The 113,477-nt window shown below is 62.0% G+C and carries 108 protein-coding genes, 1 tRNA gene and 1 pseudogene (2 of these 110 cut by a window edge); 49 read left to right on the plus strand and 61 right to left on the minus strand.

Translation table 11 applies throughout. The features are described from left to right. On the plus strand, positions 1-386 hold the 3' portion of the coding sequence (locus AAFP29_RS01320) for a TetR/AcrR family transcriptional regulator (RefSeq protein WP_419215492.1). 235 nt of this gene lie to the left of the window's left edge; only the last 386 of its 621 coding nucleotides appear in the window; the start codon falls outside the window, past its left edge; its stop codon occupies positions 384-386. A gap of 169 nt (positions 387-555) precedes the next feature. Here AAFP29_RS01320 and AAFP29_RS01325 read toward each other — a convergent pair whose 3' ends face one another. Next, positions 556-1,449, minus strand: coding sequence for a MaoC/PaaZ C-terminal domain-containing protein (locus AAFP29_RS01325; RefSeq protein ID WP_419215493.1), 894 nt, complete (start codon positions 1,447-1,449; stop codon positions 556-558). Then, positions 1,449-2,819: a 3-oxoacyl-ACP reductase gene (locus AAFP29_RS01330; protein ID WP_419215494.1), complete on the minus strand. Its 1,371-nt coding sequence runs from the start codon at positions 2,817-2,819 to the stop codon at positions 1,449-1,451. The genes AAFP29_RS01325 and AAFP29_RS01330 overlap by 1 nt, the downstream gene beginning before the upstream one ends. Before the next feature lie 128 nt (positions 2,820-2,947). Between AAFP29_RS01330 and AAFP29_RS01335 the strand changes: the two genes are divergently transcribed. The 5 genes from AAFP29_RS01335 (at position 2,948) to AAFP29_RS01355 (ending at position 10,793) form a co-directional block, all read left to right on the plus strand. After that, positions 2,948-4,267 (plus strand): acetyl-CoA C-acetyltransferase, encoded by a 1,320-nt coding sequence (locus tag AAFP29_RS01335; protein ID WP_419215495.1) that lies wholly within the window; start codon positions 2,948-2,950, stop codon positions 4,265-4,267. A gap of 279 nt (positions 4,268-4,546) precedes the next feature. Continuing rightward, positions 4,547-6,235 (plus strand): VanW family protein, encoded by a 1,689-nt coding sequence (locus tag AAFP29_RS01340; RefSeq protein ID WP_419215496.1) that lies wholly within the window; start codon positions 4,547-4,549, stop codon positions 6,233-6,235. A gap of 64 nt (positions 6,236-6,299) precedes the next feature. Continuing rightward, positions 6,300-7,076, plus strand: coding sequence for an SDR family NAD(P)-dependent oxidoreductase (locus tag AAFP29_RS01345; protein ID WP_419215497.1), 777 nt, complete (start codon positions 6,300-6,302; stop codon positions 7,074-7,076). 187 nt (positions 7,077-7,263) lie between these two features. Next, a complete protein-coding gene (locus AAFP29_RS01350) occupies positions 7,264-9,984 on the plus strand; it encodes an SIR2 family protein (protein ID WP_419215498.1) in 2,721 nt (906 codons plus the stop codon). Next, positions 9,939-10,793, plus strand: coding sequence for a hypothetical protein (locus AAFP29_RS01355; protein ID WP_419215499.1), 855 nt, complete (start codon positions 9,939-9,941; stop codon positions 10,791-10,793). Before AAFP29_RS01350 ends, AAFP29_RS01355 begins: the two co-directional genes overlap by 46 nt. A gap of 358 nt (positions 10,794-11,151) precedes the next feature. Here the strand turns inward: AAFP29_RS01355 and AAFP29_RS01360 are convergent, their stop codons facing one another. Continuing rightward, entirely contained in the window at positions 11,152-11,556 is a 405-nt protein-coding gene (locus AAFP29_RS01360) for a hypothetical protein (protein ID WP_419215500.1), read from the minus strand. 9 nt (positions 11,557-11,565) lie between these two features. Then, positions 11,566-13,056 carry a DUF222 domain-containing protein gene (locus tag AAFP29_RS01365; protein WP_419215501.1) on the minus strand — a complete coding sequence of 497 codons (1,491 nt, stop codon included), beginning with the start codon at positions 13,054-13,056 and terminating at the stop codon, positions 11,566-11,568. Between the two features lie 167 nt (positions 13,057-13,223). Between AAFP29_RS01365 and AAFP29_RS01370 the strand changes: the two genes are divergently transcribed. Next, on the plus strand, positions 13,224-13,643 hold the full coding sequence (locus AAFP29_RS01370; RefSeq protein ID WP_419215502.1) for a hypothetical protein: 420 nt from the start codon (positions 13,224-13,226) through the stop codon (positions 13,641-13,643). 68 nt (positions 13,644-13,711) lie between these two features. On the opposite strand, the gene AAFP29_RS01375 is transcribed toward AAFP29_RS01370, so the two are convergent. From AAFP29_RS01375 to AAFP29_RS01385, 3 genes are all read right to left on the minus strand, one after another. Continuing rightward, positions 13,712-15,547, minus strand: coding sequence for an acyl-CoA dehydrogenase (locus tag AAFP29_RS01375; protein ID WP_419215503.1), 1,836 nt, complete (start codon positions 15,545-15,547; stop codon positions 13,712-13,714). 212 nt (positions 15,548-15,759) lie between these two features. Further along, positions 15,760-16,530: a deoxyribonuclease IV gene (locus AAFP29_RS01380; RefSeq protein WP_419215504.1), complete on the minus strand. Its 771-nt coding sequence runs from the start codon at positions 16,528-16,530 to the stop codon at positions 15,760-15,762. Between the two features lie 20 nt (positions 16,531-16,550). After that, positions 16,551-16,766, minus strand: coding sequence for a hypothetical protein (locus tag AAFP29_RS01385; protein WP_419215505.1), 216 nt, complete (start codon positions 16,764-16,766; stop codon positions 16,551-16,553). 60 nt (positions 16,767-16,826) lie between these two features. Here AAFP29_RS01385 and AAFP29_RS01390 point away from each other — a divergent pair, with 60 nt between their 5' ends. Continuing rightward, the gene (locus AAFP29_RS01390) at positions 16,827-17,255 is read left to right on the plus strand and encodes a hypothetical protein (RefSeq protein WP_419215506.1); all 429 of its coding nucleotides are present in this window, start codon (positions 16,827-16,829) and stop codon (positions 17,253-17,255) included. 94 nt (positions 17,256-17,349) lie between these two features. Continuing rightward, positions 17,350-17,970, plus strand: a complete 621-nt coding sequence (locus AAFP29_RS01395) for a DUF305 domain-containing protein (RefSeq protein ID WP_419215507.1) — start codon at positions 17,350-17,352, stop codon at positions 17,968-17,970. Positions 17,971-18,038: 68 nt separating this feature from the next. Here the strand turns inward: AAFP29_RS01395 and AAFP29_RS01400 are convergent, their stop codons facing one another. Together AAFP29_RS01400 and AAFP29_RS01405 are read right to left on the minus strand one after the other, a co-directional pair. Continuing rightward, positions 18,039-19,106: a DUF4185 domain-containing protein gene (locus AAFP29_RS01400; RefSeq protein WP_419215508.1), complete on the minus strand. Its 1,068-nt coding sequence runs from the start codon at positions 19,104-19,106 to the stop codon at positions 18,039-18,041. An 81-nt stretch (positions 19,107-19,187) separates the two neighbouring features. Then, complete coding sequence (locus AAFP29_RS01405; RefSeq protein ID WP_419215509.1) at positions 19,188-20,033, minus strand: acyl-CoA thioesterase domain-containing protein; 846 nt, start codon at positions 20,031-20,033, stop codon at positions 19,188-19,190. A 77-nt stretch (positions 20,034-20,110) separates the two neighbouring features. Between AAFP29_RS01405 and AAFP29_RS01410 the strand changes: the two genes are divergently transcribed. Further along, the gene (locus tag AAFP29_RS01410) at positions 20,111-20,692 is read left to right on the plus strand and encodes an HdeD family acid-resistance protein (protein WP_419215510.1); all 582 of its coding nucleotides are present in this window, start codon (positions 20,111-20,113) and stop codon (positions 20,690-20,692) included. Here AAFP29_RS01410 and AAFP29_RS01415 read toward each other — a convergent pair. Then, entirely contained in the window at positions 20,689-21,243 is a 555-nt protein-coding gene (locus AAFP29_RS01415; RefSeq protein ID WP_419215511.1) for a hypothetical protein, read from the minus strand. The genes AAFP29_RS01410 and AAFP29_RS01415 overlap by 4 nt on opposite strands. Before the next feature lie 87 nt (positions 21,244-21,330). On the opposite strand from AAFP29_RS01415, the gene AAFP29_RS01420 reads away from it, so the two are divergent. Next, positions 21,331-21,726 (plus strand): DUF5709 domain-containing protein, encoded by a 396-nt coding sequence (locus AAFP29_RS01420; protein WP_419215512.1) that lies wholly within the window; start codon positions 21,331-21,333, stop codon positions 21,724-21,726. Positions 21,727-21,728: 2 nt separating this feature from the next. On the opposite strand, the gene AAFP29_RS01425 is transcribed toward AAFP29_RS01420, so the two are convergent. Together AAFP29_RS01425 and AAFP29_RS01430 are read right to left on the minus strand one after the other, a co-directional pair. Next, positions 21,729-22,445, minus strand: coding sequence for a Clp protease N-terminal domain-containing protein (locus tag AAFP29_RS01425; RefSeq protein WP_419215513.1), 717 nt, complete (start codon positions 22,443-22,445; stop codon positions 21,729-21,731). A 31-nt stretch (positions 22,446-22,476) separates the two neighbouring features. Beyond that, the gene (locus AAFP29_RS01430) at positions 22,477-23,421 is read right to left on the minus strand and encodes an oxygenase MpaB family protein (RefSeq protein ID WP_419215514.1); all 945 of its coding nucleotides are present in this window, start codon (positions 23,419-23,421) and stop codon (positions 22,477-22,479) included. A gap of 109 nt (positions 23,422-23,530) precedes the next feature. Here AAFP29_RS01430 and AAFP29_RS01435 point away from each other — a divergent pair, with 109 nt between their 5' ends. From AAFP29_RS01435 to AAFP29_RS01470, 8 genes are all read left to right on the plus strand, one after another. Further along, positions 23,531-24,157, plus strand: coding sequence for a TetR/AcrR family transcriptional regulator (locus AAFP29_RS01435; RefSeq protein WP_419215515.1), 627 nt, complete (start codon positions 23,531-23,533; stop codon positions 24,155-24,157). Between the two features lie 74 nt (positions 24,158-24,231). Beyond that, positions 24,232-25,476 (plus strand): ergothioneine biosynthesis protein EgtB, encoded by a 1,245-nt coding sequence (gene egtB / locus AAFP29_RS01440; protein WP_419215516.1) that lies wholly within the window; start codon positions 24,232-24,234, stop codon positions 25,474-25,476. Next, positions 25,473-26,420, plus strand: coding sequence for an L-histidine N(alpha)-methyltransferase (gene egtD, locus AAFP29_RS01445; protein ID WP_419215517.1), 948 nt, complete (start codon positions 25,473-25,475; stop codon positions 26,418-26,420). The genes egtB and egtD overlap by 4 nt, the downstream gene beginning before the upstream one ends. 101 nt (positions 26,421-26,521) lie before the next feature. Beyond that, on the plus strand, positions 26,522-26,902 hold the full coding sequence (locus AAFP29_RS01450) for an SHOCT domain-containing protein (RefSeq protein ID WP_419215518.1): 381 nt from the start codon (positions 26,522-26,524) through the stop codon (positions 26,900-26,902). A 148-nt stretch (positions 26,903-27,050) separates the two neighbouring features. Beyond that, entirely contained in the window at positions 27,051-28,049 is a 999-nt protein-coding gene (locus tag AAFP29_RS01455; protein WP_419215519.1) for an ABC transporter permease, read from the plus strand. Beyond that, positions 28,050-28,982: an ABC transporter permease gene (locus AAFP29_RS01460; RefSeq protein ID WP_419215520.1), complete on the plus strand. Its 933-nt coding sequence runs from the start codon at positions 28,050-28,052 to the stop codon at positions 28,980-28,982. After that, on the plus strand, positions 28,979-31,081 hold the full coding sequence (locus AAFP29_RS01465; protein ID WP_419215521.1) for a dipeptide ABC transporter ATP-binding protein: 2,103 nt from the start codon (positions 28,979-28,981) through the stop codon (positions 31,079-31,081). Before AAFP29_RS01460 ends, AAFP29_RS01465 begins: the two co-directional genes overlap by 4 nt. After that, positions 31,078-32,736, plus strand: coding sequence for an ABC transporter family substrate-binding protein (locus AAFP29_RS01470; RefSeq protein ID WP_419215522.1), 1,659 nt, complete (start codon positions 31,078-31,080; stop codon positions 32,734-32,736). Before AAFP29_RS01465 ends, AAFP29_RS01470 begins: the two co-directional genes overlap by 4 nt. Here AAFP29_RS01470 and AAFP29_RS01475 read toward each other — a convergent pair whose 3' ends face one another. Continuing rightward, positions 32,737-33,930 carry a DUF418 domain-containing protein gene (locus AAFP29_RS01475; protein ID WP_419215523.1) on the minus strand — a complete coding sequence of 398 codons (1,194 nt, stop codon included), beginning with the start codon at positions 33,928-33,930 and terminating at the stop codon, positions 32,737-32,739. A gap of 80 nt (positions 33,931-34,010) precedes the next feature. Here AAFP29_RS01475 and AAFP29_RS01480 point away from each other — a divergent pair, with 80 nt between their 5' ends. After that, a complete protein-coding gene (locus AAFP29_RS01480; protein WP_419215524.1) occupies positions 34,011-34,595 on the plus strand; it encodes a TetR/AcrR family transcriptional regulator in 585 nt (194 codons plus the stop codon). Here AAFP29_RS01480 and AAFP29_RS01485 read toward each other — a convergent pair. From AAFP29_RS01485 to AAFP29_RS01495, 3 genes are read right to left on the minus strand one after another with little or no spacing between them, the layout of a single operon-like run. Continuing rightward, positions 34,592-35,053, minus strand: coding sequence for a nuclear transport factor 2 family protein (locus AAFP29_RS01485; protein ID WP_419215525.1), 462 nt, complete (start codon positions 35,051-35,053; stop codon positions 34,592-34,594). The genes AAFP29_RS01480 and AAFP29_RS01485 overlap by 4 nt on opposite strands. After that, entirely contained in the window at positions 35,050-35,952 is a 903-nt protein-coding gene (locus AAFP29_RS01490; protein ID WP_419215526.1) for an SCO6745 family protein, read from the minus strand. Before AAFP29_RS01490 ends, AAFP29_RS01485 begins: the two co-directional genes overlap by 4 nt. Before the next feature lie 13 nt (positions 35,953-35,965). Beyond that, complete coding sequence (locus tag AAFP29_RS01495; protein WP_419215527.1) at positions 35,966-37,084, minus strand: EamA/RhaT family transporter; 1,119 nt, start codon at positions 37,082-37,084, stop codon at positions 35,966-35,968. Between the two features lie 144 nt (positions 37,085-37,228). Here AAFP29_RS01495 and AAFP29_RS01500 point away from each other — a divergent pair, with 144 nt between their 5' ends. Continuing rightward, positions 37,229-38,413 carry a carboxylate--amine ligase gene (locus tag AAFP29_RS01500; protein ID WP_419215528.1) on the plus strand — a complete coding sequence of 395 codons (1,185 nt, stop codon included), beginning with the start codon at positions 37,229-37,231 and terminating at the stop codon, positions 38,411-38,413. 149 nt (positions 38,414-38,562) lie between these two features. Here the strand turns inward: AAFP29_RS01500 and AAFP29_RS01505 are convergent, their stop codons facing one another. From AAFP29_RS01505 to AAFP29_RS01560, 12 genes are all read right to left on the minus strand, one after another. Continuing rightward, entirely contained in the window at positions 38,563-39,633 is a 1,071-nt protein-coding gene (locus tag AAFP29_RS01505; protein ID WP_419215529.1) for a metallophosphoesterase, read from the minus strand. Positions 39,634-39,676: 43 nt separating this feature from the next. Next, positions 39,677-41,347, minus strand: coding sequence for an ABC transporter ATP-binding protein (locus AAFP29_RS01510; protein ID WP_419215530.1), 1,671 nt, complete (start codon positions 41,345-41,347; stop codon positions 39,677-39,679). Continuing rightward, entirely contained in the window at positions 41,347-42,297 is a 951-nt protein-coding gene (locus tag AAFP29_RS01515) for an ABC transporter permease (protein WP_419215531.1), read from the minus strand. Before AAFP29_RS01515 ends, AAFP29_RS01510 begins: the two co-directional genes overlap by 1 nt. Further along, positions 42,290-43,216: an ABC transporter permease gene (locus AAFP29_RS01520; RefSeq protein ID WP_419215533.1), complete on the minus strand. Its 927-nt coding sequence runs from the start codon at positions 43,214-43,216 to the stop codon at positions 42,290-42,292. Before AAFP29_RS01520 ends, AAFP29_RS01515 begins: the two co-directional genes overlap by 8 nt. A gap of 4 nt (positions 43,217-43,220) precedes the next feature. Further along, positions 43,221-44,852 carry a peptide ABC transporter substrate-binding protein gene (locus AAFP29_RS01525; RefSeq protein WP_419215534.1) on the minus strand — a complete coding sequence of 544 codons (1,632 nt, stop codon included), beginning with the start codon at positions 44,850-44,852 and terminating at the stop codon, positions 43,221-43,223. Between the two features lie 221 nt (positions 44,853-45,073). Then, positions 45,074-45,415, minus strand: coding sequence for a DUF1801 domain-containing protein (locus tag AAFP29_RS01530; RefSeq protein ID WP_419215535.1), 342 nt, complete (start codon positions 45,413-45,415; stop codon positions 45,074-45,076). Next, the gene (locus AAFP29_RS01535) at positions 45,412-45,744 is read right to left on the minus strand and encodes a hypothetical protein (protein WP_419215536.1); all 333 of its coding nucleotides are present in this window, start codon (positions 45,742-45,744) and stop codon (positions 45,412-45,414) included. Before AAFP29_RS01535 ends, AAFP29_RS01530 begins: the two co-directional genes overlap by 4 nt. Positions 45,745-45,747: 3 nt before the next feature. Continuing rightward, positions 45,748-45,821, minus strand: a tRNA-Gly gene (locus AAFP29_RS01540). 80 nt (positions 45,822-45,901) lie between these two features. Continuing rightward, entirely contained in the window at positions 45,902-47,380 is a 1,479-nt protein-coding gene (locus tag AAFP29_RS01545; protein WP_419215537.1) for a pyridoxal phosphate-dependent decarboxylase family protein, read from the minus strand. Further along, complete coding sequence (locus tag AAFP29_RS01550) at positions 47,377-48,711, minus strand: MFS transporter (protein ID WP_419215538.1); 1,335 nt, start codon at positions 48,709-48,711, stop codon at positions 47,377-47,379. Before AAFP29_RS01550 ends, AAFP29_RS01545 begins: the two co-directional genes overlap by 4 nt. Then, a complete protein-coding gene (locus AAFP29_RS01555) occupies positions 48,708-50,621 on the minus strand; it encodes a sphingolipid ceramide N-deacylase (protein ID WP_419215539.1) in 1,914 nt (637 codons plus the stop codon). The genes AAFP29_RS01550 and AAFP29_RS01555 overlap by 4 nt, the downstream gene beginning before the upstream one ends. A 69-nt stretch (positions 50,622-50,690) precedes the next feature. After that, positions 50,691-52,049, minus strand: a complete 1,359-nt coding sequence (locus AAFP29_RS01560; protein WP_419215540.1) for a hypothetical protein — start codon at positions 52,047-52,049, stop codon at positions 50,691-50,693. Positions 52,050-52,329: 280 nt separating this feature from the next. Here AAFP29_RS01560 and dcd point away from each other — a divergent pair, with 280 nt between their 5' ends. The 3 genes from dcd to AAFP29_RS01575 all read left to right on the plus strand — a co-directional run bounded on the left by dcd (position 52,330) and on the right by AAFP29_RS01575 (position 55,322). After that, on the plus strand, positions 52,330-52,914 hold the full coding sequence (dcd, locus tag AAFP29_RS01565; protein ID WP_419215541.1) for a dCTP deaminase: 585 nt from the start codon (positions 52,330-52,332) through the stop codon (positions 52,912-52,914). A gap of 107 nt (positions 52,915-53,021) precedes the next feature. Next, a complete protein-coding gene (locus AAFP29_RS01570; RefSeq protein ID WP_419215542.1) occupies positions 53,022-54,440 on the plus strand; it encodes a UDP-glucose dehydrogenase family protein in 1,419 nt (472 codons plus the stop codon). A 3-nt stretch (positions 54,441-54,443) separates the two neighbouring features. Further along, complete coding sequence (locus AAFP29_RS01575) at positions 54,444-55,322, plus strand: hypothetical protein (RefSeq protein ID WP_419215543.1); 879 nt, start codon at positions 54,444-54,446, stop codon at positions 55,320-55,322. 5 nt (positions 55,323-55,327) lie between these two features. On the opposite strand, the gene AAFP29_RS01580 is transcribed toward AAFP29_RS01575, so the two are convergent. Further along, the gene (locus AAFP29_RS01580) at positions 55,328-56,080 is read right to left on the minus strand and encodes a MerR family transcriptional regulator (RefSeq protein WP_419215544.1); all 753 of its coding nucleotides are present in this window, start codon (positions 56,078-56,080) and stop codon (positions 55,328-55,330) included. A gap of 94 nt (positions 56,081-56,174) precedes the next feature. On the opposite strand from AAFP29_RS01580, the gene AAFP29_RS01585 reads away from it, so the two are divergent. Then, positions 56,175-57,866 carry an alkaline phosphatase D family protein gene (locus AAFP29_RS01585; protein WP_419215545.1) on the plus strand — a complete coding sequence of 564 codons (1,692 nt, stop codon included), beginning with the start codon at positions 56,175-56,177 and terminating at the stop codon, positions 57,864-57,866. On the opposite strand, the gene AAFP29_RS01590 is transcribed toward AAFP29_RS01585, so the two are convergent. Continuing rightward, positions 57,867-58,457: a TetR/AcrR family transcriptional regulator gene (locus tag AAFP29_RS01590; protein ID WP_419215546.1), complete on the minus strand. Its 591-nt coding sequence runs from the start codon at positions 58,455-58,457 to the stop codon at positions 57,867-57,869. Positions 58,458-58,565: 108 nt separating this feature from the next. Here AAFP29_RS01590 and AAFP29_RS01595 point away from each other — a divergent pair, with 108 nt between their 5' ends. Further along, positions 58,566-60,161 (plus strand): DHA2 family efflux MFS transporter permease subunit, encoded by a 1,596-nt coding sequence (locus AAFP29_RS01595; RefSeq protein WP_419215547.1) that lies wholly within the window; start codon positions 58,566-58,568, stop codon positions 60,159-60,161. On the opposite strand, the gene AAFP29_RS01600 is transcribed toward AAFP29_RS01595, so the two are convergent. The 3 genes from AAFP29_RS01600 to AAFP29_RS01610 are packed head-to-tail and all read right to left on the minus strand — an operon-like array spanning position 60,121 to position 63,633. Further along, the gene (locus AAFP29_RS01600) at positions 60,121-61,656 is read right to left on the minus strand and encodes an AMP-binding protein (protein ID WP_419215548.1); all 1,536 of its coding nucleotides are present in this window, start codon (positions 61,654-61,656) and stop codon (positions 60,121-60,123) included. The two genes, AAFP29_RS01595 and AAFP29_RS01600, sit on opposite strands and share 41 nt — an antisense overlap. Positions 61,657-61,659: 3 nt before the next feature. Further along, on the minus strand, positions 61,660-62,787 hold the full coding sequence (locus AAFP29_RS01605; protein WP_419215549.1) for a DUF5938 domain-containing protein: 1,128 nt from the start codon (positions 62,785-62,787) through the stop codon (positions 61,660-61,662). 60 nt (positions 62,788-62,847) lie between these two features. After that, the gene (locus tag AAFP29_RS01610; protein ID WP_419215550.1) at positions 62,848-63,633 is read right to left on the minus strand and encodes an SDR family NAD(P)-dependent oxidoreductase; all 786 of its coding nucleotides are present in this window, start codon (positions 63,631-63,633) and stop codon (positions 62,848-62,850) included. Positions 63,634-63,832: 199 nt separating this feature from the next. Between AAFP29_RS01610 and AAFP29_RS01615 the strand changes: the two genes are divergently transcribed. Beyond that, positions 63,833-64,456, plus strand: a complete 624-nt coding sequence (locus tag AAFP29_RS01615; protein WP_419215551.1) for a TetR/AcrR family transcriptional regulator — start codon at positions 63,833-63,835, stop codon at positions 64,454-64,456. A 13-nt stretch (positions 64,457-64,469) separates the two neighbouring features. Here the strand turns inward: AAFP29_RS01615 and AAFP29_RS01620 are convergent, their stop codons facing one another. The 6 genes from AAFP29_RS01620 to AAFP29_RS01645 form a co-directional block, all read right to left on the minus strand. Next, the gene (locus AAFP29_RS01620) at positions 64,470-65,594 is read right to left on the minus strand and encodes a PDR/VanB family oxidoreductase (protein ID WP_419215552.1); all 1,125 of its coding nucleotides are present in this window, start codon (positions 65,592-65,594) and stop codon (positions 64,470-64,472) included. A 1-nt stretch (position 65,595) separates the two neighbouring features. Next, positions 65,596-66,489, minus strand: coding sequence for a metal-dependent hydrolase (locus AAFP29_RS01625; protein ID WP_419215553.1), 894 nt, complete (start codon positions 66,487-66,489; stop codon positions 65,596-65,598). Between the two features lie 61 nt (positions 66,490-66,550). Next, complete coding sequence (locus AAFP29_RS01630) at positions 66,551-68,320, minus strand: SDR family oxidoreductase (protein ID WP_419215554.1); 1,770 nt, start codon at positions 68,318-68,320, stop codon at positions 66,551-66,553. A 97-nt stretch (positions 68,321-68,417) separates the two neighbouring features. Next, positions 68,418-69,668: a pyridoxal phosphate-dependent aminotransferase gene (locus AAFP29_RS01635; RefSeq protein ID WP_419215555.1), complete on the minus strand. Its 1,251-nt coding sequence runs from the start codon at positions 69,666-69,668 to the stop codon at positions 68,418-68,420. A gap of 49 nt (positions 69,669-69,717) precedes the next feature. Then, positions 69,718-70,596 carry an SDR family oxidoreductase gene (locus AAFP29_RS01640; RefSeq protein ID WP_419215556.1) on the minus strand — a complete coding sequence of 293 codons (879 nt, stop codon included), beginning with the start codon at positions 70,594-70,596 and terminating at the stop codon, positions 69,718-69,720. Beyond that, a complete protein-coding gene (locus AAFP29_RS01645) occupies positions 70,593-71,336 on the minus strand; it encodes an SAM-dependent methyltransferase (protein WP_419215557.1) in 744 nt (247 codons plus the stop codon). The genes AAFP29_RS01640 and AAFP29_RS01645 overlap by 4 nt, the downstream gene beginning before the upstream one ends. A 120-nt stretch (positions 71,337-71,456) precedes the next feature. Here AAFP29_RS01645 and AAFP29_RS01650 point away from each other — a divergent pair, with 120 nt between their 5' ends. After that, positions 71,457-72,305 carry a hypothetical protein gene (locus AAFP29_RS01650; protein ID WP_419215558.1) on the plus strand — a complete coding sequence of 283 codons (849 nt, stop codon included), beginning with the start codon at positions 71,457-71,459 and terminating at the stop codon, positions 72,303-72,305. Between the two features lie 95 nt (positions 72,306-72,400). Here the strand turns inward: AAFP29_RS01650 and AAFP29_RS01655 are convergent, their stop codons facing one another. Then, the gene (locus tag AAFP29_RS01655) at positions 72,401-75,979 is read right to left on the minus strand and encodes a heterodisulfide reductase-related iron-sulfur binding cluster (protein ID WP_419215559.1); all 3,579 of its coding nucleotides are present in this window, start codon (positions 75,977-75,979) and stop codon (positions 72,401-72,403) included. Between the two features lie 237 nt (positions 75,980-76,216). Beyond that, a complete protein-coding gene (locus AAFP29_RS01660) occupies positions 76,217-77,602 on the minus strand; it encodes a WS/DGAT/MGAT family O-acyltransferase (protein ID WP_419215560.1) in 1,386 nt (461 codons plus the stop codon). A gap of 127 nt (positions 77,603-77,729) precedes the next feature. Here AAFP29_RS01660 and AAFP29_RS01665 point away from each other — a divergent pair, with 127 nt between their 5' ends. Further along, positions 77,730-78,332, plus strand: coding sequence for a SanA/YdcF family protein (locus tag AAFP29_RS01665; protein WP_419215561.1), 603 nt, complete (start codon positions 77,730-77,732; stop codon positions 78,330-78,332). On the opposite strand, the gene AAFP29_RS01670 is transcribed toward AAFP29_RS01665, so the two are convergent. Both AAFP29_RS01670 and AAFP29_RS01675 read right to left on the minus strand, forming a co-directional pair. Further along, positions 78,272-79,555, minus strand: a complete 1,284-nt coding sequence (locus AAFP29_RS01670) for an acyltransferase (protein ID WP_419215562.1) — start codon at positions 79,553-79,555, stop codon at positions 78,272-78,274. The genes AAFP29_RS01665 and AAFP29_RS01670 overlap by 61 nt on opposite strands. Before the next feature lie 113 nt (positions 79,556-79,668). Then, entirely contained in the window at positions 79,669-81,777 is a 2,109-nt protein-coding gene (locus AAFP29_RS01675) for an acyltransferase family protein (RefSeq protein ID WP_419216319.1), read from the minus strand. A gap of 152 nt (positions 81,778-81,929) precedes the next feature. Here AAFP29_RS01675 and AAFP29_RS01680 point away from each other — a divergent pair, with 152 nt between their 5' ends. Further along, on the plus strand, positions 81,930-83,294 hold the full coding sequence (locus AAFP29_RS01680) for a styrene monooxygenase/indole monooxygenase family protein (protein WP_419215563.1): 1,365 nt from the start codon (positions 81,930-81,932) through the stop codon (positions 83,292-83,294). A 387-nt stretch (positions 83,295-83,681) separates the two neighbouring features. Next, positions 83,682-84,806, plus strand: a complete 1,125-nt coding sequence (locus AAFP29_RS01685; RefSeq protein ID WP_419215564.1) for an NDMA-dependent alcohol dehydrogenase — start codon at positions 83,682-83,684, stop codon at positions 84,804-84,806. Positions 84,807-84,815: 9 nt separating this feature from the next. Here the strand turns inward: AAFP29_RS01685 and AAFP29_RS01690 are convergent, their stop codons facing one another. Next, on the minus strand, positions 84,816-85,391 hold the full coding sequence (locus AAFP29_RS01690) for a hypothetical protein (RefSeq protein WP_419215565.1): 576 nt from the start codon (positions 85,389-85,391) through the stop codon (positions 84,816-84,818). 82 nt (positions 85,392-85,473) lie between these two features. Then, entirely contained in the window at positions 85,474-86,166 is a 693-nt protein-coding gene (locus tag AAFP29_RS01695) for a DUF899 family protein (RefSeq protein ID WP_419215566.1), read from the minus strand. Positions 86,167-86,245: 79 nt separating this feature from the next. Between AAFP29_RS01695 and AAFP29_RS01700 the strand changes: the two genes are divergently transcribed. The 3 genes from AAFP29_RS01700 to AAFP29_RS01710 all read left to right on the plus strand — a co-directional run bounded on the left by AAFP29_RS01700 (position 86,246) and on the right by AAFP29_RS01710 (position 87,891). Beyond that, positions 86,246-86,839, plus strand: coding sequence for a TetR/AcrR family transcriptional regulator (locus tag AAFP29_RS01700; RefSeq protein WP_419215567.1), 594 nt, complete (start codon positions 86,246-86,248; stop codon positions 86,837-86,839). After that, positions 86,836-87,312 carry a hypothetical protein gene (locus AAFP29_RS01705; RefSeq protein ID WP_419215568.1) on the plus strand — a complete coding sequence of 159 codons (477 nt, stop codon included), beginning with the start codon at positions 86,836-86,838 and terminating at the stop codon, positions 87,310-87,312. The genes AAFP29_RS01700 and AAFP29_RS01705 overlap by 4 nt, the downstream gene beginning before the upstream one ends. A 120-nt stretch (positions 87,313-87,432) precedes the next feature. Beyond that, positions 87,433-87,891: a hypothetical protein gene (locus tag AAFP29_RS01710; RefSeq protein ID WP_419215569.1), complete on the plus strand. Its 459-nt coding sequence runs from the start codon at positions 87,433-87,435 to the stop codon at positions 87,889-87,891. Between the two features lie 14 nt (positions 87,892-87,905). Here the strand turns inward: AAFP29_RS01710 and AAFP29_RS01715 are convergent, their stop codons facing one another. Beyond that, positions 87,906-88,469: a TetR/AcrR family transcriptional regulator gene (locus AAFP29_RS01715; protein ID WP_419215570.1), complete on the minus strand. Its 564-nt coding sequence runs from the start codon at positions 88,467-88,469 to the stop codon at positions 87,906-87,908. 121 nt (positions 88,470-88,590) lie between these two features. Between AAFP29_RS01715 and AAFP29_RS01720 the strand changes: the two genes are divergently transcribed. Beyond that, positions 88,591-90,285, plus strand: a complete 1,695-nt coding sequence (locus AAFP29_RS01720; protein ID WP_419215571.1) for a nitroreductase family deazaflavin-dependent oxidoreductase — start codon at positions 88,591-88,593, stop codon at positions 90,283-90,285. 437 nt (positions 90,286-90,722) lie between these two features. Here the strand turns inward: AAFP29_RS01720 and AAFP29_RS01725 are convergent, their stop codons facing one another. Further along, on the minus strand, positions 90,723-91,433 hold the full coding sequence (locus tag AAFP29_RS01725; RefSeq protein ID WP_419215572.1) for an SDR family NAD(P)-dependent oxidoreductase: 711 nt from the start codon (positions 91,431-91,433) through the stop codon (positions 90,723-90,725). A gap of 141 nt (positions 91,434-91,574) precedes the next feature. Here AAFP29_RS01725 and AAFP29_RS01730 point away from each other — a divergent pair, with 141 nt between their 5' ends. Next, positions 91,575-92,132, plus strand: coding sequence for a TetR/AcrR family transcriptional regulator (locus tag AAFP29_RS01730; RefSeq protein WP_419215573.1), 558 nt, complete (start codon positions 91,575-91,577; stop codon positions 92,130-92,132). A gap of 115 nt (positions 92,133-92,247) precedes the next feature. Here the strand turns inward: AAFP29_RS01730 and AAFP29_RS01735 are convergent, their stop codons facing one another. From AAFP29_RS01735 to AAFP29_RS01755, 5 genes are all read right to left on the minus strand, one after another. Next, on the minus strand, positions 92,248-93,489 hold the full coding sequence (locus tag AAFP29_RS01735; RefSeq protein ID WP_419215574.1) for a uracil-xanthine permease family protein: 1,242 nt from the start codon (positions 93,487-93,489) through the stop codon (positions 92,248-92,250). Positions 93,490-93,511: 22 nt separating this feature from the next. Beyond that, positions 93,512-94,180, minus strand: a complete 669-nt coding sequence (locus AAFP29_RS01740) for a sterol desaturase family protein (protein ID WP_419215576.1) — start codon at positions 94,178-94,180, stop codon at positions 93,512-93,514. Next, positions 94,177-94,908 carry a FadR/GntR family transcriptional regulator gene (locus AAFP29_RS01745; RefSeq protein WP_419215577.1) on the minus strand — a complete coding sequence of 244 codons (732 nt, stop codon included), beginning with the start codon at positions 94,906-94,908 and terminating at the stop codon, positions 94,177-94,179. The genes AAFP29_RS01740 and AAFP29_RS01745 overlap by 4 nt, the downstream gene beginning before the upstream one ends. Before the next feature lie 138 nt (positions 94,909-95,046). Beyond that, positions 95,047-95,451, minus strand: a complete 405-nt coding sequence (locus AAFP29_RS01750) for a VOC family protein (protein ID WP_419215578.1) — start codon at positions 95,449-95,451, stop codon at positions 95,047-95,049. Positions 95,452-95,505: 54 nt separating this feature from the next. Continuing rightward, on the minus strand, positions 95,506-95,907 hold the full coding sequence (locus AAFP29_RS01755; protein WP_419215579.1) for a helix-turn-helix transcriptional regulator: 402 nt from the start codon (positions 95,905-95,907) through the stop codon (positions 95,506-95,508). 105 nt (positions 95,908-96,012) lie between these two features. Here AAFP29_RS01755 and AAFP29_RS01760 point away from each other — a divergent pair, with 105 nt between their 5' ends. Then, positions 96,013-97,473, plus strand: coding sequence for a catalase (locus tag AAFP29_RS01760; RefSeq protein WP_419215580.1), 1,461 nt, complete (start codon positions 96,013-96,015; stop codon positions 97,471-97,473). Positions 97,474-97,487: 14 nt separating this feature from the next. Here AAFP29_RS01760 and AAFP29_RS01765 read toward each other — a convergent pair whose 3' ends face one another. Next, entirely contained in the window at positions 97,488-97,787 is a 300-nt protein-coding gene (locus AAFP29_RS01765) for a hypothetical protein (RefSeq protein WP_419215582.1), read from the minus strand. An 86-nt stretch (positions 97,788-97,873) separates the two neighbouring features. Between AAFP29_RS01765 and AAFP29_RS01770 the strand changes: the two genes are divergently transcribed. Continuing rightward, complete coding sequence (locus AAFP29_RS01770) at positions 97,874-98,476, plus strand: glyoxalase (RefSeq protein ID WP_419215583.1); 603 nt, start codon at positions 97,874-97,876, stop codon at positions 98,474-98,476. Here the strand turns inward: AAFP29_RS01770 and AAFP29_RS01775 are convergent, their stop codons facing one another. Both AAFP29_RS01775 and AAFP29_RS01780 read right to left on the minus strand, forming a co-directional pair. Further along, positions 98,477-99,952, minus strand: a complete 1,476-nt coding sequence (locus AAFP29_RS01775; RefSeq protein WP_419215584.1) for an amino acid permease — start codon at positions 99,950-99,952, stop codon at positions 98,477-98,479. A gap of 121 nt (positions 99,953-100,073) precedes the next feature. Further along, positions 100,074-100,925, minus strand: a complete 852-nt coding sequence (locus AAFP29_RS01780; RefSeq protein ID WP_419215585.1) for a serine/threonine-protein kinase — start codon at positions 100,923-100,925, stop codon at positions 100,074-100,076. Positions 100,926-101,011: 86 nt separating this feature from the next. Here AAFP29_RS01780 and AAFP29_RS01785 point away from each other — a divergent pair, with 86 nt between their 5' ends. Then, positions 101,012-101,584, plus strand: coding sequence for a putative glycolipid-binding domain-containing protein (locus AAFP29_RS01785; protein WP_419215586.1), 573 nt, complete (start codon positions 101,012-101,014; stop codon positions 101,582-101,584). A gap of 20 nt (positions 101,585-101,604) precedes the next feature. Then, on the plus strand, positions 101,605-102,441 hold the full coding sequence (locus AAFP29_RS01790) for a TIGR03621 family F420-dependent LLM class oxidoreductase (protein WP_419215587.1): 837 nt from the start codon (positions 101,605-101,607) through the stop codon (positions 102,439-102,441). Between the two features lie 16 nt (positions 102,442-102,457). On the opposite strand, the gene AAFP29_RS01795 is transcribed toward AAFP29_RS01790, so the two are convergent. From AAFP29_RS01795 to AAFP29_RS01810, 4 genes are read right to left on the minus strand one after another with little or no spacing between them, the layout of a single operon-like run. Then, positions 102,458-102,826, minus strand: coding sequence for an NTP pyrophosphohydrolase (locus AAFP29_RS01795; protein WP_419215588.1), 369 nt, complete (start codon positions 102,824-102,826; stop codon positions 102,458-102,460). A gap of 43 nt (positions 102,827-102,869) precedes the next feature. Continuing rightward, on the minus strand, positions 102,870-103,082 hold the full coding sequence (locus AAFP29_RS01800) for a hypothetical protein (protein ID WP_419215589.1): 213 nt from the start codon (positions 103,080-103,082) through the stop codon (positions 102,870-102,872). After that, positions 103,067-103,426: an AAA family ATPase gene (locus tag AAFP29_RS01805; RefSeq protein ID WP_419215590.1), complete on the minus strand. Its 360-nt coding sequence runs from the start codon at positions 103,424-103,426 to the stop codon at positions 103,067-103,069. The genes AAFP29_RS01800 and AAFP29_RS01805 overlap by 16 nt, the downstream gene beginning before the upstream one ends. A gap of 44 nt (positions 103,427-103,470) precedes the next feature. Continuing rightward, positions 103,471-104,169, minus strand: a complete 699-nt coding sequence (locus tag AAFP29_RS01810; protein ID WP_419215591.1) for a hypothetical protein — start codon at positions 104,167-104,169, stop codon at positions 103,471-103,473. A gap of 120 nt (positions 104,170-104,289) precedes the next feature. Between AAFP29_RS01810 and AAFP29_RS01815 the strand changes: the two genes are divergently transcribed. From AAFP29_RS01815 to AAFP29_RS01845, 7 genes and pseudogenes are all read left to right on the plus strand, one after another. Then, entirely contained in the window at positions 104,290-104,697 is a 408-nt protein-coding gene (locus AAFP29_RS01815; protein WP_419215592.1) for a YciI family protein, read from the plus strand. Between the two features lie 7 nt (positions 104,698-104,704). Next, positions 104,705-105,846 (plus strand): annotated as a pseudogene (locus AAFP29_RS01820) (RNA polymerase sigma factor). A 40-nt stretch (positions 105,847-105,886) separates the two neighbouring features. Continuing rightward, positions 105,887-106,513: a LysE family translocator gene (locus AAFP29_RS01825; protein WP_419215593.1), complete on the plus strand. Its 627-nt coding sequence runs from the start codon at positions 105,887-105,889 to the stop codon at positions 106,511-106,513. Between the two features lie 81 nt (positions 106,514-106,594). Next, positions 106,595-106,969: a nitroreductase family deazaflavin-dependent oxidoreductase gene (locus tag AAFP29_RS01830; protein ID WP_419216320.1), complete on the plus strand. Its 375-nt coding sequence runs from the start codon at positions 106,595-106,597 to the stop codon at positions 106,967-106,969. Positions 106,970-107,034: 65 nt separating this feature from the next. Continuing rightward, positions 107,035-107,967, plus strand: coding sequence for an oxidoreductase (locus AAFP29_RS01835; RefSeq protein ID WP_419215594.1), 933 nt, complete (start codon positions 107,035-107,037; stop codon positions 107,965-107,967). After that, positions 107,968-108,405 carry a nitroreductase family deazaflavin-dependent oxidoreductase gene (locus AAFP29_RS01840; RefSeq protein WP_419215595.1) on the plus strand — a complete coding sequence of 146 codons (438 nt, stop codon included), beginning with the start codon at positions 107,968-107,970 and terminating at the stop codon, positions 108,403-108,405. It begins immediately after the preceding gene. 11 nt (positions 108,406-108,416) lie between these two features. Beyond that, the gene (locus tag AAFP29_RS01845) at positions 108,417-109,259 is read left to right on the plus strand and encodes an acyl-CoA thioesterase (protein ID WP_419215596.1); all 843 of its coding nucleotides are present in this window, start codon (positions 108,417-108,419) and stop codon (positions 109,257-109,259) included. Between the two features lie 21 nt (positions 109,260-109,280). On the opposite strand, the gene AAFP29_RS01850 is transcribed toward AAFP29_RS01845, so the two are convergent. Further along, complete coding sequence (locus AAFP29_RS01850; protein WP_419215597.1) at positions 109,281-109,877, minus strand: TetR/AcrR family transcriptional regulator; 597 nt, start codon at positions 109,875-109,877, stop codon at positions 109,281-109,283. A 320-nt stretch (positions 109,878-110,197) separates the two neighbouring features. Here AAFP29_RS01850 and lon point away from each other — a divergent pair, with 320 nt between their 5' ends. Then, positions 110,198-112,543: an endopeptidase La gene (gene lon, locus AAFP29_RS01855; RefSeq protein WP_419215599.1), complete on the plus strand. Its 2,346-nt coding sequence runs from the start codon at positions 110,198-110,200 to the stop codon at positions 112,541-112,543. A 67-nt stretch (positions 112,544-112,610) separates the two neighbouring features. Here the strand turns inward: lon and AAFP29_RS01860 are convergent, their stop codons facing one another. Further along, entirely contained in the window at positions 112,611-113,168 is a 558-nt protein-coding gene (locus AAFP29_RS01860) for a TetR/AcrR family transcriptional regulator (protein ID WP_419215600.1), read from the minus strand. Positions 113,169-113,218: 50 nt separating this feature from the next. Here AAFP29_RS01860 and AAFP29_RS01865 point away from each other — a divergent pair, with 50 nt between their 5' ends. Further along, positions 113,219-113,477, plus strand: the 5' portion of a protein-coding gene (locus tag AAFP29_RS01865) for an SDR family oxidoreductase (RefSeq protein WP_419215601.1). 758 nt of this gene lie beyond the right edge of the window; only the first 259 of its 1,017 coding nucleotides appear in the window; the start codon lies at positions 113,219-113,221; the stop codon falls past the right edge of the window.

The following is a 113,477-nucleotide window of genomic DNA, read 5'->3' on the forward strand; positions in this document are numbered from 1 at the left end:
TCAATCCTGCTCTGCGCCAACGTGATCAGGCTCGCACGGTGATTAAGGAATTCCTGCGGTTCGTCGATGAGAATCAGGAATCGTGGCGGGTGCTGTACCGGGTGGCAGTCGGCACCACGACATTCGCCGATCTCGTTGCCACCAGCCGCACGCGGATCACTGAGATGGTGGCCGAACTTATCAAGCGCGGTACCACGGTGAGCAGTGCGCAAGATATCGACTTCGAACTCACCGCGGTGGCGCTCGTCGGCGCGGGTGAGGCTGTCGCCGACCGGATTTCCGAAGGCGACGTCGATTTGGAGACGGCGACCGATCTGCTGGTCGGCATCACCTGGCGCGGCCTGAAAGGCGTTGGGACGCACGGGGATATGAAACCCGCCGAATAGCTGGTTGCGCCAGCCAATCGTCCAATACCCCCGCTGGTCGAGTGCCGAGGAGCGCCAGCGACAAGGTGTATCCAGACCCGGGCCCCCAATAAAACGCAAACTTAGCCACCGACGAAAAACGCACCGAGGGTAACAACCCTCGGTGCGTCCTGCGTGAACTTGTCAGTGCTTACAGCGCCCGCACCGTCGCGGTCAGGTGCGGGTATCCCTTGCGCCGGTTCAACAACGAGATGTCGTAGCCGATGCCGTCGCTGTCACTCGCCCGGTGAGTGTAGAGATTCACCTTGGCGGGCAACAGGATCGGCTTGCCGAAGCGCACCTTGTATTCGACTGCATCGGGCAGCTGAGCCTCGACGTTGGCGATTGCCGCCGCAGCACTCCACATTCCGTGCGCGATGGCCTGCGGGAAGCCAAAGGCCTTGGCGGACAGGTTCGACATGTGGATCGGGTTGCGATCGCCCGATGCCTCCGCATAGTTGCGGATCTGTCCAAGATCCACCGCTAGCACCGCATCCGGCGGCGGTGGCGTCGTCTCCTTGGGAGCTGGTCCCCGCTCGCCGTCGGACAGGCTGGTGCGCTGCTGCGAAAGGAAGGTGCCAGTCTGTTCGGCGACCAACTCGTTGCCCACGTGGAACTTCGAGGTGATGTCGATCAGCATGCCCTTGCGGTGCTCGCGCAAGTCATGCGCCTGCGTTGAGATCGACAACGGCTCACCGTTCTCGATCAGGCGGTAGCGCCGAATCTTGTTCTCCGCGTGGACCGAACCGACCGCACCGAACGGGAACTTCGGGTCAACCAGGGTCTTCATCACCAGTGGGAACTGGAGGACGAACGGGTAGGTCAGCGGAAGATGCGAGCCGAACTGCAACCCGGTCGTACGGCAATACTCCTGCTGCCGATTGAGGTCCGACGGTGCCCTAGTCAGTTTGTAGACGACGTCGGGCAAGGTGGCATCGGCCTTGATCGGACCGGACTTGCCGATCACCGGTAGCAGGGCCTGTACGGCGCGGCCATAGAGCGCGGCTGTCGACGGCGTGCTGTCGAGTGTGATGACCTTACTCATCAGGCACCCAGGAGACTCTGGCCGCAGACGCGAACGACGTTGCCGGTCACCGCATTCGACGCCGGGCTGGCGAAGTAGGCGACGGTCTCGGCGACGTCGATCGTCTGGCCGCCCTGCTGCAGCGAGTTCATCCGGCGGCCAACCTCGCGGGTGGCCAGCGGGATCGCCGCGGTCATCGCGGTCTCGATGAAGCCGGGCGCCACCGCGTTGATGGTGATGCCCTTCTTGGCGAGGATCGGCGCGTAGGCGTCGACCAGGCCGATGACGCCGGCCTTCGATGCGCCGTAGTTGGTCTGCCCACGGTTGCCGGCGATGCCGGCGATGGACGAGACGTCGACAACGGCGCCACCCTTGCGCAGCGCGTTGCGGGCGACCAATTCGTCGACGAGGCGTTGCGGCGCAATGAGATTCACCCCGATGACGGAGTTCCAGCGGGCATCGTCCATATTGGCGAGCAGCTTGTCGCGCGTGATACCCGCGTTGTTGACGATGATGTCGACGCCGCCGTGACGCTCCAAGACGTGCTCAGCGAGCTTAGTGCCGGCATCGTCGGCGGTGACGTCGAGCGGGAACGCCGTGCCGTTGACCTTGTTCGCGGTCTCCGACAGTGCTTCACCCGCAGCGGGGATGTCGGCGGCGATGACGTGAGCGCCATCGCGGGCCAGTACCTCGGCAATGGTCGCGCCGATGCCGCGGGCGGCGCCGGTCACTACCGCGACCTTGCCGGCCAGTGGCTTGTCCCAGTCTTGCGGAGCAGTCGAGTCGGCGTCGCCGATCCGAATCACCTGAGCGTCGACGTAGGCCGATTTACCTGACAGCAGGAAGCGGATCGTCGACTCGACGCCGGACAGGCCGGTCTTTGCCTTGGGGGAGACATACATGAGTTGCGCCGTCGCGCCGTTGCGCAATTCCTTGCCGAGCGAGCGGGTGAAGCCTTCGAGGGCGCGCTGGGCGATCTGCTCGTCGGGCTTGCGGGTGAGTTCCGGCGTGGTGCCAATGACGACGAATCGAGCCGAGTTGCCTGCGGAGCGCAGCACGGGCTGGAAGAACTCGTACAACGCGGCCAGACCGGCCGAGTTGGCGATACCGGTCGCGTCGAAGACGACCGCGCCGAGTTTGTCGGCACTGCGGCCGGCGGTGTTATTGCTGATCAGGTCGTAACCCGAGCCGTCGGAGCCCAGGATTTCCCGAAGCGGTTCGACGAGGCGTCCGTCGCCACCGAGCAGGACGGGTCCGCCCAATGCGGGCTTCGACGCCGAGTACCGACGCAGGGTCGGCGGCTGGGGTAGGCCGACGCGGCTCGCGATGAACGAACCGGGGCCCGAGGTGACGAATGTTGAGTACAGATCGGTGCTGCCTTTGGCGGACACTGCGACTCCTTCGTTGGTGTGAGTGGTCGGCTGTGATGAAAGCGACCGGGGGGTTAGGTCGACAGGGAACTTACTGATGAGTAAGAATACTCCATAGCAGTTACATTCAACTCCTCAAGGAGCCTTCCGTGGCAAACAGCACATCCCGCAAGGCGGCGGCGAAGCCCGCCGCGCGTCAGCAACGCCCCGTCGCCATCCTCGGTGGCAACCGCATCCCGTTCGCGCGCCAGGACAAGGCGTACGCCACCGCCAGTAACCAGGACATGTTCACCGCTGCCCTGTCAGGCCTGGTCAGCCGCTTCAGCCTGCAGGGCGAGCGGCTCGGCATGGTTGCCGGCGGCGCGGTGCTCAAACATTCGCGTGACTTCAACCTGATCCGCGAGAGCGTCCTCGGCTCGGCGCTCTCGCCCTATACCCCGGGACTCGACGTCCAGCAGGCCTGCGGCACCGGCCTGCAGGCGATTACCATCGTCGCCGACGGCATCGCCGCCGGTCGCTACGATTCCGCCATCGGCGGCGGCGTCGATACCACCTCCGATGCCCCGATCGGTGTCTCGGAGTCGATGCGCCGGCAGATGCTCGAGGTGAACCGCGCTCGCAGCACTAAGGATCAGCTCTTGGCCGCAGCCAAGCTCGCCACCAAACTCGGCATCGAGATTCCCCGCAACGGCGAGCCACGTACCGGCCTGTCGATGGGCGAGCACGCCGCGATCACCGCCAAGGAGTTCGGCGTCAAACGCGACGAACAGGACGCGTTGGCTGCTGCGAGTCACCAGAACATGGCCAAGGCATACGACTCAGGATTCTTCGACGATCTGATCACCCCGTTCATGGGCCTGACCCGCGACCAGAACCTGCGTGGCGATTCCACCGCGGAGAAGCTCGCGACGCTCAAGCCGGTCTTCGGCGTGTCGCTCGGCGACGCGACGATGACCGCGGGCAACTCGACCCCGCTCACCGACGGCGCATCGGCTGTCCTGCTGGCCACCGACGAATGGGCGGCTGAGAAGAAGCTACCGGTCCTCGCCTACTTCGTGGACAGCGAGACGGCTGCCGTCGACTACATCAACGGACCCGATGGCCTGCTGATGGCTCCGACCTACGCGGTGCCGCGTCTACTGGAGCGCAACGGCCTGACCCTGCAGGATTTCGACTTCTACGAGATCCACGAGGCCTTCGCGTCGGTCGTGCTCGCCACGCTCCAGGCGTGGGAGTCCGAGGAATACTGCAAGGAACGCCTCGGTTTGGACAAAGCTCTGGGCTCGATTGACCGCGCCAAGCTCAACGTCAACGGTTCGTCGCTCGCGGCCGGTCACCCGTTCGCCGCGACCGGTGGTCGCATCGTCGCGCAGGCTGCCAAGCGCATTCGGGAGAATGGCGGCGGTCGTGCGCTCATCTCGATCTGTGCGGCAGGCGGCCAGGGCGTCACCGCGATCATCGAGGGCTGATCTTCCACTCGGTTAGGACTGTAGTCGGCCGCTCCCGCATGTCGGGGGCGGCCGAGTGCATTGTGCGCCAACGGCTTTTCCGCTGTTCAGCCACCGATTTCGGATCGCATGAAAAGACTTTCTCGAAGGGTGTAACGAATGCGGCGACCAGGTAGATATAACGGGTGGCTCCGATCGAGCTGCCAGACCCCCGACCCGGCAGCTCGATCGGAGCCTCTATATCTTGGGCAGAAGAACCGAACGACTCTGACGCCGTGCGCGTCGCCGAAGGTGTAGACGGTGAGTAGGAAAAAGCGAGGTCGGCGCATCACGCGATGCGCGCTTGCGGTGGTACTCGTCCTCACCCTTGTTCTATCGATCGATCTACTCGCCACGCACGAACACAGTGCGCGCGGTGCATCTATCGCCGGCGTCGAAATCAGCAATTCTGAGCGATCCGAAGTCAGAGCGGCTGTCGACGGTTTGCTGCCCGCGGTCACCGCGCCGGTACACCTTCGCACGACGTCAGGCTCGGCCACCTTGACCGCCCGAGAACTTGGCCTGTCCTTCGACGCCGACGCGACCGTCGAGCAGGCCATGAAACAACCGCGCGGCCTATGGGCCCGACTGCATGGTTTGTTCGGCCGGGATCATCCGGTCCGGCCCGTGATCACCGTCGACGACGTCGCGTTCAACGCCGCACTCGACACAAAGCGTAAGGAGCTCGAGAAGGCCGCGGTCGAAGGCGGAGTCCACTTCGTGACGACGGGCAACGTCACCGCGCCGGTCGGTGACCTGCCGTCGGCTGGTTTGCGGATCAATCGCGCCGCAGCCAAGGACACCGTGGTGGCGAGTTGGCTCACCGGGCAGGTCATCGATCTGCCGATGGAGTCCTTCTCGCCGACGGTGAGTGCCGCGACGGTGCAACGGGCGGTCGACGGTCCAGCGAAGACGTATGTGTCGTCCGCGATGCGTCTGGACGGCCGCGGATCGAGCGTCGCGTTGACTCCGGCGCAACTCGGCGAAGTAGCGGTCTTCGGGCCCGACGGAAAGGGCGGACTGCGGCCGATCGTCGACCCCAAGAAACTGGCTCGCGTTGCCGGCTCCGGTCTGGTCAAAACGGAGAGTCGACCAGTCAACGCGACATTCACCCTCGCCGCCGGTGCGCCGAAGGTCGTGCCGTCGCGCGAGGGGCAGAGTGTCGACTGGGTCAAAACCGGCCAGCAACTCGGCGTCGCCGGGCTGGAGACATCGGCTCGACGCGGTGCGGTCGCCTACACCCAGCGCAAACCTGCGCTCGACACCGCGAAGGCACGCGGCCTCGGCGTCAAAGAAGTAGTCAGTGACTTCACCACCGGCGGATTCAGCGCAGCCTCGGGGGAGAACATCCGGCTCGTCGCGCAGGAGGTCAACGGCGCGATTGTGTTGCCCGGCAAGAACTTTTCGCTCAACGGATACACCGGCACGCGCGGAACCGCGCAGGGCTATGTCGACTCGACGATCATCGATCACGGTCGGGCGGCGAAGGCCGTCGGCGGCGGTATCTCCCAGTTCGCGACGACTTTGTACAACGCAGCGTACTTCGCTGGCCTCGAGGACGTCGATCACACCGAACATGCCTATTACATATCGCGCTATCCCGAAGCGCGTGAGGCGACGGTATTCGAAGGCGCCATTGACCTGGTATTCCGCAACAACACGAAATCGGGTATCTACATCGAGACGCAGTGGACGTCGTCGTCGGTGCTGGTGCGCTTCTGGTCGACGAAAACCACTGAGGTGCAATCGATTACCGGTGAGCGCTATGCGTATACGGACCCGTCGAAAATCGAATTACCCAAGGGCGATGACTGTATGGCGTCGAGTGGACAGCGGGGGTTCACCACATCGAATACGCGCGTCGTGACCGATGCCAAGACCGGCGCTGAGCGGTCGCGGCACACTCGGACGGTCAAATACGACCCCGAACCGAATGTCGTGTGTAAGTAGTCCATCCGAACGCCGTTAGGGGTCCGGCGGTGACACGTGTTGCACCGAACGTATGCTCGGTCTCATGGATATCAATGGAGCAAGTGCAATTGTGACCGGTGGCGCATCGGGAATCGGTGCGGCGTCGGCCCGTCGTCTGGCCGCGCGTGGTGCCAAGGTCGTCATCGCCGACCTGAAAGCCGAAGACGGCGAGGCCCTGGCCAAGGAGATCGGTGGCACGTTCGTCACCGTCGACGTGACCGATACCGCCCAGATCGAAGCCGCAGTCAACAAGGCCACCGAGCTTGGCCCACTGAAAGCCGTCGTCAACTCGGCCGGCATCGGCTGGGCGCAGCGCACCGTCGGCAAAGACGGTGAATTCGCCTCCGCGCATAACCTGGACCTGTACAAGAAGGTCATCGCGATCAACCTGGTCGGCACCTTCGACACGGTCCGCCTGGCTGCCACCGCGATGAGCCGCAATGAGCCCAACGAGAGCGGCGAACGCGGCGCGATCGTCAACCTTGCCAGCGTCGCGGCGTTCGACGGTCAGATCGGCCAGGCCGCATACTCCTCGTCGAAGGGCGGCGTCGTCGGCATGACGCTGCCGGTCGCGCGTGACCTGTCCGCCGTCGGCGTGCGCGTCAACTGCATCGCCCCCGGCCTGATCGACACCCCCATCTACGGCACCGGCCCAGAGTCGGAGGCGTTCAAGGCCAAGCTCGGTGAGAGTGTCTTGTTCCCGAAGCGTCTCGGTGTGCCCGATGAGCTGGCGTCGATGGTTGAGGAGCTGATCACCAACTCCTACATGAACGCCGAGGTCATCCGCGTCGATGGCGGCATCCGGATGCCACCGAAGTAGTCACGACCTCGCTCGTAATACTTGGGCCCGACACCTACTAGGTGTCGGGCCCGTTGCATTTAGCGGAGTCTGTCACGAGATGAGATTTTCCCGCACTGCTCATAGCTTGGCGTCATAAGCTCATTGAGCGAGGTAAGCGACAAATATTTGAACGAACTTAGGCGCTGGTGCGGGGAATGAGGCCAAAGTGTGGATTACCAGCGATGTCGAGTTGCCGCAACCTGTCATCGACGCGCACGCTGAGGGGCAACTCGTGTTTTTCGTCGGCGCAGGCGCCTCGTTCGATGCTCCTTCGAGCCTGCCACTCTTCGGTGCGCTGGCCCGTCAGCTTGCCGAATTGGCGTGCGTTCCTTTCGATGAGGCAGCTCCGATCGATTTCTTCCTTGGTTCGATGCCAGAGAACTTCGACACGCATACTCACGCTCGCGAACTGATTGCTCCGGCCGGCTCGGCGCCGAATTCAACACATGCCGTGCTTGTTCGACTCGCCTCAGCGACCGGTCCCTTACGCATTGTGACGACCAATTTTGATGATCACTTGTCATCCGCAGCATCTGCAAGGAACGTGGACGTTTGTAATAAATGGTTCGGACCAGCGTTGCCGCTCGGCGATGACTTCGCTGGGATCGTACATATTCACGGTTCGGTGCTTAACGAACCGCGAGGCCTTGTGCTTACTGACAGTGATTTCGGGCGGGCCTATCTTACGTATGCGTGGGCGACAAGATTTCTGCTGCCGATGTTCCAGAAGTTCACCGTGTTGTTCATTGGGTACAGCCACGATGATCCGATTATGCGATATCTAGCGTTAGGTCTGCCGTCGAGAACGCCCCGCTACGCATTCACGGGCGAAGATCAAGCGGGTGACCCAAAGTGGACGAGGCTTGGGGTCGAGACTATTGCTTACCCAGTGCGAGACCATGACCATGGGGCTCTCGTCGCCTCATTGGAAGCCTGGGATGCGCGAGCCCGAATGGGGCGACTGGACCAACAGTCTCGGATGGCGCAAATAGTGGAGGCGGGATCGACGCTTACGCCGGTTGACCATGACTATGCCTCAGGCAGGCTCCAGATTGTGGACGGCGCCAGGCAGTTTGCCATGGCGACTGCAAAGGTTGACCCGAGCCGCCAGCTCGAATGGCTTCGCTGGATCGAGGGTCTTCCAGAGTTCAAAGCGCTCTTCGACGGGCGTAGCGAATGTGAGGTGTCTTCGGTCCTTGCCTATTGGTATTCCGATACGTTCGTCGCCTCGTCGGAGTGTCACGGAGCGGCATTGCAAACCGTTCAGCGACTTGGGCAAACATTTTCTGATGTCCTGTTTCACGCAGCGCTCTCAGCGGTTGAGCGACTGGCCAAGTCCGACCCCGATGCAGCGCGTCGATGGAAGGTCATTCTCGCTACCTCCGTGCTCGGTCGCTCTGCTCCGATCGATCCTCTGGAGCTGTCATACGAGGCAGGTGAGCTTGCCGAGCCCATATCGGTGTTGCGTGCGGCTGTAAGGCCGTTCCTGGTACTCAAGCGGCCCTGGTTCGTTGACGAGCAGGTCGCGACGGACATACCGGACGCAGAGGCCACATGGAGTTCCGAGGAGGTAAGCCTGACAAGCCATGTCCTCAGGGCCGTGGTGGCAGCGCCTTGCGGTGATCCGAAGATCGTTGCCGTGCTTGAGGAATCGCTGAATGCGGCCTATGACTTGCTCGATGTCTACCACGGCGCCTCGCAGTGGGACCGCCTCGGAGCAGGGCGCTCGGCAATCGAAGCCCACGACCAGGATCAGTTTCGGAACCCGATCGACGCGATCATCGACGGGCTCAGAGCATATGGAGAGAAAGCTTTATCGAAACAGCCCACGCTGATTGAGCGGTGGTGGTGCTTCGAGCGACCACTCTTTCGGCGTTTGTCGCTTCATCTGCTTCACGAGGATGAGTCCCGAACGCCGGATCAGAAGATTGATTGGCTGCTCGACCGCTCGGTGCTCTACGAGCCCGATATTAAACATGAGGTGTACCGAGTTCTTAATACTACGGCCAGTGATGCGTCCGGCGCGGTCCGTGAAAGGCTACTGTCAGCTGCCCGAGTCGGTCCGAACCTTGCCGATGACCTGCCTGATCGCGAGCGTCACGATGCTTACATGAGATTCAATTTAGTCGTCTGGCTCGTAGCGGCAGCACCAAGCTGGGCCGACGCAAGGGATTTGTTGGCTGAGCTACGTGCAGCGAACCCGGACTTCGAACCCCGCGAGCATCCTGATTTCGACAGCTGGATGACGAGCGGCACACGAAGAGTAACGCTTCCGATGGAGCCGGATGTTTTTGCGCAGGCATTGGCAGACGATCCAAAGGTAGCGATGGACGGCGTTCTTCATCGCGACTATTCGGAACGAAATTTTGACGAACCTCGCTGGGGCGATGCATTGTCGCTCGTCAGAAGTATCGCAGGTACCCGTCCGGAACTTGGCGAACAGATCTGGACTGATATCGATTCGCGAACTGACCTCGGTTCGAAGGCGATTGACCTTCATGAGGCGATCATTGAGGGGTGGGCAAAGGCCGACCTTGGCGAGGTTGCCGATACTGCCGTTGCCCGAGTGGGGACTGTGGTGTCTACTTCAAGCTCCGCTCGATCGGTCAGCAAGTTCATACTCGAGCAGGTCCAATCTCAGATCGAGAGCGCCGAAACGCCAGCTCTCACAGCTATGCGCAAGGTCGCACACGACCTATGGGCCCAGCACGGAAACACATTCACCCACCGTCAGGAGGATGTTCTCTCTGCGGGATCTCTTTACCTCAATTGCTGGCCGGGCGACCTCACCCGGTATTGGATAACCGAAATCGATCGTCGCTGGCGAAAACAACGTGATGAATGGTCAGGCCTGAATGGCGAGGAAGGCTCTGCCTGTCTGATTTGATTGGCGGGCCGCCGCAGGCAAGAGACGCAACACAGCCCGCGCTCGCCAGTGAGCTCTATTTCATGTTTTCCGCCGACCCTGATTTTACGACCGAACACATCCTTCCGCTGTTTCGCGAGGATCCCACTGCCAACCTCGCCTGGAACCCGTACCTCCACTATCCCCGATACGACGACAAGCTGCTTGCGGCTGGATTCCTCGATGGTGTGTTCGCGGAATGGGATCGACTCCCGGACCTCGGGCAATCTGGTCTCCAGCGCCAGTTCTTCGGCCTAACTGCCTCGATCGTCTCCTTCGCTGGCATTACCCAAGCGCAGCGCCAGGAACTCCTGAACAAGAGTGTGCTCGCTGACAGCGGTGCTCATGCGGTCGACTTCGCCGAGTCCGTGGTTCGTTTGATTAGCACCGACAAGATCGACGGTGCTGAACTCTGGAATCGATGGCTTCGCGAACATCTGACGGCGAGGCTTAATGGACTGCCTCGGAACCCGGGCCCCGAAGAACTCGCGCGATGGGCCGATGCTGTGCCTTATCTCGGCTCATCTCTTGGGGAGGCATTGGGATTATTGAGCGGGCGTGATATTGGATTCGGTGAGCGATTCCGTGTACCAGTCTTTCCAGAGGGTGTCTTGGAAACAAGCGGACCTGCACTCGCTCAACACTATGCGGAGCGAATTCGAAACTCCGTACCAGGCAACCACTTTTGCGGGTATCAGGTAAAGAGACTTGTGGAGACATTGAATGATATTCCAGGAGGGGTTTCAGCAGCTGAACTAGCATTGGCAGCCAATAATAGTGGCTTCATCTAACCGATAGATAGCATCACTCCTTGCAACGTTGGCGATCGCCGCGAAAACGCCTGATAGGCGCCTATACGGACAACGTGCTTCGCGAGTCGTGATCGAGCGGCGGCTGATGGAAGTTGTTGAAGTGGTCTCAGCACTTAAGGCGAGTCAGCATAGGGTTGCCAGAATGAATTCCGCACGGGTACAGAATCAACGGAAGTGAATGTAGTCCTCCGCGGCTAGATGTGTCTGCGTTCCGCTTTGAACATCGGTTTGCGCGAGGTCTCGTTGCGTGTCTTGAATAGTCGGGTGTCGTTCGCACAGACTGAGTTGATTTCGACCCATACGAACAGCGAGTCTGGTCCGGACCTTCGGCGACTAGCTACCCATCAGCCAAGACGCCGACGATGACGATCAGGACCGCAGCACCGGCAGCCACTCCCATCGCGAGCAGTGGGTAATACCACGTGGGACCAGAAGCGTGGCCGGCCTGCGAGATCGCGATGATCTCGGCGAGTATGCCGACGAACGCCAGGAGGACGGCCACCGGCCCCAACGCTCGGCCGCGCAGCACCGACTTCGAATCGAATGCTTGCAGAACAACGAAGAGTGCGAGCAGAACGCAGGCGACGACCGTCGGGATACCGGTGATGATGAATAGCGTCAGGGTCAACGTGGTGTCGCTACGATGTGCGGCCCAGATTATGATCGCGCCGACTATGGCGGCGACAAGCAGGATACCCATCGCTCGCTGGAACAGCCGGGAAGTTGCGGTCTGGCCGGTCATGTCCAGATGCTAACCAGCCATCGGCGGCGACTGTCCTTCGAACGACGGACGCCTTGACGAATATGGTTGCGGCTCTTCAAGTTTGGAGCCTGGCGGTAGGTGAGGGTGGTGGATGGGATTGATCTGCCAGGTGTCGTGACTGCCGGTCGGTCGCCAGGCCATGCGTCCGGTGTGTGGGCCGTGGGTGAGGATGGTTGTTTCCCAGTGTCCGGGTTGGGGGCCGACGGCACGGTTGTGTCTTCCGCAGGCGGCGCCGAGGTGGTCGATGTCGGTGGTGCCGCCCAGTGCCCAGTCTGGGGCATGGTGGGCTTGGGTCCGGGAGAACGGGACGTCGCAGTTGGGACCGGTACAGCCGCGGTCGCGGCCGAAGAGTGCGAGGCGTTGGGCTTTGGAGGCGTATCGGTTTGCCCGCCCGAGGTGGAGGATTTCGTGGGTGTGGTTTTTGAATACTTCGAGCCAGGGGTGTGCGTCTGCGGCGAGTTCGATCAGGTCTCCGATGGGTAGGTTGGTGCCGGTGGCGGTGGTCGCGAATCCGGTCTGACTGGCTAGTTCGGACAGACTGGTAGTGATGACCAGTTCGGCGGGTAATCGGTGTGGTTCACCGAGTCCCCCGTGGCCCAACACAAAACGGCATATCGCGGCGAGTGCGTCGTGGTTGCGTTGGGCCTGGCTGCGGGTGTCGCGGGTTTGGGCGTCGGCGAGGACGTGTCGGTCGAGGTCGGGGTCGTAGACAGCGCCGTACAACGGTGTTTCGTCGTCGGGGTTGTTCATGCCGGGAGCGGCCCAGGCGTTGAGGATGGTGTCGAATTGGGCGCGCACGGCGGGGGTGAGGTGAGCCTTCATCGACGACATCAGTTGGCGATCCTGTGGCGACAAGGTAAGTCCGCGTTGGCGTTGCCGGTCGCGATTGTCGGTGAGGGTGCCGTCGGGGTCGAGGTGGGCGAGGATGCGGTCGCCTATTTTGGCGAGGTCGGTGGGGGACAGGAGGCGAGCGTTGGCGGCCAGTTGGGTTTCGGCGGCGGTGACTTTGTCCGGAGGGACCGCGGACGGGAGTTTGTCGAGGACTGTTTCGATGATGGTGATGTGGTCTTCGGAGATGGCGCCCTGCTCGACGGCTTCGGCGGTTGCTGGTCGGTTGGGTGGCAGTGTTTCACCGGTGATGCCTCGGCGTTCGCCAATTGCTCGGGCTGCGGTGAGCCGTCGGGTGGCTGCGCCTCGGCCCAGTCGTAGTCCGGTTGCCAGGAACATGCTCAGGGTGGTGTATCCGGCGACGGTGTATGCGCTGCGTTCTTCGACGTCGAGGACCCGCTGGTAGCCGACGCCGGTAAGTTTGCGGGCGACTCGCTCATGCGTATCAGCAAGGCCGGCAACCTGTTTCGACGGCAACGTCAAGGTTGACGAGTCGGCCAACTGATCGATCACCGCCTCGGCGAGCGAATACAGCTCGGTCACCGACAGACCCGATAGATTCTCGACTTCCGACCCGGTTTGGTTGCTCATGTCGCACCGTCCCCCTGCTGCAACCGATCACTTTCCTCGACCTTAGCGCGACGGTATGACAACCCGATAGGCGCGCAAAAGCCGTAGGCCCGAACCTTTCTGCGCTATTCTGCATGCGAAAAGAGACATATTTATCCAGTCGTAGTCGCTAACAGAGGTACAGAAAAATGGGTGTTCGGATCCGGGTAGCGGTGTTGGTCGTTGGAACGGGGGTGGCCGCGACAGTCGTGTCGGGCTGCACGACCGACGGAAATCCCGTCGCCGATACGTCATCGCCAGTTGCCACGACCACGACTGAGACCACCGCGAGCGCAACGACATCGAGCGCAACGACATCGAGTGCAACATCGTCAGCACCGACGTCAATCCCACCGCAGAACGGCGCGGCAACCGATCCGATGGCGATGACCTGCGGCACGTTCCTCGACCTGACTGACGCTCAGCAGCAGGCCACGGTCGTCGCGATCGCCACCATCCGAAACCAAGTGCTCATCAAGTCGAATGAGAACGCTTATCGGTTGGTGCGGGCGTTCTGCACCACCCTGACCGACCTGGTCAAGGACACGTTGATGATGCAGGGCAACTGACACCCTCAAACACCAAGAGCCACCTCGCGAATCGCGAAGTGGCTCTTAGCTCTTAAAGCGAATTTAGATCAGAACGCCGCTTCGTCGAGCTCCATCACGTCATTGTCGATATTCTCGACGATGCCGCGGGTGGAGGTCAGCAGCGGCAGCATGTTCTTCGCGAAGAAGCTCGCGACGCCGACCTTGCCTTCGTAGAACGCCTTGTCGTCACCCGATGCACCACCGTCGAGCGCGGCGAGCGCGATCTCGGCCTGACGCAGTAGCAGCCAACCGATGAGCAGGTCGCCGACCGAGAGCAGGAAGCGCACCGAGCCCAACCCGACCTTGTACAGCTCCTTCGGGTTCTCCTGGGCGCCCATCAGGAAGCCGGTCAGCGTCGCTGCCATGCCCTGAACGTCATCGAGCGCGGTCTTGAGCAGCGCACGCTCACCCTTGAGGCGACCGTCGACAGCGTCGGACTCGATGAAGGTCGAGATCTCGCCGGCGACATGTGCCAGCGCCTGGCCCTTGTCGCGGATGATCTTGCGGAAGAAGAAGTCCTGCGCCTGGATGGCAGTGGTGCCCTCGTAAAGCGAGTCGATCTTCGAGTCGCGGATGTACTGCTCGATCGGGTAGTCCTGCAAGAAGCCGGAACCCCCGAGGGTCTGCAGCGACTCGGTGAGCTTCTCGTAGGCACGCTCGGAGCCGACGCCCTTGACGATCGGGAGCAGCAGGTCGTTGATCTTGAACGCGAGATCGGCGTCGGCGCCTGAGACGATCTTGGCTGCCGATGCGTCCTGGTGCGATGCGGTGTAGAGGTACACCGCACGCAGGCCCTCGGCATATGCCTTCTGGGTCATCAGCGAACGGCGGACGTCCGGGTGATGGGTGATGGTGACACGCGGCGCGGCCTTGTCGGTCATCTGGGTCAGGTCGGCACCCTGTACGCGCTCCTTGGCGTACTCGAGTGCGTTGAGGTAACCGGTCGACAGCGTCGAAATCGCCTTGGTGCCGACCATCATGCGGGCGTGCTCGATGACGTCGAACATCTGCGCGATGCCGTTGTGGATCTCGCCGACGAGCCAGCCCTTGGCCGGTACCCCGTGCAAGCCGAAAGACAATTCACAGGTGGCCGATGCCTTGAGGCCCATCTTGTGCTCGACGTTGGTCACGAATACGCCATTGCGCTCGCCGAACTCGTTGGTCTCGAAGTCGAAATGGGTCTTCGGCACGTAGAACAGCGACAGACCCTTGGTGCCGGGTCCGGCACCCTCGGGGCGGGCCAGCACGAGGTGGAAGATGTTCTCGAACATGTCATCGGTGTCGGCCGAAGTGATGAAGCGCTTCACACCTTCGATATGCCAGGTGCCGTCTTCTTGTTGGGTCGCCTTGGTGCGGCCCGCGCCGACGTCGGAACCGGCGTCAGGTTCGGTCAGGACCATCGTGGCAGCCCAGCCGCGCTCGGCGATCGTGGTGGCCCACTTCTTCTGCTCATCCGTGCCGTTGTTGTAGAAGACCTGCGCGAACGACGGTCCGGCCATGTACATGAACGCGGCGGGCTGGGCGCCGAGCAGCAGTTCGCCGATAGCCCACTTGAGGCTGGAGGGAACCGGGATGCCGCCGAGCTCCTCGAGCAGGCCGGTCTGTGCCCAGCCGGATTCCTGCAGTGTCGCGACGGCCTTCTTGAAGCCCTCGCCGATTGCGATCGAGTGGGTCTCCGGATCGAAGACCGGCGGATTACGATCGATTTCCGCGAATGGCTCAGCGATCGGACCCTCAGCCAGAGCCTTGACCTCGCGCAACATCTCCACCGCGGTGTCGTGGTCGAGGTCGCCGAACTCGCCGGTCTCCAGCACCTTGTCGAGGTTGAACAGTTCGAAGAGGTTGAACTGCAGATCACGTACGTTGCTCTTGTAATGGCCCATGTCTGGCTTTCCTTTACTCGATGAGGGCTTCGTTGTGGGCTGTCCGACGACGGCGGGAAGGCTCCGCAGAAGTCGACAATGCACAGCTGGGGTCCAGGCGAGCTATGTTACTCGCCAGTAACAACCTCAGAATACTCCGAGCGGAAAGATCAGACAACTCGGCACCGCTGTGATCTGCGCAAACTGGCGCTAGCAGGTGATCTGCGTCACGTTTACAAAACTTCGCGGAGGTAGGCGAGGTCGTCGGAGACGCCTTCGGCAGGCGTTTCCAAGACAACTGGCGCCTGCGCCGAACGAATAACTTCGACGAGTGCGTCGGCGTCGATATGTCCCGACGCCAGGTTGGCGTGCCGATCTCGGCCAGAGTCGAATTCGTCGCGCGAATTATTCAAATGCACCAGGTCGATGCGTCCGGTGATGCCACGTACTCGTTCGACCAGGCCGACCAGGTCTTCGCCGCCCGCCCAGGCGTGACAGGTATCCAAACAGAATCCGACGCCCTCGAAGTGGCCGACCGCGTCCCAGAGTCGTTCGATCGACTCGAGCGTCCGCGCCATCGCGTGATCACCGCCCGCGGTGTTCTCGATCAGAATCGGAACGCCGAAGCCGCCCTTGTCGGCCTGGCGCTCGAAGAGCTTGGCCCAGTTCTCAAATCCCTTCGCGGAATCTTCGCCGTCGCGCAGATGCCCGCCGTGTACAACCAGTCCGATGGCGCCGAGCTCAGCCGCGGCCGCCGCTTGCTGTTCGACCGCTTTACGCGATGGCATGCGCAGACGGTTGTTCAGGCTTGCGACGTTGATCTGGTAGCTCGAATGCACGACGACGTCGATCGACGAGTTCCGAATCTCCTCGGCGTGCGGATGGGGCTCGGGCTTCTTCCAGCTCTGCGGATCGGTTACGAACATCTGATAGATGTCGATTCCCAGCTCCTCGGCTGTCGTAACCGGATTGGCGTCTTCACGAAGGTGTGCTCCAATGCGCATGCGTCAACCTTAAAGCGGACTCAATCGTCGATACACAATTCCGTCTCAATACTGATCGGTACTCCGGGGGCGATCAGCAGACTGCATGGCGTCGAGGTGTCGGGATAGAGCGTGAGCCACTGGTGACGTTGCAGTTGATCGCCGTAGACGGTATTCAGGGTTCGGTTGAGCCGGGCCTCTCCCTCTTTGTTGAGGAAGTACTTGTGGCCCGCATAGTTGAGGTACCGGTTGGGCACGGACCCTCCTCTCGCGGGTGTGATCGGTATCACCAGCCTAATGTCGCTTACCCTTGCGGCGTGAGGTTTCGTCGACAGCGACCACCCGCGCCGCGGTTGCGGCGCGCGTTGCTGCTGGTCGCGATGTCCTTCGCGGTGCTCCTCATGCACTCCGCGCTCGGCGGACACTGCGCTACGGCGGCGCCAATGCACCACGCAACGTCGACGGCTGTCGACCCGCCGATGGATAACCACTCGTCGATGACGTCCGCTGCTGCCGGACAGACGGCCGACAAGGCCAGCCCGACGTCGGACTGTGCGATGCCCGGCTCTTGCACGTTCGTCCTGCCCGGCGGTGCCGCGATCGTAGTGCTGGCAATTCTGGTCTTGGTGGTCTTTGCCCCACGAAACCTGTTTGTACGCTTAGTGATTCCGCGTCGCGTGGTGTTGGGCCGACCGCCGCCCTGGGCTATCGCGACACACCTGAGTTTAGGGGTTCTGCTGCGCTGATCGACGTACCGGTGGATGTGCTCGTTCGCTTTGACGTGCAGTCCGACCGGCTCGATCGCTTCGCAGATAGTCAACCCCCTGATAAAGGAATCCAATGTCTTTCACCCACAACTCAATTCGTGCTGCCCTGCTGATCGCGAGCGGAACCGCCACCATCCTCATCGCCGGCTGTGGCACCGATTCGGATGCGGCACACCCCGACCATGCCTCCGCGCCGACGTCGGTGACGTCCACGTCGATGCCCGCTTCATCAGTTGCGCAACATAATTCGGCTGATGTCAGGTTCAACCAGATGATGATCCCGCACCACGCGCAGGCGGTGGCAATGGCCGATCTGGTGGCGCCTCGGACGCAGAACGTCCAGATTCGACAACTGGCGGCGTCGATTAAGAAGGCGCAGCAGCCCGAGATCGATCAGATGACCGCCCGCCTGCGGGCATGGGGACAGCCAACTGAACTGGCCGACGGACACGGCGGGCATCAGATGAACGGAATGATGTCCGATGACGAGATGTCGAAATTGAGATCTGCGCGCGACGCGGAATTCGACCGACTGTGGTTGCGGATGATGATCGCTCATCATGACGGCGCGGTGGCGATGGCCGATGCCGTACTCGCCGACGGCGTCGACCCCGCCACCCGCGAACTGGCATCGGCCGTGAAGATCGCGCAACAGGCCGAGATCGGGCAGATGAACACCCTCCTAGGGCAGTAGGCAACAGGCAAAAGCAAAGGGAGCCAACCGAATCGGTTGGCTCCCTTTGTTAAGTCGTTGACCGGCAACTACTTTCGCAACGGCAGTCGCATCAGATACACCTGGTAGCCCAGTGAGATCGAGTAGGTGAAGTACAGCGTCGGGCTGTTCAACGACCACGGGTGGATATAGGGCGCGTAGCCGGAGTACGGATCATTCTCCGGCACAACGGTTTGACCGCTGGTCCACGGGCCTTCGGGGCGATCAGCCGTTCGCAGCACCACACCGCGTCGCGTCGCCAGCGAGATGTACTTGCCCAGATATTTGTTGTAGGCCACCGACAGTTCGCCGGTCGGCGCCGCCATCACCGGTGTCGCGGCGCCAGTATTGCCCTTGACCCATTTGCCCCACGAGAAGTATTCGTAGGCACCGAGGTGCTCGATCTTGGCTTCGGGGACCCGCGCCAGATAGACGGCGCCGGCCCGGCCGGGTGGTGTGCCGTAGATGTAGACATAGCCGCCTTCTTTTAGGAAAGCACTCATCTGGAATTTCCGGTTGCCGCCGCCATTGGGCCGGAAAGCGTTGACGGCCTTCCAATTACGACCGTTGTCGCTCGACACCGCGAGGCCCGAGAAGCGGGTCTTCCAGGTACCCGGGTCGCCCCAATGATTGACCGCCATGATCGACATGTACTGCTTGCCGTTGGCGGCGATGCCAGCGGTCGGGATGATGGTGATTTCCCGTGCGGTTGGTTTGAGCAGCCGCTTGGCGTGACCGGGGCGGCCGATGTGGCCGGAGAAGGTCATCCCGTTGGCGAGGTTGTGGTCACGACTCTTGAGCAACACATTGGAACGCCAGTAGAACATTTCGCCGTATAACCAGGACCAGCCATTGATCGACTGGGTGTCGCCGAAGGCCGCCAGGATCTCGCCGTGGCCGTTGTCCCACAGCACACCAAGATCGGTGCCGAAGACGTTGTACCGGCCGATGGTGTCGTTGATTGCACCCGGACCGGTGAGTCGCGCGACGATCGTGCCCTTGCCGGCGGCACCCGGAGCGGCTGATGCCGATGGCGCGGACGCCAATCCGAGGACCATCGCTGCACTGACCGCGGCGATAGTCGAAGCCGTCCTTAGCCTGGCGAATCGTGAGACCATGCGAGGGACCATATCAAGAAATGGTGTCGGCCTTCACATTGCCGTGACCAAATTCAGGTAAAGCTGCGCCCCGAGCGAGGACTAGCCCTCGGCGTATCTTTCCCGCGTATCCACGGTGGTGAAATCAATTTCAGCCGCCGCATTATTGACGCCGACGACGGCGCCGGTCCCGAACTGCCCGTCGGCGTCGTAAAGATTTGCGGTACTTGTCGAGATGCCGTCACTCTCCACGTGGGAATCAGTTTCCACGACGACCCGGCCCTCGCGCGGCAGGCGGGCCAGGACGACGGTCAGGTCGCAGTTGATGAAGCCGATCCCGGTATCGCCCCAATTTCCCACCAAACTGGTTGATTCGGCGGCGATGACCGCACGCTCGAACGGGCTGAGCGCTTCGCCTGCCACGATGGGCACTCCGGCCGTCCAGAGCCGCTTGCGGACCGGTGCCTGCATCGGCGACATGTCATGTGACCAGACCGGGTCGACGTCGTCGGCCCTGCTGAAATAGCTGATGAGATCGTCGGCCGCCACCTCCGGTCCGCTCACCTGTAGCGCGGGCCGCTGCCAGCGCTCGCCCGGCGGATTGGCCGACTCGCGCACGAATACGGTGGTCGACCGCGCGACGGTCACCGGATCGGGGGAGTTCGCGGGGTACTGCACGACGTCGATCTCGACTACGCGGATCCGCCCGCCGTCGCGGATGACCCGTCCAACGGTGTCGGTTGGGTCGGTCCGTGCTGCTTTGAACAGATCGACTGTGAAACGTGCCGGACGGAATCCGTCGCGGCCGAACTCCGACTCGGCCCGTCGGGCCGCCACGCCGCATACCGCCGGGCCATGCAAGGTGTTGGGTGCCCACAGGCTGTGGGAGTACTTCGTCGGATGTAACCGGCCGTCGTCGGACGGGTTGAAGAAAGCGGTGGGAGCCATTTCGCCATCATCGCATCGTCGATGCAAAGTAGTGGTAGACGGGGCGGGCGGACAGTCGCGGGATTATGCTGTCCCCTATGACATTTGCAATCAACGTCCGGCAGTATCCGGCCGAGCTGGTCAACATGGTTCGCACCACGATCATCGTGACCTCAGTGCTGGGAATCGCACTGGGCGTAGCGATTCTGGTGTGGCCCAAGGCGACTCTCATCGTCGCCGCGACGCTGTTCGGGCTCTCGTTGATCGCAACCGGTCTGCTGCGGATCTATCAGGCCGCGGTGGCGTCATTTCTGTCGATTGGCTGGCGAATCCTGTTGGGTGTCTTCGGCTTTGCCATTCTGGTGCTCGGTGTGGTCGCGCTATTCCATCCTGCGGAGTCGCTCTACTTGCTCGCGATCTTTATCGGTGTCGGATGGCTGATGCAGGGTATCGGCGAACTCTTCGCCATCGGTAGCGGTGCGAAGCATGCGCCTATTTGGCTGCTGGTGCTATCCGGGATCATTTCGATAATCGCCGGTGTGGTGATGATCGCGATGCCGGGTCTCGCGTTGGCGACATTCCTGTGGGTCGGCGCAATCCTGCTCATCGCGGTGAGTATCGCGAGCCTCTTCACGCTTCCCAAAAAAGTCGACGAAAACGGAATCGCCGCTTCCGCCTAGAAGGCCAGGCCGTCAACCGTCAATGCCGCCTTAGCCGAGGACGTGTCGGCGGCGACGGATTCGATCAGGTCATGCACGGCGGTCGCGACGTCGAGTGAATGGGCAAGGGCGGCAGCGTCGATCAGCGGTGTCGGATTCACTTCGACACGATGTGCGGCGACCGCGCCGAGGAGCCTGCGGGCCGCCGGCGGGTCGTTATCCCATAGGGCATCGGCCGTCGATAGATACAGCGTCAGCGCGGGCGGCAGCTGGCCGATGTGCAGCATCGCCCACGCCCACAATTTGGCGACGTCGACGGTGTCCTCTTGGGCGCGTCCGTGCGTACGAATGTACTTGCCGTGCAGTTCTTTACAGAGCGGTGTGCTGTCCAGCCACAGCTCGAGGTGATACATGCAGCGGACACAGGAATGTAGGTTCGCCAGATACATCGGCGAATACGGACCCTCGCGGCGGCCGCGGATCTCGCGCAGGACCGAGTATTCGGCGAGTGCGTGCACGTATTCGCCGTTGGCTTCGAATTCCTCGGCGTCGGCCTGCATCTCTTCGATCATGGTGTCATTCTGGCCTTGGCCGAGACGTTTCGCAGGAGGTTCTGCGCAACCGGCCCCGCCGGCCGAAAGCGTGGCAGACTTGGTTGTATGAGCGACGACACCGGTGGCACCGACTACGACATCGACGACGACGATCAACTGCAGCCCGAGGACACGCTGGTTGAGACCGGCGTCGACGACGTTTTGGACGAGGGCTACTCGCCGCCCGAGCGTGAGCCGTGGGCCGCGCGCAATGGGCGACTCGACGGTCCGGAGAACCTGGACCAGCGTCTCGCCGAAGAACAACCCGACGTCAGCGAGTTCGACCCGGTCGAGCCCTCCGCGGGGGCAACCGGTGCACGTGCCGGACGGCTGGTGGCGCCGGACGAAGGTGTCGGCGAGGACACCGAATCGGAGCTATTGGCCTCCGACGTGGGAATCGACGGAGCCGCAGCTTCAGCTGAGGAAGCCGCGGTCCATTATGTCGACGAACAGGACGAGTGAGTTCAGCTCAGCTCACGCAACTGGTCGAGTACTGCTTGCTCGAATGAATCTGCTTGTGCGCCTGCCGATTCGAGAATCTTCCCGACATCGGGATCACTGAACAGGGCGATCAGCAGATGTTCGGTTCCGACATAGTTATGACCGAGTCGCAACGCATGCTGCACAGTGTTCTCCAGGACTGCCTTCGCTGCGTCGTCATACGGTACGACGGTGGACGCGTCGTCGTTGCGTGCGCCTGGCCCGGATGAAAGTTGTTGTGTCAGCTCGGCGACATCGGTTCCTAGCGAGATAAGCGTCAGGACGCCGAGTGATTTGTCCTCGGCGAGAACTCCTCGTGCGAGATGTGCTGGCGTGGCGAACTCGGCCGACTCGCGCACCGCCAGGTTGTGCGCGGTCACCACAGCGTTGCGGGCGCGAGGGGTGAACCGCGCGAAGGGATTCGATGCGGCGTCGTCGGGCGCGCTCGGTGCCTGACCGACAAATCGCTTTTGCGCGGCCTGTTTGCTGACGCCCATGCTTGATCCGATCGCGGTCCACGAGGCGCCGGCTCGGCGAGCCTGGTCGACGAAGTGGCCGATCAGCGCATCGGCGATCTCGCCGAGATGTTCACCGGCGGTGACCGCGTCAGAGAGTTGCTCGAGCGGGTCGTCGTGAACGTTGCGGATGGAGTCGATGAGATCGCCGAGGCGAACGTTGGTGAGGTTCTTCTTTTCGGTCATGCGTCAACCCTAAGTTGACGCATGCGTTTCGTCAACTAGCGGTTGACGCTGCGGTGGTGCGGGCCGCGCGGATTTCGGCCGGTGTCACCACGCGTGGATCGGTCGGGATCGGACTGAGGCGATGTTCGCGCAGTGTCGCGCTGGTCATGGGAGCGACCGCGCCAATCACGCGCTGTTCGATGACCGGATTGAGCGTGGCTCTCACGGCGCGTTTCGCGGCGACGATCGCCACGCGGTCGATTACGCCGGGCTGATCGAATCCGCCGAGCTTACGCATCCACGACGGCAGCGTCGCGATGGTGACCGGTGCCATCAGGCGGCTGGCCAGCCAGAACTTCAGTCCTGCGGTGGGGTAGTCGGTACGCAGCAGATAGTGCATCCCGCGCATCGCGGCCTCGGAGGTGCACAACTGCGGGCGCATCTGCGCGAAATACTCTCGAACCTCCTCGCGGTTGGTCGGTACGTCCGACGTCTTGCAGGTCTGCAGATCCGCGGCGATGACGCATTCCCGCCAGTACTGAGCCTCTTCGTCGGCGCTCAGGGGGCCGGGGCCGAACATTTCGTAGCATTTGAGCACCGAATGCCAGCCGGTGACGTGAATCCACAGCTGCGACGCCGGGTTATTCGCGGCGAACCGCTTTCCGGTGATCGGCTCGATGCCGGTCATCGCGGCGTGGATGCCCATCAAATGCTCGGATTCCAGCAATGCGCGTTCGCCATCGCCGACCGCGACGGTCAGAAAGTACGCCAAAGTGTGGTCGAGGCGAACCGCCGGCTTCCGGTAGATGCCCTGCGAATTGGCAACTGCCGCAGCCAGAAACGGATCGAAATGTTCCAAGACCACCGATCGTTGGAAGCCGACAATCGCGGTCGGTGCGGCCCACACCTTCCATGACGGCGAGTCGGGACCGAAGAATCCGTAGTTGTTCGCGCGGAGCGGTGGTCGCGCGTGTGCGGCCGGGGCCGGTGCGTTCATGGTCGTTCCTTTGCTGGCTGTATTGCTACATCTCTGTAGTAAATTACTACAACCATGTATCTTTGACGCGTGCCAGTCAAGTGGTTGGCGTCAGAAGGGGACTCGACGAATGGCTGTCAAGACTGGGACACGACGTCCGTACGCGGCTCGGATGCCCGAAGCCGAGCGGCGCGACCAGCTACTGGATGCCGCGTTGTCGATTGTGGTCTCACGGGGCCACGGCGCTGCGACCATGGGCAATGTGGCAACTCAGGCGGGCGTCACCCGGCCGGTCGTCTACGGCATTTTCGCCGACCGCGAGGAATTGCTCGCCGCGTTGCTTGACCGTGAAAGTTCGGCCGCAGCGCAGCAGGTCATTGAGCTAAGTCCAGGCGTTGACATCGCCGACCTGGCCGTCGCGCTGGAGGCCGGTCTCCCGGACCTGGCCGAACAATTCCTGCGATCGGTCCGGGCCGCACCCGCTCGCTGGTTCTGCATCGTCATGCAGGTACCCGGAATGCCCGTCGAATTCCACGCCGCCCGCGACGCCGTGCGGAGTCGGATCGTCGACACGTTCGCCGCCGCAGTCGCCCGATATGCACCAGATGCCGACGCCGTGCTGACGGCCGAGATGCTGGTCGGCATGCTCGAGTGGGCAGCCCGGATGACACTCACACAGCCGGGCGACTATCCGCCCGAGCGGTTCACCGCGGCGTTACGGCCGATCAGCGCGATGTTCGGAGCCATCGGGGCGTAATCGGTTGTCGGCGAGCGGATAAGCGCATACGGTGGGATTTGGCGTCGATCCGGGCCGACAATGCTGGGAGTCCTATGAGCACCGTTGCACCGCCACAATCTCTCCTCGACACGTTTACGTCGGTGCGGTCAGTGACCGACGAGTTGACCGCGAACCTATCCGCCGAAGATCAAACGCCGCAGTCGATGACCGCGGCCAGTCCGGTGAAATGGCATCGCGCACACGTCACTTGGTTCTTCGAAGAGTTCATTTTGCGGACACATCCGGACTACGCGGTCTACGACGACACCTTCCGGTATCTGTTCAACAGCTATTACGAGGCTGTTGGTGCTCGGCACCCTCGACCAGACCGTGGCCTGGTCACCCGGCCTGGCATCGAGGACATCACTCGATATCGCGAACATGTCGACGCGGCACTGACAGATCTGCTGATACGCGGCGATCTTGACGAATCTGCTTATGCGCTAGTCGAATTGGGTTGCAATCATGAGCAGCAGCACCAAGAACTGCTACTCATGGACTTCAAGCACCTGCTGTCCCGGCACGCATTCGCGCCGGCCTACGTCGACCGTCCGATTGAGCCGGCCGGTGCGGGCCCGGAGGCGTTGAGATGGCGGACTATCGCGAGCGGACTGGCCGAGGTCGGCGCGGATGGATCCGAATTCGCGTACGACAACGAAGGTCCGCGCCATACGGTGTTTCTGGCCGGTGGCGAGATCGCTTCGCGCACAGTCACGAACTCCGAGTGGCTGGAGTTCATCGCCGACGACGGATATCGACGCCCGGAACTCTGGCTATCCGACGGCTGGGCGACCATCAACGAATCAGGTTGGAATGCACCGGAATACTGGGATCTGAACAACTCCGATCCCACGTCGTCGACTACCTTCACACTCTCGGGCCGCAGACCTATCGTCCTGGATGAGCCGGTGGTGCACGTGTCCTTCTACGAGGCCGACGCTTACGCCCGTTGGGCGGGCGCGCGGTTACCTACCGAATATGAATGGGAAGTCGCGGCAAGGGATTTGGAGCCACTGCGCGGTGAGTTGCTTGATCCGGCGCGATGCCATCCGGGACGTGCGGCCGAGGCCATGATCGGGGACGTATGGGAGTGGACGGCCAGCGCGTATCTGCCCTATCCCGGCTTTACCCCGGCCAATGGCGCCGTCGGGGAGTACAACGGCAAGTTCATGTCCGATCAGCATGTGCTCCGCGGCGCGGGCGCGGTGACCCCGCGAGGACATGAGCGCATCACCTACCGGAACTTCTTCCCAGCGGCGTCGCGCTGGGCATTCGCCGGTCTGCGGTTGGCGCGATGACCACTCTCGACACCGGATTTGCCGCCGACGCCGCGACCCTCTGGAACGATCCGCCGACGCTACCAACCAAATGGCTCTACGACGAACGCGGCAGCAAGTTATTCGACGAGATCACCCGACTGCCCGAGTATTATCCGACCCGGCGCGAAACCGAGATTCTCGCCGCGCACAGTGTCGATATCGCCCGTCGCACCGACGCCGCACTGGTCGCCGAATTCGGTTCTGGCACTTCGACGAAGTCTCGGCTGCTGTTGACCGCCTTCGCACACCGCGCGGCGCTTCAGTCCCGATCGTTGCGGTATGTGCCGATCGACGTCAGTGCCGAGATCTTGACCCAGTCAAGCCACGACCTGTCGCTTGACTACCCGGCCGTCAGCGTCGAACCTTTGCTCGCCGACTTCACCGAGCCGCTCGGCCTGCCGTCATCGGACGGGCCTCGGCTGGCGGTATTCCTCGGTGGAACCATCGGCAACTTCGAGGCTGCCGGACGAGCGGAGTTCTTCGGACGTATCGCCGACGGACTCGCCCCCGGCGACTTCTTCCTGCTCGGGGCGGATCTCGTCAAGGACACTGGGCGTCTTGTAGCCGCATACGACGATAAGGCCGGTGTGACAGCGGATTTCAACCGCAACGTGATCGAAGTGCTCCGGGTCGCGCTGGATGCGACGGGGCTGTACCCAGATGACTTCGCGCATATCGCACGATGGAATCCTGGCGAGCACCGCATTGAGATGTGGCTGCGGACCCGCCGCGATGTCGACGCGTATTTCGCTGCGCTCGACCGGAATTGGCGACTTCCGGCGGGAGCCGAGATTCTGACCGAGATCAGTACCAAATTCGAGGTCGAGTCGCTTGAGTCGGAGTTGCGTTCCGCGGGTCTCGCACAAGAAGCGTTGTGGACCGATTCGCAGGAAGATTTCGCCGTGATCCTGTCCCGACGGTGATCACAATCGTTCGATTCGGGTGAGGACGCCACCGGTCGGATATGCGAACATTGGCGGTGACAACGCGGCGTCCTGCCGAGTCGAACTAAGGAGCATGCATCATGTGGGATTCGTTCTGGGACTTCATCTGGTACACGATCGTGATTTTCGCGTTCGTCGCTTACCTGATCGTGCTCTGGCACATCATCGGAGACCTCTTCCGCGACAAGGCTTCCTCGGGCTGGGCCAAGGCGGTATGGGTCATTTTCCTCATCATCTTCCCGTATCTGACGGCAATCGTGTACCTACTCGCCAAGGGCAAGGGAATGGCAGAGCGGGAGAAGTCGGCGTTCGACGACGCGAAGAAGCAGTCCGATGCCTACATCAAGTCGGTGGCCGGGGTCAGCCCGTCGCAACAGATCTCGGAGGCCAAGGGGCTGCTCGACTCCGGCGCGATCACTCAGGACGAGTTCGACGCGCTGAAGGCCAAAGCATTGAGTTGATCTAACTTGCCAGCCCAGCGGGCGCCTGTCACAACACGGTGGCAGGCGCCCGCTGCTATTCTCGCGGCAAGATCTCGCGGCGGCACGGACAGCCCACGACCGTCTGCCGAGGGGTTGGGTCAATTCGTCGCACCCGCAGGAGCCCGCCGTGATCGCATATGTCGCCAAACGCGTGGCGTCGTGGGCTGCGCTTGTCTTCATCGCGACGAATCTGGCCTTCTTCCTTGCGACAGCGTTCCTCGACCCTCGCTCCAACTACGCCGCCCGCCGCCCGCCGCTCCCCGAGGATGTCGTCGACACCACGCTGCGTACGTACAATCTCAACGATAAGACGCCGCTGTTGGAACGATGGTGGAATTGGTTGTCGGGCATACTCTTTCACTGGGATTGGGGCTCAACGCCGGTCGGTGTGAGTGTCAACGATCAGGTGTCGTTCCGAATCTGGACGTCGGTCCAGTTGGTGGCCGGGGCAACCGTGATCGCGACCGCCCTAGGTATCGCCCTCGGTGTCTATACCGCGCTGCGACAGTACAAATTGGCCGATCGGGCCTGGCAACTTGTCTCCATCGCGATGATCAATGTGCCGGTTGCGGTTGCCGGTCTGGCCGTCGTGCTGATCGGTATCGCGATCAACCAGCAGGCCGGCGATACGATCTTCTACGTCTCGGGTTCGTCGAGTATCGACGTGCATGGCTTCTGGCCGGTAGTGCGTGACCGGGCCGCCCATCTGGTCTTGCCGACGATAACACTCGTCGTCGTGCAGTACGCGGGCCTGCACTTCCTGCAGCGAACCCTGTTGCTGGACAACATCAATTCCGACTTCGTTCGGACGGCTCGGGCCAAGGGCCTCACTCGCGGCAAGGCGGTCCGCCGCCACGCGCTACGCACCGCGATCATCCCGGTGGCGGTTGGTGTCGCATTCGCGGTGCCAGCAGTCTTCACGGGCGCGGTGATCACCGAGACAATTTTCGGTTGGGAGGGGATGGGGCGGTATTTCGTCACCTCGATCGCTAGCAACGACGTCTACGGGGCGGTTGCGGTGGCCGCGTTCGGTGCGATGGCAACTGCGGTAGGTGCGATCCTCGCCGACGTCGTGGTGGTGTATCTGGATCCGCGCGTACGCATCTCGCGAGGAGGTTCGTCGTAGATGTCGACGGTTGATCTGACTCCGGTGGCGACCCGCCCGTCGGGGCGGCTACGACTTTTCGCTCGCCGCTTCGCGCGTAACCGGTCGGCGCTGGTCGGCCTGGTCGTGTTCTCCGCACTGGTGCTTTTCGCCATTTTCGGCGGATTCTTCACACGATATAGCTATACCGACACCGACTTCCTCGCGATCGGCTTCCCGCCGGGTGACGGTCACTGGTTCGGCACCAACGACGCTGGAAACGACCTCTATGCGCAAGTAGTGCACGGGCTTGGCCGGTCACTGATCATCGGACTGTCCGTCGCTATCGGAACCACCGCCCTGGCCGCCGTAATCGGTTGCCTGGCAGCGTACTTCGGTGGCTGGATCCAGCGGGTCGTGCTGGGTGTCTGCTATCTGCTGCTCGTGGTGCCGACCTTCCTGATCCTCGCCTTGATCTCGAATAAGACCGGCGGTGACTGGCGTTGGCTCATCGTGGTTCTCACCCTGACCGGCTGGATGATGCTGGCGCGAGTCGTATTCTCGTTGGCCGAGTCGATCCGCAGCCGGGATTACGTCACTGCCGCAAGGTATCTGGGTGAGTCACCGTGGATCATCGTGATCCGGCACATCATCCCGAACCTTGGTTCACTCCTGGTGATCAACTTCGCGCTCGGAGTGGTTACCACCGTTCTCGCCGAGACCGGGCTGTCATTCCTCGGGTTGGGTGTCAAGATTCCCGACGTCACGTTGGGCTCACTGCTGCAGTCCGGTGCCGGTGCGCTGGCGGCGTCACCGTGGTTGTTCTACTTCCCGGCTGGAGCGTTAACCCTGTTGACGGTGTCGATGACATTGCTGGCTGATGGTCTACGAGATGCATTGGACCCGAACACCGCTCGACGACCCCGTCGCCGATGGCAACGAACTGACCGAACCGGCGTGAAGGGGAAGGTATGACCCCCGTCCTATCTATCCGAGACTTACACGTCGACTTCGACAGTGAAGCCGGTGTCGTACAAGCGGTGCGCGGAGTGTCTCTCGATGTGGAGGTAGGACGAACCCTGGCGATCGTCGGCGAGTCCGGATCGGGCAAATCGGTAACGGCGATGTCGGTGATGGGATTGCTCCCCGACACCGCGCGGGTATCGGGGTCGGTGCGACTGGCCGGTGAGGAGCTTCTGGAGCGTAGCGACAAGGACTTGTCTGGTATCCGCGGACAACGGATTTCGATGGTCTTCCAAGATCCGCTGTCATCGTTGACACCAGTATTCACCGTCGGCGCGCAACTGGTAGAAGCTCTGCAGATTCATCAGGCGATGTCCAAATCGGCGGCGTGGCAACGGGCGCAGGAATTGCTGGATCTGGTCGGAATTTCCGACTCAGGCCGGCGAGCGCGTTCGTATCCGCACGAACTGTCCGGTGGAATGCGGCAACGAGTGATGATCGCGATGGCTATTGCGAATGATCCCGAAGTGATTATCGCCGACGAACCGACCACCGCACTCGACGTCACCATCGCCGCGCAGATTCTCGCACTGCTGAAGAAGGCGCAAGCCGAGACGGGGGCGGCACTTCTGCTGATCACCCACGATCTCGGCGTAGTCGCCGGGACGGCTGATGAAGTGGCCGTGATGTATGGCGGGCGGATTGTGGAACGGGCCGCCGTCGATGACCTATTCGCGCGACCACGGATGCCGTATACCGTTGGCCTGCTGGGGGCGATGCCGCGGGTCGATCTGAAGAATATCGGCGGCAGTGAGCCTTTGACACCGGTCGACGGAACACCCCCGCTACTGGTCGACGTTGCCGATCGGTGCCAGTTCGCGCCGCGGTGTCCTCTGGTCGTCGACTCGTGTACCGCGGCTGAGCCGGTCCTTGAGTCCGTGACGCAGGGGCATCTGGCGGCGTGTGTCCGGTCGAACGAGATAGCTGGCCGGGGCTTGATAGCTGGCGACCCGATCTTTCCGGCCGGCGTCGAACCAGTGAAAGATGTTGTGCTGGATAAAGTTGCCAATGGACTGGTGCCGCCGATCCTCACCGTCAATGGACTGCGACGTGAGTTTCCACTCACCGCGGGTTTGCTGAAGAAGCGGGTGGGGACCGTAGCCGCGGTGGCCGGCGTCAGTTTCGAAGTACGTGCGGGGGAGACCTTTGCGATCGTTGGTGAGTCGGGCAGCGGAAAGACCACTACCCTGACCGAACTCGTTGATCTCAACCAGTCGGCTGGCGTGATGACCCTCGACGGTATCGATCCCGCGACCTTGACCGGGAGGCAGCGCCGCGGCCTGCGGCGCAGCATGTCGATAGTTTTTCAAGATCCCGCGCAGGCACTCGATCCGCGTTTCACCGCCTACGACATCATCGCGGAGCCGTTGCGCGCGTTGGGGATAGGCAAGACCGAAACGTCTCGCCGGGTCGGCGACTTGATGACGAAGGTCGGCCTCGACGCCGCACACGCCGATCGCTTTCCGATCGCGTTCTCCGGTGGACAGCGGCAGCGTATCGCGATAGCGCGCGCGTTGGCTCTGGAGCCGAAACTCGTTGTCCTCGACGAGCCCCTGTCGGCACTTGATGTGTCCGTGCAGGCCGGTGTGGTCAATCTGTTGAGGAAGTTGCAGCAGGAAAGCGGGGTGGCTTTCTTGTTGGTCGCCCACGACCTCGCCGTCGTCGCGCATATCGCCGATCGGATCGCGGTGATGTATCGCGGGGCATTCGTCGAAACAGGTACTACCGCAGAGGTTTTCGGTGCACCTGCCCATCCCTACACCCGTGCGCTGTTGTCCGCGGTGCCGGTACCCGACCCTGTGGCACAACGCCATCGACGGCCAATCCTGTTGCGCGGCGAGGCATCCGCAGACGGTGACGCTGCCATCGGATGTTCATTTACCGGCCGCTGTCCACTGTTTGCGCGACTTGGCGATGCCGAACGTGCCCGGTGTCGTGCGGACGCGCCGGAACTGTCGGTGGATAGTGGAACTCACGCCTACGCCTGTCATTTCGCATCGCATGAACTGGCGGCGGACCTAACCGACGCGGACCGGGAGGCTCCGGTATGAGAACACGGTGGCTGAGGTTAGTGGTGGCACTGATGACGACGATGGTGGTCGTCGCCGGCTGCGGCGTCGATCTCAGTGGTGAAGGCAGCGGAGGCGGGCGAGAAGCGCAGTTGAATCTGCAACCGCGCGACAATGTCCGGGACGGCGGGACTCTGACTACCGCGATCCCCGAGGTAAGCGCACAGTGGAACTCGCTACAGGCCGATGGGACGCTGTATACACGGCTGCTCTGGCGTTGGTACAACCCGATGCTGGCGTATTTCGCGCCGAATGGTGACTACTCGTTCAACCGGGACTATTTTACTGACGTCCGAACAGAATTGGTGCGCGGAAACACTCGGGTTACCTACACGATCAATCCGCGAGCGAGGTTCAACGACGGGACCGCGATCGACTGGCGCGCCTTCGAGCACACGTGGCGGATCACTCGTGGGACGGACCACGCGTATGTGATCAGCTCGTCGGATGGCTATTCGCAGATCGCCGCGGTGACTCGCGGGGTCAACGACAAACAAGCGGTGGTGACTTTCAACGGGGTGTGGGCCTGGCCCAATGGGTTGTTCAACGAACTCATACACCCGAAGGTCAATACGCCGGACCTATTCAACAAGGCTTACCTGCAGAATCCACATAATGAGTGGGGCGCTGGGCCGTACGTCGTGTCCTCGTATGACCGCAATCGCGGTGTGGTGGTCTTCACGCGCAACCCGAAATGGTGGGGTAAGCCGGGAAAGTTGGACCGCCGAGTCTTTCGTCAGATGGAAGCCCAGGCAACGATTAATGCTTTCCGTAACGGCGAGATCGACGTCGCGCCATACTATTCGAAGAATGACCGGGCGCAGCTGATCACGATGCCACGTATTGACTTTCGAGTGGCACCTACTCCGCAACGATCGTTGCTCGTAGTGAACCTGGACAGTCCGTTGCTCGGTGACATCCGGGTTCGGGAGGCACTATTACGCGGAATTGATCGAAAGACCTTGTCGCGCATCAAGTTCGCGGGTCTGAACTACTCCGAGGAGCCGCCGGGATCGTTGTCGATGTTCGCCTTCCAGCCCGGATATGAAGACAACGTCTCGGCGTCGATTACTTATGATGTAGGCAGGGCGAAAGCACTCCTCGACCAGGCCGGCTGGCGTACCGGTGCCGACGGAATTCGAGTGAAGAACGGTCAGGCACTGACACTTTCGCTTCCGCTCATCTCGGATGCGGAGTGGGTCGCCAACATGGGGCGGGCCATGCAGTCAATGCTCAGGTCAGTTGGAATCGACTTGCAGATCACGGTGCGGCCGAGTTCGGAATTCTCCAGCATTGTGATCAACAAGGAATTCGATGTCTTCATGATGGGCTTCTCATCCGGCGATCCGTATGGCATGGCTTATCTTTGCCAGGCGTGGTGCGAAGGATCTGAACTCAACAAGGCTGGCGCGGGTTCGCCCGAACTCGATGCCGAGATCGCGCGCGTCGCTCAGATCGCGGATCCGGTTGCTCAGATTGCCGCCGGAAATGCGGTGGAGCGCAGGGCGTTTGCTCAATATTCCGATCTTCCGCTGTATGACGGCCCGCTTATGGTGGCGACCAAACATGGCCTCGCGAACTACGGATCGGGCATCTTCTATGTCGGCCCGGTGGAAGACGTCGGCTGGCAGAAGTAGTCAGCGGCTCCGGCTCAGCGTCAGATACGACTCGTGCCATAGCCATTCCAGCGGACCTCGGTCAAAGCGGCGCATCCAGAACCGAGCGAACACCATCATTGCCGAGCTGACGACGACAAACAACCCAACCGTGGCCGGCACCACCGTATCTGGGCCGAGGTGTGCTGAAAGGCCGAGCCCCCAGCCGTAACAGATGAGACCGGCCAGAATATTTTGTGCCACATAGCAACTCAGCGCCATGCGGCCGATCGGCGACAGTGCGTTGCCGATCGCTCCAGTGTCGCGTCCGTCGGCGTAGACGTGGGCGATCGCGGCCAGTATGCCGAGCGAGACGATCGGGGCGATTCCGTAGCGGCCCAGGAGTAGCCCGGCGTCGCCGCCGAATATGCCGACGAGGAAGTCCAGTGGCAGTGCGATCCCGAATCCGATCAGCATCATCTTCCTGCGCACACCGGCGGCGGCAGGCGTCAGGATGCCACGCCGGTAGAGGGCCGCACCAACAAGGAAGAGCGCGACCGACATGGGCAGGATGAATACCATCTCGAAGCGGAACATGACGAAGTTCTGTGCCCGGAACACGATGAGGTCGGCAAAGCTTCCGTCCGCATAAGGATTCGGCGACAACGCTTTTGGCTCTGACGGCGTCGTTGAGTGCTCGAGCAGCCACAGCCCGATGGCCGCAACGGCCAGTAGTACCGCGTGTACGCACACTGCGACGACGACCGCGATTCGCTGGCGTCGAATCCGCCAGGACAACAGGTAGGCGACGATCAACCCGGTGACCGCGTAGCCCATCAGAACGTCGAATTCGGCGAAGAAGAAGTAATTGAGCAGACCGTCGAGGAAGAGTAGCGCTGCGCGCCACGGGTAGCGGCCCGGCCAGCGCTGCTCGCGTCGATGGGCCGAGGTTTGCTGAATCGCCAGCCCGATGCCGAACATCAGGGTGAGTAGTCCGAGGAATTTGCCCTGCACGAGTTGTTTGAGGACATCTTCGGTGATACTCCAGCCGCCCGTCGCGTGGCCGGTGCCGTTGAGGTAGCCGACGAGTCCCTCGGCGTTGGTGAAAATCCAGATATTGGTGCCCAGCGTGCCAAGGATCGCGATACCTCGCAGCACGTCCAGACTCGCGTAGCGGCCGGGCGAGCGGGCGCTGGTGCTACCGACCGCTGCGGCGGTTGGAGTCGTCGGGGCCACTTGGATCTCCGTTCGCCGAGGATTTGTTAGCACGAACGTGCTAACAACGTAAGCTAGCACAGTTGGACTACCATAGCTAGATGCCAAAGCTGATCGACCACGACGCACGCCGCGCCGAAATCGGCGAGGCCCTATGGCGGATCGTCCTCCGCGACGGAGTTGGTGGTGTGTCGATCCGGGAGGTCGCCGCTGAGGCGGGCATCTCGGCGGGTTCGTTGCGCCACGTATTCGCCACCAAGGACGAGTTGTTGCTGTTCTCGATGCGCCTTGTCTATCAACGCGCCGCGCTACGGGTGGCGGCGCATGTCGCTATCGACGACCCGATCGAACGCGGGCTGGCAGTGCTCGCGGAGGTGCTGCCGTTCGACGACGACCGTCGCGTCGAGATGCATGTCAATATGGCTTTGGTTGCCGAGTCGGGCACTCGCCCGGCACTGCGCACCGAAGCGTTGCGGGCCCATGATGGGCTGCGTCAGCTGTGCCGCAATGTGATCGAGCGCCTGCGGGACTACGGTTTGGTCGCCGACGGCCGCGTCATCGAAGCCGAGGCGATGTGCCTACACGCGCTAATCGACGGCGCCGCAATGCATTTGGTACTGGGCGACAACGATCGCCCCGACGAGGTCTGTCGAATGCTGCTGTCCTATTTGGAGGGTCTGGCTTAGATGTGAACCGCCGGGCCGACTTTCAGGTGGAAACCGGGTAATTCGCTCAGCGGGATCGACAACTCGAACGTTCGATCGTAGCCGGTGGAACTAATACGCCAGCGGTCGTCGGTGCGACGGTAGGTGTCGGCGTAGAAGGCCGCGCCGACGAGCATGAAGTTCATCTCCGCGACGATCACCTTATCCTGCAAATACCAACGACCGCTTGCGCTGTCACCGTCTATCTCGATTTCTGGGTGGGCGACGCGGTGTTCGCTGATCAGGTTCGGGCCCATATTCGTTCGCATGAACTCGACGATCTCCGCGCGACTCCTCAGACTCAGCTCGCCGTAGTTGCCGGTCGCGTCGTCGGTCAGGGTATCGGCGAAGGTATCCCAGTCCTTGGTATCCAAGGCCCGCAGATACCGGTACTTGGTGGATTTGATCGCCGCGATATCGTCGGCCCGCGAGTCGGTCACCGCGCGGCTGCTTCCTTCTTGCGTGTCCCAGGTAGCACGCCGGCTTTGATCACGGCTTTCACATAAGGTCTTGTGCGACTGAGAATTTCGCCGGCCTCCGGAGCGGACCACGCTGCGCCGGTCGCGTCGTCAGTGCGGCGCTCGATGGCCTGGTACAGCTCGAACCCCGAATCGGTGAGTCGATGACCGGTTTCAGTTCGGGTAAGCAGCCCTCGGTCGGCGAGTCGATCTATCGACGCTTGCCAATCGTCTTCCGTCCACCCGCGACTGATCAGGAAGAACTTGTGTCCCAAGGCCCGTCGCGTCACCGTCGGGTCGGGCAGCTCAGCCTCGTGGAGGACGCCGGCATCGATGCCGTTGACGTCGTAGAGCACCAGCGCTGCGATGTGGTGATCGCCACGCCACTCCCGAAGTACAGACAAATGGCGCCACAGAGCTAGATGAGGGGCGTCGGGCACCGACGTCGCCGCCCACGCGGCCGCGAGGGGCCGCCCCGTCAGCGGAAGCTCCGACACCGTTGCGCCGTACCAAGAGATGAGATCAGTCAATTCGGCGTCTTCGATCAGACCACCCAAGATTTCGCGGTACTGCCTGTCCAACATTTGTTCGCGGCGCTCCATCACGCGCGGCAGCCCAACCTCGCGTGCCGCCGCCCATGACGTCGAAATCATTTGCGGCGCAAAGTTGTAGAAGGTCGCGGCCACCACCGACGGGGAACATTCGCCGAGTACACCGCCGCGGGCGCCGACGTAGAAAGAGTGGGCGTCGAGGCCGGTGTCGCGTTGCGCGTCACCGAGACCCGGATTGAAATAGGCGAGAACGTGGTACGGCTCAAGCGTTTCGTAAGCGCGGCGGGCAACGTCTGCCGGAGTCTGTGGGCCCGCATCAGGTGAAGTCATATGTCAACGTTTGTCACGAACGCCGACGACTGTCAACCCTTCCCGAGTTGCCGCCAGCAGGCGGGCTGGTGTCGTCGGGTGACGGGGCATCAGATTCACCTGTTGCCTGGGTAGGCGGCGGATTCCGATCGGCCTCCTTTGGTGCGGTGGAACGAAAAGACGCGTCCGAGAACAACTCCGCGAGACGCGATCCTTCGCCTGCCTCCTCGCGTCCGCGTCGCCAACCGCCCTTCATCGGGGGTTCTTCGGCGAAGTGATCGGCGTCGACAGATCCGTACCAGGCCACCAGAACGGCACCGATGAAAGCGCCGATGAAGCCGACGACGGCGAGCCAGGCGAATCCCGACTTGGCGGTGTCACCGAGAAATACCACGCCGACCAGACTGGGCCCCGCGGTCTCGCCGACGACGAGTACCGCGGTCACTCCGTTAACCGCGCCGAGTTGCAGTGCGACGGTCTGCACATAAAAGCCAACCGCACCGGCAACCGCGATCGTCCACGCGGCCGGGTCTAACAGGAGCGCGCCGACGTCGAGGGGGTGGACACCATTGAGTACACGGACCGCGATCGCGATGACGCCGAACAGCAAGCCGGCGGCCGCACCGCCGACGATGGCGCCGCGGGTACCGAGGCGATAGACGGCCCAGAGTGCGACGCCGCAGAGTGCGACGGTCGCGAGGAACAGTCCCCAGTGGAAGCTGATCTCCTCGCCGCCGCCGGTGGAATGCGATGACGCCGCGCCGAGCAGGCACAGCGACACGATGACAATGCCGATGGCGATCCAGTCGCGGGTATGCAAGACGATCCCCAGCAATACGGTGCCAAGCAGTGCGGTGACCACCAGGTTGGCCGAGACGATTGTTTGGGACAGGAACAGCGGCAGGAATCGCGCGGCGATTGCGCCTCCGGCGAAACCGACCACAACCATCATCGTGCCGAGTACAAAGGAAGGGTCGAGGAATGTCGACACGGTGGATTGGACGGACGGTCCACCGGTTGAGGTCAACTGATCGGAGCGGCCCTGCTCGCGAGCTTCCTGCGCAGTACGACGAGCGCCGAGGGCACGAAGCACCGTCGACATTCCGTACGCGACTGCGGCCAGGCTGGCTGCGATCACGCCGATAACGAACATAGGCGCTTAACCTCCCCAAATCTCGGTACGGACGCGTCCAGCGCAGTTGACAATAGTAGTTATTGTCAACCAGGTCGCGAATCTGGATATTCCCGTCAAAGTCTGATTCTTCGCTGATTCCAAGGCGGCGTTACACTCCCTGCGATGCATACTTCTGCGGGAAAACACGTCCTCATCACCTTCGCGCGCTCGTTCTTGACGTTGGAGTTGTCGCGGCTGATGGCCGCAGCCGGACATCGAGTCACAGTCGTCGACAGCATCGCGGTCACGGTGAGTCGCTACTCCAACTCGACGTCGAAGTTCGTACGGGTGCCACCACCGAAATTCGAGCCGCAGGCCTACTGCCGGAAACTCTCGCAGATCGTCGTGGACGAAGGCATCGACCTGGTCATCCCCATCCACGAGGAAACAGACATCCTCTCGATGATGGTGGGCCTGTTCGACCCGTCCGTCAAATTGTTTTTGACCGACTTCGCGACTCTCGACACCCTGCACAACAAGGTCAGTTTTCAGCGAAAGCTCGCTGACATGGGGTTACCGACCTTGAGTTTCGCTTCGGTGAGCAACGACGCCGAATTGGCCGCGGTCGATTTCGGTACCGCGTTCGCGCTCAAACAGTCGTATTCGCGAGGCTCGCAGAATATCTACAAGGTGGTTCCCGGTCAGCCGCTCCCGAGCCCCAAGTATGAAGCGGGCAATGAGTGGCTGGCCCAGGAGTGGACGTCAGGCACAAGTTACTGCACTTACTCGATCTGCCATGAGGGCAAGATCTACGCGCATGCGACCTACCCGGTCCGGTATGCCATCGACGGTAAATCCTGTCTCACCTTCGAACAGGTCACCCACCCGGGGATCTTCGACTGGGTCACCAAGATCGTCGCGGAGACCAACTTCACCGGCCAGATCGGGTTCGACTTCATCGACAACCCGGAGACCGGGCTGCGCTGCATCGAATGCAATCCCCGCGCCACGAGCGGCATCATGATGTTCCGTGAACATAACGGCATCGACCGCGCGTTCTTCGGCACCAATGTCGATGCCGCAGGTGAAGTGGAGCTGATCGAGCCCGACGCCGATGTCGACAAGATGATCGGTGTCGGGATGCTGCTCTACGGATGGCGCAAGGACGCGTTTCCGAATAACTCCATGCGCGGATTCGGCAAGGAATTCCGCCGTGCGCAGGATGTCATCACCCGCAAGGGAGACGAACGCCCGGCACTGATGCTGGTGCCCTCCTACGCAGCAATCCTGCGTACCTGCTTCAAATACAAAGTGGGCCTGGCCGAGGCATTCATGCACGACCACGAGTGGGACGGGCACAAGGTTTAGCGACGGCGCTTGCCCCGTTGGCCGAGGAGACGCGCCCCTTCCGCTGGTCGAGTGGGCTCGCCGAGCGCTAGCGAGACGCGCCGGTATCGAGACCCCGCAAGCCGAATGCCCAACCCCACCAATGGAATACCGCACAACCCCGCAATCACCTACCGACGAAATGTGGTGGAATACGACTTTCGGCCCGGCCCCGCCGCACCGACTTCGTAGGCGTCGAGCGCCACTGAAGTCGGCGTGATGTCGAGTGTCATGAATCCGCGGTGCGTGTAGTTCTCGTATCGCGCTCGATTGATCTTCGTCGAGTGTGAATGCACTGTCTTCGCCGCCGCGCCGGAGACAATTTGCCGAGTGCCTTTGAGTGCGGGCGTCGGGTCGAAGACCTGTTGACTGTGGTCATGGCCCGACATCAGGAACTGCGCGCGTCCGGCGACGTGCCGCTCGACGAAAGTCTTCAATGCCACGCCATTGAGTGGTGCGGGAAGTCCGTCGTATCCACCCGCCGGTCCATGCGGACCATTATTCAGATAGGGGTGATGGGTGCAGACGAATTTCCATGGGGCAGTTGACGATCGCAACCTGTCGTCGAGCCAGCGTGCCTGCCGGGTCATATAGGACCCGCCCGGCTCCCAGTACGGCGAGAGGAATGGCGGGATATAGGCGGCGAGCGGATTCAGGTCAAGGATGAAGAAGTCGGCGACACCGAGAGACACCGAGTAGAACCTCGACGGCATGTACCAGCGTCGTGAATGCCGGTGATAGGCCACCTCGGCGTCGCCGCGTAGCAGCCAACCGCCGTCGCCGGGGAAGATGGCGGTGGTGTCATGGTTGCCGAGCGCCATCAGCCACGGAAAATCGAGTTGCGCATTCGGCTTTTCGAATTTCGCGTGAAACTGAGCGTCGTCGGGTCCTTTTGGTCCCGACTCGTAGATGTTGTCGCCAAGGCCTACGGCGATATCAAAAGGTGTGCGCGCGTGTATCTTTCGCGCGAGATCGGTGACCGCGAATTGTGGCGCGGCACCGGTTCCAGCGTCGCCGGTGACCAGCACCCGAACGCGCTCGGATGCTGGCGGAAGCGGAAATCGTTGCGCGGCAACGGCAGGGCCGACTCCGCTGATGACAGCGGCGCCAGCAGTGGCTGCCGCCGCGCCAGCGAGAAACCGCCGACGGTCGATTGTCGATGAGGTGGAAGACGAAAGGGGGCTGTCCGAATCGCGACTCACCAGGTTACTGTGTCACGTTTGTCGCGTCCGCGCGTGCCATCGGTCAGCCGGTCGCCAGCTCGATCGAGCTGCCGGGAATCGCATCGATGAGTTCGCGGGTGTAGTCGGAGGCCGGATTCTCGTATACCTCGTCGGTCGGACCGGAGTCGACCACCTTGCCACGCGACATGACCAGTGTCTGATGCGCGATCTGTTTCACCACCGCTAGATCATGTGTGATGAATAGATAGGTGAGACCGAGTTCTCGCTGCAGATTCTCTAAGAGGGTGAGGATTTGAGCTTGTACCAGCACATCAAGCGCCGAGACTGCTTCGTCCAAGACGACGATTTCGGGATTGAGGGCCAGTGCCCGCGCGATCGCGACGCGCTGACGTTGGCCGCCGGATAGTTCGTTGGGGTAGCGGTGCATGGTGTCGGCGGGAAGTGCCACCATCTCGAGTAGTTCGCGTACCCGTGCTACCCGCTGCGCTTTGTCGCCGACGCCGTGTACCGCAAGGGGTTCGGCGACTGCTCGATAAACCGAATACATCGGATCCAACGAGCCATAAGGATTCTGGAATACCGGTTGTACGCGTCGCCGGAACTTCTTTGCCTCGGCACCTTTCAGGGTTGATACGTCAATGCCATCGAATTTGACTGTGCCACTTGTTGGTTCGAGGAGCCCGAGGATCATCTGGGCCACCGTGGACTTGCCTGAGCCGGATTCGCCGACGACGGCCGTCGTAGTTCCCTTCAGCATGGTGAAGCTGACGTCGTCGACAGCCCGAAAGTCGGTGCTCTGGAACGGGACCGAACCACGGATCGGGAAGTCCTTCACCAAATTCGACGCGACGACCACCTCGACGGGCGGGTGGGCAACCGATGTGGTTGGTTCGGTGGCCGGCTTGGTGAGAACGGGCGCATCGGTCCGTCGAGCCGACAGCGATGGAGCCGCGGCCACCAGCCGCTTGGTGTAGGTGTGCTGCGGATCTTGCATGATCTCAAGTGCCGGTCCGGATTCCACGACACGACCCTTGTACATTACGACGAGATGACTCGCGCGCTCGGCGGCGAGTCCGAGATCGTGGGTGATGAGTAATACGGCGGTGCCGAGGTCGGCGGTGAGTGTCTCGAGGTGATCGAGAATCTGGCGTTGCACCGTGACATCGAGCGCTGACGTCGGCTCGTCGGCGATCAACAGTTTCGGCCGGCAGGCCAGGCCGATCGCGATCAGCGCGCGTTGTTTCATGCCGCCGGAGAACTCGTGCGGGTATTGATTTACTCGCTTGTCCGGATCGCGCATTCCAGCTTCGGCCAGTAGTTCAATCGCGCGCTTGCGTGCGTCGCCCTTGTCGGCACCGTTGGCTTTTAGTGTCTCGCGAATCTGAAAGCCGACCCGCCACAACGGGTTCAAGTTCGTGTTGGGATCCTGCGGTACTAGTCCAATGCCGTCGCCGCGAATCTTGCGGAAGTCTTTCTCCGATGCCTTGGACAGGTCCTGACCGTCGAATAGGATCTTGCCGCCTGCCACCTTTCCGGTGCCTTGCAGGAGCCCCATGACGGCCGCCGCCGTGGTGGATTTACCCGATCCCGACTCGCCGACGATGGCAACGGTCTGCCCCGGGTAGACGGTGAGATTCGCGCCGCGAACGGCGGGCACAGGCTTGCCCTGAACTGTGAATTCGACTAGCAGGTCACGTATATCGAGAAGTGGCCGCGTTTGTTTTTCGGACATCAGCGGGTCCTCGCCTTCGGATCGAGTGCGTCGCTCAGTACGTCGCCGAGCATCATGAAGGTGAGCACGGTGATCGCTAGCGCGGTCGCGGGGAAGAACAGGATGGGCGTACCTTCTCGGAGAAGTTGTTGCCCGTCGGCGATATCCATACCCCAGGAGACTTCACTCGCGGGCAGGCCGATTCCGAGGTAGGAGAGCGTCGCCTCGGTGACGATGAAGATGCCGAGTGACACTGTAGCGACGACGATGACCGGGCCGAGACAGTTCGGGATCACATGAGTGAACAGCGTTCGAAACCTGGAGGCGCCCAACGACTTCGATGCGGTGATGTACTCCTCGTTGCGAACCGAGATCGCGGCTGATCGGGCGATTCGCGCTATCTGTGGCCAGCTGAAGATTGTCAGGACCAGCACCACTGAATAGACGGTGCGCGAGGTGACCATTTGCATCACTACGACGGCGGCCAGCATGAGTGGAACACCGAAGAAGATATCCGCCAACCGGGCTATCAATGAATCGAGCTTGCCGCCGTAGTATCCGGCCGCGGCGCCGAGCAGTCCGCCGATGACGACCACAGCGAGCGTCGTGAGCACACCGACCAATACCGACGCTCGAGCCCCGTAGACGGTGCGGGCGTAAATATCGTGGCCTTGTAGGTCGGTGCCGAACCAGTAAGTGGAGCTGGGGGGTAGCAACGACCGATCGAGGGATGCGGCATGCGGATCTTTGCCGAATGCGAAGACTGACGGAAATAGGACCACCAGCACGATCAGCGTGAGTAGGACGACGCAGACCCAGAACAGTGGCTTGGCTCGGAGCTGCAACCACGCCGTCAGCCAGAAGCCGGCCGGTTCCACGTCTTGGTCGACGGCGTCGATCGCACCGACTGTCACGTCTTCGGCGTCGGCGACGAATCGTTCTTGGCCGGGATAGATGTGCTTGTCAGGCATGGCGAATCCTCGGGTCGAGGGCGGCGTACAGCAAGTCGACCACCACGTTGCAGAGCAAGTAGATCAAAATCAGCACGGTGACAAAGGAGACCACCGTAGTCGCCTCACCGCGGATGATTGCCTGGTAAATGGTGCCGCCGACGCCGGGGATGTTGAAGATGCCTTCGGTGACGAGCGCGCCGCCCATGAGTGCGCCGATGTCGGCGCCCAGGAAGGTGACCACCGGGATCAGAGAGTTGCGCAGTACGTGCACGGTGACCACTCGTGGTCGGGACAATCCTTTCGCCGTCGCGGTGCGTACGTAGTCGGCGGAAAGGTTCTGCGACACTTGAGAACGCGTGAGTCGTACGACATAGGCGAAAGACACCAGGCCGAGCACAATGCCCGGCAACAGTAGGTGATAGAAGTCGAGGTTGCCGCCGACGGTGACGGGGAACCACTCCAGTTTCACGCCGAAGACGAACTGAGCGAGGAAGCCCAGGACGAAGATGGGGATGGCGATGATGATCAGCGACACGAAAAGGATCGAGGTGTCGAACCATTTGCCTTTTCGTAGACCGGCGATCACGCCGAAGGAGATACCGAGTATCGCTTCCACCGCGAGCGCGATCAGCGCCAGGTTCACCGTGACCGGGAAGGCCCGTTTCATCACATCCCACACCGGCTGTCCGGAGAAGGAAGTGCCGAAGTCGAGCGAGAAGACGCCCTTGATGTAGTACCAGTATTGGACCAGGAATGGCTGGTCGAGGTGGTACTGAGCGCGTAATCCGGCGATGACTTCGGGGGGTAGCGTGCGGTCGCCGCCCAATGCGGCGATCGGGTCGGCCGGTACCAGGAAGACCAGGGCGTAAATGAGCAGCGTGGCGCCGAAGAACACGATCACCGCCTGCCCGATTCGGCTGAGGATGTATCTCACCATCGCGCTACTCTTTCGTGAGGTTCGGGAAGTCGAAGAGGCCGCTCCAGCCCAGTTCGCCCTTGATGCCGTCGCCGACACCGGCAGCCGCGATGTAGTCCCAGAGCGGAACTGCTGGGAGGTCGCGGAGGAGAAGGGCCTGTGCCTCGTTTACCAGCCGGCTCGATTGGGCGGGGTCTACCGCTTGTTGTGCCTGAGTCATCTTGGCGTCGAAGTCGGGATTGCTGTAGCCACTGTCGTTCGAGCCGCCGTCGGTTAGGTACTGCGACTGCAGGAAGTTCATCAGCGAGGGGTAATCGCCTTGCCAGCCGTTGCGGCCCGCCGATTTGAGCGTGTGTTTGGTCAGCTCGTCGCGGATCTGTTTGAAGGTGGCATAGGGCTTACCCTCGGCGTCGATTTTCAACGTGTTCTTGATCTGAATGGCGACCGCGTCAATCCACTGTTTGTGGTCGCCGTCGGAGTTGTAGGCGATGCCGAAGGATCCGCTCCACGGTCGAATGGCGTTGGCCTGCGCCCATTTCTGGCGGGCCTTGTCGGGGTTGTACTTCACGTTCTCGTTGCCGGGGATGTTGCCGTCCCAGCCCGGGACCGATCGCGCCGTGAAATCCAGTGACGGATTGCGGAGGCCTCGGAAGACGACGTCGATCACCTGCTGGCGGTTGATCGACATCGAAATCGCTTGCCGCCGTAGACGTCCCTCTTCGTCGTCTTTGAAGTGATCGAGATATTCTGGAATCGCGAAGGCCAGCATCTGGGCTGACGACTGGGTAATTGCCTTGTCGCCGAGCGTCTTTCGGAATGAACGCAGGGCACTATTCGGGATGGTGTCCAGCGCGTCGAGGTTATTTGACAGCAGGTCCGTGTAGGCCGAGTCGTATGACTCGTACATGATGAACGCGATGCCGCCGTTCTTCGGTTTGGGGCCTTTGTAGTCGTCATTGCGCACGACGTCGAGCTGTACGTTGTGCCGCCACTGTTTGAACTTGTACGGCCCATTGCTCACCGGGTTCTGCCCGAATTTCTCTTTGCCCTCGACGAAGAAAACGTCGGGCAGTGGCTTGAATGGAGTGAAGCCGAGGGACAGTTTGAAGTCGATGTTTGGGGCGGTGAGGTCGACGGTGAAGGTGTAGTCGTCGACCACCTTCAGGCCGCTCATTTGGTTGGTGGTCGCGCCCTTCTCGGACACCGCCTCGTAGCCCGCGATCGGGGAGAACAGGATCTGCTGCTTCTGCAGATTCTCGATCGACGCGCCAAAGTTCCACGCTCGCACGTAATTCGACGCCTTCACCGGAGTGCCGTCGGTGAACGTCCAGTCGCGTTTGAGTTTGACGACGAAATGCTTATTGTCGGTGGTCGCGACAGATTCGGCGTTCGCGAGCTCGGGCGTGCCGTCGGCGCGGTATGTGTAGAGCCCGGTGAATAGGGCGTCGACGACACGTCCGCCCATATTCTCGTTGGTGTCGGTCGGCAATAGCCCGCTCTGGGGTTCGCCGGCGTTCACCCGGATTATCGCGTCGGGGCCGCTGCCGTAGACGCCTTTGGCGCCGTCCATGCTGCAGCCCGCTAGTACCAGGCTCGACGTTGCCGCGATTGCGAGGATCACTCGCGCTGCGGTCAGTCGACTTCGTCTTCTCACCACTACCTCCGTGTGAGTCGGCCTTTCGGCCGGCTTCAGTGGGCGTGGCACAGCGGTGTTGCCGCCGTGCGCAACTCACTTCTTGTATTTCCCCCGGCCGCAGAACTCTTCACCATCGTTGTCACGTGATGTTGAATCGTGGCTCAGTGGCTTACTGTCTCACACTCTTTAGCCACGCGTGCGACAAGACGCATGGATGCCGTTTTTATGGTGTTTGGCCGCCGTTAGCTTCGGTTCAACGCGACGGCCGCTTTGATCAGGTCGACGAAGGCGGCTGCGGCGAGGGTGTCGGCTTCCTTGAGGTCGACCGCGCGCCGCGTGCCCGCGGTGAGACTGGCGTTGAACACCTTGGCGGGGTCGGGGAGTGCTGCGCCTTGCGCGAAGGTGACTTTGATCTTGTCCTTGTAGGTTTCCAGCGTGCAGACGAGACCGTCGAGCGAGAAGGTGGGTACACCGTCGGGGTTAGAAGGCTTGCGCCACTTTACTTCTTCGTCGATGTCGGGCTCAGCCTCGTTGATTAGTCGGCGGATTTCGGAGACTCGGGCTTCGCGCCAGTCGGTTGTCATGGGGTAACGGTACTCGGGGCGGCTGGGGTTGCCGCGAGCAAATCCACCTCATCTACCCGAATCCACCTTGCTCGGTGAGTGAGGTGGATACGGGTAAACGAGGTGGATTTCAATCGGAACTTAGGCGCTCGCCCTGCCTGCCGATCACGACGTCCGCGGATCGACGCCGGCAAGCGAACCGATGTGGTTGGAGTGTTGCCGCCGGGACTCTTACGGCCAACCGGACGGCCGTCGCGCAGTCGCACGCCAGCGCACGCGCCTGCCTCGGGTGTGCCGGCGGGAGTGATTTGGCCGTGCTCGAATTCGTCGGCCATCGCCGCTGCAGTCAAGCGTGGAGCCGATGACGGGAATCGAACCCGCGTATTCAGCTTGGGAAGCTGATGTTCTGCCATTGAACTACATCGGCGTGCGAGCGAGCTCGCCAGCAAAGCCTAGCAAACGACGAGGCAGGGACCGCCTCGGCACTCCGGTCGATCCATCCGCCACCTACGCCGGGTTCGTAAACGACGCCAGGAACTCGGCCAGCATCTTCGCCGTCACAGATCGTGGAAGTGCTTGCACCGCAGCCACTATGGCCGGCATGTCGAGTTCGCCGCTACCCCCACCGTGTGGGTCGACGCCTGCGGCGACCAACGCCGCCGCCGTCGCTTCACTGGGCAGGCCAAGCACGGTGTCGATGTCGAGCGAACCACCAGCCAGCAATTCGGCCAGTTCAGCCAACGCCTGCGGTGGCTCCTGGGCAGGCAATCCCCGCACCTCGTCGGCCGCTGCGACAAATGCCTCAACAAGTTCATCGACGATCTGCTCGGTAACCGGCGTGATGGTCAGGTGGGTCGTCGGCGGCAATACAGTGCCATCGGTTTGGGTATACCCGGGCTGCACCTGCAGTGCGAATCCCCGCTTCGAAACCGCCTCCGACCATCGATGCGTATCGACCACGGTCCCCGACGTCGGGTCACTCGCCACCGCGAACACTGGTCCAACCGGCTCCCCGACAACCCGCAGTCCGTCGATGCCGTCAATGGCCTTGGTCAACCGGCGTGACGAATCGGCCACGCGCACAACCAGATTACGAAAACCGTCCTCGCCCAGGTACTCGATGATCGCCCACGACGCCGCCAAGCCCGCCGCCGACCGTGAACCCAACAGCGTGGGGTTAACCACCGGATAGCCCGGCCAGTCCGTCGTCGCGAAATACTGCGCACGATGCCGGTCCCGGTCGGAATGCAGCAGTAGCGACGCACCCTTCGGTGTGTACCCGTACTTGTGTAAGTCCGCGGACAGGCTGGTAACGCCAGGTACCCGAAAGTCCCACGGCGGCAACGACTCATCCGGCCACCAGGCCAGCGCGAACCCGCCGAGACACGCATCGACGTGTAGCGGCAATTCCCGCGCCAGCGCGAGCTCTCCCAGCTCGACGACGGGATCCGCAGTGCCGGTCGGATAATTCGGCGCAGAGGCCACGATCAAGAAAGTATCGTCGCGTAGCGCAGCTTCGACCGCGCCGACCGTCACAGCGGTAGTCCCGACGTCAACCGGCACCCGAATAATCTGCACGCCAAGCAGTTTGGCTGCTTTGTCGAAAGCGGCATGCGCGGTTGACGGCACGACGATCGATCCGGAACCCGCTGCGATTCCCGCATGATCGCGAGCTGCTTTGACGGCCAGCAGGCAACTCTCCGTCCCGCCCGACGTTACCGAGCCGACGGTCTGGTCGCCGTGAAAGATCTTGCGGCCAAAGGTGATCACCTCGCGCTCCATCGCGGCCACCGAGGTGAAGACCGTTGGATCCAGGCCGTTGACCGGCTGAACCAACCGCGCCGCCGCGGCGGCAAGCTCGTCGAGTTCGGCTAACCCGGAGTCGTAGACGTAGGACAGCACCCGACCACCGTGCGTCGGGGCGTCGTTGTCCCGCAGCGATTCGAGTTCCGCCAGTATGCGAACCGAGCGCGGATCAGCTGTCATCGACTGTCTCCTAACAATTTCACTGGCGTATCCGTCAATCTACGCAACACCGCGAGCGTTACCAGGACAAGTACCGCGGGCACCACCGAGAAGCCGACGACGATCCCCCACACCGCGCTATCTGGTTGTGTCACAGTCTCGTCGCCGCGCGACGATACAAACCCGGTGACCGCCAAGACCGCCAGGAATACGGCCGGTCCCAGTGCCAAACCTACTGCTTCGCAAGCAGTCCACAAACCCGACATCGAACCGCCCTGATCGGCGCCCACTCGCTTGGATCGTTCGTCGATGACGTCCGGCAGGATGGCCAACGGAAAGATCTGCATCCCCGCGTACCCGACTCCGGCGGCGCAGATCGATAGATACACCCAGGCGCCGCTCCACCATCCGGCGGCGAGCAGCGTCAGCATCGCCACCGCGAAAATCGCTGATGCCCAACGCAACGCGGCCACCTTGCCGATTCGCTGGCCGACGAATGACCAGAGTGGCATCACCACGATTGCTGGCGCGACTAACGCGACAAAGAGCAAAGTAACCGCGCCGTCCCGCTCAAGTACGTATTTGGCCAGATACGGTGCGCCAGCCAGTGGAATCGCCGACGCCAGCGCCTGAATCACGTACACGGACAACAGGATTGGAAACCGCCCGCCTCCGGTGACCGCGCCGAATGCCGCACGGTAGGAGCCGTGCGGCGACGCCGCACCGGCGGACGAACCGCCTCGCCACGCGGCCCATACCGTAGCGAGAAGCATTCCCGCACTTATCAACAACCCCGCCGCGAGCGCCATTACCGCGTATCCAGAAGCTCCGCCAACCGCATCGCGGATCGCCGGCCCGCCTGCGCCGACAACCAAAATGGTCGCCGCGAGAACCGCGATACGACCCGATACCAGCCGGGTCCGTTCGTTGTAGTCGTCGGTCAGGTCGGCCGGAAGTGCGACGTAGGGCACCTGAAAACAGCTGAACGCCACCGCGGTCAACGAGAACGCGACAAGGACCCAACCAGCGGCGGCCCACGATGGCCACACCGTAGGGGCAGAGAAGGTGAGCACGAACAGCGGCGCGATGGCGAGGGCGCCGATCACCATGAGCCGCCGCCGCGTCCCCATTAGTCGCTTGTCGGCATCGCTGCGCGCCCCGATGATCGGATTGAGCAGCACGTCGATGACTTTGGGCACCAGCACCACGAATGAAGCGAGAATCGCTGTGACTGCCAGGGTATCGGTCAGGTAGAAGGCAAGCACCAAGCCGGGAAGTACACCGAACCCGCCGGTACCGACGCTACCCGCGGCATAACCGAGGTAACTCCGCCGTGAGATGCGCTGACTCACCGCCGATAGGCTTCCACGCGCTCCCACATGCGGGTATAGGCCTCAGCCGCCCGGAATAGATCACTCACGACCGCGGCTCCGTCCGGCCCGGCCTGGATGCGCAAACTCTCGATCCAATCGGGCAGTAGCCCGTAGTGCGATGTCCCGTCGATATTCACATCGAAGTAGCGGGTCCCGGTGTGTTGCTTACTGATTCGACTGCCGCCGTCGGCGCTGACATACGGGTAGCGGACCGGCGAGGTCCGCGCCGATGATCGCGGATGTGCCTGCTTCCCGAGCCCGCCCATATCGGGACCGAAGCCAAGGCCGAAGTAGTAGTTGGAACTCTGTTGTGCGCGAACTACTCTCCACGCCGACAGGAAGTCCGGCGGCATATCGCCGTGCCGGCCGGTCTCGCCGGGATCGGCCTGTGCGGGGGTGGCGAACAGCCCGACGATTCCGCCGTCCGTCAGAATCCGGCGGTAATTGGTCTTGTCGGTCCACGTATGCGACGACACGACGCCGGGGTAGTGCTGTGCGCCAACAAGATCGAGTACTCGCGTCGCGGATTTCACACTGAGGTGGTCTACGTCGATAACCATGTGGCGCTTAATGATTCCCGCGACGGTATATTCACCGAGGGAGGTCAGCCCGCGAATATTGCATTGACCGCGGGGGTATCCGACGACGGGATTGTCCCGTTGACTGGTCCGGCACCGTTCGGTCTGCCATGGGTGTCCGGTAGCGAGAACCTCGCCGGCATTGACCGCTACGCCCGTGGTGCCCTGATCGAATCGGGTGCCACCAAGCGCATTGTCGAACTTGTGGGTCAGGATGATCTGGCGAATCCCCATGGCATTCAACTCATTGAGGCTCCGGTCGATGTCGGCGGCTGAACACGAACCGCCGTTCTCCCGGCAACCGAACGGCTCCGACACCTCGATACCAAGTGTGACGGCCACCTTGCCCGCCGCGATGACGCGACGCGCATCCGCAGCCGTTGAGACGATCCGCAGGAATCCCTTGCCGGGCCCGCCGGCTTGCGCATCGACATAGTTCTGCAGTCCGACCAGCATTCGGTGCTGGATACGTACTGACTCCATCTCGTCACATGGTTGGTCTCGCAGCGGATAGCGTTCGCACAGAATCCGATTCTGTACGTAGTAATTCTGAATCATGCGCAGCCCTGATCGCCACGCCCGCTCGATCCATCGATAGTAGGTCTGCTGGTGGGTCAACGAATCCCACCGGGGCCAACCGGTGAACGATGGCCATCCCGAGGTGTCGTGCGGACCGGGACGGGATAGCACCATCTCGCCGATCGCGGGGATGCCGGCAGGTTGATGGTCGGGGCAGTCACGCAGTGCGGCCGAAATCCCCAGCGGGCTATACGGTTTGCCGCAGAGTAGCTCGCCGCCGAGGTACTGGCTGGCCATCAAGTGTGCATGCGAGTCTACAAATCCGCTGACGTTGCCGGCGCTGTCGGTACCGGAAGACGGTGTCCCGGAGACGTTGAGTTCGGCTTCGGGAAACGCTCGGCAACCGCTGACGGGCGAGATTCGAACAGCGTTATGCGACACGGAGGTGGCCACCGAGCTGAGGCGAAAAGTCTTGCCGGTGCGGCCAATCGACCAGACCGAGCGTGCGGACGGCACCGACGAGGTAACGAAACCGCGTGACGCGTCAGCATCGACGACCTTGGCATCGGTGCCGTACAGCAGAAATTCTCCGAGTGCCGCGGCTTTCGCCGTTAGCGGACCGCCACCGATCCGCTGCCCGGAACTATCTGTGAGCGTGAGGCATTTCCCGGCCAGGTCATACGCGGGCGAACTCGGCGGAGTGGCGTTGGACACGGGGGTGTCGATACCGCACACAATCCCAACCATCATCATCACCACGACGGGCAGCCGCCATCGGTACCCGTGTCGCATTTGGGCAGTCTGCCATTTCGACGCGGCGAACGGACGGGTTTTGATCACGCCGACCGAAACGACGTCGGCTCAGAAGCGGCGCAGCCGTTGGGTCTTCGCGTCAGGTGCGCTGCGATTGGCTGACTCGTCGTAGTCCTCGGACAAGCACATTGACCGCAGCACGTTGTGGAACACGACGAGTCCGTAGAGATTGGGGGCGCTGAGAATTCCGCCGCTTCGCGGGATCAGGTCGCCGGTGATATTCAGTCCGGGGAACAGTAGGTTGGCAGCTTGCGCGGCCGGATCGACACCCGCGTTGTCCCACGCGACGCTAAGCAGGTGAGTCGAGATGGCATATGCGTAGTAGGCCGCGGTCAGCGACTTGGTGACCGTCAGATCCGACAGTGGCATCGTCTTGGTGAAGTCAGCGCCCTCGTGATAGTTGTGCGTGAGGCCGATCGCTATATCGGCAGGTGCGCCGCCGACATAGGGAACCAGCACCAGTAGACCCGACAAGATTGTTTCCGCGGTGTTGAAGTCAGCGGGGTCGGCCGGAATCATGTTGTGCGGCACTTGCGCGTGCTTCATTCCGCCCTGAAGTTGTTTGGTCAGCCGCACGATCTGTGCATCGACCTTCGGATCTTTGTTGAGGTAGCGCAGATAATTCGAGGTGCGGGTCGCAATACGGGAGAGCGGCAGCGTGCCGATTGAGGGGCAGTGATCGGGATCGGCCAACTGAACCTGTCCGGCGAGGTCTTTGACGATCGCCGGGACATCGCCGGTGAAGGTGAGGTTTTTGATCGGCTTGCCCGCATTGTCCTTCTCCGCCTTGGTGACCGAGACGATGCAGGAGTCGATCAGCTTGGCCGAGATCACCTTGTAGAGCTGTGTCGCGGCGAAGATGCCGAGGAAGATCGGCAGCGTGATCAGCGTGCCGATACTGATCGGGCCGAACACGGTGCCGATCGGCGGTACGCTGCGCCGGGCGATGGTCAGCGGCACGATGACCGTGACATAGAGATAGAGCCAGGCGGTCTCGACCGCCTGGGCCAGCGTGAGGTTCTCAACCGAAATCGCCTTGGTCGCTTGGCCTTCGCGGACATTGATCAGTTGGGTGACGATCCACTGCGAGATGGGATCGCGGTAGGTCAGGATCGGGGCTTTGTCGTCGGCGCCGAGCTGAGTTGGATGGTTGGACACCCACAGCGTCGAGACGCGCGCGGCGGTCATATCCTTGTGCGCCTTGGCTTTCAGCGCAGGGGCTTGGTCACGTGCCGCCTTCGGCAGATTCGGCACAAACGAGTCGAATAGCGAGTCGAAGACCTCGCCGAGGGTCGCGAATTGAGATCCGACACACTCTTTGGGAGTGTCGGCCGGTGTGATCACCGCCGTCGGAGCCGCGTGTGCCACCCCGGCGGACCGTTCGGTCACCGAGAGCCCGACCGTCATGGTGAGCACGACTGATAGCGACGCAATGAGTGCCCGCCTGACCGAAGGCAGGCGGCGATTCGACCGCAGCATATGGTTTCCCGACCTTGTGACTATGCAAACGAACTGATTGAGGGCTGGTGGTCACCGTTTATCGGTGCCCATCCGGAATTAGAGCAGCTTGGGTAACGATAAGGGCGCGGAATGGTCACGGCGACTCGAGGATTGTGGTGCTTCCAACTGTTCACTTCCCGGCCAACTTGTGCCAGGGTCGCCCGGCGCGTCAGCTAGGGTGACGGACGTGCTGCTCTCAGATCGCGATATTCGCGCCGAGATCGCCGCGGGTGCGCTGGCGATCGAACCCTACGACGCCGCTCTGGTTCAGCCGTCCAGCGTCGATGTTCGGCTGGACGGACTGTTCCGAGTGTTCAACAACACCCGGTATACGCATATCGACCCCGCGCAGCGCCAAGATGAGCTGACCTCTCTGGTCGAGCCGGTGGCCGGTGAGCCATTCGTACTGCATCCCGGGGAGTTCGTGCTTGGCTCGACGCTTGAGGTGTGCACGCTGCCCGACAATCTGGCCGGTCGCCTGGAGGGTAAGTCGTCGCTCGGCCGCCTCGGTTTGCTTACCCATTCGACGGCGGGTTTTATCGATCCGGGCTTTTCCGGGCACATCACACTGGAACTGTCCAACGTCGCGAACCTGCCGATCACGCTCTGGCCCGGGATGAAGATCGGCCAACTGTGCCTGATTCGCCTGTCCTCACCGGCCGAGCATCCGTACGGCAGCGATAAAGTCGGTTCGAAGTACCAGGGCCAACGGGGCCCGACGCCGTCGAAGGCGTACCTGAACTTCACCCGTCCAGCGACACCACCGAGTTAACGGCAGTTGGCCTGGGGGCCAACTGCAACCTTGCGCGCCAAGAGCATTCACCCCCACGTCATGTCGTCGCAGCCCGGATGACAGGCTGACCCCGTAGTCACTTGAGTATGAAGGTCACAGTTATCGGATGCGGTTATCTCGGTGCCACTCATGCGGCCTGTATGGCCGAGTTGGGGCACGATGTTCTCGGTGTCGACACCGACAGCGCAAAGATTGACCGACTGTCGCGCGGCGAGGTGCCCTTCTTCGAGCCGGGCCTCTCAGATGTGTTGCGACGCAACATCGATGCCGGGCGGCTGCGATTCACTACCGACTATCGCGAGGCTGCTGATCACGCCTCGGTGCATTTCCTCGGGGTGGGGACTCCCCAGCAGGAGCGGTCGCAGCGAGCAGATATGAGTCAAGTCTTCGGCGCTGTCGAAGCGCTAGTCTCCCGACTTCGGGGCCGCCACTTAATCGTCGGCAAGTCCACGGTGCCGGTGGGAACCTCGGCCGAACTGAATCAGCGCATCGCCGAACTCACCGCCGACGTCGACGCTAGCGTCGAATTGGCCTGGAACCCCGAGTTCCTGCGCGAGGGTTTCGCGGTCGAGGACACCTTGTCGCCGGACCGGATCGTATTGGGTATCGACGGCGATCGTGCTGATTCCAAGGCCGAAGGCGTTATCAGCGAACTGTACCGCGAGATTTTCGAGGCAGGCGTGCCATTCGTCCGAACCGATTGGCCCACAGCGGAATTGGTTAAGGTCTCGGCCAATGCGTTTCTGGCCACCAAGATCTCGTTCATCAACGCGGTAAGCGAGATCTGCGAGGTGGTCGGCGGCGACATCTCCACGCTGGCCGACGCCATCGGATACGACGCGCGGATCGGTCGCCGGTTCCTCAACGCCGGACTGGGATTCGGCGGCGGGTGCCTCCCGAAAGATATCCGTGCGTTCGCCGCGCGGGCTGAAGAACTCGGAGCGGGCGACAGCCTGGCATTTCTCCGGGAGGTCGACGCCGTCAACATGCGACGTCGCACCGCGATGGTCGACCTCGTCGAAGATGCTTGTGGTGGAACAGTTCTGGGCGCGAATGTGGCGATACTCGGCGCTGCGTTCAAACCTGAGAGCGATGATGTGCGCGACTCTCCGGCGCTCAACGTCGCGGGCCAGCTTTCCTTGCGCGGTGCGCGGGTGAGCGTCTTCGATCCTAAGGCGATGGATAACGCACGCAAGCTGTACCCGACGTTGCGGTTCGCGTCGTCTGCATCCGATGCGGCCCGATCCGCCGATGTGGTGATCGTGGCTACCGAATGGGCTGAGTTCGTCCATATGGCGCCGGAGGAGCTGGCTTCGATTGTCGCGCGGCGGGTCGTCGTCGATGGTCGGCGCTGCCTGAATCCGGAAGCCTGGCGGGCCGCGGGATGGCGGTACTTGGCGATCGGGAGTAGGCCGGATGAGGCCGCCGAGGCGGTTTCGGGCAGTTCACGCGACCGTTTGATGAGGCAAACACGTGATTCGAGATCGCCAGGCGTGTTAGTTTAGGTCATGACCGCAGTACTTCCGCCTAACCCCGCCGACGCGGCGCGGCGCGGTGACGCGGTGTTTGGCGCGGCTGCGCAGGACGACGTTGAACTGATGAATTACCTGGTCGCGACGGGTCGGGTGGCAGAACCCGAAGGGGAGGCCTGGCGTGCGGAGTTGCTTGCTCAGATCGCCCAGGCGCGACGCAACCTGGCGCGTTGCGAGGGGACCTTCGTCATGGGTGAGGATTACGTTCGCCTGTTCCGGGTCACTCGCAACGACATCACGTCGGTGACCCGACGCGGCTCGCGGCATCGAACGGCGGTCGACGTCGAATCCGATGATCCTCCGACGCAGCCTCTCGCACCCATTCGGCTCACCGTCTTGCCGCATCCGGAATTCACGCCGCGTAGTTCGATTCCCCGCGGTCGCATGCCAACTCCGGCCGACTTGGAGCCCTTGCCGAGCGAACTTCGCCCTCCCCGTGGACCGCGTGTGCGGGCCAAGCCGACGGTGGCGTCGCGGATGTTGTTCGGGGCGGCATCGGCCATACTCGCGGCAGCTGTCGCGACGGTACTGATCGCGGCGTGGGCACCCGATTCTGAGCAGACCACTCAGACGGTGGCGCAGACCCGGACGCATGAGACCTCGGTGACTGTTCCGACCACAACGCCGACCGCGAAGGCGCAAGACATCGCCCTTGCGCGTCGACCCGCCGCGACCTATGACGCGCCGGAGCCGACGACGAAGTCGCGGAGTTCGGGATCATCCTCGCCCGGCTCGTCGTCGGATAACGCACGACGCACGACGTCGGGACCCAAACGTCAGCCGCAGCGGACGGCGCCGAAGCGACGCACCGTGCCGAATCCGATTCCCGGCCTGCCGCCGATCGTGTTGCCGTAGACCGACTAGTCGACTCGTTCGTTCCTGCTCGCTTCGAGATACTGACTCAGCTGTCGGGCCATGTCGCGGTCAAGAGCACGGTTCAGCATATTGTGCGCCGAAACCATTCCTGCACGGCGCAATTCGCCGAGAAGCTCAGCGGCCCAATCGGACTCGCTGTCGGTCTTCGGCAACCAGCCGTCCGAATACTGGTCGGTGATAGCGCGTCGTCCCGACGAGATGAGCGTCGCTGCGATACCGCTCATCTCGGCGTCCACTCGCCCGTGGACTTCGCTGATATCGGCGAGCGCGATACCGAGTTTGACCAGCCGCGAATAGGCGAAGATGGTGTCGGCGTCGTTGACCGTATACGCGGACGGATCGGATTCGGCAATCGGTTCGAGCAGACCGAATTCGACGAGGCGAGCCATTTGTGCGGGATTGGCGGTGTTGAGCAGTTCTTTCAAATCGGTTGCGGTCATCGTGGTCGACGTCGACGTCGACCAGGGTTCGGTCACCACCTCGTTGAGCCCGAGAACATCAGCGAGGTCGTCGCCGCGTTGGATCCCTAACAGAAAGTCGCTGATGTGGCGGATCGTGAAGCCGCGCCGCAGCAGATTGTTGATCACCCGCAGTCGGGAGAGATGCGCATCGGTGTAGATGGCTATCCGTCCGCGCCGCACCGGTCGCGGCAACAGGCCGCGGTCCTGATAGCCGCGTACGTTCCGGGTCGTGGTGCCGGCGGCGCGGGCCAGATCGTCGATGCGGTACTCGGTCATCTGACAATCTTCTCAGGTCGGCGAATAGTACGGACAGGCTGCTGTTCATCCCCCGTTCGTATTCACGAAAAGCGGGCGGTGCAGGATCTATCCGATGTCTGATTTCGAAATGCCCCATTCCGGCCCGTCGGTCAGCCGGCGTCGGATTCTCGGCGCAGCCGGAGCCGGTGCGATCGCGGCCGGAGTTGCTGGTTCCTTCGCGGCCGGGGCAGCGTCGGCCGCTCCCGCCGCGCGAGCGATTTTCGCTCATGGTGTGGCCTCGGGCGACCCGCTTGCCGACGGGGTGATCATCTGGACCAGGGTTACCCCGACGCCTGATGCGACCCCGGGGTCGGGCCGCGGTGGCGCGGTAAGCGTCGCGTGGGAGTTATCGACGTCGGAATCTTTCGAATCGGTTGCGGCCTCGGGGGTGACGACAACCGGTCCGGCCAGTGATCACACGGTCAAGGTCGACGTCACCGGCCTGTCGCCGAAGACCTTCTACTGGTACCGATTTCGAGTCGTCAGCGCCGGTGCGCGGGCCCGAGGATTCTCGCCGGTCGGCCGCACCAAAACCGCGCCACGTCATGATGACGCAATAGCGAAGGTGCGGTTCGGAGTAGTCAGTTGTGCCAACTGGGAGGCTGGCTACTTCGCCGCGTACCGCCACCTGAGTAACACGCGCAATCTCGATGCCGTTGTCCACCTTGGTGATTATCTCTACGAGTACGGGGTCGGCGAATACACCGCCAAGGCCGGTCCGGTTCGCGACCACCGGCCTCGGCACGACATCGTCAGTCTCGCTGACTATCGAATTCGTCACGCGCAGTACAAATCCGATCTTGATCTACAGCAACTGCACGGGCGAGTGCCGTTCATCTGTACCTGGGACGATCACGAATCCGCGAATGATTCGTGGCGGACCGGCGCGGAGAATCACAAGCCGTCGCAGGGGTCCTGGTCGGCGCGTAAGGCCAACTCGGAAAAGGCATATTACGAGTGGATGCCGGTCCGTCCGGTCGCTGACGCCGCCGGTCGGCACCTGTACCGGCGCGTGCGCTATGGAACGTTGCTGGAGTTGTCGATGCTGGACTTGCGAACCTATCGGGACGAGTCCCCGACGCAATTATCGGCCAAGATCGACGATCCGCGTGCGACGATCACCGGCCGCGCCCAGATGAACTGGCTGACCAACGGTATCTCGACGTCGCAGACGCGTTGGCAGATCGTCGGCAATCCGGTGATGATCTCACCGATCCTGTTGCCGCCGTTGGACCCTGAGCGCACGCGAGTGCTCACCGACCTGATCGGGTTGCCCGCAGACGGCGCACGCTTCAATGCCGATTCCTGGGACGGTTACACCGCTGACCGTAAGCGGCTACTCGACGCGATCGACCGTTCAGGCAAGCGCAACACGGTGTTCATCACCGGCGACATTCACATGTCGTGGGCGTGTGAAGTGCCACGCAAGCCATCGGACTATCCCGGATCGGGAAGTATCGCAACGGAATTCGTCGTTCCGTCGGTGACGTCGAATAATCTCGATGACGACGTGAACGTCCCCGAGCACACCCTCGGTCTGCCGGCCGCCGCAGCCATCATGGCTACCAACCGGAACACCCGCTGGGTGGAGACAGACTCGCACGGGTATGGCGTATTCACGGTGACATCCGATGCGGCCCAAATGGATTGGTATTTTGTCGCTGATCGGACCATACGGAACACGCCGCAAATTCATGCCGAGTCGTGGCGGGTAGGCGCGGGCGCGCGAAGACTGACGAGGGTAACCGGCGCCATCACCGAGTAGCTAGTCCTTGGCCAGACCCCGCGCGATCAACTCGATCACGTTCTCGAAATTCGCGCCAGCTTCGACGACGTCGGGGAGTCCTGCGCCGAGTTCCAGGCTCATCGCCCCGTGCACGCAGGACCACACCTGCAACGCGATCGAATACGGATCTCCGTCGCGGATGATCCCACCGGTCTGTCCGTAGCGGATGGTCTCGGTGAGCACCTCGAACGCGTTACCCGCGATTTCGGTCTCCGGATGACAATCGCGGGCGAACATCAGCGAGTACAGCGTTGGATTGGCGAGAGCGAAGCGACGGTAGCCGCGGCCGGAGTTGGCCAGGCGCTGTGCCGCGTCGTCGTCGCTTGCGTCGATGATCGTCGCGAATTCGCGGAAGCCGTCGGTGACGACGGCGTTGAGTAGGCCCTCCTTGCCATCGAAGTGGTTGTAGACGCCCATTGGGGCCACGCCCGCCGCCGAGGCGACGGCGCGAATGGTTAATCCCGACTCACCACTGTCTTCCAGGATTCGACGACCCGCCGCGACGAGTGAGGTGCGGATCTGGCTGGCGGGGGTGCGCGATGTCGCGCGCTTGGACGGTGAGTCGGACATACATTCAGGTTACAGAACGTTGTTCTACAAATCCTTGACACGAATAATAGAACGGTGTTCTATCTACGTAGGACAACGTTCTATTAGATGTCGATTGGATGCGGACTCATGAAGAATAAGTGGATTGCGCTGGTGGCCCTGTGCTTCGCCGAGCTGCTGGTAATGGTCGACAATACGATCGTCAACGTCGCCCTGCCGACCCTGGGGCGCGACCTCGACGCCGGCATTTCAGGTCTGCAGTGGATCGTCGATGCCTACACACTGGTATTCGCAGGGCTGCTGCTCGCTGGCGGCTACCTCGGCGATCGATTCGGACACCGCAAGATGCTCGCCATTGGCGTGGTCGGATTCATGGCGGTGTCAGTGGCGGCTGCGCTATCGACAACACTCGGGCAGCTGATCACCACTCGCGCGGGACTGGGAATGTTTGCCGCACTGGTCTTTCCGGCAACGTTGGCCCTCATTGTCGCGACGTTCACCGAAGCGAAGGAGCGGGCGGCGGCGGTGGGAGTCTGGGCCGCGACGTCGGGGATGGCCGTCGCTATCGGCCCGGTCCTCGGTGGCTGGCTGCTGAACCACTTTTCCTGGGCCTCGGTGTTCTGGGTCAACGTGCCCTTTGGAGCGTTGGCTCTCGGCGCGGTGCTCCTCGTCATCCCAGCACCAGCGAAACGTTCAATTGCCCTGCCGCGCTTCGACGTAGCCGGCGTTGTCCTCTCCGTCGCGGGACTCGGTTTGCTTACCTACTCGGTGATCGAAGGCCCGACGGTCGGCTGGCTCACCTGGCGCACAATCGGCGGACTTGTTGTGGCGGTGGCAATTCTGGGCATCTTCGTGGTTCACCAGCTTCGGATAGCGCATCCCATCTTCAATGTCGCCCTGTTCGCCAATCGCCGGTTCGCCGGTGCGGCCGGAATGATCGCGGTCGCCTTCTTCGCACTATTCGGGTTCATCTTCCTGATCACCCAGTTCTTCCAGGCGGTGATGGGCTATACGCCGTTACAAGCTGGGGTTCGCACCTTGCCATTCGCGTTGGTGGTGGCGGCATTGTCGCCAGTTGCGATGGTCGCCTCGCATCGGTTCGGACCGCGGGTGGTCGCAGTCATCGGCGCATTGCTGATGGCGACCGGATTCGGGCTGGTGGAATTCATTGATCGCGACTCGACGTACTTCGGGCTGATCATTTGGTCGATGATGCTGATGGCGGCGGGACTGGCGCTGATCTCCGGGCCGTGCACGCAAGTGATCATGGACGCGTTGACCCCCGAACAGGCCGGTGCCGGCTCGGCCATCAACGACACGACCCGCGAGATCGGCGGCACGCTCGGTGTCGCGGTGCTCGGTTCGGTTCTGACATCGGTCTACGTGGCGAATGTCGGTGTGCGACTGACCGATCTGGGCGTTCCGGCACCGGCGCGCGACATCGCACAGCAGTCGGTGATGGCCGGCGTCGAGGTGGCGCTGCGGTCACCCGGACAAGCGGTGGACGCTGTCCGGGCCGCGGTCGCCGACGTATTCATCGATGGTTTGCAGCAGGCGACGTGGGTTGCCGTCGGCATTTCGGTGGTATCGGCCGTCGTCGGCGGTTGGGCGTTGGGGGGATCGCGCAGCGACACCGACGACGGCCGAGTCAATGGGGCAGAATCTTCTTCTGCCGATGAAGAGATTAACCAGACTGCGCCAGTTGGGCTTTCACATCAGGTTTGACGACTTTGCCCACTTTGGACCGGGGAAGATCGGGCCACACGTGTACGACCTTCGGCGTCTTCACACTGCCGATCCGCTCTTTGACGAATACGGTCACCGCGTCTGGGTCTACGGTGTGGCCGGCACGTGGCTGGACCACCGCCTCGACTCGTTCGCCCCACTTCTCGTCCGGTCGGCCGATGACGGCGCAATCCTGAACATCTGGGTGAGCCAGTAGCGCTTGCTCCACCTCTACCGAGTACACATTGAAGCCGCCGGTGATGATCATGTCTTTCGCACGGTCAACGATGAACAGGTAGCCGTCGTCGTCGAGGAAACCGATGTCGCCGGTGTGATGCCAGCCGAATTCGGAGGCCTCCGCGGTCGCGGTGGGATTCAGGTAGTAGCCGGGTGTCACCAATGACGAACGCACCACGATCTCGCCTCGCTCACCTCGCGGCAGTTGGTTGCCCTTGGTGTCCATAATCGCCAGCGTCACCAGTGGTGACGGACGACCCGCAGACGAAAGACGTTGCGTAGCAACCGAACCATCGTCGTTGAAATGGTCCGCCGGAGCCATCGTCGACACCATCATCGGAGCTTCGGTCTGCCCGAACAATTGCGCCATAACCGGGCCGATCCGGCTCAACGCCTCTGTCAACCGAGCGGGTGACATCGGCGCGGCCCCGTACCAGAAGCATTGCAGCGCAGAGCGATCGGTGGAATCAAGGGCAGCGTTTGTTAGGACCATATAGAGCAACGTCGGCGGTAGGAAGGTGTGCGTCACCTGGTGTCGTTCCAGATGCGTCAGGAAATCCCCGACATCTGGCTTGCGCATGATGACTATCTCGCCGCCGAGGCACATAATCGGGAAACACAGCACCCCCGCCGCATGCGTCAGCGGCGCCAGCGCGAGGTAGATCGGTCGTCCGACGAATGGGTAGGCCATCAGCGTGATCGCCGACATCGTCTCGAGATTGGTGCCGGTCAGCATCACTCCCTTGGGCGTACCGGTGGTGCCGCCGGTCCCGGCGATCATCGCCAGATCATCTCCGGCTCGAGCATCCGGTGCCGAACCTGTTCCGGCGGAGAGGAATTCCGCCAAGCTCAGCGCCCTGTCATCGTCGTCGTCGAGGCAAACCCAGGTGTGCACCTTGGTGAGCGCCGGCCGGATCTTGGCGACGAGGGGAGCGAATGATGCCTGGTAAATCAATACGCTGCAATCGAATTGATCGAGCAACTGCTGATTCTCGGCAGCTTCATTACGTGGATTGATCGGGCACCAGACCGCACCCGCGCGACTGATACCGAAGATGCACGTAAATGAAGTCGGGTCATTGGCGGACAGAATTCCCACCTTGTCACCGGGAGCGACACCGTGGGCAACCAATGCGGACGCAACCGAATTGGATAGCGCCACAACGTCGGCGTACGACATTGATTCGCCGTCGGTGGTGAGGCAAGGCGCCTCGCGATTCAGCGAGGCGCCCTTGTCGAGGAAGTCGACGATGCGCATGACTCAGTCCTCGATCGTGACGATCGGCTTCTGCACCAGGCCGAACGAACGAAGTACCCCGAGGAGTTCGCGATGGCCGAATGCCTGGCATCCCGAGGCCAATCCCGTTGCGTTGGGCGCTTTCTGGAGTAGTGAGAAGGCGCCGTAGGCCTGTAGGAGGCCGGTTTGCTTGTAGTTGGAGTTGCCGTAGAGAACGGTATGGGAACGTCCGAGCGGGCCGGTCGCGTGCACGGAGTCCACGGTTCGGTTGATCCGGGTGTATTCCCGTGGCGGCATCTCGTTCATCACCTGCGCCGCGGTTGCCTGCAGCGCGGCGAGGCGCTCTTCGGGCGGCAGGTCCTTGGTTGCTTCGAGTGCACCGGCGACGATCTGCGGCACGCCCTCCATCAGCGGTTTGTTGAATACGCCGCCAAGTGCTTTGACATTTGCGACGCGTGGATCCTTGCGGAACCAGACCGGATGCGAGGTTCCACCCCAGGGGAGCGCGAGTGCAAGTTCATGCTGGCCCGGGATCGCGAGGTTGTAGAGACCTGCCTCGGGGTCCCACTCGACATAGTTGTTTTGCTCGAGGTAATAGGCCTTCGACATCGCGGCGTTGACCAGAATGGTCTGAGTCGAGGCGATGGTCGGGCTGCCGCCCCAGAACACCGCGATATCCAGGGTATCCACCCCGGGTGTCTCCAAGGAGATTTGGGCGGCGATCTCACCGGTTGTGTACATCTGCGCCAGGCCGGGCGACAGCAGCAGCCCCTTGGCGGCGAAGTCGGCGCCGTACTGCTCATCGAGTGTGATCAACCAGTCTTGCTCGCCGGTGGTGTCGAGATAGTGAACGCCTGCGGCCAGACACGCCTGCACCACTTCGTGGCCGTAAGTCGCGAATGGTCCGACCATATTGCAGACGACCGAGGCGCCGGTGAAGAGCTCGGTGAGGGCTTCGACGGAATGCTCGGTGGCGACAATCTCGTAGTCAGCCGTTTCGATACCCGGCACATTGGACTTCATCGACGCTTCGAGTTTTTCCTGGCTGCGGCCCACGGCGGCGAACGGAATGTTGTACTCGCGCAGGTACTCGCAGACGAGGCGGCCGGTGTAGCCAGAAGCACCGTAGACGACGACGGGTTTGGTGGTCATGTGTTGAACCTTTCGGGAAAGCTGCTGGTGGAATAGGTCTGAGTCAGAGGCGATTTCGGGTTACATACCCATGCCGCCGTCGACCGGTAGGCCGGCGCCGGTGATGAACTTGGCTGCGTCCGAGGCAAGGAAGACAACCGCGTCGGCCATGTCGTCGACTTGGCCCAGGCGGCCCGACGGGGTGAGTTCTACGACGCCAGCCACCGCTGCTTCGGCGGACTCGAACAGGCCGAGTTCGGCGACATCGTTGGCCAATCCGGCACCCATCGCGGTCGGCACCAGGCCCGGGTAGACGCAGTTCACGCGTACGCCGTAGCCGAGTTTGCCCGACTCCATCGCCGCGACCCGGGTCAATCGGTCGACGGCGGATTTGGTCGCCGAATACACCGCGATGCCGGGGAAGGCGATCGTCGCGGCCACCGATGCGATGTTGATGATGACCCCACCCGCGCCTGCCGCGCCGTCGGGTCGCATGGCGCGCAGACCGTTTTTGATACCGAGGGTGGTGCCCAGAATATTGACGTCGAGCATCTTGCGGATGTCGTCGGACTGCACCTCGGTAAGGAGGCTGGTGATCTCTACGCCGGCATTGTTCACCAGGATGTCCAGTCCGCCCAACTTCGCGACGGTGGCATCTATCGCCGAGGCCCAGTTGGCGTCGTCGGTCACGTCGAGCTTGGTGAATGCGGCGTCGAAAGAGGCTGCTACCTCGGCACCGGCATCGGAGATATCCGCGATCATGACCGACGCGCCGGCACCGGCGAGCGCCCGCGCCATTCCTTCGCCCAGGCCCTGGGCGCCGCCTGTGACGAGGGCTTTTCTACCGGTGAGGTCGATCGAGGTCATTGTTGTGCTCCTTTGCGCAGACAGCGAAACGTGCGACGATTGTGAGGTGAATCACGTGCTGAATCAGCATCGCGCAAAAGCTTGACAGTTGTCAAGGAAAACCTTGACACCCGTCAAGGGAACTTCCTGACCTGGGTTTTGACGGCTATGTCTGGCACAATGACGAGTCGATACCGCCGCGAAAGAAAGGAGATTGGACATGACCGACCTCGTGCAATCTCCGGCCCGATTCGAGCGTGTCGATAAATTCGAGCGTCGTCGGGGCGAGTTGGCCGACGCGACACTCGCGACGCTCGGTGAACTCGGCTATGCGCGCACCAGTTTGCGGGAGATAGCGCAGAAGACTGAATTCAGTCACGGCGTCCTGCACTATTACTTCAAAGACAAGATTGAGCTAATCACGTTCGGCGTGCGTCGCTACAAGGAGCATTGCGTCACCAGGTACGACGCCGCGATTGCTCTCGCGACAACGCCGGATGAGTTGGCAGCCGGTTTCGGCGAGGCGCTGGTTGACACCTTGCTGGTCGACACCGCGATGCACCGGCTCTGGTACGACTTGCGGACACAGTCAGCTTTCGAAGAAGTATTGCGCCCCACCGTAATCGACCTCGATCACCAGCTCCAGGACATGATCTGGCGAGTGGTTAAGACCTACGCCGGTCTCCGTCGCACTGAACCTGGCGTCGATGAATTCGCTGCGTACACGATGTTCGACGGACTCTTCGAGAACTGCCTCATCCGCTACGTGTCCGGCGATGGTTCGGTAGTGGAAACCCTTCGCGCACAATCTGTTTGGCTACTCGATACCATCTGTCGGGGTTAGCTGTCGACCCTCGTCAGATGTCGAGGGTGAGTTGTCCGGTGGCGCGGGAGACGCAGGTGAGTAGATAGCCTTGGTCGCGTTCGGTGTCGGTGAGGGTCATGTCGCGGTGGTCGATGGTTCCCGCGGTGGCCCGTATCTTGCAGGTGCCGCAGAATCCTTGTTGGCAGGAGTAGGGGACTGCGGGGTTGACGCGTCGTAGGGCGGTGAGCATGGATTCGTTTGCTGCGACGGTGATTTCGTCGTTGGTGGAGGTGAGTCGGATGGTGAAGTCGTTTCCGTTCTCCACTGGTGGTGGGGAGAATCGTTCGTAGTGCAGTTCGATGTCGGGGCGGTCGCGGAGGTAGGTGCGTAGTCCTTCGAGCATTGGTACGGGGCCGCAGGTGTAGATGGCGGTGCCGGGGGCGGGGCCGGTGGTGGGACTCCCGCCGGTGAGTTCAGCCATGGTGGGCAGGCCGTGGGTGTCGTCGGTGCGGATGGTGATTTTGTCGCCGTATTGGGTGAGTTCGTCGCGGAAGGGGATGGAGTCCAGGCTGCGTCCGGTGTACATCATTGACCAGTTCAGGCCGAGGCGTTCGGCGGAGGCGAGCATCGGGAGGATGGGGGTGATGCCGATGCCGCCGGCGATGAATCGTAGGTGGGTTGCGGTGGAGCCGAAGCCGGGTAGGGCGATGGGGAAGGCGTTGCGGGGGCCTTTGATTTTGACGGTGTCGCCGATTGTGAGGGTGTCGTGGACTTCGGTGGAGCCGCCGCCGCCGTTGGGGATGCGGCGGACGGCGATGCGGTAGTAGTCGCTGGTGGCGGGGTCGCCGCAGAGGGAGTATTCGCGCATGCGGCCTGAGGGTAGGAGTAGGTCTAGGTGTGCTCCGGCGCGCCACATGGGTAGTGGTCCGCCGTTGGCGTCGGCCAGGGTCAGGGCGATGACGTTTTCGTCTTCGGCCACTTTGGTCCGGGCCACAATCCGAACCAACAGGGTGCTGTCGTTCTCCGCGCCGTCGCGTAGGGGAGACATGCTGCCCCACAACGGAAACCACGTCTTGAGCAGTTTGGTCCCGAATCGCAGAGCAGGATCGCGCTGCCAGCGACCGTTTAGCGATGGCGGCTCGGTGACCTGTGGGCCGGGTGCGTACCGATCGTTCACGTCAGCTTGCGTTCCGCGCGGCGGGCGATGATGCGAGGTAAGCCACCGCCTGAGCGGTGTCGCCAACCTCGGCGGGATCGAAGCCCGGACGGAAATAGGTGAGGGAGTAGCGGATGACGCCGCCGATTCTGGGCAGTACGTTGGCTCGGACGCCACGTCGATACTCTCGACGCCGCTGCAGGAAGGAGATCGGGCCGGCGGGATCGTGCGCCGAAATGTAGCGCCCGCCGCGGAAGACGATCAATAGCAGTGACGGCATAACGAGGAGCATTACACGCGCGCGCCGCAGGTAGCTGTCACCGAAATAGACCGCGACTTCATGTGCGACACAACGATGTTCGACTTCCTCAGCGCCATGCCACATAAAGAGATCGGTGATAGTGGGGTCGCCGCCGGCCTCACGCCAGGAACTGTTCAACGCGAAATCACCCAGGACCGCCGTGTAGTGCTCGATGGCCGCTATCAACCACAGACGCTCGATGAGATGTTTACGCTGCTGCTCGGCCGTCCCATCTGTCTTGGGCGCCAACAACTTTCGGAACACCCATTCCATCTGGCGGTGGTACGGCAGCGGATCAATCCCGTGAGCCTCAACATAGTCCCAGATAACTTTGTCATGCGCTGCCGCATGCATCGCCTCTTGGCCGATGAAGCCGCGCATCGTATTTGCGAGAGCTTCGTCGCGTACCAGTGGCAACGCCTCGTTATAGGTCTGCACAAACCAGCGCTCGCCCTCGGGGAGGATGAGATTGAGCGCCGTGATGAGGTTCGACGCGTAGGGGTGGCCTGGGATCCAATGCAATGGCGCTTTCTCGACGTCGAAGGCGACGTTGCGCGCATGGAGTTCGACGGGGCCTGGATCGGTGTCCGGCGTGGAGTTGTCAGTTGAGGTCATGATGGCTCCTCGTGGTTAGAAAGAGTGTGTGGCAGATTCACGATCGCGATCGGCGGCTAGCTCACCGAAGAATGTCGCCGCGAGCCATCAAACGGGCTAGCCACGGCGTAAATCGATATACGCGGTATCCGATTTTTGCTTCCGGGGTGACCGGGGCGACGGCTTTGTTGGATTCGAGAGCGGCCACGATGTCCCGCGCGACCTTTTCCGGGCCGAAGTTGCGGCGTTGATAGAGCTTGTCGAGATTGTCGCGGTGCTTCTGTTCCGTTGCGGCATCGTCGAATCCGGCCAGTGGGGTATTGGACACGATATTGGTGTTCACGATGCCGGGACAGATCGCGGTCACGCCGATGCGATGCTCGGCGAGTTCGGCCCGCAATGATTCGGAGAAGAGCAGCACTCCGGCCTTGCTCGCCGCGTAGATCCCGAGATCACGTTGCGGGGTGAAAGCCGCAGCCGACGCGATGTTGACGATGTTGCCACCGATAGCGCGTTCGACCATCTGGCGGCCGAAGGCGCGGCTACCGGTCATCACACCGCGCAAGTTGATCGACAGGACCCGATCGAGTTGTTCGTCGGTAGCCGCGAGAGCGCTGCCGCCCAATCCGACTCCGGCGTTGTTGACCACAATGTCGGGGACGCCGTGCTTATTCGCCACGGTGGCCGCGAATTCATTGAACGCGGCGACGTCAGCGACATCAAGCGCGTACGAATGTGCTTGTACACCTTTGGCTTTGCACTCTCGAACGGTTGTCTCGGCTGCGTCGAAATCGAGGTCGGCGACGACGATCTCGCAACCGCGTTCGGCCAGCGCATACGCGGTCTCCCGGCCGATCCCGCTGCCCGCTCCGGTAACGACCGCCAGTTTGCCGGTGAATTTGCCGGGTGCGGCGAGCACGCGAGTGCGATCGAGGGTGTTGGGGCGCGAGTCGTCGGCGCGTCCCTCGATGGAATCGATGAATTCCACAGCGATCGACGCGAGGTAGCCGGGTTTGGTATACGGCAACCAGTGGCCGGTAGAACTGTTGCGGCGCCACAGTTTTGCGGCATGCGTGTAGGTGTAGTCGTAGATCGTCGGACGCAGCGCGACGTCGCGTTCGTTGACTACCTCGAGTACCGGTACCTGCGTTGGGCGAGGATTCGGCTCGGCCAGCTTTTCGCGGATATTCGCTCGGTAATAACGCAGGCCGCTGACCGTGTCGGCGGTGAATGAGTCGGCCAGGACGACGTTCTGCTTGGGTGTACCTTCTACGCGATGCAGGAACTCCCGCCACAGTCCGGGGCGTCCTGCGGTGCGCCAGAACAGGTTTGGCAACACCGGGGCTTGGAAGAACCCGGTGTAGGCCGAGGAACCCAGCTGGGAAAGGGCTTTCCCGAGGTTGGCCGGTGTTGGACGGGCGAGATTCTTACGTGCCCACTCCGACAGATAATCGAGGTTGGGCCCAGAGACCGATACGAAAGACTTGATATGCCGCTCGGCGCCCGGTGTGGTCACCGCCTCCCAAGTCTGCACCGATCCCCAGTCGTGCGCGACGACGTGCGCGCCGGAATCGCTGGCGGCCTCGATTACGGCGAAGAGATCAGTTGCGAGCTCGGCGAGGCGATAGGGGTCGTCGCCAGCGGGTGACGAGGTCTCGCCGTAGCCGCGGGTGTCATAGGCGACGACGTGATAGCCGGCGTCGGCAATCGCCGGTGCGACGTGAGTCCACAGGTGATGGGTATCGGGCCAGCCGTGGACCAGCACGACAGTCGGGTTTGTAGCCTCACCTAGCTCGAATACGGCCAAGTCGATGTCACCGTTGGAAACGGTACGTCGGCGCCAGTCAGCCATGGTTCTCCTCGGTAGATGTCTAACGACGGATTTAAACGTTACCACCGGTTACATCTAACGGGAAGATGGAGAATTTGCCCACGGCAATCTTTCGGGGCTATTGCCGATAGGACGCCAGGAAATTGCCGATCCGGTCGATCGCGTCCTCCAGATCGCGCGCATAGGGCAAGGTGACGATCCGGAAGTGATTGTGATCGGGCATATTGAAGCCGGTGCCCTGGACGATCAGGATCTTCTCCTTGAGGAGTAGATCCTGCACGAACAACTCGTCATTGTGTATCTCATGGATGTTCGGATCGAGGCTGGGGAAGGCGTAGAGCGCGCCCATCGGCTTCACGCAGTTGACGCCGGGTATCTCATTGAGTTTCTCCCACGTGATATTGCGCTGTTCGAGGAGCCGTCCGCCCGGCTGCACCAGGGCGTCAATGCTCTGGTAGCCGCCGAGGGCCACCTGGATGGCGTGCTGGCCGGGGACGTTGGAACACAACCTGGTCGACGCCAGTATGTTGAGTCCCTCGATGAATCCCTTGGCATGGTCCTTCGGGCCGGTAATCGCCAGCCAGCCGGCCCGGTATCCGCACACTCGGTACGCCTTGGACAACCCGTTGAACGTCAGGCACAGCAGGTCGGGCGCCAACGACGCGATGGAGATGTGCTCGGCGTCGTCGTAGAGGATCTTGTCGTAGATCTCGTCGGCGAGCAGCAGTAGGGAATGCTTGCGGGCGATCTCGGCAATTTGTTCCAGCACGTCGCGTGAGTAGACAGCGCCGGTCGGGTTATTCGGGTTGATGACCAGCAGCGCTTTGGTCCGCGGCGTGATTTTGGATTCGATGTCGGCGACGTCGGGATTCCAGTCGTTGGACTCATCGCAGTTGTAGTACACCGGCGTGCCGCCCGATAGGGTCGTCATCGCCGTCCAGAGCGGGTAGTCCGGAGCGGGAATCAGTACTTCGTCGCCGTCATTGAGTAATGCCTGCATAGTCATGGTGATCAGTTCGGACACACCATTGCCCAGCAGCACGTCATCGACGTCGAAATAGGGGAAGTCGATGGTCTCGTAGCGGGTGACCACCGCGCGTCGGGCCGAGAGCACGCCGGCCGATTCGCTATAACCCTGCGAGTAGGGCAGTGCGTGGATCATGTCGCGCATGATGACGTCTGGGGCTTCGAAGCCGAATAGGGCGGGGTTGCCGATATTGAGTTTGAGGATCCGGTGGCCATCAGCCTCCAGTCGCGCCGCGTGCGCGTGTACCGGCCCGCGGATCTCATAGCAGACGTTCTGCAGCTTTAACGACTGCTCCAACGGCTTGAGGTTCTGGTTCAGATGCGATACATGCGGTCTACTCACGAGTTCAATTGTGACAGCGCGAGCAAATGGATTGTTCTCGGCGTGGACCTCAATGATCCAGATTCTTGGTGCGTTCACTCATCGAACGGCCGAGCGCCGCGACCTCGGCGTCCATCTGGGGCAACAATTGGGGTGCCGCTTTGCGGATGTCGCGCTCGAATGGCGGGGTGGCGACGAATGGTCGCAGCCAGCGAAGTGCTCCGACCCAGCCCGGGCAGTACACGCGTGACTTGCGACCCTCGATGCCCTTGACGAAGGCCTCGCCGCATTTGTCGACCGACGTCGTCTTCGACAGCGGGCCGGGCAGTCGGTTCAGCATTTCCCGGAAAGCGGGCAGGTCGGCTTTGGCGTCCTGGACGAGCGGGGTGTCGATCCAGCTCATATGCGCGGACCCGACGTCGACGCCGAGGTGCGCAACCTCAAGGCGCAAAGTGTTCGCGAAGTATTCGACGCCAGCTTTGGAGGTGTGATAGGCCGCGAGACCAGGTGCGGAGGTGAACGCGGCGAGTGAAGAAACCACCAGGACATAGCCATTCGCTTTGATCACCGCGGGCAACGTGGCGCGCACCGTGTAGAAGACGCCCATCACATTCACATCGATCAGGCGCTTGAAGGCTTCCGGGTCGACCGCCAAAACCGAACCGTAGGTTGCGATTCCAGCGTTCGCCACTACGGTGTCGATACTGCCGAACTTCGCGACCGCGGCGGCGGCCGCCTGCTCCATCGATGCGAGGTCGCCCACGTCGGCGACGATCGGCAGGACGTGCCCTTCGCCGCCGAGTTCGGCTGTGATCGCGTCGAGCGCTGGCTTGTCGAGGTCGGTGAGTACGAGGTTGGCGCCCTTGGCGCGCAAGCGTTTTGCAACTTCTGCGCCGACGCCGCGGGCTCCGCCGGTGATGAATACGGTTTTGCCGTGCTGTGAGGTCATGCGTCCGACGCTACCCGTGGTCGGAGTACGTATCCGGTGTATGCGTAATCGCGGCCGTGCGCGGCGCGAATGGCTATCTCTTGGCCGAGCATGGTGAGGAAGTACTCGTCGACGCCGGCTGTGCGCAGTTCGGCGATTCGGGTGGTCAACGGGTCGTAGTACTGTGCCCAGTCGTCGTCGGGCAGAACGTACACGGCACGCACCTGGTAGCCGGATCTCATTGCGGCGGTGACATTTTCACCGGTCGTACGCATCGCGGGGTAACCCTCGTCCCAAAATGCTCTAGCACCAGCCGATGGCGATGGGGTAAGCCATTCCGCCTCGGTGAGCACGATGACACCGTCGTCGGAGAGCAGTCTGCGCCATAACGCGAGAGCTGCGTCGAATCCCATGACGTACGCCGAACCCTCGGCCCAGATGAGGTCGGCGCAGCCGTCAGGGAGCGGGAGGTCTTCCATCGGGGCGTCGAGCGTGGTGATCGAGTCGCTGACATCGGCTGCGGCTGCGCGTTCAGTCAGTTCAGTGAGGAAGGGCTGATGGGTGTCGATGGCGGTAACGTGACCATTTGCTAACTGTGCCAACAGAATTGACGATGAGCCGGGACCCGAGCCGATGTCGAGGATACGGGGCCGTTCGGGGAGTCGTCCGGCGAGCTGGAGAAGCGTGCGCGTAGTCGCTTCGGAACCGGGAGCCTGGCGGGGCAGTCCAGCGTGGGCGCGGAAGAAGAGTTCTTCAGACATGAGTAGCGATAGTGCCAGGTGGTTGGACTTTGTTGTCGTTCTTGCGATTACTCGACGGCGTGTCGGCGCACCAACGTCGACAAAGTCCGGTGGAACCGTCGGGACCGGCTGCTGCGTCCAATGTCGATGATGGAGTTGTCGAAGGATCTGGCCGCCGGTTACACCTCACACGAGGTCCGGACCCGGTTCACGCCGATCTTTCGAGGCGTACGTGCCCCGTCAGGGATGACGGTGGAATTGAAGGAGCAGGTCGACGCGCTGCTGATGATGTTCCCGGATGCGGTTCTCGGTGGGTGGACCGCGGCGAGGTTGTTGCGGGTGCCGTATTCAACGGGCCACCGACCAGAGATCATAGTGCCGCGCCGTCGGCCACGAGCGGGTGTCGTGATGCGGCATGAGGCTATCCCCGACTCCGATGTCATCGACTTGCGCGGATATCGATGCACGTCGCCGGAGCGTACCGCTGCCGATCTCGCGCGACATCTGCCATTCGATCCTGCTATCGCGGCGGTCGACCAATGTGTTCGGCGATCGCGTGATGACCGGCAAGTCACGACGGTGGATGCGATCATCAGATTCCTCGACAATTCCCGGTACTTCCATCGCGGAGCGATAGTGCGCGAAGTTTTGGGCGAAGTCGACGGCCGTGCCGAATCCCACTGGGAGACATACGTTCGCCTTCTGTTACACCGCAATGGGTTGACGATGTTTGAACCGCAAGTGCCAGTGTTCGGCGGTCGATACCGGTTGGATCTAGGTGCGCGTGAGTACGGGATTGCCGTCGAGTATGACGGCGCGCATCACCGGGATGGTAGGCAACACGCCCGCGACGTTGAGCGCTGGAATGCCATCCAGCAGGAGGCGAACTGGGAGATCATCCTGGCCTGCAGACGCTCGATTGACGAGCGGCACGATGTGCTCTTACAACAAGTGCGTGGCGCCCTTCGTCGCCGAGGTTGGACTGGCTGAACCTTCTGGACGTTGCTGCGATTGCCCGGCGGCGTGTCGCCGCAACAACGTCCGCAAAGTTCGTCGTGGCCCCAAACGACACGACCAGCTATAGATCAGCGCTGCCCGGGCCGCTTCTTTCCGGCTGCCAAGCCGAAGCCCTTGGCTTTGGCTTCGGTCGCTTCGGTCACGCCCTGGCTCGGGGCATCCGAGGTCTGCGCGCCGTCGGTCGGGGACTCCTCGACTGGGGACTCCTCGACTGGGGCCTGGGCTTCAACGACGTCAGCATCGCTAGTCTCCGGCTCAGACGGTTCTCCTCCGACCGGCTCAGCTTCCTCAGTCGGTCCGGCCGGTTCAGTCGGTCCGGCCGGTTCAGTCGGTCCGGCCGGAGCGGCGACACCCGGCCGCCGCTTTCCGGCCGCCATGCCGAAGCCCTTGGCTTTGGGAGTGGTCGCCTCGGTAGTCGCAGGCGCGGTGTTAGCCGGGGTGGCATCGACCGGTGCCTCTGTCGCCACTTCCTCAACCGGCTCGGCGGCTTCCTCAACGGCGGCCGCCGCCGGGGCAGGAGCCGGAGCCTTTGCCCCGACGCCCGGCTTTTTGCCCGCTGCCAGGCCGAAGCCCTTGGCCTTGGGTGCGGCCGGGGCGGCGGCTGGCGTGGCCTCAGCGGCCGGAGCCTCCGGGGCAGGAGCGGCTTCGGCGGTCGGCGCACCCCCGCCCGGGGCTTTTGCCCCGACGCCCGGCTTTTTGCCCGCTGCCAGGCCGAAGCCCTTGGCCTTGGGTGCGGCCGGGGCGGCGGCTGGCGTGGCCTCAGCGGCCGGAGCCTCCGGGGCAGGAGCGGCTTCGGCGGTCGGCGCACCCCCGCCCGGGGCTTTTGCCCCGACGCCCGGCTTTTTGCCCGCTGCCAGGCCGAAGCCCTTGGCCTTGGGTGCGGCCGGGGCGGCGGCTGGCGTGGCTTCAGCGGCCGGAGCCTCCGGGGCCGGAGCGTCAGCACTCGGGGTCGCAGCAGCGGGCTTAGCGCCCGCCGCACCCGGCTTCTTGCCGGCAGCCATGCCGAATCCCTTTGCGGCGGGCTTCTTTTCAGCGGGAGCGGCCTCTGTCGCGGGCGCCGTCGCTGCGGCGCCCGGAGCACCACCCGGCTTCTTACCCGCTCCCATCCCGAATCCCTTTGCGGCGGGCTTCTTTTCAGCCGGTGCGGCTGCGGGGGCAGCACTCGAGGCGGCCGGAGCGGCACCACCAGGCTTCTTCAAGCCGCCCTTCATCGCCATCCCGACCTTGGCCTTCGGAGCGCCTCCGGCTGCGGCTGGCGCGGCCTTGGCGGGTGCCGCCTTTTCTTCCTTCACCGGTACGGGAGCTGGGGCAGCGACCGCGACCGATGCCGGTCCGAGCACCTTGCCGCCACGCGTGACCTCGGTTGGCTGCCCGCGCCGGACACCTTCGAGGAGCATCTGCGCGACGTCGATGACCTCGACCTTGTCTTCCAACTCGGTGCCACTGATACGCGCCGTCACACCGTCGGTGAGCATCACGCGACAGAACGGACAACCCGTCGCGATCTTGGTACCCGCGGCGGCCTCGCCGGTAGCTCCGGCCGGACCACTTTGTGCGCCAAGGGTATCGAGCGCTTCGTCGACGCGATCGATGTTGATCCGCTTGCCGATCTGCTCTTCCATCCACATCCGCGCCCCACCGGCGCCACAGCACATCGACCGTTCGCCGTGTCGCGGCATCTCGGTCAGTGTCGAACCCGACGCTTCCATGAGTTCGCGTGGCGCGTCGTAGATCTTGTTGTGGCGGCCCAAGTAGCAGGGGTCGTGGTAGGTGACCTTCTGGCCGTCGACCGGTGCCACGGGCACCAGACGCTTCTCACGCACGAGCCGGTTGAGCAGCTGTGTGTGGTGCACCACTTCGAAGGTTCCGCGTTCGGCGTCGACTTGTGGGTATTCATTACTCAGCGCGTTGAAGCAGTGTGCGCAGGTGACGACGATCTTCTTCCGCTGTAGCGGGGCAGTCGCGAACAGGTCGTCGAATTGCTCGATATTCTGCTGCGCCAACATCTGGAACAGGAATTCGTTACCCGCACGGCGAGCTGAGTCGCCGGTACAGGTCTCGCCCTGACCGAGGACCAGGAAATTGACCGCTGCGGTGTCGAGCAGTTCGGCGACAGCCTTGGTGGTCTTCTTCGCCCGGTCTTCGTACGCGCCGGCGCAACCGACCCAGAATAGGTATTCAAAGCCCTCGAAGGATTCGACGTCCTGCCCGTAGACCGGGATCTCGATATCCATCTCGTCGATCCACGCGGTGCGGTTCGCGGTCGATTGCCCCCACGGATTGCCCTTGTTCTCAAGGTTTTTGAACAATCCGGCGAGTTCGGACGGGAAATCGGATTCGATGAGGACCTGGTAGCGGCGCATGTCGACGATGTGGTCGACATGTTCGATATCCACCGGACATTGCTCAACGCACGCGCCGCAGGTGGTGCAGCTCCACAGCGTTTCGGTGTCGATGACGGCACCCAGCATGTCCTCGTCGATGGTTCCGGTGCCGGCACTTTCGCCGACCAGCTTGCGCTCGGCTTCGGCGCGAGCCGTGGCCGGAATGGCATCGAGCTTGTCCGACAAGACATTTCCGTCGGCATCGACGAGACCGACCTCGTCGCCGCCCATGTCTTTGCTGCCGCCGGCGAGCAGGTAGGGGGCCTTGGCATAGCCGTGGTCGCGCAGCGACATGATCAACAGCTTGGGCGACAGCGGCTTTCCGGTGTTCCACGCGGGACACTGACTCTGGCAGCGACCACATTCGGTACATGTGGTGAAGTCCAGCCAGCCCTTCCAGCTGAAGTCCTCTATCTTGCCCGCACCGAACGCATCGTTGTCGGGGTCGGCGGTCTCCATCTCCAGCACTTTGCCGCCGGACATCATCGGCTTGAGCGCACCGAGTGCGACGCCGCCGTCGGCCTCACGCTTGAGGTAGATATTGAAGAATGCCGAGAAGCGGTGCCATGCAACACCCCAGTTGAGGTGCGTGCCGACCAGGAGCAGGAACAAGCTGCCCGAAAGTAGTTTTACGAGCGCGAACACTGACACCATCACCGGACTTGCCGGCAGCAACTTCGCCACCTGCATGGTGAAGAAGTCGGACCCGACGTTGCTGTGATGGAAGGTCGCGATCTTGCCGGCCTTCACGAAGATCATGCCCAAGCCCTCGACGAGGACGATGCCTTCAATCGTGTACGCGGGAACGAAGCGTGAACCGGAGAATCGCGATAGCCGCTCGGGTACGCGGGGATGGTTCAGCTGCCGAATGACGATCAGGGTCACGATGCCGATGACAGTGCCGATGCCGAGCAGCTCATCCCACAGATGCCAGCCGAAGGTGTCGCCGAAGACCGGCCAGTGGAACTCCGGGTCGATCGCCTGTCCGTATGCCTCGAAGAATAGGACGAATCCGCCCAGGAAGCCGATCATTACCAGCCAGTGGGCGATGCCGACGGTCCGGAATTTGACCATCCGGGTGTGGGCGATGAATTCCTTCATCATCGTCTTGAAGCGCGGCATGATGGGGAATGCGCGGCCAGGTGCCGGTTGTCCCTGCGCGATTGTCCGAACGATGCCGGTTACGCCGCGGAAGAAGAATGCCCAGCAGATCACGCTGAGAAGCGCGCCGATGGTTCCCAGGGCAATCGTCGTGGAGTTCACTTCGGTCTACCCGGCCTTTCTATTAGGTCGTCGGGCATCTGAGGCTGGCGGCCGAGAGCTGATCGGCGCGGACATTCCCCAATGCCACGTTGCTACGACGCAACGTCGTCACAGGTAACCGTAAGGCCTGGCGTGAGTTTGACGCTCCCAAGGCTGACCTAACTTCACCCTAAGACGGGCGCTGCACTATGTAACTACCGTACTCACCAGTAACTTACTCGCAAGTCATGTCGGATTTCATGTGATATCGGCGACTTTTTCCAGTTCGCCTAGCGCGGTATCCAAATGGGTGAGTAGCCGCTGCAGGCTCGGGACCTGGGCTCGAGCGCCGATCAGGCCGAAACCCATATATCGGCCGGTCGAGGTGATTGTGATATTCAGCGCACATCCCGATGCTGGGATGGATACCGGATAAAGACCGTCGAGCTGAGCGCCATTCCAGTAGAGGTCGTGTTGCGGCCCAGGAACGTTGGAGATGATCACGTTGAACTGCGACGGCGCATATGACACGAATCCCGGCACGCTCATGAAAACCATTGAGCTGGCGTTCGCGGCGCCGAGCGCGAGTGCCTGCAGCGGAGTAAGGCCGCGGACGACCTCTTTGCTCGCTCGCGTCGACGCCGTGAGCTGAGCCAGCCGCTTCTCTGGATCGGCTTGGTCCGTCGCCAGGTTGGCGAGGATGGCGGTCACCGCGTTGCCGTCCTTCTCCTCGCCGACATGCATTGAGACCGGCACCATCGCCAGCAGCGGGGCATCGGGCAGGGCGTCCTGATCGATCAAATAGTTGCGGAGCGCGCCGCCACACATCGCGAGTACGACGTCGTTGAGGGTGAGATTGAGCGCCGCGGCGACGGCCCGCAGCCGCTCGGTTTCCCACTGCTGGGCGGCGAATCGTCGTGCGCCGCCGATGGGGACATCGAGGATGGTCTTGGGTGCGCCGTGGATCGGGGCGAGATAGTCGGGGTCCCTGATCGAGCGTAACGCGATCTGCGCGCTGGCCGGGACCAGACCTGCGAGCTGATTGGCGACACCGGCGGCCTCGGAGATTCCGCCGAAAACACGTTGGGACAGACCGGGTTTCGGTTTCGGTGTCCGCTTACGCTTGAGGGAGGCATCCCACGGTGCCCTACCCGTACGGTCGTCGGGATCGGCGGACAGAGATCGCCCGAGGATACGCAGTGCGGTCACGCCGTCGACGACGGAATGGTGAATCTTGGTATACAGCGCGACTCGACCGTCGGCGAGTCCTTCGATCAGATGCGCTTCCCACATCGGCTTGGAGCGGTCCAGCAATGTCGAGTGATTGAGCGAAACATAGTGCAGGAGTTCGCGAATGCGGCCCGGCTTGGGCAGTGCGATGCGGCGGATGTGGTAGTCGTAGTCGATCTCGTCGTCATATGACCACGACAGTGAACCGAGCAGACTGAACGGCTGTGTCGGGCGTTTGCGGAAATCGGGCTGGATCTCGGTGGCAGTGAGGAATGCTTCCATCATGTCGTCTGCCAACTGTCCCGCCGACTGCCCTTCGCGCGGAATGAACAGCTGCAAGCCGCCGACATGCATAGGGAGTTCACGTGTTTCGGCGATCAGGAACATTGACGATGTGACCGGCATGTACTGCATTAATGTGCCTCCGAGATGCTGTGGCGAACCAGTGCGAGGACCTAACCCTACGTCGGCGCGTCGACGGCCGGTGCAACTCCGTTAGATTGGTGAATTCGGCGTTGGGCAGCTGCGATATCCTGCGGTTATGTCGTCGTCTCGGCTAACCACACGAGTGACTATGGCGCTGTTCATCGGCGTCGAATTGGTGATGACTGTCGCGTTGACTTGGGTTGGCGCGGCGGCGTCCGGACGTACCTACGACCCAGCACAGTTGCCGCCGCCCCCGCACACGGCACTGGTCCTGGGGTCATTGGTCTCCGACGGCTGGCCCGGCGACTACGTTCGAGGTCGTCTCGACACCACTGTCGAGCTGTGGAATCGTGGCGATCTTCAACGAATCATATTGTCCGGCAATGGTTCCGCCGCCGCGGGCAATGAGCCGCTGGTCATGCGCGGCTACCTGGTGGCGCGTGGGGTTCGTGCCGACGTCATCGTCGACGACCCCGAGGGTTTCGACACCGCGGCGAGTTGCCATCGGGCGCGGACTGTCTACGACGCCACAGCAGTACTCATCGTGACGCAGGATTTCCATCTCGACCGGGCTATCGCCCTGTGTCGCGCCGCTGACGTCGACGCGATCGGCGTCGAAGCGAGATGTGACTGTCCGGTGTGGACCCTAATCCGCAATCATGTGCGCGAGCCGGTGCTGGCCAATCCGCGAGCACTGTTGTCGGCGTTGGCGTCCTGAAGCGAGTCCGGGACGGTATCGGGCGCATGATCGCGCCGCAGCAAGGTGCGAATGGAAGGCAGCGGCATCCGCGCTCGTCCGGTCAGATAGAGCGAACCGGGGAGTCGGCGCAGAATTTCGACGACAATCAGTGATCCGGCGAGGGTCAGCACGTAGGTCGCCAAGGTGCCCAGGGGCTGCGGAATATGCGCCATGATCCACGGCTCGCCCGACGAATCGGTCGGACGAAGGATGAAGAATAGCACCAGAACATGAGCGAGAAATACGCCGAAAGAACGATTCGAAGCCCATGAGACCGCGGCGGCGAAGCGGGGAGTGTTCGCACGCCACAGATCATTCCACCGCAGGGCAACGGCGTAGAGGCAGGCGATCGCGACGACTAGGAATGGGATCAGGGTCGGCTGGAAGGCGCTAGAGGCCTCCAGCGGTTTCTGATTGTCGACGAAGACCCGGATGAGGTAGGTCCCGACGGCCAGGGCAGCGGTGACGAGGAGCGCGGTGGTGAGCACCCAGGCGCGTCCGGCGAGCCACTGTTTGATGCGTTCGCGATGTACGGCGGCGATGGCGCCGTAGAGGATGAATAGCTGATACGGCAGGAATATCGCGTACAGATGCCACCAGATGGTGCCGAGATACCCGGGCGGGGTCCAATGCGTGAACGCCGCCGTCAGCGCGACCTGGACGGTGAAACTCACCGCGAGTACCGCGCCGTGATGGCCGGCGGTCTTGCGGATCAGCCACAGCACCAGCGGGAAGAGTAGATAGACCTGCAGCATCACGAACAAGAAATACATCTGGAAACCGGCTAATCCCCAGGATAAGTTCCATACGTATTCGCGCAGGCTAAACGGCAATTCGCCGATGCGGCCGGACGCCCACATCACGGTGATCACGAAATAGATCGTCGACCAGATCAGATACGGGAAGATGACCAGTTTGATCCGGCGTCGCCAGAAGTCGATCGTGCTGAAATCTCGTTTGTCGAAGTTCTGATACATCAGCACGAACCCGGTAAGAGCGAAGAACGTGTTCCGGGTGAAATGCAGCAACAGTGAAGCGGAATTGATTCCGACACTGAGGTCTTCGTCAGTCGTCTGGGTAAGACAGTGAACGAAGATGACCAGCGAGAAGGTGGTCGCTCGAATGAGATCGAGATGGTGCAGATATGCCTTGCGGGTGCTGTCGCGAACTGCGTCGACACCGCTTGGGACAACTGACGGCATATCTGCGAACTCAGAACTTTCGATCGGGTACGGGCGTGTCCGCAGCCTCAGTGCGGACGGTGTGCAACGCTATCAGCCGAACCTGGCAACGGGCTGTCAGTCGTTGGGATGTGTCACCACCAGCCGAGCGACTTGCGCAGGTCGGCATCCATCGCCGGGATTAGCGACCGCACGAAGGTCGCTGACAAGTGGTGAAAGTCGTGCCACAGCAGAATGTTCCCGACGACCGCTGAACAATAGGTCGGCGAACACATGCCGTCGGTGTAGTCCAGGAACGACATATTAGGGAACTTGGCGGCGATCGCCTTCGACGGATCCTCCGGCGCCATCGCCTGCTTCCGGGTGACACCGCAGACCTGCGGTTTGCGACCCTGTGCCAAACATTCCGGCGGTTTGAGTTTCCCGGTCGACCACGGATTGTCGCGGATGGCGATGACCTTCTGTCCCCGGTCGCGGAACTGGGCGAAGATGTCCAGGTAATCCTGTGGGACGAAGTCACCCGTGCCCTGGTCTTCGACCGGCCGGGTGCTGTTGGTGAAGACGTAGTCGGGTTTGTCGACGGCGAGCCGGTCCATCACGCGTTTCGACCAGTCGTTGCATTGGTAGTACTTCTTGCCGAACCAGGTGAACACATGGCTGGTAGTCAGTGCGCAACCGACTTTCAGATACGTCGTGACACGGAAGTTGCGTTTCTTGCCGATGGCGTCGAGCGCGGTGATCCATTGCTCGGCATGCGATCCGCCGACGAGGGCGATGGTTCGCTTTGCCTTCTTGTCGCCGTAGACGCCGACCTTGATCGACTCATCTCGCCACCCGCTGATGATCGAGTCGTAAGAGGTGATCGGCCAGTCCTTCTCGACGACCTCGGGGCTGGGCTGCGGGTCGAGATGCGGAACTGGCGCGTCGTTGAGTAATGCGCGGGCGCCGGGGTACAGCCGCGGGTCGAGGTTCGCGGTGTTCACCGTGGCGTGGTCGGCGTTGTATTTCCAGATCGAGACCGTGGTGCCGGCAACTATCGTCGCGACCGCCAACACGATGACCAGCGTGACGCGGTAGGCGCGGGAAAACGCGGAACGGCCCGCACGCAGGGGGACTTCGACGAATTTCGTTGTCGCCCAAGCTAATAGCAACGACAATGCCAGGATCGCAGTACCTTCGACGAACGATGTCTGATCCTGATAGCGCCAGGTCAGATAGAAGATCAGCAGCGGCCAATGGATCAGGTAGAGCGAATATGCCACCGAACCGAGCCATACGATCGACGGGTGCGCGAGCCACGCGTCGACATCCCTCGGCTCGCGAGGCTCGACCGCCCGTGCCTGCGCGCTACCGACCCAAATCAACAACAACGTCGAACCGGCGGGAACCAGCGCGAGGATTCCTGGGTACTCCTGAACACCCTGGATGAGCCAGCCCGAGCAGGTGATCAGCGCAAGCGCTACGACGGCCAGCGAGTTCCGCAACCAACGCGGCAGCGCTAGTCGGGGCATCCACACCGCGAGTAGACCACCGGCCAGCGGTTCCCACAAACGGGCGACGGTGTCGTAGTAGTTGAATGGCTGATTTACCGAATGCCGGTAGTTGGCCCACGCGAAGGAGACCAGTGCGACCGCGGCCAGTGCGCCGCCGACGATATTCCGCACGACCTTCGGGTCAGCAAAAAAGGCGAACCGCCCCCCAAGGAATTTGAGTATTCCGCCCAGCAGGAGGCCGGCGACCAGCGTCATCACGAAGAACTGGCCCTGCATAGACATCGACCACAGATGCTGCATCGGACTGTTAGCCGATCCGGCGGCCTGATAGTCCTGCGAGGCGAAGGCCAACTCGTAATTCTGGTAGTAGAACGCGCTCGCGATCACCTCCGACGCCAGCGATCCCCATCGCGTCTTCGGCATTACGACGACGATCAGCGCGACGATAACCACCAGAACCAACAGGAGGGCAGGTAGGAGGCGTCGCGCCAGGCGCCACAGCCGGGGTCCGGGGTTGATCGCCATCGCCCACGAAGCCGCGGGTGTCTGCGTCGCGAGAACGTGTTTGAGCAGCGATGCGACAAAGAAGTAACCCGACAATGTCAAGAAGACATCGACGCCGCCGGATACGCGTCCGAACCACACGTGAAAGATCGCGACCAGGGCGATCGCGATCCCGCGCAGACCGTCGAGGTCGAGGCGATACTCCGGCGACGACCGCTTGTCGGTCGTTCGCGCAGCGTCGGGCACCGCGGTCTGAGAAGAACTCACAGGACGTCAGGGTAATAGGTTTTCTTCACGCCGATTCGTTCGCGCTGCTCCTAACCCTTCTCGGCGTGGCGTTGTCCCGGCACGCTCACTGGCAGCAAGCACACCGCCGAACCGCAAAGTGAGGACTTTCCATGTCAGAGAAGACCACCCAATCGATCGCGATCGTCGGTGCCGGCATCGCGGGGGCAACCGCCGCGCTGGGCCTGCGCGATGCGGGCTTCGACGTCACGCTGTACAGCGACAAGTCGCGCTCGTCGTTGCGGGACGAGGTGCCGCCGACCGGGGTGGCCGTGTTGTTTGGGCGGTCGCGTGACTGGGATGCCGACGTCATCGAAGACCTGTACTCGATCGGCAACACCACCGGCATCAGCACTCGCCTGTATTCGGGTGCGGGCGATGATCGCGCTCGCGTCCTCGAATTCAATCCCGACTACAACTACGTCTCGCAATCGGTGGATGTGCGGTTGCGCGCCGACGACCGGATCGGCCGGTTCCTCGAGCGGGGCGGACAATTCGAGGTCACGGCGGTCGACGTCGAGACTCTCGACGGTATCGCTGCGGGCCACGACGCCACGTTTGTCGCAACCGGAAAGGGTGGGTTGGCGTCGCTGTTCGAGGTCGACCGGGACCGCACTCATTACGACGAGCCGCAGCGGCGTCTGCTTCAGGTGACCCTGCAGGGTGTCGATCATTCTCCGGAGGCATTCGCCTATCGCAATCGTGACGGTGCCCAGAACGCCATCTTCAACCTCGATTCGGAGAACGGTGAGATCTACCTCGGACCGTTTGCGCACAAGGATGCGGGGGCGACGTGGTCGTTCATCGTCTTCGCCAAGCCCGACGGGGCCTGGGCGCCGAAATTCGACGCGGTCGACGACGCGGCGTCCGCGCGAGCGGCCGTCATCGATATCTTCGCCGAATTCTTCCCCGAGGATGCGCCGGTCGTCGCGCAGTTGCAGAACATCGAATCCGATCCGTATTCGTGGCTCAAGGGTGCGGTGACTCCGACCGTCCGCAAGCCAGTCGCCACGACCAGTGGCGGGCATGTGGTCGCTGGTCTGGGCGACACCGTCATCTCGGTTGATCCGGTAGCCGGTCAGGGTGCTCAGGGTGCGCTGATCCAGGCGTCCGAGTTGGTCAAGGCAGCGAAAGAGCATGCGGGACAGCCATTTACCGCAGAATGGCTTACCGAGCAGTTCGAGAAGTACTGGGAGCTGCGCGGGCGGGCGGCCGTCGAGGTGACGCGCCTGTACCTCGGCGATCCCGACTACGCCACGCATCTGGAACTGTCGTTCCCGGCCGCCGCGGTCAACGCGAATGTCGCGTCGGCGTTGTTCGGTCTGCTGTCCGATCCCAATCCGTTGCTCACCTTGGAGACCCGAGACGACGTGCTCGGCTTCATCGGTGCGGTAGCCGGCGAGTCGGCCGACGACGTGCTGGGCAAGTTCGCGCCAGCCGGTGAGTTCAGCGCGGCGGAGCCGGTGGCCGCGGTCTAGCCCAAGGCGCTGCGCCGGTAGTTCCAACCTTGATTCCGGGGTTCACGACGTGACTGTCGTGAACCCCGGATTCTTTGTCGGGACACTTGGCGGTGGCACGGCCCATAATGTGTGGCTGCACTACGGCTACCGGCGACAAGTTCCTGGGTGACGTGCCCTACTACCTGGGCGTCAAGGTGAAGACCACGGCGCCATGTCGACGCCGATTTCGGCTACGTCACGACAAGTGACAACCCAGAGCCGTCGTATATCAACACCTGCTCTACAAGTTCTTCTGATCGGGGGCGTATTTGGTCGCTCGTCTGAGTAGGAGCCGAAAAGCGCTATCCGGGAACAACTTTCGCGGTATGGCCACATGTGCATCTATGCAGGCGTATGAATCTTCCTATGAAGACGAAGGCTGCGGTGTTGCACGGTGTCAATGAAGAATGGAAGATCGAGGAGGTCGAACTCGGCGACCCGGTTGCTGGCGAAGTACAAGTCAAACTCGTGAGCTCGGGGCTGTGCCATTCCGATCACCATCTACGCACCGGGCAGAGCCCTGCTCCGATGCCGATCGTCGGCGGTCATGAGGGCGCGGGTGTCGTAGTCAAGGTGGGCGAAGGCGTCACCCGGTTCCAAGAAGGCGATCATGTTGTCACCGCGTTCATCCCGGCCTGCGGTACCTGCGAGCCCTGTTCCCGGGGCGCGCAGAATATTTGCGACGAAGGAGCCGGCCTGCTGACCGGTCTGTCCATCTCTGACAAGACTCATCGCGTGACACTCAACGGCGAGGGTTTGACTCAGATGTGTCTGCTGGGCACCTTCTCGCCATATATCACCGTCAACCAGGCGTCATTGGTCAAGATCGAGGAAGATATTCCGCTGCAGCAAGCCGCGCTGCTTGGCTGCGGGGTGGCGACCGGCTGGGGTTCGGCAGTAGAGATCGGCGACACCAAACCCGGCGACACCGTCGTGGTAATCGGCATTGGCGGCGTCGGCATCAACGCTGTGCAGGGTGCCAAGGCGGCCGGGGCGCGGTTCGTAGTCGCGATCGATCCGGTTAAGTTCAAACTCGATATGGCTGAAAAGCTCGGTGCCACACATACTTTCGATTCGGTCGAGGCGGCTCTGCCTGTTGTCGGCGAGATCACCTGGGGGAAGATGGCCAACGTCGTCGTACTCACTCACGGTGAGATGAAGGGAGAGTATGTCGCCGAAGGTCTTTCGCTGACCGGCAAAGGCGGTCAGGTGATCGTCACCGGCATGGGTGACTACACCGCGATGGACGTGAAACTCAACCTCTTCGAGCTGACCCTGCTGCAGAAGCGCGTCCAGGGCGCGATCTTCGGTGGGGCGGGTCCGCGTACTCAGATCCCTAAACTGCTCGACGCGTATCGGTCGGGGAAGCTGAATCTCGCTGATCTGGTCACGCAGACCTACCGACTCGAAGACATCAACAAGGCATACGACGACATGTTGGAAGGCAACAATATTCGCGGCATGGTCGTATACGAGGAGAGCGACTACTAGGGCAAATTTCTACTTGCCGTAGATATTCGCATTCTCGTCCGGCGTGATGGTGTCGCCCTGCTTTTGCGACGAGGACATGACGTTCTTGACGTCACTCTCCAATGAGTTGATCGCGCTGGCGTCTCCGCTCTTGGCCTTGGTGACCGCTCCGGAGATCTTGTCCGAGATCGACTTCAGCGGACTGACGACTGCCTTGCATAGGGTCGGATTGGCTTTGGCGTCTTCCGATGCCAGGCGCACTTCACGTTTGACGAAGAGGGCCGCTGCGCCCGCCTTGACGAATGCCTTAATTCGACCGTCGGCACCCTTCTTGAATCCGCTGTTGCGCGCCGGCTTGTAGATCCACCGATGGAAGGCCCCGAATCCCAGTCCGGCATGTGTCACGAACTTGGTCTTGGCGAATTTGATGGTGTTCTTCTCGGGGCAGGTGAAATCGCCCGACGCGCTATCGGCTGAGGCCGAGTTGGTGGCACCGGTGCTGCTCGAAGCGGCGTCGTCGCTCTTGCATCCGCCGACGAGGAGTACGAGCGTCATCGCGAGCAGTGCGGTAAGCAACTTCAATGGCGAGAGTTTAGTGGTGCGCATTCCCACATGTTCGCAAGGATGGCTCGAAATGTCGCCCACAGTGAAGAAGATCGTGAATAGGCGATTCGTCTGTTGTGTGGGCTTACGTCGGACTTTCTCCCGGTCCGTATGCCGCTGCGATCTCCTCCGAAGACGGCCATCGACTATAAGTCGGTGATTGCGGCCAGCCGTCGGGGGAATCCTGCCATTCTTCCTGACGTCCGTAGGGCAAAACGTCGAGGAGGCCGAAGGTGAAGCCGAGCTGTTCGGTGCCCCGGCCGGTGGTATGCCAAGTGCGATACACATCAGACCCGTTGCGTAAGAACACGTTTATCGCGAAGCCCGCATGAGGTGGTGCGCCGACGTCCGCGCCGAAGGGGCTATCCGCGGTCGAGTACCACGGCATCGCGTTGCCGACCTTGCGCTTGTAGGCCAGCGCCTGATCTATCGGTCCCTGGGTCACGATGACGAACCTGGCGTCGTAGTTGTCGAGGACTTCGAGTCGAGTGAACTGCGAGGTATAGCCGGTGCAGCCGCCGCATTGCCACGGCTCGTCGTCGAACCACATGTGGTTGTAGACGATCAACTGAGAGTGTCCGGCGAAGATGTCTGCCAGTGCGGCCGGTCCGTCGTCGCCGACGAGGGTGTACGCGGGCATCTTCACCATCGGGAGTCGTCGGCGCGCGGCGGCGACGGCGTCGAGCTCTCGGGTCGCGGCCTTTTCTCTAGTGCGAAGTGAGTCGAGCTCGGCCTGCCAGGTCTCGGTGTCGACGATGGGCGGAAGGTTAGTGCTCATGGGAGCCTCCGAGTAAAGTTCACGCTGTCCACATGGTAATGTTCACAGCGTACACACGCGCATCGGAGAGGGTCAATAGGTGTCGGAGGCTCGCTATCACCACGGTGATCTGCCCGCGGCGATGGTGGCTGCCGGACTGGAGCTGACGAAAACCGGTGGGCCGGATGCGTTGTCGCTCAGGGAGATCGCGCGCCGGGTTGGCGTCTCACCCAATGCCGCCTATCGACACTTCGCGAGTCGCGATGCCGTGTTGTCGGCGGTGTCGCGCGAAATCGAAGCGGCGATGGCAACACGAATGGTCGAATCCAACGCACTGTCGGAGCATGCGCGGGGCACCGAACTGCTTCGTTCCGTTGGCTTGGGCTATATCGAATTCGCGCTCAGCGAGCCCGGCTGGTTCGCGGTCGCCTTCTTCGCGGCACTTGACGATGATCCGGCAACCATCGAGAATTCGCCTGCCTATCTCGCACTGATATACGCGTTGGACCGGATGGTCGCCGACGGTGACCTGCCGGCGGATCGACGCGCTGGTACTCAATGGCTCTGTTGGTCAGCGGTTCACGGCTTTGCCGAGATTGCGCTGCGGGGTCCACTACGGTCGCATGATCGAGATGAGGTGATGGAATTGGCCCGGCGCACCGTCGATGCCGTCATTGCGGGAGTATGCGCGTGAGGGGAGCTGTATTCACATTCGCGGCTGCCGCGATTGTCTATCTCGTGACCTGGCTCGTGGTCGCTGTCGGCGGTCCGGAGGTGCTGCCGATGCACTACGGATCGGGCGGTGTCGATGAATGGGGTTCGCGCGGAAGCTTTTTGGCGATGAGTGCGATCGGCGCTGTCCTCGCATCGATATTCCTAGCCCTCGGTCTCAACGCGAAGCGGTTGCCGAGTCGAATCATCAACACGCCGCATCGCGACTATTGGCTTGGCGCAGAACATCGGGGCCGATTCGACGCGTTGATGGCGTCGATGCTGGTCGGAATGGGTGCACTGGTCTTACTGCTATTCGCGATGATCAACATCGCCGGGATGTGGGTTCGCGACCAGATGTGGTACTTCCCAACAGTTTTGGTTGTATTCCTGATCGGCATGATCGCGGTTGTCGGACGTCCGATCACACGGCTCTATCGAGAGCCGCGTATATGACGCGTTCGGATCGTCTCCCAATACGTATGAACGACGTAAAGAAGTGACGGTGGCGCAGACTCTCCGGTTAGACCGGACGTAGGCCGAATCCCGGCCACCGAAAACCCGGAGGTCTGTTCGATGACGCTAACCACCATCTTGCCGACATTGCGCGCAAGTATTCCTGATCCGATCGACCTCAAACGGTGGCCGGCAGGGACGCGCGCGACGGTGTCTGACATCGTGATCGACGGTCAGTCGGCCAGTTCGGTTGCGGGGCAACGTGGTACGCCGTGCGTGTTCGACGCTGGAGAAGTATTTCCGTGGGCCGGCGATCATGATGCACGTGGCGTAGTGATCGTGCGTGTGCTCGCCGTGGGCTGCGTCGATGAGTCGATGCCGTCTTATGCGAGGTCCGAGCTCATTCTCGACGCCGAGCCCGGTCGGGTGGCTGCCGACTGGCATGAGGTGCGCATGATCCACCGTGTGTCGACGGCTAAGGTCGGCGTCTTTAGTCTCGCGGGACGCGAGCCGGTCGTCGTCGACCTTCCAGTCGACATTGGTGTCGGTGACTTGCTGATCGCGCCCTGCGCGCTCTGACGTTCTTCCCGGCCTCAGCCGGGGACATGCATCTCCGCGAGTTCGATCAGATGCTTCTCCACGTCATCCATCGGATCCGTGGATCCCTTTGCGAGAGAGAGTAATACGGCGCCCTCAACCGTAGCCACGATTGTGGTCGCGAGGCTGGCGGCGGCCGAGGGGTCGGTGCCGTTGGCAATCAATCGTTCCCGGATCGTGGTGATCCACGATTCGATCTCCGCGCCGGCAGCGGCAGCAGCACCGGGAGCGTCGGCCCGGCCCAACACCGTCGCGACCAATGGGCAGCCGAGTTGCAGGTCCCCGGCCGCGAGGCTCTGCTTCCACCACGTGACGAAGCCGCGAACGGCGTCGGCCGGCCGAGAAGTCTGCGTGACGAAGGCGACGGCTTCGCTGATCGCGGCTCCGGCGGCATGCGCGGCTGCGGTCATGAGTTCGTTCTTGCCGCCGGGAAAATTCAGGTAGAGCGCTCGGCGCGACACGCCGCTGCGCTCCAACAACTGTGCGATCCCGGTTCCGGCTACGCCGCGTTCGCGAGTCAGGTCGATGGCGCCGGTGATGAGCGATTCACGTGCTGACATGCGCGGACCTCCTCGAGTTGAATGATGATGTTGCCACTATACCGATCGGTGTACTACGGTTCGACCAAATGCACTACACCGATCGGTCTAGTCGTGAGGCGGACCGCGAAGGAGTTCGACGATGGCCGCATTGAACGACCAGCTGACGCTCGCGTGCGGGCAGGTCCTGCCCAACCGCCTCATGAAGGCCGCGCTGAGCGAAGGTCTCGGTACCCCCGAAAACGCACCCGACGTCCGGATCGAACGTCTCTACGAACGGTGGGGGCAAGGCGGATTCGGCCTCATCGTGACCGGCAATGTGATGGTCGACCGGCGACACCTCGGTGAGCCGGGCAACGTCGCCGTGGAAGACGACCGGCATCTCGACGAGCTGACTCGCTGGGCAAAGACCGCTCAAGACGGTGGTGGCCGCATTTGGGCGCAACTCAATCATCCTGGCCGACAAGCCAATCCGTTGGTGACCCGCGAACGTCCGGTGGCGCCGTCGGCGATCGGGTTGGCGGTGCCGGGACTGCCGCAACCGCGAGAACTGGCCGATCACGAGATCGATGAGATCATCGAACGCTTCGCACAGGCCGCGATTGTCACCGAGGCGGCGGGTTTCGACGGTGTGCAGATCCACGGCGCCCACGGTTACCTTGTGTCGCAATTCCTTTCGCCGCTCGCCAACACTCGCACCGACCGGTGGGGTGGCGACTTGGACGGCCGCATGCGATTCGTCACCGAGGTGGTGCGTCGCATCAGGGCCGCGGTCCGGCCGTCGTTCGCGGTGGGAATCAAGCTGAATTCGGCGGACTTTCAGCGCGGCGGGTTTACCGAGGACGAGTCGCGCCAGGTGATTGAACGCTTGTCGGTCGAGGGCATCGACTTGTTCGAGATCAGCGGCGGCAGTTACGAGAGTCCGGCAATGATGGGCCGGTCGGATGAACGGTCGGCGAGCACCAAGGCCCGCGAGGCCTATTTCCTCGACTACGCGAGGTCGGCGCGACAAGCAGCCAGCGACATTCCGTTGGCCGTGACCGGCGGATTCCGCAGTCGCGTGGCGATGGTCGACGCGTTGGCGGCCGGCGATTGCGACGTAATCGGGCTGGGCCGACCGGCCGCCGTTGATCCGGAAACGGCTGGACGCATCATTTCCGGGACGCCACGGATCAGTGCGGGTGACGTGCGGCTTGGTGGGTCATCCGCGCTTGCTACCAGGGTGCCGCAGGTGAAGATGCTCGACGGTCTGCTGGATCTTCAGTGGCATACCGATCAGCTGCATCGGATGGGTGCCGGCGCGGACCCCGACCCACAGCGTAAGGCGTGGCGAACCGGAGTAACGATCTTGAAGCGAAATGGGTTGGACGCCTTCCGATCTGGCCGCGGTTCGTATGCCACTGCGCCAAACGCCAAAGCGGTGCGCAAGTTCCGCTTCGAACGGATCGTCGGACGCTACGTCGCCAATCCGACGGTTAAGGGTTTGGCCAAACTCGGAATCCGGACCGACCTTGCGACCGAACTTGAGACGACCGGACGCAAATCCGGTCTGGCACGAGTGGTTCCGGTCGCCGCGTCATTCGACGGCACCGGCGCTTGGGTGATTTCGCAACACGGGCCGCGGTCGGGATGGGCGATCAATATCGCGGCCGACCCACGGGTTCGGATCAGGCGCGGCGATACCTGGTACGACGGCACTGCGAAGTTTGTCCCCGAGGATGATGTGGTGGCTCGGGCCAGAACCTTCGGCACGAATCGAGTGTTCTCGGCGCTAACGGCGTCGACTTTCCGTGCGCTGCAAAGTGATCCGGTGTCGGTGCGAATCACCTTCACGTAGGTCGCGCTAGTGGTTGGTCGAGTGGGGGGTGGCATGTCGGGTCGCGGGGTCTCGATACACGTCGTCGCTAACGCTCCTCGGCACTCGACCAGCGGGGTGGTCGCGGGGTCTGGATACACCTCGTCGCTAACGCCCCTCGGCACTCGACCAGCGGGGTGGTCGCGGGGTCTGGATACGCCTCGTCGCTAACGCGCCTCGGCACTCGACCAGCGGGGTCGTTGCGGAGTCTGGATACGCCTCGTCGCTAACGCTCCTCGGCACTCGACCAGCCATTACCCGTTGGTCGAGTGCGCTCGCCGAGCGCTAGCGAGACGCGCGTGTATCGAGACCCGGTGAGATGACGTCAAAACGGTCAGTCGGCGTCGGGGCTGTTGCCGACAGGTAATTTGTCATCGAATATCATTGTTGCCCAATATAATTCGCATGGCTTCAGCAGCTCAGATGACGACGAGTGCATCCTCTCGCACATCGCGGTGGCTGAGGTCCCAAATTTCCTGCGCGATCCGGTCTGGGTCGCTGTAGTGCAGTTCTCCGAACTCGATTCCGTCGAATGTTCCACCGCCGAATAGTCTCGCCGCGTCACTTCTGTCGATTAAACCTGAGATCTGCAACGCGGCTATGTGAACTCCGTTTGCTCGCACCGCGCTATGCAGACTGCGGAGATAGTGGAGTGTGGCCGCCTGCGCGATGGCGGTGCTCGCCAGGTCCGGGTGGACGGCGGTTGCCGCCGGCCCCTGTGTGACTACGAAGGTGCCTGACCCGCGCTGCCTCATTGCCGGGACGAATGCATTTCCCAACTCAACTGGTGAGAGCAGGTTTAGCGCCGACCAGCTTGTCACCGTTGCCGCATCTAGGGTCAGTACCCCAGTCGGTAGTCGGCTGGTGTCGCCAGGGCTGTAAAGAACCACGTCGGGCACGCCGTATTTGGATAGCAAATCATCGGCTGCGGCGCGAACCCCTTCGATGTCGGTGAGGTCGAGCCGCGTCGTGTGAGTGCGGTAGCCGGTTCCTGTCAGGTCGCGGCCCAGTTCTTCAAGGCGTTGCGGGTTGCGTGCGTAAAGGTGCAGTTCAAATCCCTCCGCGCCGAAGCGGTGGGCTGCGGACAGTCCGGTTGCGGGGCCAGCCCCGAAGATCGCGATGGATGGCACGCGCGTTCCCCTCTTGTAAATTGACGGTTGCCTCAACTTATCCTAAGTTGAGGCAACCGTCAACTTAGATACGGATAAACTCCACCCTGTGCCAATCGAGTTAATTGCACTTCCGGCGTCGATCCTGGAGGTGAGCCAGTAGTGCGCAGCGACGCAAGGCGCAACCGGCACGCAATCACCGAAGCGGCGCTGACCGTCTTCGCCAGTCAAGGAGTACATGCAGGACTGGAGCAGATTGCCCGTGCCGCCGGAGTCAGCGTCGGCACGATCTACAACCGCTTCGGCGACCGGAACGGCCTGATCGCAGAGACCTTCATCCCCCGGATCGACGAGGGTAATGCCCTGCTGGCGAAAGCGCGTCGATCGACCTCCGCGTGGGATGGATTGGTGTGGTATTTGATCGAGTTGGGGCGACTGCAGGTCGCCGATCTCGGGTTTCGCCAAGTGTGCACACTGGCATTCGAGCCAGGCTCACCAATCGCCGAGGCAAAAACTGCGACAGTGCTGGGCTTTACTGAGCTGGTTCAACGGGCGCACGCACAGGGCACACTCCGCGCCGACGTCACGGTCGAAGACTTAGGGGCGCTCCACTTCGGGATCATCGCAGCAGCCGACACCCTCAACCTTCCAAACTGGGAGCGCCTGCTAATGCTTGCCCTCGAAGGGCTCGGAAACGACTTAGGCGCGGCTATTCGGTGAAACTAAGGTGAGTGCAGTGGAGCCAGCTGATCTGTCACCGCCGACGTTCGGGTCTAGCAGTTGATGTGTTCGACCAAATCCCAATTATCTTGCAAATCAACAGAATCGGAATAGTCTATCCAACCGCTCCCCGCGCCAGCGTTAGCGCACGCATCCCGTGGTAGACCGCCAGCGCAGCGATAGCGCCGAGGGAGATTCCAGTGAAGGTGAGATCGCCTATCTGCCAAGTGAAGTCGGCGATTCCGATGATCAGCGGGATCGCCGCAGTCATCTGGTTGATCGGCTTCGAGAAGTCGACGTGATTGGTCAGCCAGATTCGCACACCCAGGATGCCGACCAGTCCGTACAGCACGACGGTGGCACCGCCCAGGACGCCAGGTGGAATGGCGGAGATTACGGCTCCGACCTTGGGGCATAACGACAATGCGACCGCGACGGCTGCCGCGACCCAATAGGCCGCAGTTGAGTAGACGCGCGTCGCCGCCATTACGCCGATATTCTCGGCGTAGGTTGTTGTCGCTGATCCGCCGCCGGCTCCGGCGAACACGGTGGCTACACCGTCGGCCATCAGCGCGCGTCCGGTAACCGGATCGAGATCGCGGTCGGTCATCTGCGCCACGGATTTCACGTGGCCGATGTTCTCGGCGACGAGTGCGATGACGGCAGGCAGGAACAGCGGTAGGACCGAAAGATGAAATGTAGGAGTTTCGAAGTCGGGCAAGCCGATCCACGATGCCGAAGTGATGGCGGCAGTGTCCACATCGCCCATCGCTAGTGCCAGAAGATAGCCGATGACAACCGCCAGGAAGATGGCCAACCGACCGATCAAACCGCGAAAGAACGCAAGCACCGCAACCATCAGGACCAACGTGACCAGTCCGACGACAGGCCCTTTCTCGAAGTTGGTTTTCGCCGCCGGGGCCAGGTTGAAACCGATGAGGGCCACGATCGCACCGGTCACCACCGGCGGCAATACGGCGTCGAGCCAGTGAGTGCCGATCACATGCACAACGCCGCCGATAACGACCAGCACCGCACCCAGGACCACCAAACCGCCTAGCGCGCTTCCGGTTCCGTGTGATCCGACCGCGGCTGTCACGGGTGCGATAACAGCAAAACTTGAGCCAAGATAGCTCGGCACCTTGTTGCCGGTGATGATCAGGAATGCGATGGTGCCGACACCGGAGAACAGCAGCGTTGTCGACGGAGGGAAGCCGGTGAGTACTGGCACCAAAAAGGTCGCGCCGAACATCGCCACCACGTGCTGGGCGCCGATGCCAAGTGTGCGTGGCCACGACAGCCGTTCGTCTGGGGCGACGACGGCCGCGTCGGCGGGGACTGGATTCCAGGTCAGCATGCCCCGCAGAATATCTGGTGTGTCACACCTTCGCGTGCAAGTCCTTTGCGGTTGGCGACTTTTCGACGCGATCGGGGTCGGGGTAGGTATGTAGAACCCGGTCGGCGGTGCCGGTGGTGGTCACGGTGAACCAGTAGTGCTCGTTTTTGTAATGGTGGAATCGGTGGTTGCGCCAGGTGGCTCGGTATAGCCGGGACCGCGGCTTGTAATCGGTGTGGATCAGGTAATGAGTCCACTCGTACATGAGCAGGAATGCAGTGACCGTGAACAGGAACGTCAATCCCAGGCCGACGCGGCCGAACGCGAATAGCCCGATGGCAGTGAGTAACGGCAGCAGCCAGACAAGTACCGGCCACGGAATGAAGATCAACGGAATGTCGCGTGGATTGTGGTGGTGGGCTCGATGTTCGCGTGCGAGAAGCGAATCGATGGTCAGCTTGCCGATTCGCCGGGGCCGCCAGTGCAGGATGCCAACGTGAATCAACCACTCGACCAGTGGCGAGATCGCAAGCAGGCCGGCGGGCACAGCGGCGTCAACCCACGACCATCCGCCAACGACGATTCGGGCGATCAGCGACCCGACGACGAAAGTCGCGATCATCCAGGGTGTCGGATGTTTGACGAACTCGGCAAAAGCGTTGCGCAGAGTGATATTTCGCCGATTACTACGGGCGGGGCGAGTGGTGGTCATGAGTCGATCCCGGTGGTGTCTAAAGCGTCGAGCGCACTGAACAGGGCGGTGGTGCTTGGGGATAGGAGTGTGTCGGCTGCTTGGCGAGCGCGCGCACCGTCACGCGCGGCGATGGCATCGATAAGTGCGAAATAGCCCTCGATCTTCCCCACCTCACCGGCCATCGCGAACGAGAGCGCGGGAAGGGCTGGCTCGTATGCGGCGCGCATCGTGTTGAACATCAGCCGGTAGGCGATGGACTGGGCGCCGTCGACGACGACGTCCCAAAAGTGCAAGGCGATCCGCTGGAGCTCAAGTGGATCAGACTCAGCGGCAACAGCTTCGGCGAGTTGCCGAAGGATACCGACCGTCTCGTCGTCGGCCCGCTGTGCTGCCAGCTCCGCGACGATCGGCGCGATCTGAGCGCGAGCTTCGACGATCGACCGGGCCACTGTCACGTCGAGTTCGCCGTTGTGTACCAACAGCATTGGCAGAAGGTCGAGTCCACCGTCGCGTCGTATATCGCGAACCGTTGTGGTGCCGCCCTGTTTTACCCGGATGAGGCCGACTGCGTCGAGACGTTTGAGGGCTTCGCGGACAGCAGGCCGGGAGACGCCGAGCGCCGTGGCTAAGTCTCGCTCGCTTGGAAGTGCTTCGCCCGCGGGCAGCTCGCCACCGACAACGCGTTCAACGATTTGGTCGTAGACGTCCTCGGGGACAGAGCGTCGAACGACGGGCTGAAAGGTCATGCGCTATAGATTGCTGATCGGAGGTCCGGTTGTCAAGTGGTCAGACCAGTCATCGTCTCGCAAACCCCACTCGCCCGGACAAACCCCACCCGAAAAGTGGGTCGGGAACGTCCGGGCGAGTGGGGTTTGCGAACTAGATCAGGCCTGCTCGATGCGGATCATATTGCCCGCGGGATCGCGAACGGCGGCGTCGCGAACGCCCCAGAACTGATCGGTCGGCTCTTGAAGGACCTCGGCACCCGGAGTCGCGGCGACCTTCTCGAAGGTCTCGTCGAGGTTCTCCGAGCGGAAGTGCACGGACGGCAACTCACCCTTGGCGAGTAGTTGCGCTACGGCGTCACCGTTTTCCTGCGAGCGGCCCGCGTGTGGCTGCATGAGCACCACACCCAACTCGGGATGGCCGGCGGCAGTCAGGGTGATGTATCGGAAGCCGCCATTGTCGACTTCGTTTACGACGTTGAGTCCCAACGCATCTCGATAGAAACCGAGGGCTGCATCCGGATCGTCGACGAGGATATGTGATTGGCTCAGTGAAACGGTCATGCCACTGACTCTAGTTTCGCGCTGCCGCGAATACTTCTCGAAAACTGCTCAACTTCAATTCGTCTTGCGCGGGCGGGTCAGCGACATCACATGGCACGCCGACAACGTCCGCAGCTCATCGTGGCTGCGGGATCGATAGGCCGATGGGGTTTCGCCGACGAGTTCGGTGAATCTCGTAGAGAATGATCCGAGGCTAGTACATCCGACCGCAAAGCACACCTCGGTGACACTCTGATCTGTGTTGCGCAGCAACGTCTTTGCGCGCTCGATGCGCCGGGTCATCAGGTACGAGTATGGCGTCTCGGAGTAGGCCGCTCGGAACCGGCGGGAAAAATGGGCCGGTGACATCAGGGCATCGCGGGCCAGCGCTGGGACGTCGAGAGGCTGACTGTAGTCCCGATCCATCCGGTCGCGGGCACGACGCAGGCGACGTAATTCGTCAAGATCGGGGGGCATGGGCTCATCTTCGCATGAGGGCTACCCTCGAAACCAGGTCTCCAATCAGCCCTGGAGTCCGACTAGTCGAACAACTCACCGCAGATCACCTCCTGGGAGGGCGAAATGTCAAAGGAAAGCGACTTCTACACCACAACCGATTCTGGTGCTCCGGCCGGTAGTGACGAGCATTCACTCACCGTCGGCGCGGGTGGCCCCATTGTTCTGCACGATCACTACCTGATCGAACAGATGGCGCAGTTCAACCGCGAACGCATCCCCGAGCGTCAACCACATGCCAAGGGCAGCGGCGCGTTTGGCACTTTCGAGACCACCGCGGACGTCTCGAGTTACACGTGCGCCTCACTATTCGCACCAGGTGCCAAAACCGAAATGATGGCGCGGTTCTCGACGGTCGCCGGTGAGCGCGGTAGCCCGGATACCTGGCGTGACCCGCGTGGGTTCGCGCTCAAGTTCTACACCGACGACGGCATCTACGACATGGTCGGCAACAACACGCCGGTCTTCTTCATTAAGGATCCGCTCAAGTTCCAGCACTTCATTCGCTCCCAGAAACGTCGCGCGGACAACAACCTTCGTGATCACGACATGCAGTGGGACTTCTGGACGCTGTCGCCGGAGTCGGCGCACCAGGTCACCTGGCTGATGGGTGACCGCGGGATCCCAAAGACCTGGCGGAATATGAACGGGTACAGCTCGCACACATATCTGTGGGTCAACGCCGACGGCGTGAAGCACTGGGTGAAGTACCACTTCGTCACCGACCAGGGCATCGACTTCTTCACTCAGGCCGATGCCGACGAAATGGCCGGCGCCGACGGTGATTATCACACCCGTGATCTATTTGATTCGATAGCGTCGGGCGATCATCCCAGCTGGACTCTCAAGGTTCAGCTGATGCCATACGACGAGGCCGCAGACTATCGGTACAACCCGTTCGACCTCACCAAAGTGTGGCCGCATGCCGATTACCCGCTGCACGAGGTTGGCCGAATGACGTTGCATACCAACCCAACCGACAATCACGCGCAGATCGAGCAGGCGGCGTTCGAGCCGAGCAATGTGGTGCCGGGGATCGGCTTCAGCCCGGACCGGATGCTGCTGGGCCGCGTGTTCTCCTACTCCGACGCGCATCGTGCGCGCCTCGGGGTGAACTACAAACAGATCCCGGTGAACGCCCCTCGAAACCCGGTGCACAGTTACTCCAAGGACGGCGCGATGCGAATAACTCCGGTGAGCGATCCGGTATATGCACCTAACTCGAAGGGTGGTCCGGCGGCGTCCTATCCGGGTCAACGCGAACCGCAATGGGCTGCTGACGGCGACATCGTACGGAGCGCGTATGTCGATCACGCCGAGGATGACGATTGGAGTCAGCCGGGCACGCTGGTGCGGGATGTACTCGACGATGCCGCACGAGATCGGTTGGTAGACAACGTGGTTGGCCACCTACTCGATGGAGTTACCGATCCAGTGTTGCAGCGCGCCTATGAGTATTGGAGCAACATCGACGCCACTGTCGGAGCCCGGATCAAGGAAGGTGTGATCGCCAAGAAGGGCACGTAGGCGGTGCCGATGGCCTACCGATGAAGGCGCACCGGGAATAGCTCGGTGCGTGCGATCGTCGCATCCCGGACGGATGCCAGTGCCATCCGTCGGGGATCGGTGAGGTACGTGTCCAAAGCGGCTTGCGTTGGGCAGCCGAGGATTTGGACCTCGTGTGGATGGTCATGCTCGCCGGAGCCGATCACCCGCTGATATACCCGCCCGCCGAACTCCGGCAGCAGCGCGAGAACGGTGTCTTCGTATTCGGTGAGTGCCGCTTCGTGGCCGGGGTACGCCCACAGCATGCAGCACAGGGTGATTTCATCGTTGCTCATCTGTCAGATTGTGCCCGGCCGGGGGCGATTCGATCGAGCAGTTTTCGAGAAGCAGCCTGACGAGCCCGCCGACTATCGTCATTCGTATGACAACAATCAATGCTCTTACCCTTGAAGTTTCCGACGTCGACGCTGCTAAGAGGTTCTACGAGAAAGCTTTTGGGCTCGACGGCCTGCTGCGGTTCGCGCAGTCCGATGCTCCGACCAACGGTTTCCGCGGAGTCGTCCTCTCGCTTGTCGTGGCAGACCCGGCGGTGGTCGACTCGCTATTCGAACCCGCGATCGCGGCGGGCGCCACCGAGATCAAGCCGGCTAAGAAGTCACTCTGGGGTTATGGCGCCTCTCTTCAGGCGCCGGACGGCACAGTATGGACCATCGCCTCGTCGTCGAAGAAGCCAACCGGTGCGCCCCTACGGGTGGTCGATGATCTCGTTGTGCTGATCGGTGCCGACGACGTCGCCGAGAGTAAACAGTTCTATGTCGACAAAGGTATGACCGTGGCAAAATCCTTCGGCCGCAAATACGTTGAGTTCGACGGCGGCGATAGCCGTATAAGACTGGCCCTCAATCCGCGCAAGGCCGCGGCCAAGAACGCTGGCGTGCCCGCCGAGGGGAGCGGGCCCCGCCGATTGGTAATCAACTCCGACGCGGGAGATTTCACCGATCCCGATGGGAACGTATGGGCATGATCATTCCTTGTGGTCACCGGGTCCCTCCGGGAAAGGTGGTTGCGGCACAACGGGATACTCTCCGGTGTACCCCAGTCGCTCCTGGGCTATCGCGGTGACCTTGGACCGGACGGCATACCAGCCGCCGATGAGAATGGGCACGAGCGCGATGATCGCGATCAGATTCCACTTGCTCTCGTAACACATGAGCACTATGACGGCGAATAGGAAGACCAGCGATGCGTAACTTGTCCACGGCGACCACGGCTGTCTGAACGACGGCCGTGTCACTATTCCCTTTGCGGCCCAACGGTGCAACTGAATCTGACAGGCCAGAATCATTGCCCACGTAGCGATGATGCCTAGCGCGGAGAGATCAAGCGCGATGTTGAACGCGTCCTTCGGTACGAACAGGTTGAGTATTACGCCGAGCAGCGTCAGCGCTCCAGTCAGGGCAATACCGCCGAACGGCACGCCATTTCGGTTCATCTTCGCGGTGAACGCCGGGCCGCTGCCATTCATCGCCATCGATCGTAGGATTCGTCCGGTGGAGTACAGGCCGGCGTTCAGGCTCGACATCGCTGCGGTCAGAACCACCAGATTCATGATTCCGCCAGCCGCCGGAACGCCGATCTTGGAGAAGAATGTGACGAACGGACTCTCGCCGTCCTTGTACTGGGTATAGGGCAGCAGGAGTGCGAGCAGGATCAGCGATCCGACGTAGAACAATGCGATTCGCACAATCACTGAATTGATGGCTCGCGGCATGACTTTGGCCGGCTCCGCGGTCTCGCCCGCTGCGATGCCAACCAATTCCACTGCGGCATAGGCGAATATGACCCCTGAGGCCACGATGATCAACGACATCGCGCCTTCGGGCAGGATTCCGCCATTGTCGGTGATCACCGATATGCCCGTCGGTTGTCCTTCGACCTTGAAACGGCCAGCGAGGAAGATGATGCCGACGATGAGGAAGGTCATCAACGCCACGACCTTGATGATCGATGCCCAGAATTCCATCTCGCCGAAGAGTTTCACCGAGATGATGTTCATTGTCATCACGATCACCAGCGCGATGAGGGCGATCGTCCATTGCGGAATCGACTCGAACATGCCCCAGTAGTGCACATATAGCGCGACGGCCGTCACATCGACGATAGCGGTGGCAGCCCAGTTGAAAAAGTAGAGCCACCCGGTGACGAAAGCTGTTTTCTCGCCGAAGAATTCACGGGCATAGGAGACGAACGACCCCGACGAAGGACGATGCAAGACCAACTCGCCGAGAGCTCGGAGAATGAAGAAGACGAAGAGTCCACAGACCGCGTAGACGATGAATAGGCCTGGCCCGGCGTCGTGTAGTCGACTGCCGGCTCCCATGAACAGGCCGGTGCCGATCGCGCCGCCGATGGCGATCATCTGGATCTGGCGAGGTTTGAGGCTCTTGTGGTATCCCTCATCCTCATGCGCAAGGGCGGAATTGTCGTATTCGACTGTCATATAAAGTCCTCGATCTCAACGAAACACAGTCCTCCGAGCAAACGCGAGACGTGTTGAGATGATGTGACGAGGCGCGATCCGGCGCGTTACTAAGTTGAAAGATTGGTAACCTGACGGAAATTCACTGAGTCGGTGGCTCGATCCCGCGAAGCACCGCGGCGACGACGCGCACGAATTCGGTGCAGCTTGGGTAACGCCGCTGGGGGTTTTTCGCCAATGCCTTCGCGAATACCGCGTTGAGCGCGGATGGGAGCCAGACGCGGCGACGATCGAGCCGCGGGGGTGGGTTGTGAATATGCGCGTGGATGATCGCGAACGGGGTAGCGCCCAGATGCGGCGGAGCGCCGGTGAGTAACTCGAATAGCGTGCACGCCAACGCGTATTCGTCGGTTGCTGGCGAAAGTCGTTGATCTTGAAGCAGTTCCGGTGCCGCGTAGCTCAATGAGCCGCGTACCCAGCCGGTGGTGGCCGGTGGTGGGTCGTCCAGTAGTTGAGCGATGCCGAAGTCGGCCAGGCCTGCCCAGGGTCGCGACTTGCCGGCGGCCACCAGAATGTTGGTAGGTTTGACGTCCCGGTGCAGGACCAGGCGCGAGTGTGCGTAGTCGAGGGCATCGGCGATCTGGCGGGCGACTTCGGTGGTAGTTGCGAGATCCGGCTCCGACCTACGGGCGGGAATCATTGTGGCAGCGGAGTTTCCGTCGACATACTGCATCAGCATCCACAGGCGCCCGTCGGGAGTCTCGCCGTGATCGTAGGTGGCGACGATATGCGGATGGGTAAGGAGCGATGCCAGCCGATATTCATTGTCGAAACGTTCGCGGATGACTGGACGTCGAGCGACGTCGGCGCGCAGGATCTTGAGTGCGCCGACTTGACCGGCTGTGTCGAGGACTCGGAAGACGTCGGAACTGCCACCACTGCCGAGATAGTCGGTGACGGTGTAGCCGGATACGCAATCCCCGCGATGGAGCATCTGACCAGACTAGGGTGAGTTGAGCGAGGGTGCCGATACAGTTGGGTCCAGATAGCGAATTCTGGCCGGATGGAGGCGTGACACGAATGGGGCTGCCGCGAACGGCCGCGTGGCGGCACGTGGGTTCACGGGACGGCTTTGAAGTCGCACACTTCGAGCCCGGCGTCGATAGGTCGACGCATCTGTGGGGTCAAACGATCGCCGTCGAAGCTGGCATCACCTTCTCGGTGTCTTACGACATCGTCGTGGATGAACGTTGGTCGACCAGGTCCGCGGATATCAATACGACGTTGAGGGACGAGTCGTGGACGCTGACCGTATGGTCCGACGGCGACGGTGAGTGGACAGTCGACGGTGCCGCCCGGCCAGACCTGAGTGGCTGTGTCGATATTGATCTTGAAGCATCTGTTGTGACCAATACCTTTCCGGTACATCGGATTTCAGCTGCACCCGGTATTCATCGCACACCCGCGGTCTATGTTTCGGCGATCAGTCCGACCGTTGGCGTTCTCGACCAGACCTATACCTTCGGTGGCAGCGACGCCGATGGTGCCGTATACGACTATGCGGCACCATCATTCGATTTTGCCGCGAGATTGCGCTACGACCAGACCGGACTCGTCGTCGACTATCCTGGGTTGGCGACCAGGATCCATTGAATTCGTAGGAGGCACAGCCCATGCGGCAGTTTCGGTTCGGCGTCAATCTGCTCGGTATTCAGGGAGATTTCTTCGAGCAGGTCCGTACCGCTGATGACGCGGGCGTCGATGTCCTCATGGTTCCTGATCACCTGAGGCTGATCGCACCGTTCCCGGCGCTGGCCGCGGCCGGGCAGGTCTCTAGTCGGATGCGACTGGGACATTTCGTGCTCAATGCTGGTTTCTACAATCACGCGCTACTGGCGCGTGACTGTGCGACCACCGATACTCTCACCGGCGGCAGGCTCGAAATCGGTTTGGGCGCAGGCTATGTCGCCGACGAATTTGCCGCTGCGGGACTGCCGTTCCCGTCGGCAGGTAAGCGGGTGGCCCGTCTAGTTGAGACGGTCGAGTACCTGCGCACGACGTTGTCGGATGAGGCGTACTCGCCAGCGCCGCTGCAATCCCCGCCGCCGATCATGGTCGCGGGTGTCGGCGACAAGGTATTGACGCTCGCTGCGCACCAGGCCGACATCGTGGCATTGTCCGCGGTGCCCGACGAGGAGTTCCTGGCCGAACGTATCGACTTTGTCCGCGCAGCCGCCGGTGACCGATTTGATCAGCTGGAATTGAACTTGATCATTTTCGAACTGGCCGCCGATCGCGAGCCGGATCTCGCTGGCCTGCGGCAGATGCGACCCGGCGCGACCGACGAAGAACTCCGCAACTCGATGAATGCGTTATGCGGCAGCTTCGACGAGATCGTCGCCAAAGTCACGCGATTGCGCGAGGAGTTCGGAGTCACCTACTTCACCGTGATCGCACCGGGACCCGAGACATTCGCTGACTTGGCACGGCTTATCGCCGCCGTGCGGTAACCGGGCTGGTCTGTGGCTATGGGTCGAGGCTTCGTGGACCCGTTGTCTGTGCACCCAATTCTTCTACTCGTCGTCGCAATTCACGGTCGGCGGTAACCACGAGGACTTTCCGATTCGCGTTGTCTGCGACGACTTGGACGATCTCGTCGTCGCCGGAGCCGGGTGCGTCGAGGACGCTGACGGTCGGTGTCGAGGTGACCCCTTTCGCCTTACCTTCGACGATCATAATGACGTCGATCGGTGGGTTCAGCCCGGCTGCTCCCCGGGCCGAAGCGTCAATGAGTCTGTCGCGCAATCGTTCTGCCGCACCTCGCCGGTCGCGCCACCAGCCGTCGGGCTTTGACCCAACGACGTTGGCCGCGTCAACGATCAGGAGAGGTCGCATCTGGCCAGGCTAACTGGGGTCCGGTTGAAGTGTCATCGGGGCTTCAGTCCGAGGTGAGTAGGTGTCGTAGGTACCGATTCGGCTCGTCGAGAAAGTCACGAGTGATACGGACCGGTGAGGCGTCGTCGTAGGAGACTTCGTCTATTTCGCCGTCCTCGGAGATCTCCAGGATGGTGGCGCCGGGGAGTGCGAGCAGGATCGGAGAGTGAGTGGCAATGATGAATTGGCATCCGTCGTCGGTCAATTCGGCAAGCATCGCCATAACCGCCAGACATCCGCGCGGCGATAGAGTGGCTTAAGAGCGCCCCAGGTGAGATCGACATGCGTTCCCAACTCGGATTCCGTTGAGCGCGTGGCGAATCGGTTGTGCTGACTGCCGCCTTCCGGGTTCAAACCGGCTGCGACGGCAAGAGCCTCAATCAAGGTCGATTTGCCGCTGCCATTCTCGCCGATCAGAAAGGTGACACCAGCGGGAAATGCGAGACCCGAACGTGCGACCCGGGCGACCGCGGGGAGGCCGAACGGGTATCGATCCCGTGGAGCGTCGCGGGCCACTCGCATACCCATGACGAAGCGTCCGGAGTCTCGGCTGGTGTTCACGATGTTCTAGGAAACCAGATGTCGGTGACAAGAAATGTCGATGTCTACCGGTGCCGCGTTGTTGTTCGTCGGGTTGTGGTCTTTGTCCGTGTTGTGGTCTTGGTGCGGGTCGTTGTCCGTGTCGTGGTAGTTCTGTGCGGAGTGGCATACCTGGTGTGCGGAAGAAATCCATTGCTCGGCGTGGGTATTGACCAGGTCAGTGTCGGGCCGGCATCGGAACCAAGGCGAATAGAACGGCCTTGAACGCTGGAGGTGACCGCGAAAGTGATGGTTTCTTCGTAGTGTCCGACAATCTCGCCGTCGTCGGTGCGCCCGACATGTGTTCCATTGTTGCGGTCGAGCAGCGACCATCGAAGCGACGCGGGAAGGCTGCCACGCGTCACATCGACTTCGACGTCGGCCTCGATGACGGTCGGCGAGGACTGCCAGACTTCGGTCACGACGACGCTGGCCTCGTAACCGCCATTCTCGGTACCGACGAGTTGCTGGTACGCACCGACCGAGACGACAGACGGTTCGTGCTCTTCGGTCGTCGTAGAGGTCGATGGCGTGGCTGTGGTGGTTAGTGCACTAGTCGGGATGGTGATCACCGCGCCATCGTTGGCGGTCAGGGTGAGTTGTGAGTCGGCGTCGGACGCAGGTGCGTCGGAACCGCATGCGGTCAAGGCGGCTGCCGCGAACACGGCAGTGAGCGACAGCGCAGCACGATTGTTAATCAATTTGAATTCCCCCTGCGAGATCATGATGTGAACAGTAGCGCATGTCGCAGCAGCAATCGAGGGGCAGATGTCGAGAAACTTCAGACGGCTCCGACCCAGGTCTGAGTACGGACACAATGGCCGTGCCGCGACGAGGAGGAAATCATGGCGAAATACCTATTGCTCAAGCACTACCGTGGCGCCCCGGCATCTGTGAACGATGCGCCGATGGACCAGTGGACGTCCGACGAGATCACCGCCCATATCCAGTACATGCGGGATTTCGCCGACAAACTGGCTACCACCGGCGAGTTCGTCAGCGAGCAGGCACTGATGCCCGAAGGGATGTGGGTTCAGTACGGCGGTGACGGGCGCGCGGCGGTGACCGATGGCCCCTTCGCCGAGACCAAGGATTTGATCGCCGGCTGGATGATCATCGACGTCGAGTCCCGTGACCGTGCCATCGAATTGGCCGGCGAACTGTCCGCAGCACCTGGCGCGGGTGGGAAGCCGATCCACGAATGGTTGGAGTTACGGCCGTTCATGACCGCGGCGCCGACCGTCGAGGGCTGACACACTCGTGGACGAATCCCTTGTCCGCCATCTCATTCCAGAGGTGATCGGTGTGCTCGTCCGCCGCGGAGCTGACTTCGCGGCGGCCGAGGACGCCGTCCAGGAGGCGCTGATCGAAGCGCTGCGGTCGTGGCCTGACGACCCACCACGTGACCCCAAAGCGTGGTTGGTTGCGGTCGCCTGGCGACGGTTCCTCGATGCGATCCGTTCCGAATCCACGCGGCGTCGTCGGGAGGAGGTCATCGCCATCGAACCGGCGCCCGACGCGGCGTCGGGCGCCGACGACACCTTGCACCTGTATTTCTTGTGCGCGCACCCATCGTTGACGTCGGCATCGGCAGTCGCGCTGACGCTGCGTGCCGTCGGCGGACTGACGACGCGACAGATCGCACAGGCGTATCTGGTGCCGGAAACGACGATGGCGCAACGGATCAGCCGTGCGAAACGCACCGTCGCGGGTGACGGGATCGGCCGTCCGGGCGACGTCGACACTGTGCTGCGGGTGCTCTATCTGGTCTTCAACGAGGGATACTCAGGCGACGTCGACCTGGCGTCGGAGGCGGTGCGGCTGACCCGCCAACTCGCCTCGCTGATCGATCATCCGGAGGTCGCCGGGCTGCTCGCACTGATGTTGTTGCATCATGCGAGGCGAGCTGCGCGCGTCGACGACGACGGGTCGTTGGTGCCCTTGGCGCAGCAGGATCGGAGTCGATGGGATATCGATGCGATTGCCGAAGGTGTTGGACTCCTGCAGGCGGCATTGGCGCGAGATCGGTTGGGCGAGTATCAAACTCAAGCCGCTATCGCGGCGTTGCATGCCGACGCACGCACGGCTGCGGAGACGGATTGGGTGCAGATCGTCGAGTGGTATGACGAGTTATTGGCGCTGACCGATAGTCCGGTCGCGAGGCTCAATCGCGCCGTTGCGGTTGGTGAGGCAGACGGTGCTCAGGCCGGTCTGGCGGCGATGGGAGAGGTGGATTCGACGGTGCCTAGGTATACCGCTGTTGAAGCCTATCTACAGGAACGGGCTGGCGCTCTTGAGGTGGCGTCGCGGTTGTATGTCGAGGCGGCGGAGAGAAGGCGACGAATCTTCGTGAGCGGGAGCATCTGACGCGCCAGGCCGCGCGACTGCATGAGTTGGGTTGAGTGACATGGGAACTGGTGACATCGCCGGTCGAGTCTTACGATGACCGACATGCTCGTTGAGGTTGCGTCATTCATGGTGGCGGCGGTGCTGTTGGTCCTGCTGCCCGGACCGGATTCGCTGGTGGTAATCCGTGGCTTGAGCAATGGTGGTCGAAGTGGCGGGATTCGTACGTCGGTCGGGGTGCTCTGCGGGCTGCTGGTCTGGATCGTGGCGGCGGTGTTGGGGCTGTCGGCGCTGCTACAGGCCAGCGAGGTTGGCTTTGAAGTGCTGAAGGTCGTCGGCGGTTGCTACCTGGTGTGGATGGGCTTTCAGTCGCTGCGGACCGTGCGTCGGGCGGCAACGGATCTGGAGTCGGCGTCGGCGTCGGCATCGCGCTGGTCGAGCGGATTCGCGGCCGGTTTTCTTACCGATCTGCTCAACCCGAAGATCGGAATCCTGTTCATCACGCTGCTGCCCGGCTTTGTTCCCGAAGGATATCCGGTGGCGCTGACCACCTTTGGGCTCGGCCTGGTCTACTTGCTGTTGACGATCGCGTACTTCGCGGCGCTGGTCGTTGCGGCTGGCAAGATCTCCGCGTGGATGGCGACGCCGCGGATCCGTCGTCGGATCGATGGGGTCGCGGGGCTGGCGTTGGTTGGTTTTGGGGTGCGGTTGGCTACGGAGTAGGGCAGTATGCGGGCTGACGTTTGTTCACGGAAGGAACAGAACACGATGAGTTCATCGCATAACCACCAGCCCGGCGTACCCATGCTCGTTCCGGAGAAGCTAGAGCGGTTTCAGATCAAGTACATCAACCCGGTGATGGCGCCGATCGCCCGATTCTTGCCTTCTTTCGCGCGCGTGACTCACTACGGGCGGAAGTCCGGCGTGGCATACGAAGCCACCGTCAACGCCTTCCGCAAGGGCGATTCCATCTCCATCGGCTTGATCCACGGCAAGACGAACTGGAGCAAGAATGTCGTAGCCGCCGGTGGGGCGGAGATCAAACTCTTCGGTGGCAAGACGGTGCGTGTCACCAATCCTCGGTACGTCGAGCAGGGGCAGGGTGATCCCGCGCTGACCGCGGCCACTCGTCGGGTCAACAAGCGTGCGGGTGTTTTGGTGGCCGATATCGTCGGGTAGGGGGCGTCGCCACAGACCGCGATGTTCCCATTGCAAACATTGTACCCAGTGGGTACATTGCTTGTATGAATACTTCCAAACAATGGTCCGAGTCGGACCTCCCCGAGTTCACTGGACGTTCAGTTGTGGTGACCGGGGGCAATAGCGGTCTGGGGCTCGTTGTGGCCTCCGAACTTGCGCGGGCTGGCGCCTCAGTGACTCTCGCGGTCCGAGACGTGGACAAGGGGTCGCGGGCGGCTGCGAAGATGAGTGGCGTCGTGCGCGTACGAGAATTGGATCTAGCGGACTTGTCGTCCGTGCGTGCTTTCGCCGCACAGCAGAACGAACCCATCGATGTCCTGGTTAATAACGCCGGGGTCATGATGACTCCGCTAGGCCGGACGGCCGATGGTTTCGAGCGCCAGATCGGGACCAATCATCTCGGGCATTTCGCTCTGACGAATCTGCTGCTTGAGTACATCACCGACCGAGTCGTCACCGTCTCATCCAATGCGCACCAGCGTGGTGGTATCGACCTCGACGACCTGACTTGGAACCGCCGCAAGTACAGCCGGTCGGGCGCTTACGCTCAGTCGAAGCTTGCGAATCTCTTGTTCTCGAATGAGCTGCAGCGGCGATTGCTCGAATCGGGATCGGTGGTCCGATCCGTTGCCGCACATCCTGGTTGGGCTGCTACCAATCTCCAGAGTCACTCAGGGAGTGCACTCGGCGGCGCTCTGATGGGAATAGGCAATCGATTCATCTCTCAGAGTGCCCAGATGGGTGCGCTGCCAGCACTATTCGCGATCAGTCAGGAACTTTCCGGTGGAAGTTATATTGGGCCGAATGGGCGGGGTGGCCTTCGCGGATACCCGCATTCCGCCGCGATGAGCGCGGCTGCCCGCGATGCCGTACTCGCCGCCCGGCTCTGGGACCTATCGGCATCGTTGACTGATACTGACTTTCCAAACGTTGAGGCCAGCGCCGCCGTCTCTCCGCAACAGACTGTGGAGGGCTAGGTGAATGTTCTTGCGCTGCACCAGAAACTCTACGTCGCCTCGCGCGGCCTACTCGGCCATCGCTTGCTCGGCATCCCCACGCTGTTGTTGACCGCAACTGGGCGCAGGTCAGGACAACAACGGGTTTCGGCCCTTGTCTACGGCCGGAACGGAGGCGATTATCTAGTCGTCGCCTCCAATGGCGGCGCACCAACGGCACCGGGCTGGTCTCACAACTTGGCCGCGCATCCGCATGCCTCGATTCAAGTCGGTACCCGAACCGTGGAGGTTGACGCCTCTTTCGTCTACCCCGGCGAACCGACTTTCGCCGAGCTCTGGGAAATCGTTAATGCCGCCAACAAGCAACGCTTCCGCGGCTACGAGAAGTCCACGACGCGACCGATTCCGGTGGTTGTTCTCACTCCAAGCAGGCACGCGCGGTCGGCGGGCAATTCTTGATTCCGCGACCGATGGCTGAGCCTTACGATGAACCTGCGGAAGGCCCAGGTTCGCCGCATTGTTTCGACGCCGCGATCGAGTTGCGGAATACCGGGGCTGGCACGTATTTGGGGAGCACGACCCCGGCCTACGGCAACGTCGTCGGACCGTTCGGTGGGATCACCGCCGCAACGCTGCTAAACGCTGTAATGCAGCACCCTGGCTGCCTCGGTGGGCCGTTGACATTGACGGTGAATTACGCGGGCCCGATCACCCCGGGAACGTTTGACGTTGCGGCGCAACTGGTTCGGACGAATCGCAGCACCCAGCATTGGAATCTTGCGCTTAGGCAGAACGCAGTGGTCGCGACGACGGCTACGGCGATTTTTGGCACGCGGAGGCAAAGTTGGACTGTTACCGAAATTACTCCACCCGTTGTGCCGAGCGCACAGTCGATCGCGCCTGCTGAATTCTCGGAGCTTGTTGGTTGGATGGGCAGTTACGAAACACGGTTTGTTAGCGGTGACCTCTCCATTACCCAAGGGCCGCAGGAGAATTCAGGCACTACATTCTGGATCAATGACAAGCGTCCGCGAGCAGTGGATTATCTGTCCTTGACAGCATTGAGTGACGCATGTGTTCCTCGCGTCATGCAGCGTTTGGGGAGATTTGTACCAGCGGCCACGATATCGCTGACGGTGTATTTCCACGCGGAGAGCACACAGGTTGCGAAGCAAGCAGATCGGCCGGTCCTGGCGACTGCCCGTGCACACCATTTCGGGTCAGGCCTCTGCGATCAGACTCTTCGCCTGTGGTCCGATGATTCGACCTTGCTGGTGACCGGCCACCAATTGGTGTCTTTCCGAGCCGAATGAGCGGGAAACGTTGCCGCTACCTCACCGGGGCCGGATGCCTTCAAAGATCAGGTCGATCACGGCCGACATCTGGGCAGAGACAGCGGCGGGTTCCGAGACACCCGTTGCCGCAAGGGAAACGAGTCCGTGCGTGACAGTGAAGAAGGTCAGCACAAGCTCATCGGGATCACGCTGCGCGATACTGCCGTCACGCTGACCTTCTTGGATGACTTTTCTAATCACGGCCATCGTGTCGCCCGCCGCGGACACCACGCGCGGGTCCTGAGAGTCGACATGTTTGCGGGTGAACATCAACTCGAGAAGTTCGCCATTGTTCGCGGCGAAGTCGAGGTAGGCCGCCGCGATGGCGCGAAGGCGCTCCTCGACGGTTCCGTTTTGAGCGACATCGGTCATCGAACGCGCCAACTGGCGAAATCCTCCGACCGCCAGTTCATCCAGGAGCGCCTGCTTGGTAGGAAAGTGGCGGCGGGGAGCAGCGCTGCTGACCCCGCAGTCCCGGGCGACCTGTCGCAGCGATAGTCCCTCGACACCTTCCGCCCGGAGCACTCGGTCAGCGCTGTCCAGTAAGGCATCGCGCAGGTTGCCGTGGTGATAGGGCCGCAAATCAGAACTACTCACCCTTTGGAGGGTACCGTTCATTGGCGTCAAAGTACTCATCGAGAACATTGCTGGCGCGCGTACTTCTTAGGGCGCTAGCCGCCGGAGATGCGGCTGGCGGTTGTGGCGAGTGCGAGTCACGGGCGGTCATTCTTGAAGTTAATGGCGCGCCTTCCGGAATTAGCACTTCCGTTAGTGCGGCACTCGGCGCCCTCGCGGAGATGGTCTCTCGTCTCAACGGCGAAATCCCACCCCGTCCCGTTCGCCCCTGGCGAAATATCCTCGGGAACAAATATCCAGCCACCTAGGTTGAGTCCATCAGACTTAACTTTGGAGGTTTGATGTCTGACATATTTTCAGTTCCCGTCCTCTTCGTCCCTGACCTGGTCGTTCTTCCCGGAATGGTCGTGCCGGTGCCGCTTGACGACACCGCACAGGCAGCCGTCGACGTCGCTCGGGCCAGCGAGAACGGAAAGTTGCTGATTGCCCCGCGTCTCGACGACCGCTACCCGACCTACGGGGTCATCGCCTCGATCGTGCAGGTGGGACGCATGCCCGGCCAAGACGAATACGTCGCAGTGGTCAAGGGCGAGCAGCGCGCCCATATCGGCACTGGAACCACCGGGCCGGGCGCCGCGCTGTGGGTCGAGGTGGAGGCGGTCGACGAATCGACCGTCACCGACGAGACCCGCGAACTCGCGTCTGAGTACAAAAAGGTCGTCCTGGCGATGCTTCAGCGTCGCGAGGCGTGGCAGGCCATCGACGTCGTCAACCGGTTGACTGACCCGTCGGCCCTGGCCGACACCGCCGGCTATGCGACCTGGATGTCCGACGAGCAGAAGCGTGACCTGCTGGAGACCCCCGACGTCGACACCCGACTGCGCCAACTCATCGAGCAGACCAACGAGCACCTGGCCGAGACTGAGGTCAGCGAGAAGATCGCCAACGATGTGCGCGACGGTATGGAGAAGCAACAGAAGGAATTCCTGCTTCGCCAGCAGCTCAACGCCATTCGCAAGGAACTCGGCGAAGACGAGCCCGACGGCGCCGACGACTATCGCGGCCGCGTCGAAGCCGCCGACCTGCCAGACGAGGTACGCAAAGCAGCACTCCGTGAGGTCGGCAAACTGGAACGCGCCAGCGATCAGTCACCTGAAACGGGCTGGATCCGCACGTGGCTCGACACCGTCCTTGACCTGCCGTGGTCGGTGACCTCCGAGGATTCCGCCGACATCAAGGGCGCTCGTGAAATTCTCGACGCCGACCACCACGGCCTCGACGACGTGAAAGATCGCATCGTCGAATACCTGGCAGTACGTGCCCGACGTTCCGAGCGTGGAATGTCCGTTGTCGGCGGGCGTGGTTCGGGTGCCGTCATGGTGCTCGCTGGCCCTCCCGGAGTTGGCAAGACGTCCTTGGGTGAGTCCGTAGCGCGTGCTCTCGGCCGAAAGTTCGTTCGTGTCGCCCTCGGTGGCGTCCGCGACGAGGCCGAGATCCGCGGTCACCGACGCACCTATGTCGGCGCATTGCCGGGACGTATAGTCCGCGCGATCGGCGAAGCGGGTTCGATGAATCCTGTTGTGCTGCTTGATGAAATTGACAAGGTTGGCTCCGACTACCGCGGCGATCCCGCAGCGGCGTTGCTTGAGGTGCTGGACCCGGCGCAGAACCACACCTTCCGCGACCACTACCTCGACATTGACCTGGACCTATCCGACGTCGTATTCCTCGCGACGGCCAACGTCGTCGAGAACATTCCGTCCGCGTTGCTGGACCGAATGGAACTGGTGACCATCGACGGCTACACCGAGGATGACAAGGTGGCAATCGCGCGCGACTATCTGGTCCCGCGTCAACTGGAGCGGACGGCGTTAACCGCCGACGAAGTGACGATCACCGACGACGCTCTACGCGAGGTTGCGGCCAATTACACGCGCGAACCGGGTGTGCGCCAGTTCGAGCGGCTGCTCGCCAAAGCGCTGCGCAAGGTGGCGGTAAAGCAGGCAGAGACCGATGAGCCGATCACCGTCGACGTCGACTCGCTGACCGACTACCTCGGCCGGCCGCGGTTCACCCCGGAGTCCGCCGAGCGGACCGAAGTGCCCGGTGTCGCAACGGGTTTGGCGGTCACCGGAATGGGCGGCGACGTCCTGTTCATCGAGGTGCTGAAGGCTGCGGGCGCTGATGAGAAGGGCCAAGGCCCGCAGCTGAAACTCACCGGCCAGCTCGGCGACGTCATGAAGGAATCAGCGCAGATCGCGTTGAGTTATGTGCAGGCTCATGCCGCCGACTTCGGCATCGACCCGGCGGCGCTCAACGGGACGGTGCATATCCACTTCCCGGCCGGCGCCGTTCCCAAGGATGGGCCATCGGCGGGCGTGACGATGGTGACCGCGCTAGTGTCGATGTTGACCGGACGTCGAGTCCGCTCCGAGGTCGGTATGACCGGTGAGGTCACGCTGAACGGGCGGGTCCTGCCGATCGGTGGCGTCAAACAGAAACTGCTTGCCGCGCAGCGTAATGGGCTGAAGACGGTCTTCATCCCACAACGGAATGAACCCGACCTCGACGACGTACCCGCCGAAGTCCTTGACCGACTGGAGGTTAAGCCAATGACCGACGTCGCGGAGATCGTGGCGCAAGCTTTGGAGGCGGCGGTCGCCGACGAAAAGGCAACAGCGGCATAGTGATTTGGGTCGGCAGCCCCGGCCCGACAGCAGGCCCGACCGGAATCGGTCGGGCCTGCTGTTGTCCCTACGCCTCGCCGACTACCCGCAGCAACAAACCTTCGACGGTATCTCGCAACTGTTCGTCGGACAGGTCATCGAGCCGTCGCAGTGCCGGCGCAAGGTCGAAAACGAGCCAGAATGCGGCGCGCTGATCGGGAGTTGGATTGTCGCCGAACAATATTCGTAACGCTCGGTTCCCAAGGTCTTCGAGTACGGCTGCTGCTTCCGGTTCTCGGAATAGCCCGGGGTCGCCGAGGTTCATACTTCCGGACTCGCGATATGACCGCACGGTCTGCGACGCGAACCCCTTGGCGAGCAAGCGTTTCCGCTGGCCTGGATCCTCGATCGCGGCCAACGAGTCGATCAGCGCGGCCATCGGCGCGGTGACCGACGTCAGCAATGCGGTCAGAATCGCACCCTTGGTCTTGAAGTAGTAGTACACATTCGCCTTGCGTACACCCATGTCGTCGGCGATCACCTGGAGTGACGTCGCATCGAAACCGCGCTCGGCAAACAGTCGTCGAGCGGTGTCGAGTATCGCCTGCCTGGTGCGTTCGGCCTGCTTGCTGCGTGAAGTTTGCATCGCTGGTATCGTAACTCATTAGCCGTATGGCTAATGAAATGGAGGCGTTAATGTCTGACCGCGTGTTGGTGACCGGTGGCACCGGCTATCTGGCCCAGTGGTGCATCGCCCAGCTCGTCGAGAAGGGTTACCGCGTGCGCACCACCGCGCGCAGCGCGTCGAAAAGCGATGCCGTGCGGGCCGCTGTCAGCCGTGCTGGCGTCAACGCGGCCGGCTTGGAAATCGTCGTCGCCGACCTTCTCTCCGACGACGGCTGGTCCGAGGCGGTGGCCGACTGTGACGCCGTACTGCACGTCGCATCGCCCTTGG

This window comes from Gordonia sp. CPCC 205333 (assembly GCF_048537885.1).
In the GTDB taxonomy this organism is placed as follows: domain Bacteria; phylum Actinomycetota; class Actinomycetes; order Mycobacteriales; family Mycobacteriaceae; genus Gordonia.

Bases quoted from the DNA above. Each gene is read 5' to 3' on its own strand.
- AAFP29_RS01325 (WP_419215493.1), bottom strand. From the start codon at position 1,449: ATGAGTAAGGTCATCACACTCGACAGCACGCCGTCGACAGCCGCGCTC.
- AAFP29_RS01345 (WP_419215497.1), top strand. From the start codon at position 6,300: ATGGATATCAATGGAGCAAGTGCAATTGTGACCGGTGGCGCATCGGGA.
- AAFP29_RS01355 (WP_419215499.1), top strand. From the start codon at position 9,939: ATGGTCAGGCCTGAATGGCGAGGAAGGCTCTGCCTGTCTGATTTGATT.
- AAFP29_RS01360 (WP_419215500.1), bottom strand. From the start codon at position 11,556: ATGACCGGCCAGACCGCAACTTCCCGGCTGTTCCAGCGAGCGATGGGT.
- AAFP29_RS01365 (WP_419215501.1), bottom strand. From the start codon at position 13,056: ATGAGCAACCAAACCGGGTCGGAAGTCGAGAATCTATCGGGTCTGTCG.
- AAFP29_RS01370 (WP_419215502.1), top strand. From the start codon at position 13,224: ATGGGTGTTCGGATCCGGGTAGCGGTGTTGGTCGTTGGAACGGGGGTG.
- AAFP29_RS01375 (WP_419215503.1), bottom strand. From the start codon at position 15,547: ATGGGCCATTACAAGAGCAACGTACGTGATCTGCAGTTCAACCTCTTC.
- AAFP29_RS01380 (WP_419215504.1), bottom strand. From the start codon at position 16,530: ATGCGCATTGGAGCACACCTTCGTGAAGACGCCAATCCGGTTACGACA.
- AAFP29_RS01395 (WP_419215507.1), top strand. From the start codon at position 17,350: ATGTCTTTCACCCACAACTCAATTCGTGCTGCCCTGCTGATCGCGAGC.
- AAFP29_RS01400 (WP_419215508.1), bottom strand. From the start codon at position 19,106: ATGGTCTCACGATTCGCCAGGCTAAGGACGGCTTCGACTATCGCCGCG.
- AAFP29_RS01405 (WP_419215509.1), bottom strand. From the start codon at position 20,033: ATGGCTCCCACCGCTTTCTTCAACCCGTCCGACGACGGCCGGTTACAT.
- AAFP29_RS01410 (WP_419215510.1), top strand. From the start codon at position 20,111: ATGACATTTGCAATCAACGTCCGGCAGTATCCGGCCGAGCTGGTCAAC.
- AAFP29_RS01415 (WP_419215511.1), bottom strand. From the start codon at position 21,243: ATGATCGAAGAGATGCAGGCCGACGCCGAGGAATTCGAAGCCAACGGC.
- AAFP29_RS01420 (WP_419215512.1), top strand. From the start codon at position 21,331: ATGAGCGACGACACCGGTGGCACCGACTACGACATCGACGACGACGAT.
- AAFP29_RS01425 (WP_419215513.1), bottom strand. From the start codon at position 22,445: ATGACCGAAAAGAAGAACCTCACCAACGTTCGCCTCGGCGATCTCATC.
- AAFP29_RS01430 (WP_419215514.1), bottom strand. From the start codon at position 23,421: ATGAACGCACCGGCCCCGGCCGCACACGCGCGACCACCGCTCCGCGCG.
- AAFP29_RS01435 (WP_419215515.1), top strand. From the start codon at position 23,531: ATGGCTGTCAAGACTGGGACACGACGTCCGTACGCGGCTCGGATGCCC.
- egtB (WP_419215516.1), top strand. From the start codon at position 24,232: ATGAGCACCGTTGCACCGCCACAATCTCTCCTCGACACGTTTACGTCG.
- egtD (WP_419215517.1), top strand. From the start codon at position 25,473: ATGACCACTCTCGACACCGGATTTGCCGCCGACGCCGCGACCCTCTGG.
- AAFP29_RS01450 (WP_419215518.1), top strand. From the start codon at position 26,522: ATGTGGGATTCGTTCTGGGACTTCATCTGGTACACGATCGTGATTTTC.
- AAFP29_RS01460 (WP_419215520.1), top strand. From the start codon at position 28,050: ATGTCGACGGTTGATCTGACTCCGGTGGCGACCCGCCCGTCGGGGCGG.
- AAFP29_RS01465 (WP_419215521.1), top strand. From the start codon at position 28,979: ATGACCCCCGTCCTATCTATCCGAGACTTACACGTCGACTTCGACAGT.
- AAFP29_RS01470 (WP_419215522.1), top strand. From the start codon at position 31,078: ATGAGAACACGGTGGCTGAGGTTAGTGGTGGCACTGATGACGACGATG.
- AAFP29_RS01480 (WP_419215524.1), top strand. From the start codon at position 34,011: ATGCCAAAGCTGATCGACCACGACGCACGCCGCGCCGAAATCGGCGAG.
- AAFP29_RS01490 (WP_419215526.1), bottom strand. From the start codon at position 35,952: ATGACTTCACCTGATGCGGGCCCACAGACTCCGGCAGACGTTGCCCGC.
- AAFP29_RS01495 (WP_419215527.1), bottom strand. From the start codon at position 37,084: ATGTTCGTTATCGGCGTGATCGCAGCCAGCCTGGCCGCAGTCGCGTAC.
- AAFP29_RS01500 (WP_419215528.1), top strand. From the start codon at position 37,229: ATGCATACTTCTGCGGGAAAACACGTCCTCATCACCTTCGCGCGCTCG.
- AAFP29_RS01510 (WP_419215530.1), bottom strand. From the start codon at position 41,347: ATGTCCGAAAAACAAACGCGGCCACTTCTCGATATACGTGACCTGCTA.
- AAFP29_RS01515 (WP_419215531.1), bottom strand. From the start codon at position 42,297: ATGCCTGACAAGCACATCTATCCCGGCCAAGAACGATTCGTCGCCGAC.
- AAFP29_RS01520 (WP_419215533.1), bottom strand. From the start codon at position 43,216: ATGGTGAGATACATCCTCAGCCGAATCGGGCAGGCGGTGATCGTGTTC.
- AAFP29_RS01530 (WP_419215535.1), bottom strand. From the start codon at position 45,415: ATGACAACCGACTGGCGCGAAGCCCGAGTCTCCGAAATCCGCCGACTA.
- AAFP29_RS01545 (WP_419215537.1), bottom strand. From the start codon at position 47,380: ATGACAGCTGATCCGCGCTCGGTTCGCATACTGGCGGAACTCGAATCG.
- AAFP29_RS01555 (WP_419215539.1), bottom strand. From the start codon at position 50,621: ATGCGACACGGGTACCGATGGCGGCTGCCCGTCGTGGTGATGATGATG.
- AAFP29_RS01560 (WP_419215540.1), bottom strand. From the start codon at position 52,049: ATGACGGTCGGGCTCTCGGTGACCGAACGGTCCGCCGGGGTGGCACAC.
- AAFP29_RS01570 (WP_419215542.1), top strand. From the start codon at position 53,022: ATGAAGGTCACAGTTATCGGATGCGGTTATCTCGGTGCCACTCATGCG.
- AAFP29_RS01575 (WP_419215543.1), top strand. From the start codon at position 54,444: ATGACCGCAGTACTTCCGCCTAACCCCGCCGACGCGGCGCGGCGCGGT.
- AAFP29_RS01580 (WP_419215544.1), bottom strand. From the start codon at position 56,080: ATGACCGAGTACCGCATCGACGATCTGGCCCGCGCCGCCGGCACCACG.
- AAFP29_RS01585 (WP_419215545.1), top strand. From the start codon at position 56,175: ATGTCTGATTTCGAAATGCCCCATTCCGGCCCGTCGGTCAGCCGGCGT.
- AAFP29_RS01590 (WP_419215546.1), bottom strand. From the start codon at position 58,457: ATGTCCGACTCACCGTCCAAGCGCGCGACATCGCGCACCCCCGCCAGC.
- AAFP29_RS01595 (WP_419215547.1), top strand. From the start codon at position 58,566: ATGAAGAATAAGTGGATTGCGCTGGTGGCCCTGTGCTTCGCCGAGCTG.
- AAFP29_RS01600 (WP_419215548.1), bottom strand. From the start codon at position 61,656: ATGCGCATCGTCGACTTCCTCGACAAGGGCGCCTCGCTGAATCGCGAG.
- AAFP29_RS01605 (WP_419215549.1), bottom strand. From the start codon at position 62,787: ATGACCACCAAACCCGTCGTCGTCTACGGTGCTTCTGGCTACACCGGC.
- AAFP29_RS01610 (WP_419215550.1), bottom strand. From the start codon at position 63,633: ATGACCTCGATCGACCTCACCGGTAGAAAAGCCCTCGTCACAGGCGGC.
- AAFP29_RS01615 (WP_419215551.1), top strand. From the start codon at position 63,833: ATGACCGACCTCGTGCAATCTCCGGCCCGATTCGAGCGTGTCGATAAA.
- AAFP29_RS01625 (WP_419215553.1), bottom strand. From the start codon at position 66,489: ATGACCTCAACTGACAACTCCACGCCGGACACCGATCCAGGCCCCGTC.
- AAFP29_RS01630 (WP_419215554.1), bottom strand. From the start codon at position 68,320: ATGGCTGACTGGCGCCGACGTACCGTTTCCAACGGTGACATCGACTTG.
- AAFP29_RS01640 (WP_419215556.1), bottom strand. From the start codon at position 70,596: ATGACCTCACAGCACGGCAAAACCGTATTCATCACCGGCGGAGCCCGC.
- AAFP29_RS01645 (WP_419215557.1), bottom strand. From the start codon at position 71,336: ATGTCTGAAGAACTCTTCTTCCGCGCCCACGCTGGACTGCCCCGCCAG.
- AAFP29_RS01650 (WP_419215558.1), top strand. From the start codon at position 71,457: ATGTCGATGATGGAGTTGTCGAAGGATCTGGCCGCCGGTTACACCTCA.
- AAFP29_RS01660 (WP_419215560.1), bottom strand. From the start codon at position 77,602: ATGCAGTACATGCCGGTCACATCGTCAATGTTCCTGATCGCCGAAACA.
- AAFP29_RS01665 (WP_419215561.1), top strand. From the start codon at position 77,730: ATGTCGTCGTCTCGGCTAACCACACGAGTGACTATGGCGCTGTTCATC.
- AAFP29_RS01670 (WP_419215562.1), bottom strand. From the start codon at position 79,555: ATGCCGTCAGTTGTCCCAAGCGGTGTCGACGCAGTTCGCGACAGCACC.
- AAFP29_RS01680 (WP_419215563.1), top strand. From the start codon at position 81,930: ATGTCAGAGAAGACCACCCAATCGATCGCGATCGTCGGTGCCGGCATC.
- AAFP29_RS01685 (WP_419215564.1), top strand. From the start codon at position 83,682: ATGAAGACGAAGGCTGCGGTGTTGCACGGTGTCAATGAAGAATGGAAG.
- AAFP29_RS01690 (WP_419215565.1), bottom strand. From the start codon at position 85,391: ATGCGCACCACTAAACTCTCGCCATTGAAGTTGCTTACCGCACTGCTC.
- AAFP29_RS01695 (WP_419215566.1), bottom strand. From the start codon at position 86,166: ATGAGCACTAACCTTCCGCCCATCGTCGACACCGAGACCTGGCAGGCC.
- AAFP29_RS01710 (WP_419215569.1), top strand. From the start codon at position 87,433: ATGACGCTAACCACCATCTTGCCGACATTGCGCGCAAGTATTCCTGAT.
- AAFP29_RS01715 (WP_419215570.1), bottom strand. From the start codon at position 88,469: ATGTCAGCACGTGAATCGCTCATCACCGGCGCCATCGACCTGACTCGC.
- AAFP29_RS01720 (WP_419215571.1), top strand. From the start codon at position 88,591: ATGGCCGCATTGAACGACCAGCTGACGCTCGCGTGCGGGCAGGTCCTG.
- AAFP29_RS01735 (WP_419215574.1), bottom strand. From the start codon at position 93,489: ATGCTGACCTGGAATCCAGTCCCCGCCGACGCGGCCGTCGTCGCCCCA.
- AAFP29_RS01740 (WP_419215576.1), bottom strand. From the start codon at position 94,180: ATGACCACCACTCGCCCCGCCCGTAGTAATCGGCGAAATATCACTCTG.
- AAFP29_RS01745 (WP_419215577.1), bottom strand. From the start codon at position 94,908: ATGACCTTTCAGCCCGTCGTTCGACGCTCTGTCCCCGAGGACGTCTAC.
- AAFP29_RS01750 (WP_419215578.1), bottom strand. From the start codon at position 95,451: ATGACCGTTTCACTGAGCCAATCACATATCCTCGTCGACGATCCGGAT.
- AAFP29_RS01755 (WP_419215579.1), bottom strand. From the start codon at position 95,907: ATGCCCCCCGATCTTGACGAATTACGTCGCCTGCGTCGTGCCCGCGAC.
- AAFP29_RS01760 (WP_419215580.1), top strand. From the start codon at position 96,013: ATGTCAAAGGAAAGCGACTTCTACACCACAACCGATTCTGGTGCTCCG.
- AAFP29_RS01765 (WP_419215582.1), bottom strand. From the start codon at position 97,787: ATGAGCAACGATGAAATCACCCTGTGCTGCATGCTGTGGGCGTACCCC.
- AAFP29_RS01770 (WP_419215583.1), top strand. From the start codon at position 97,874: ATGACAACAATCAATGCTCTTACCCTTGAAGTTTCCGACGTCGACGCT.
- AAFP29_RS01775 (WP_419215584.1), bottom strand. From the start codon at position 99,952: ATGACAGTCGAATACGACAATTCCGCCCTTGCGCATGAGGATGAGGGA.
- AAFP29_RS01780 (WP_419215585.1), bottom strand. From the start codon at position 100,925: ATGCTCCATCGCGGGGATTGCGTATCCGGCTACACCGTCACCGACTAT.
- AAFP29_RS01785 (WP_419215586.1), top strand. From the start codon at position 101,012: ATGGGGCTGCCGCGAACGGCCGCGTGGCGGCACGTGGGTTCACGGGAC.
- AAFP29_RS01790 (WP_419215587.1), top strand. From the start codon at position 101,605: ATGCGGCAGTTTCGGTTCGGCGTCAATCTGCTCGGTATTCAGGGAGAT.
- AAFP29_RS01795 (WP_419215588.1), bottom strand. From the start codon at position 102,826: ATGCGACCTCTCCTGATCGTTGACGCGGCCAACGTCGTTGGGTCAAAG.
- AAFP29_RS01800 (WP_419215589.1), bottom strand. From the start codon at position 103,082: ATGCTTGCCGAATTGACCGACGACGGATGCCAATTCATCATTGCCACT.
- AAFP29_RS01810 (WP_419215591.1), bottom strand. From the start codon at position 104,169: ATGATCTCGCAGGGGGAATTCAAATTGATTAACAATCGTGCTGCGCTG.
- AAFP29_RS01815 (WP_419215592.1), top strand. From the start codon at position 104,290: ATGGCGAAATACCTATTGCTCAAGCACTACCGTGGCGCCCCGGCATCT.
- AAFP29_RS01825 (WP_419215593.1), top strand. From the start codon at position 105,887: ATGACCGACATGCTCGTTGAGGTTGCGTCATTCATGGTGGCGGCGGTG.
- AAFP29_RS01830 (WP_419216320.1), top strand. From the start codon at position 106,595: ATGCTCGTTCCGGAGAAGCTAGAGCGGTTTCAGATCAAGTACATCAAC.
- AAFP29_RS01835 (WP_419215594.1), top strand. From the start codon at position 107,035: ATGAATACTTCCAAACAATGGTCCGAGTCGGACCTCCCCGAGTTCACT.
- AAFP29_RS01845 (WP_419215596.1), top strand. From the start codon at position 108,417: ATGGCTGAGCCTTACGATGAACCTGCGGAAGGCCCAGGTTCGCCGCAT.
- lon (WP_419215599.1), top strand. From the start codon at position 110,198: ATGTCTGACATATTTTCAGTTCCCGTCCTCTTCGTCCCTGACCTGGTC.
- AAFP29_RS01860 (WP_419215600.1), bottom strand. From the start codon at position 113,168: ATGCAAACTTCACGCAGCAAGCAGGCCGAACGCACCAGGCAGGCGATA.